The 90,396-nt window shown below is 59.2% G+C and carries 72 protein-coding genes and 9 pseudogenes; 45 read left to right on the top strand and 36 right to left on the bottom strand.

Features of this window, described 5'->3' with window-relative positions; translation table 11 throughout:
* A pseudogene (gene groEL / locus EOC94_RS27530) lies at positions 1-209 on the top strand (chaperonin GroEL); the annotation flags it as partial.
* A 156-nt stretch (positions 210-365) separates the two neighbouring features.
* Here the strand turns inward: groEL and EOC94_RS27525 are convergent.
* The 3 genes and pseudogenes from EOC94_RS27525 to EOC94_RS27515 all read right to left on the bottom strand — a co-directional run bounded on the left by EOC94_RS27525 (position 366) and on the right by EOC94_RS27515 (position 4,240).
* A complete protein-coding gene (locus EOC94_RS27525) occupies positions 366-1,367 on the bottom strand; it encodes a zincin-like metallopeptidase domain-containing protein (protein WP_127294619.1) in 1,002 nt (333 codons plus the stop codon).
* Positions 1,368-1,693: 326 nt separating this feature from the next.
* Positions 1,694-2,410 (bottom strand): DsbA family protein, encoded by a 717-nt coding sequence (locus tag EOC94_RS27520; protein WP_095486078.1) that lies wholly within the window; start codon positions 2,408-2,410, stop codon positions 1,694-1,696.
* Positions 2,411-3,104: 694 nt separating this feature from the next.
* Positions 3,105-4,240, bottom strand: a pseudogene (locus EOC94_RS27515) (cation:dicarboxylase symporter family transporter).
* A 712-nt stretch (positions 4,241-4,952) separates the two neighbouring features.
* Between EOC94_RS27515 and EOC94_RS27510 the strand changes: the two are divergent.
* Positions 4,953-5,342, top strand: a complete 390-nt coding sequence (locus EOC94_RS27510) for a hypothetical protein (protein ID WP_029354905.1) — start codon at positions 4,953-4,955, stop codon at positions 5,340-5,342.
* A gap of 487 nt (positions 5,343-5,829) precedes the next feature.
* On the opposite strand, the gene EOC94_RS27500 is transcribed toward EOC94_RS27510, so the two are convergent.
* On the bottom strand, positions 5,830-6,741 hold the full coding sequence (locus tag EOC94_RS27500) for a Crp/Fnr family transcriptional regulator (RefSeq protein ID WP_348627404.1): 912 nt from the start codon (positions 6,739-6,741) through the stop codon (positions 5,830-5,832).
* Positions 6,742-7,070: 329 nt separating this feature from the next.
* Between EOC94_RS27500 and EOC94_RS34810 the strand changes: the two genes are divergently transcribed.
* Positions 7,071-7,304, top strand: coding sequence for a DUF6074 family protein (locus tag EOC94_RS34810; protein WP_245461389.1), 234 nt, complete (start codon positions 7,071-7,073; stop codon positions 7,302-7,304).
* Between the two features lie 378 nt (positions 7,305-7,682).
* Here EOC94_RS34810 and EOC94_RS27490 read toward each other — a convergent pair whose 3' ends face one another.
* The 4 genes from EOC94_RS27490 to panB all read right to left on the bottom strand — a co-directional run bounded on the left by EOC94_RS27490 (position 7,683) and on the right by panB (position 10,968).
* Positions 7,683-8,315 (bottom strand): acyl-homoserine-lactone synthase, encoded by a 633-nt coding sequence (locus tag EOC94_RS27490; RefSeq protein ID WP_095486082.1) that lies wholly within the window; start codon positions 8,313-8,315, stop codon positions 7,683-7,685.
* A 92-nt stretch (positions 8,316-8,407) separates the two neighbouring features.
* Positions 8,408-9,127, bottom strand: a complete 720-nt coding sequence (locus tag EOC94_RS27485) for a LuxR family transcriptional regulator (protein WP_127204251.1) — start codon at positions 9,125-9,127, stop codon at positions 8,408-8,410.
* Positions 9,128-9,226: 99 nt separating this feature from the next.
* Complete coding sequence (panC, locus tag EOC94_RS27480) at positions 9,227-10,135, bottom strand: pantoate--beta-alanine ligase (protein ID WP_127294615.1); 909 nt, start codon at positions 10,133-10,135, stop codon at positions 9,227-9,229.
* A complete protein-coding gene (gene panB / locus EOC94_RS27475; RefSeq protein ID WP_127204249.1) occupies positions 10,132-10,968 on the bottom strand; it encodes a 3-methyl-2-oxobutanoate hydroxymethyltransferase in 837 nt (278 codons plus the stop codon). The genes panC and panB overlap by 4 nt, the downstream gene beginning before the upstream one ends.
* A 172-nt stretch (positions 10,969-11,140) precedes the next feature.
* On the opposite strand from panB, the gene EOC94_RS27470 reads away from it, so the two are divergent.
* The 10 genes from EOC94_RS27470 (at position 11,141) to EOC94_RS27425 (ending at position 22,567) form a co-directional block, all read left to right on the top strand.
* Positions 11,141-12,103: a hypothetical protein gene (locus EOC94_RS27470; RefSeq protein WP_127294613.1), complete on the top strand. Its 963-nt coding sequence runs from the start codon at positions 11,141-11,143 to the stop codon at positions 12,101-12,103.
* A 62-nt stretch (positions 12,104-12,165) separates the two neighbouring features.
* Positions 12,166-13,140, top strand: a complete 975-nt coding sequence (gene nadA, locus EOC94_RS27465) for a quinolinate synthase NadA (RefSeq protein ID WP_126057765.1) — start codon at positions 12,166-12,168, stop codon at positions 13,138-13,140.
* Positions 13,137-14,678, top strand: coding sequence for an L-aspartate oxidase (locus tag EOC94_RS27460; RefSeq protein WP_127294611.1), 1,542 nt, complete (start codon positions 13,137-13,139; stop codon positions 14,676-14,678). The genes nadA and EOC94_RS27460 overlap by 4 nt, the downstream gene beginning before the upstream one ends.
* Position 14,679: 1 nt before the next feature.
* Positions 14,680-15,561 carry a carboxylating nicotinate-nucleotide diphosphorylase gene (gene nadC, locus EOC94_RS27455; protein ID WP_185928335.1) on the top strand — a complete coding sequence of 294 codons (882 nt, stop codon included), beginning with the start codon at positions 14,680-14,682 and terminating at the stop codon, positions 15,559-15,561.
* Between the two features lie 207 nt (positions 15,562-15,768).
* A complete protein-coding gene (gene bioB, locus EOC94_RS27450; protein ID WP_245461392.1) occupies positions 15,769-16,737 on the top strand; it encodes a biotin synthase BioB in 969 nt (322 codons plus the stop codon).
* Positions 16,734-17,873, top strand: coding sequence for an 8-amino-7-oxononanoate synthase (locus EOC94_RS27445; protein ID WP_127294609.1), 1,140 nt, complete (start codon positions 16,734-16,736; stop codon positions 17,871-17,873). Before bioB ends, EOC94_RS27445 begins: the two co-directional genes overlap by 4 nt.
* Positions 17,870-18,505 carry a dethiobiotin synthase gene (bioD, locus tag EOC94_RS27440; RefSeq protein ID WP_029354884.1) on the top strand — a complete coding sequence of 212 codons (636 nt, stop codon included), beginning with the start codon at positions 17,870-17,872 and terminating at the stop codon, positions 18,503-18,505. The genes EOC94_RS27445 and bioD overlap by 4 nt, the downstream gene beginning before the upstream one ends.
* Positions 18,505-19,770 carry an adenosylmethionine--8-amino-7-oxononanoate transaminase gene (locus EOC94_RS27435; RefSeq protein ID WP_126089910.1) on the top strand — a complete coding sequence of 422 codons (1,266 nt, stop codon included), beginning with the start codon at positions 18,505-18,507 and terminating at the stop codon, positions 19,768-19,770. The genes bioD and EOC94_RS27435 overlap by 1 nt, the downstream gene beginning before the upstream one ends.
* Positions 19,767-20,750, top strand: coding sequence for a beta-ketoacyl-ACP synthase III (locus EOC94_RS27430; RefSeq protein WP_126089911.1), 984 nt, complete (start codon positions 19,767-19,769; stop codon positions 20,748-20,750). The genes EOC94_RS27435 and EOC94_RS27430 overlap by 4 nt, the downstream gene beginning before the upstream one ends.
* A gap of 173 nt (positions 20,751-20,923) precedes the next feature.
* Positions 20,924-22,567, top strand: coding sequence for an MFS transporter (locus EOC94_RS27425; RefSeq protein WP_127294607.1), 1,644 nt, complete (start codon positions 20,924-20,926; stop codon positions 22,565-22,567).
* Between the two features lie 231 nt (positions 22,568-22,798).
* Here EOC94_RS27425 and hemN read toward each other — a convergent pair whose 3' ends face one another.
* Together hemN and EOC94_RS27415 are read right to left on the bottom strand one after the other, a co-directional pair.
* Entirely contained in the window at positions 22,799-24,127 is a 1,329-nt protein-coding gene (gene hemN / locus EOC94_RS27420; RefSeq protein ID WP_127294605.1) for an oxygen-independent coproporphyrinogen III oxidase, read from the bottom strand.
* Positions 24,128-24,622: 495 nt separating this feature from the next.
* On the bottom strand, positions 24,623-24,979 hold the full coding sequence (locus EOC94_RS27415; RefSeq protein WP_091595902.1) for a hypothetical protein: 357 nt from the start codon (positions 24,977-24,979) through the stop codon (positions 24,623-24,625).
* 682 nt (positions 24,980-25,661) lie between these two features.
* Between EOC94_RS27415 and EOC94_RS27410 the strand changes: the two genes are divergently transcribed.
* The gene (locus EOC94_RS27410; RefSeq protein ID WP_095486066.1) at positions 25,662-26,801 is read left to right on the top strand and encodes a porin; all 1,140 of its coding nucleotides are present in this window, start codon (positions 25,662-25,664) and stop codon (positions 26,799-26,801) included.
* 489 nt (positions 26,802-27,290) lie between these two features.
* Here the strand turns inward: EOC94_RS27410 and EOC94_RS27405 are convergent, their stop codons facing one another.
* The 4 genes from EOC94_RS27405 to EOC94_RS27390 all read right to left on the bottom strand — a co-directional run bounded on the left by EOC94_RS27405 (position 27,291) and on the right by EOC94_RS27390 (position 31,998).
* Positions 27,291-29,162: an acyltransferase family protein gene (locus EOC94_RS27405; protein ID WP_095486065.1), complete on the bottom strand. Its 1,872-nt coding sequence runs from the start codon at positions 29,160-29,162 to the stop codon at positions 27,291-27,293.
* 83 nt (positions 29,163-29,245) lie between these two features.
* Positions 29,246-29,809, bottom strand: a complete 564-nt coding sequence (locus EOC94_RS27400; protein WP_095486064.1) for a CpaD family pilus assembly lipoprotein — start codon at positions 29,807-29,809, stop codon at positions 29,246-29,248.
* A gap of 9 nt (positions 29,810-29,818) precedes the next feature.
* The gene (locus tag EOC94_RS27395) at positions 29,819-31,240 is read right to left on the bottom strand and encodes a type II and III secretion system protein family protein (RefSeq protein WP_245329905.1); all 1,422 of its coding nucleotides are present in this window, start codon (positions 31,238-31,240) and stop codon (positions 29,819-29,821) included.
* A 71-nt stretch (positions 31,241-31,311) separates the two neighbouring features.
* Positions 31,312-31,998: a response regulator transcription factor gene (locus EOC94_RS27390; protein WP_095486062.1), complete on the bottom strand. Its 687-nt coding sequence runs from the start codon at positions 31,996-31,998 to the stop codon at positions 31,312-31,314.
* Between the two features lie 321 nt (positions 31,999-32,319).
* On the opposite strand from EOC94_RS27390, the gene EOC94_RS27385 reads away from it, so the two are divergent.
* Entirely contained in the window at positions 32,320-32,604 is a 285-nt protein-coding gene (locus EOC94_RS27385) for a hypothetical protein (RefSeq protein ID WP_126105043.1), read from the top strand.
* 1,082 nt (positions 32,605-33,686) lie between these two features.
* Here EOC94_RS27385 and tdh read toward each other — a convergent pair.
* The 7 genes from tdh to EOC94_RS27340 all read right to left on the bottom strand — a co-directional run bounded on the left by tdh (position 33,687) and on the right by EOC94_RS27340 (position 42,848).
* Entirely contained in the window at positions 33,687-34,721 is a 1,035-nt protein-coding gene (gene tdh / locus EOC94_RS27375; protein ID WP_095486061.1) for an L-threonine 3-dehydrogenase, read from the bottom strand.
* A gap of 65 nt (positions 34,722-34,786) precedes the next feature.
* On the bottom strand, positions 34,787-35,800 hold the full coding sequence (locus EOC94_RS27370; protein WP_095486081.1) for an adenosine kinase: 1,014 nt from the start codon (positions 35,798-35,800) through the stop codon (positions 34,787-34,789).
* Between the two features lie 100 nt (positions 35,801-35,900).
* A complete protein-coding gene (gene metK, locus EOC94_RS27365) occupies positions 35,901-37,076 on the bottom strand; it encodes a methionine adenosyltransferase (protein WP_063169265.1) in 1,176 nt (391 codons plus the stop codon).
* Positions 37,077-37,133: 57 nt separating this feature from the next.
* Positions 37,134-38,471: a serine hydroxymethyltransferase gene (glyA, locus tag EOC94_RS27360; RefSeq protein WP_127294603.1), complete on the bottom strand. Its 1,338-nt coding sequence runs from the start codon at positions 38,469-38,471 to the stop codon at positions 37,134-37,136.
* Between the two features lie 37 nt (positions 38,472-38,508).
* Complete coding sequence (locus EOC94_RS27355) at positions 38,509-38,853, bottom strand: helix-turn-helix domain-containing protein (protein ID WP_084831489.1); 345 nt, start codon at positions 38,851-38,853, stop codon at positions 38,509-38,511.
* Between the two features lie 1,057 nt (positions 38,854-39,910).
* Positions 39,911-41,722 carry an HrpF/NolX family T3SS translocon protein gene (locus EOC94_RS27345; RefSeq protein WP_245329904.1) on the bottom strand — a complete coding sequence of 604 codons (1,812 nt, stop codon included), beginning with the start codon at positions 41,720-41,722 and terminating at the stop codon, positions 39,911-39,913.
* Between the two features lie 427 nt (positions 41,723-42,149).
* Positions 42,150-42,848, bottom strand: coding sequence for a secretin N-terminal domain-containing protein (locus EOC94_RS27340; protein ID WP_095486058.1), 699 nt, complete (start codon positions 42,846-42,848; stop codon positions 42,150-42,152).
* Between the two features lie 187 nt (positions 42,849-43,035).
* Here EOC94_RS27340 and EOC94_RS27335 point away from each other — a divergent pair, with 187 nt between their 5' ends.
* The 12 genes from EOC94_RS27335 to EOC94_RS27280 all read left to right on the top strand — a co-directional run bounded on the left by EOC94_RS27335 (position 43,036) and on the right by EOC94_RS27280 (position 52,596).
* Positions 43,036-43,545, top strand: coding sequence for a nodulation protein NolB (locus EOC94_RS27335; RefSeq protein WP_095486057.1), 510 nt, complete (start codon positions 43,036-43,038; stop codon positions 43,543-43,545).
* Positions 43,546-43,581: 36 nt separating this feature from the next.
* On the top strand, positions 43,582-44,418 hold the full coding sequence (gene sctJ / locus EOC94_RS27330) for a type III secretion inner membrane ring lipoprotein SctJ (RefSeq protein WP_280953371.1): 837 nt from the start codon (positions 43,582-43,584) through the stop codon (positions 44,416-44,418).
* The gene (locus tag EOC94_RS27325; RefSeq protein WP_268931536.1) at positions 44,363-45,058 is read left to right on the top strand and encodes a nodulation protein NolU; all 696 of its coding nucleotides are present in this window, start codon (positions 44,363-44,365) and stop codon (positions 45,056-45,058) included. The genes sctJ and EOC94_RS27325 overlap by 56 nt, the downstream gene beginning before the upstream one ends.
* Positions 45,055-45,678: a type III secretion system stator protein SctL gene (gene sctL, locus EOC94_RS27320; RefSeq protein ID WP_091595841.1), complete on the top strand. Its 624-nt coding sequence runs from the start codon at positions 45,055-45,057 to the stop codon at positions 45,676-45,678. The genes EOC94_RS27325 and sctL overlap by 4 nt, the downstream gene beginning before the upstream one ends.
* Positions 45,675-47,033 (top strand): type III secretion system ATPase SctN, encoded by a 1,359-nt coding sequence (gene sctN / locus EOC94_RS27315; protein ID WP_024505372.1) that lies wholly within the window; start codon positions 45,675-45,677, stop codon positions 47,031-47,033. Before sctL ends, sctN begins: the two co-directional genes overlap by 4 nt.
* A complete protein-coding gene (locus EOC94_RS27310; RefSeq protein WP_095486055.1) occupies positions 47,009-47,521 on the top strand; it encodes a hypothetical protein in 513 nt (170 codons plus the stop codon). The genes sctN and EOC94_RS27310 overlap by 25 nt, the downstream gene beginning before the upstream one ends.
* 89 nt (positions 47,522-47,610) lie before the next feature.
* On the top strand, positions 47,611-48,639 hold the full coding sequence (sctQ, locus tag EOC94_RS27305) for a type III secretion system cytoplasmic ring protein SctQ (RefSeq protein WP_126105039.1): 1,029 nt from the start codon (positions 47,611-47,613) through the stop codon (positions 48,637-48,639).
* Positions 48,632-49,297: a type III secretion system export apparatus subunit SctR gene (gene sctR, locus EOC94_RS27300; RefSeq protein ID WP_095486053.1), complete on the top strand. Its 666-nt coding sequence runs from the start codon at positions 48,632-48,634 to the stop codon at positions 49,295-49,297. The genes sctQ and sctR overlap by 8 nt, the downstream gene beginning before the upstream one ends.
* A 2-nt stretch (positions 49,298-49,299) precedes the next feature.
* A complete protein-coding gene (locus EOC94_RS27295; RefSeq protein ID WP_024505375.1) occupies positions 49,300-49,575 on the top strand; it encodes an EscS/YscS/HrcS family type III secretion system export apparatus protein in 276 nt (91 codons plus the stop codon).
* A gap of 8 nt (positions 49,576-49,583) precedes the next feature.
* Positions 49,584-50,402 carry a type III secretion system export apparatus subunit SctT gene (gene sctT / locus EOC94_RS27290; RefSeq protein ID WP_127294601.1) on the top strand — a complete coding sequence of 273 codons (819 nt, stop codon included), beginning with the start codon at positions 49,584-49,586 and terminating at the stop codon, positions 50,400-50,402.
* Positions 50,399-51,436, top strand: a complete 1,038-nt coding sequence (locus EOC94_RS27285) for an EscU/YscU/HrcU family type III secretion system export apparatus switch protein (protein WP_029354843.1) — start codon at positions 50,399-50,401, stop codon at positions 51,434-51,436. The genes sctT and EOC94_RS27285 overlap by 4 nt, the downstream gene beginning before the upstream one ends.
* Positions 51,437-51,792: 356 nt before the next feature.
* On the top strand, positions 51,793-52,596 hold the full coding sequence (locus tag EOC94_RS27280; protein WP_024505378.1) for a hypothetical protein: 804 nt from the start codon (positions 51,793-51,795) through the stop codon (positions 52,594-52,596).
* 542 nt (positions 52,597-53,138) lie between these two features.
* Here EOC94_RS27280 and EOC94_RS27275 read toward each other — a convergent pair.
* Positions 53,139-55,253 (bottom strand): hypothetical protein, encoded by a 2,115-nt coding sequence (locus EOC94_RS27275; protein WP_245463403.1) that lies wholly within the window; start codon positions 55,251-55,253, stop codon positions 53,139-53,141.
* Between the two features lie 1,351 nt (positions 55,254-56,604).
* Here EOC94_RS27275 and EOC94_RS27270 point away from each other — a divergent pair.
* The 6 genes from EOC94_RS27270 (at position 56,605) to EOC94_RS27245 (ending at position 62,539) form a co-directional block, all read left to right on the top strand.
* Positions 56,605-56,958 (top strand): nodulation protein NopC, encoded by a 354-nt coding sequence (locus EOC94_RS27270; RefSeq protein WP_127294599.1) that lies wholly within the window; start codon positions 56,605-56,607, stop codon positions 56,956-56,958.
* A 72-nt stretch (positions 56,959-57,030) separates the two neighbouring features.
* Positions 57,031-57,273 carry a nodulation protein NopA gene (locus EOC94_RS34805; protein ID WP_224570034.1) on the top strand — a complete coding sequence of 81 codons (243 nt, stop codon included), beginning with the start codon at positions 57,031-57,033 and terminating at the stop codon, positions 57,271-57,273.
* Between the two features lie 117 nt (positions 57,274-57,390).
* Positions 57,391-58,281 (top strand): hypothetical protein, encoded by an 891-nt coding sequence (locus EOC94_RS27260; protein WP_127204234.1) that lies wholly within the window; start codon positions 57,391-57,393, stop codon positions 58,279-58,281.
* A 232-nt stretch (positions 58,282-58,513) separates the two neighbouring features.
* Positions 58,514-60,577 (top strand): type III secretion system export apparatus subunit SctV, encoded by a 2,064-nt coding sequence (sctV, locus tag EOC94_RS27255; RefSeq protein ID WP_127294597.1) that lies wholly within the window; start codon positions 58,514-58,516, stop codon positions 60,575-60,577.
* A gap of 53 nt (positions 60,578-60,630) precedes the next feature.
* Positions 60,631-61,173, top strand: coding sequence for a tetratricopeptide repeat protein (locus EOC94_RS27250; RefSeq protein ID WP_245463404.1), 543 nt, complete (start codon positions 60,631-60,633; stop codon positions 61,171-61,173).
* Between the two features lie 895 nt (positions 61,174-62,068).
* Positions 62,069-62,539, top strand: a complete 471-nt coding sequence (locus EOC94_RS27245) for a MucR family transcriptional regulator (protein WP_127294595.1) — start codon at positions 62,069-62,071, stop codon at positions 62,537-62,539.
* Positions 62,540-62,769: 230 nt separating this feature from the next.
* On the opposite strand, the gene EOC94_RS27240 is transcribed toward EOC94_RS27245, so the two are convergent.
* From EOC94_RS27240 to EOC94_RS27230, 3 genes are all read right to left on the bottom strand, one after another.
* Complete coding sequence (locus tag EOC94_RS27240; protein WP_008874821.1) at positions 62,770-62,982, bottom strand: cold-shock protein; 213 nt, start codon at positions 62,980-62,982, stop codon at positions 62,770-62,772.
* A gap of 690 nt (positions 62,983-63,672) precedes the next feature.
* The gene (locus EOC94_RS27235) at positions 63,673-64,212 is read right to left on the bottom strand and encodes a hypothetical protein (RefSeq protein ID WP_127294593.1); all 540 of its coding nucleotides are present in this window, start codon (positions 64,210-64,212) and stop codon (positions 63,673-63,675) included.
* 315 nt (positions 64,213-64,527) lie between these two features.
* The gene (locus tag EOC94_RS27230) at positions 64,528-65,649 is read right to left on the bottom strand and encodes a DUF418 domain-containing protein (RefSeq protein ID WP_127294591.1); all 1,122 of its coding nucleotides are present in this window, start codon (positions 65,647-65,649) and stop codon (positions 64,528-64,530) included.
* A 757-nt stretch (positions 65,650-66,406) separates the two neighbouring features.
* Between EOC94_RS27230 and EOC94_RS27225 the strand changes: the two genes are divergently transcribed.
* The 7 genes and pseudogenes from EOC94_RS27225 (at position 66,407) to EOC94_RS27195 (ending at position 76,568) form a co-directional block, all read left to right on the top strand.
* On the top strand, positions 66,407-66,862 hold the full coding sequence (locus EOC94_RS27225) for a response regulator transcription factor (protein WP_245465665.1): 456 nt from the start codon (positions 66,407-66,409) through the stop codon (positions 66,860-66,862).
* 244 nt (positions 66,863-67,106) lie between these two features.
* Positions 67,107-67,543 (top strand): annotated as a pseudogene (locus EOC94_RS27220) (helix-turn-helix domain-containing protein); the annotation flags it as partial.
* 618 nt (positions 67,544-68,161) lie between these two features.
* A complete protein-coding gene (locus tag EOC94_RS27215; RefSeq protein ID WP_127294589.1) occupies positions 68,162-68,821 on the top strand; it encodes a response regulator transcription factor in 660 nt (219 codons plus the stop codon).
* Positions 68,818-70,146 carry a HAMP domain-containing sensor histidine kinase gene (locus EOC94_RS27210; protein WP_127294587.1) on the top strand — a complete coding sequence of 443 codons (1,329 nt, stop codon included), beginning with the start codon at positions 68,818-68,820 and terminating at the stop codon, positions 70,144-70,146. The genes EOC94_RS27215 and EOC94_RS27210 overlap by 4 nt, the downstream gene beginning before the upstream one ends.
* Positions 70,147-72,096: 1,950 nt before the next feature.
* A pseudogene (locus tag EOC94_RS27205) lies at positions 72,097-73,498 on the top strand (pitrilysin family protein); the annotation flags it as partial.
* A complete protein-coding gene (locus EOC94_RS27200; RefSeq protein ID WP_348627405.1) occupies positions 73,484-74,677 on the top strand; it encodes a pitrilysin family protein in 1,194 nt (397 codons plus the stop codon). The pseudogene EOC94_RS27205 and the gene EOC94_RS27200, both read left to right, overlap by 15 nt.
* Positions 74,678-75,092: 415 nt before the next feature.
* The gene (locus EOC94_RS27195) at positions 75,093-76,568 is read left to right on the top strand and encodes an NAD-dependent succinate-semialdehyde dehydrogenase (protein ID WP_095486045.1); all 1,476 of its coding nucleotides are present in this window, start codon (positions 75,093-75,095) and stop codon (positions 76,566-76,568) included.
* Between the two features lie 785 nt (positions 76,569-77,353).
* Here EOC94_RS27195 and EOC94_RS27190 read toward each other — a convergent pair.
* Positions 77,354-77,869: a DUF2285 domain-containing protein gene (locus tag EOC94_RS27190; protein ID WP_245329899.1), complete on the bottom strand. Its 516-nt coding sequence runs from the start codon at positions 77,867-77,869 to the stop codon at positions 77,354-77,356.
* Positions 77,870-78,653: 784 nt separating this feature from the next.
* On the bottom strand, positions 78,654-78,884 hold the full coding sequence (locus tag EOC94_RS27185) for a hypothetical protein (RefSeq protein WP_127294583.1): 231 nt from the start codon (positions 78,882-78,884) through the stop codon (positions 78,654-78,656).
* Between EOC94_RS27185 and EOC94_RS27180 the strand changes: the two are divergent.
* Positions 78,822-79,120: pseudogene (locus tag EOC94_RS27180) on the top strand (IS256 family transposase); the annotation flags it as partial. The gene EOC94_RS27185 and the pseudogene EOC94_RS27180 sit on opposite strands and share 63 nt — an antisense overlap.
* Here EOC94_RS27180 and EOC94_RS34200 read toward each other — a convergent pair.
* A complete protein-coding gene (locus tag EOC94_RS34200) occupies positions 79,089-79,229 on the bottom strand; it encodes a hypothetical protein (protein ID WP_164546995.1) in 141 nt (46 codons plus the stop codon). The pseudogene EOC94_RS27180 and the gene EOC94_RS34200 sit on opposite strands and share 32 nt — an antisense overlap.
* Positions 79,230-79,480: 251 nt before the next feature.
* Here EOC94_RS34200 and EOC94_RS27175 point away from each other — a divergent pair, with 251 nt between their 5' ends.
* Both EOC94_RS27175 and EOC94_RS35175 read left to right on the top strand, forming a co-directional pair.
* Positions 79,481-79,702: a hypothetical protein gene (locus tag EOC94_RS27175; protein ID WP_127294581.1), complete on the top strand. Its 222-nt coding sequence runs from the start codon at positions 79,481-79,483 to the stop codon at positions 79,700-79,702.
* 296 nt (positions 79,703-79,998) lie between these two features.
* Positions 79,999-80,127 carry a hypothetical protein gene (locus EOC94_RS35175; RefSeq protein WP_135907184.1) on the top strand — a complete coding sequence of 43 codons (129 nt, stop codon included), beginning with the start codon at positions 79,999-80,001 and terminating at the stop codon, positions 80,125-80,127.
* On the opposite strand, the gene EOC94_RS27170 is transcribed toward EOC94_RS35175, so the two are convergent.
* From EOC94_RS27170 to EOC94_RS34800, 3 genes and pseudogenes are all read right to left on the bottom strand, one after another.
* Positions 80,093-80,722 carry a hypothetical protein gene (locus EOC94_RS27170; protein ID WP_127294579.1) on the bottom strand — a complete coding sequence of 210 codons (630 nt, stop codon included), beginning with the start codon at positions 80,720-80,722 and terminating at the stop codon, positions 80,093-80,095. The genes EOC94_RS35175 and EOC94_RS27170 overlap by 35 nt on opposite strands.
* Positions 80,723-80,914: 192 nt before the next feature.
* Positions 80,915-81,228: pseudogene (locus EOC94_RS27165) on the bottom strand (ATP-binding protein); the annotation flags it as partial.
* A gap of 10 nt (positions 81,229-81,238) precedes the next feature.
* A pseudogene (locus tag EOC94_RS34800) lies at positions 81,239-81,772 on the bottom strand (IS21 family transposase); the annotation flags it as partial.
* A gap of 586 nt (positions 81,773-82,358) precedes the next feature.
* Between EOC94_RS34800 and EOC94_RS27155 the strand changes: the two are divergent.
* Entirely contained in the window at positions 82,359-82,631 is a 273-nt protein-coding gene (locus EOC94_RS27155; protein WP_095486041.1) for a hypothetical protein, read from the top strand.
* 582 nt (positions 82,632-83,213) lie between these two features.
* On the opposite strand, the gene EOC94_RS27150 is transcribed toward EOC94_RS27155, so the two are convergent.
* Both EOC94_RS27150 and EOC94_RS27145 read right to left on the bottom strand, forming a co-directional pair.
* Positions 83,214-84,530: a HipA domain-containing protein gene (locus EOC94_RS27150; protein ID WP_127294577.1), complete on the bottom strand. Its 1,317-nt coding sequence runs from the start codon at positions 84,528-84,530 to the stop codon at positions 83,214-83,216.
* Positions 84,520-84,858: a helix-turn-helix transcriptional regulator gene (locus tag EOC94_RS27145; RefSeq protein ID WP_024505831.1), complete on the bottom strand. Its 339-nt coding sequence runs from the start codon at positions 84,856-84,858 to the stop codon at positions 84,520-84,522. The genes EOC94_RS27150 and EOC94_RS27145 overlap by 11 nt, the downstream gene beginning before the upstream one ends.
* Before the next feature lie 622 nt (positions 84,859-85,480).
* Here EOC94_RS27145 and EOC94_RS34795 point away from each other — a divergent pair.
* On the top strand, positions 85,481-85,708 hold the full coding sequence (locus EOC94_RS34795) for a hypothetical protein (protein WP_245463519.1): 228 nt from the start codon (positions 85,481-85,483) through the stop codon (positions 85,706-85,708).
* 60 nt (positions 85,709-85,768) lie between these two features.
* Here the strand turns inward: EOC94_RS34795 and EOC94_RS27135 are convergent.
* The 3 genes and pseudogenes from EOC94_RS27135 to EOC94_RS27125 form a co-directional block, all read right to left on the bottom strand.
* A pseudogene (locus EOC94_RS27135) lies at positions 85,769-87,111 on the bottom strand (IS5 family transposase).
* A gap of 217 nt (positions 87,112-87,328) precedes the next feature.
* Positions 87,329-88,080, bottom strand: a pseudogene (locus tag EOC94_RS27130) (IS5 family transposase).
* 162 nt (positions 88,081-88,242) lie between these two features.
* Positions 88,243-89,481 carry an acetyl-CoA carboxylase biotin carboxylase subunit family protein gene (locus EOC94_RS27125; RefSeq protein ID WP_127294575.1) on the bottom strand — a complete coding sequence of 413 codons (1,239 nt, stop codon included), beginning with the start codon at positions 89,479-89,481 and terminating at the stop codon, positions 88,243-88,245.
* Positions 89,482-90,396: the final 915 nt, after the last annotated feature.

Here is a 90,396-nt window from a genome sequence, read left to right as displayed (position 1 = left end):
AATATGGCGACATGATCGCCATGGGTATCGTCGATCCGGTCAAGGTCGTGCGCACGGCTCTCCAGGATGCGGCCTCGGTCGCCGGCCTGCTGGTCACCACCGAAGCCATGATCGCGGAGGCTCCGAAAAAGGAGTCGGCTGGCGGCGGCGGCATGCCTGGCGGCATGGGTGGCGGCGGCATGGGCGGCATGGGCGGTATGGATTTCTAATCCAGCTCTGGCGGCTTTCGCAACGAGAGGGCGGCAGCAATGCCGCCCTTTTTTTGCGAACCTCGGTCCGATAAACGATCGGCGCCAACGCCGGCCATCGGCGTTAGCGCAACCTCAAAAGAACTGTCGAGTTGATTGCGGGCGACTTTTGCGTCATCAGAGGCGCAAGGCGGTCGCGTGTGAGGATTGCGCGCTCCCATGGGCGGTTTCGGCATGTGCCTCGCCTTCGACATCGGCATTGAGGCCAAGCAGGAAATCGGCGGCTTTCGAGGCATGGCTTGCGGCGCGGAAGATGGCGCGGTTGTCCTCGCGCAAAACCGTCAGCCATGAGCCGATGTAGTCGGCATGGCGCACGGTCGGCTCGATGCCGAGACTGCTGCAGATGAAGGCTGATGCGATTTCGGCGACCAGTTCCTCACGCGCATAGGTGTTGGACCCGAAGGAGCCGGACAGGTCGCGCGCGAGTCGCGTCGGGTGGCCGGTCCAGTGGCCAAGCTCGTGAAAGCAGGTCCGGTAATAGTCGATCTGGTGGAAGAAAGCCGGCTGCGGCGGCACCTGTATGGTGTCGCTGCCGGGCATGTAGAAGGCGCGCTCGCCGCCGATGCGAAAATCAGCGCCGGTTGCATGAATGAGCGCCTCGGCCTGCGGGACCATCTCGCGCTCAGGCAGAGGCTCGCCGGCGGCATAAAGATGTTCGGGCAGATTATCGCACTGCGCGACATTGAAGACGGTAAAGCGCTTCAGGAAGGGCACCGCCTGCGGTTCGTCGCCATCGGTGTCGGCGCGTTGCTTTTCGTTCTTGGGAACAAAGCGGTCAGCGTGAACGATGGTGGTGCCGTGCTCACCCTTCCTGACATTGCCACCTAGGGAAAGCGCCTGCCGGAAGGTGAGCCAGTTCTGGCTGGGGAAACCGCGATCGATGACCCCGCCCCACAGGATCAGGATATTGATGCCGGAATATCGGCGCTGGGTGGCCGCATTCCGCGGCAGGCCGAGGCCTGTCCTTGCCCTGCCCCACGGCTTGACCCATGGCACGGTGCCGCGCTCCAGTTCGGCAATGATGCGGTCGGTGATTTCCTGATAAAGGCTGGCGCCGGTGCGCCCGCCACTGTCTGCGCCAGCCTGTCGGCTGCCGGAACGCTTGTTGTTTGCGCGCATTCGTGAATTCCTCCGCTCTTCAATCGCGCGCCCTCCCCAGAAGCGGGGTGGGCGGCGAAAGCGACCGGAAAGGCCCGACGTCGGAGGCGGACTGCATCCGCAGGACCGGAACGGAGTGGAGGACCCGAAGCGAAAGCGAAGGGTTGCGGGACGCCGCGGCGGGCCTAGAAGGGAGTGCTGCCCACCTGCGCCACCGGGGAAGGCCACGATAAAACGACGCCGGCCGACAGGCCGGCGACCGTCAGCAGCCGAAGGCTGCCCCGCGCCAGGGGGCGAAGCCGCAGGGCCGAGACCGCCTGAGCCTGGCGAAGAAAAGCGGGCTCGGTTCACGAGCACCCGGCCAGCGCCTTGAGGCGCGGGCGCTCAGGATTGTTGTTGGCGCCCACGGCAGCTGGATGACCGCAACAAGATGCCGAGGAGCAATAGCAAAGCCAGCTGCCACAAACGGCACGCTCGGGCAACAACAGCGTGGCCGATCTACAGATGCTGCCCCGCACGAGAGCCAGCACGCTTGAGCGCGCATCGGCGAGCAAGCGTTGCAAGCTGGCCATGTCAACCAGGTCGGCGATCACTTTATCGCCGACCAGCAACGCGGGCGTACCGAGGATGTGCAGACCTTTCGCGAGTGCCCGGGTGCGAGCAAATTCATCTGCGATGGCCGGATGTTGCATGTCCCGCTTGAGCTGCTCAACGTCGAGGCCCACACGTGCTGCGATCATGAGACTGATTTCGTTAATCCGACTTGGGAAACTCATAAGGGCGCGGCGGAATTCGTCATACTTTCCCTGTTTTCTGGAGGCGAGTGCGGCGAAGGCTGGGAATTGGGAATCCGGTCTCAGGACCGGGAACTGTTTGATCACAAGCTTCAGATTGGGATCATTCTTGAAGGCTTTTTGGTAGTTGAGATCTGCCAGTCTGCAATGCGGACAGGTGTGGTAGTGATTGAATATGACCAGAACGGCACCGCCTTGCGGGTTGCCGGCGATTGGCGAAGGGGGTCGTTGTCGAATGCGCCGCTCCACTTTTGCCAGTCGATCGACCACGCCTGCCGGTGCAGGTTCGCGCTATATTGCCTCGCCAGCACGGCGAGGAGTAAAAGAAGAGCTGCGACAGTGATGGCAGTCGGCTTAGACATGAGTCTCCAATCCATGGACGGCGTGGCAGCAACGGCCCGCCTTTTGGTGTAAAATGCTTTTGATCGAGCCCCGCACTTGCCACAGGGCGCAGTCGCGAGGGCGCACAGCTATCGATGCCGGTGCGCTCTGGCGGTTTCTGGAAAGATGGCCTTGCCCCATCGGGCCCACCCCACCAGCTGAGCGTCGTTCGCGCGGGCTGGGCAACCGCGACCGCCATTCACCACGCCGGGCGACTGACCGTCCGCCCGGCAGAGCGCTGAAGGGTCCCCGGACGTTCCGGGTTGCCGGCGATTTGGCGAAGCGGGGTCGTTGACGAGTGCGCCGCTCCACTTTTGACTGTCCATTGGCACGACTGCATGGTCGGGGGCGGCCTTTCCCGCCGGTGTGGGTGCGCGCTATTATGGCTCACCAGCACCGAAAGCAGCACGGCGAGGAGAAAAAGGAGAACCGCGAGAGTGGTGGCAGTTGTCTTAGACATGAGGCTCAAATCCATGGACGGCCTGGCAGCAACGGCCCGCCTTTTTGGTGTAAAGTGGGTCGCTTTGGATCGTGCCCCGCAGTTGCTACAGGCGCACAGGTGCCGGTGCGATCTGGCGGTTTCTCAAATACGGCTTTGCGCCATCGGGCCCACCCCAATAGCTGAGCGTCGTTCGCGCGGGGAACTGCGTTCACCACGCCGGGCGACTTGACCGTCCACCGCCAGAGCGCTGAACGGTCCGCTAGTGAGGCGCTCCCCGAATCGTCGTTTATCCCGCTCGCCCCAGACCGGGCGACAGCCAGCGTTGCCGCTACGCTGCGGAGAAAAATCGTCAGCGCGTGGCATTCGGACATAAGCTGATCGACGCCAAGAATAAGACCCACGGAGGTGACCGGTGCGGCCGGAACAAGAAAGAGCGTTGCAGCCATTGTGACGAGGCCTGCACCGGTGATGCGGGTTGTTCCGTTCGAAGGGAACAATGCGACAAACAGCATGAGGATCCGGCAGCCGATCGGCAGATCAGTTTTCGTCGCCTGGGCGATGAAGAGGGCGGCGAGCATCATATTCGTGCCGTCCAGATTGAATGGAATGAGACCCACGACCGAATGCGTGGCGCCGGCCTTTTCCATCTTCTCCATGAGCGAGGGCAGCGCGGCCTCCGAGGAGGACGTTGCGAGCAGCAGCTCGTCCTTGATGTATCGGACGAGAGAGAAGATCGAGCGGCCGTTGTAGCGGCAGACCGCGCCGAACAGGACCGAGAAGAACAGGACTTGCAGGATGTCGCCGTCCGCGAAGGCCCCTGGGATGGTTGACGGGATGATGTTCATCAGGAAACCGGTCACAAACTGCTCGTGGGCCTTGGCCGCAAAGCCCTTCACGGCCTGGAGATCGAGCGAAGCCGGATCGATGTTGAGGCCAGCGCCAGGCTGAACGACATTTGCGACGATAAGTCCGACGACAAGTGCGAGCGTTGAGAAGGTGACGAAATAGATCATCGCCTTGCCGGCAACTCGGCCGACCTTGTGAAGATCGTTCGTGCCGGCAATGCCGGTCGCAATTGTCAGGAAGATGACAGGTACGGTGATTATCTTGACGACATCGACGAAGGCATCGCCGAGCGGCTTCAGGCTCTGGCCGGTCTCCAAATGGAAATAGCCGATTGCGGGACCCAGGATTATGGCGGCAAGCACCTGCACGTAGGCCCGGGCAAAATGGCGCTTGCGGGCCGCTGCGTTCGCTATGGGGACTTGTGGAACCAACACCGTTTCTCTCCTTGACCGGATCGGGGTGGGGCTCCTCCTTCTCTCATGCAGTGCTCCGGTCGAACGCTGCGCCTACTTCGGCGCAAGCGATGTGCCAAATAGCAAAGAGGGGAAAACGCGCAGGACCTCTCACGCAGTGCTTGTTCGCTCTCCCGCACTCGCGCTGCGGTTGCCAGTCAACTATGGAAGGCTCAGTTCTTGGGAATTCCAAAGGTCGCTCTTTGCTTCGGCGCAGCTTGGCTGGCTGGAAGGTTTCCTGTTTGCCTTGGGGTCTGGGACGTGCGTCCAGATGGTCAACATTTGCCTGCGCGCCGCACGGGGCTCCAAAGATTCAATCGAGGACGGGCCCTCTTCGAAAACGGGGGCAGCGTTGGTCAAGCCCTTCCACCCTGCTGTCCCACCAAGGGTGTTCAGAAGCTCAGTTCACGATCAAGCGATGGATCAGCGTCATCTGGCGTTTGCGCCATCGCGGCGGCGTTGCAAGGGGTCTGCCAAGGATGAGCAAGCCGCGAGGCAGGGCCCGAGACCCAGACTCCATCCTCATCAACAGCGCGCTCGGCTCGCGTTAGGAATGTTCGAACCGCAGCACGATCAGGTGGCCACACCGTTGGTCGGAACCGGAACCCGACGAATGATCGTTCGTGACCGACATCTGTGAACAAGCAGTGTGTGTCATTGCAATCACCACCCATTGCGCGCAATTGCCCATATGGCCGTGAATGAACTGGATTTGGTGATTTTCCAGATGGCGGTGGAAAGCGTCCGCTTGCTCTCTTCAAGCTTTGATGAGAAGGCGGCTGAGATAGCCACGAGGAGCCGTGGTAGCCTTCTTTTCGACGTGCGGGTTGACGGTGACCTGGAGGTCCAGCGAGTCGCAGCCATTGGATATCCAGGCGACAAGATCGGTGTGGTGGCATTGGACCGAGAGGGCCTTGTTAGCTGCTGTTGCCTTGTCAATGGCACCTTCTCACCTTTCATTGCACCGTTGGAGAACTGGACCAGCATGCCCCTGTCCATGCAGGCCCAGATCGATGTCACAGGCTATGCGAGGCTCCTTCTGGCCGCCCTGCGAAATGCTGGACATATGCTGGGCAGGTAGCATCGCCGATGATGTCTGTGATGAGATGGTGCAGACGGCTGGATGAGGCGATCGCTTGCCGGCAGCTTTGGCCGCCAAGCGATCGGTGAGTTCGCAATGCTGGACACGTCCTGTAGACTCTGCCAGTTAAGTTAGCGGACAACCATCTGACGAATGCCCGATCTGACAGTCTGGACGGCGCGGCATTCCCTCCTAGGAATGCAGCCGTGGTTCTACTCCATCGGCTGTCCTTGCGTCGAAGGCGACGGGCACACCGTGAACGATGGACGTCGCCGCCACCAATTCCTCAACTCGCGATCGGTCGCTTTGCACGCCGGCATAAGCGTTCGAATGGCGCGGATCGCCTGGGCGGTGGAGAGGAACCGGGCCTTGCCTCTGGACAGAACATAGGCTTCGGCGGCTTTTCACCCGCCTCCCTGAAACTCTGACTGACACGATCTAGGACGGGAGTTCGGCAGCCTTCAAGCCTATGTCCGATACCGGACAATCAGGCAGCGGTGGCCAGGCCGAAATAACGTTGCTCCTCCTCGCCGTAAGCGCCATGCGTGAGTTCCATCAATCCGACGCGGTCGATAATCGTGACCTCGCCGCGCTTGGCACGGACAAGTCCTCGATATTCAAGCATTTGCAGGGCCGTGGTGACCCCGGGACGGCGGGCGCCGAGCATGGTCGCCAGAAATTCATGCGTCAGGTAGATCTTGTCTCCGTCAGAGCGGTCATGGATCATCAGCAACCAGCGGGCCAGCCGTTCCTCGATTTTGGAGTGGCCATTGACCAGTGCCGTCCGGGACGACTGGACAAGGAACGCGTGGGCATAGTCCAGCACTGACGTGCGCAGCGACGGGCTTTCCGCAACCGCAGGACGAAGGATTTCAACCGGCAGGCGCCAGCCATTGCCTGCGACCTGGATATAGGTCTCGTTGGAAGAGCTGTCCTGTCCGAGAATGACGGCAATTCCTGTCATCCCGTCATATCCGATAATGCCGACTTCACATTGCCGTCCGCCGGTCATGGTGGCGACCACCGAGGCGACGCCCCTCTCGGGAAAATATCCATTCCTGATCGGCTGATGCGCGATCTCCAACTGAGCCTTGATGTCCAGTTCGACGCGATGCAGCGAAGGTCGCAACAGCGCGAAGTCCTCCGGCGAAAGGGATTTCAGCACCCGGTTGCGAAAAAGGGATTCGGGCAAGGCTCTCTCCCATGCGGGCAAGAGCGCGTACCTCTTACTGTCGGCTGCATCCGAAGTAACTGACGGCCGATGCCAAAGCATAGGCTTCGAAACGCGCGATTGCAAAGCCCTATCGGGGCAGTGCAGCCATGCTAGAAGTCGCGCGGCCTTACGATAGGCGCGGATGACATGATTCCCTTCTGCGGCCACCAAGAACGGCTCGGGCACGCTTTAATCGTTCATACACAAGCTCGCAGGAATGTAAGCGGCGGAACAGTCGGGTGATTCGTGCCGCCCTGCCCTTTCAGAAATCAAGTCATTGGACGTCAATTCGGGCTGGAACGCCTCGTCGCGGAGCGGCACAGGAAACGCAGCCGGATCAGCAATGGTGGTTCACCTTATCTGCGGTCGGATGTGCGGTCCGGCGGCTCATCGCCCAATGGCTTGTCGACGGGGAAGTGGAACTCGTCATGTCGCCGCGAACCGTCACCGCGCTAGCGGGGCGCTTTTGAAGACGCCGGTGTTTTCTTTGTGGAACTGAAACTGTGAGGTGATTGATGCATGACTCAAACTTTTGGGTATTTCCGCTGGATCGGCGACGCACATTGGTCGAAAGTATCGCCCAGGCCCTCGAGACCAAGAAGGGCGAGGCGGCGAGTGCGTTCTGGCGCTGTGCTGCCAAGAAAATGCTCATTCAATTGTCCGATGTAGGAATTGCGCAGAGTTCGCTGCGCAGGAGGTTGGAAGCCTTCTTCATGCGGTCTTGGACGATATGGCCAACCGAACGGTAATGCACATAGCATAGGCTTGGGCGCTGTTGGATCGCGCGTCAGCTCGGGTCCTTATCGGGGGACTGCTCCGACTGGCCGACGGTCCGGCCAAACCGGCATACCGGCAAAGGTTTGAGGTTGGGATCGCTCACGGCGGCCGGTCCAATATTCCAAGGCGACCTCAGAAGCCACATTGGCTTCTTTCCAAGCGGACGGGCGCCATTTTGGCGTGCTCACGCTGGACTGCGGGTTGCGCCTACGGAAATCCGAAGTCCGGCCGCGCGAGTCGATCGACCGGAACAGTCGAATGCTCGTGGGGCCGGGTCCCCTCAGCTTGACGGCGGGCGGTGGCGGCCGTGAGCAGACTTAACCCAGGTCACGGCTGAGCATCCGCAGGCGCTATGCCGATTGGATGAGAACTGGTTGCCACAACACCGGCCCGTTCAGGCGTCCCCTCCAGCGGATGCGCAAGAGACTGGCGTAGGAAATCTCGAGGAAGCCGGCGACTGCCTCGGTGTTGCCGACCTGCTGGGGCTGTCCGATACGTGACAACGGCCAGGTCGCGAGACGAAGGATCCTTTCGATGCGCGTATCTGTCACCGTTACGATCCCGGAGAGATTGTTGGCCAAGCCGAATTCGATGATGCCCGCGAAGAGCTCGTAGGTTGCTTGTGCCAGGCCGCCAGCAGCCTTCGGCGCTGTCGCAGGGAGATCGAGCGCGAAACGACTACTCTCCCAGATATCGGCACTCGCAGGGACCACCATCTCATCCAGCAGCGCCGGAAACGTATCGCGCAACATAGTCGGTCCGGTGGTCGGCAAAAGGCGGACGCAGCCGCAAGTTCGCCAATCGGACCCCTTGAGAAGTAGGTAGACGGGGTTCAGGCTGTCAAACGGGTCCGTTTCCATTTCGCCTTCGGTCTGCACTTCCCAATCGAGCCGCTTCTTGAAAACCCGATACCTAAGCCCGTGCATTTCCCTGAGTTCGCTCGCGAACTCGGCGTAGCAGTCGGGTGTTATCAGCTGCATCATTGTCGTCTCCGTGCGGGATGTGTCCACGCAATCGAAGGGCAAAGCCGTCATGAATGCAGCCTGTAGACCTTTACAGCTAGCCTTGGAGAGGATCAGGATCTCGCCCGAGCAGCCATCCGCACTATGGCCTGGTTGATGGTTCGCACGCCAAGCTTCGCCTTGGCGTTTTCCTGATGGAAGGTCACGGTGCGTTTCGAGACACCGAGAATCTGGCTGATATCCCAGGCCGACTTGCCGCACGCCGCCCATTTCAGGCACTCGAACTCCCGCGGGGTGAGCGTTATGCCATCTACCACGCAATCTTCGGCGAGCCTGCGCCGGGCATGGATATGAACGTTGATCGCAACCAACTGCATTGCTTTTTCGTAGCGCGTCAGCGACCTCAAAAGTGGCGGATGCGCCTCGTTGGAGGCGAAGGTCAGTGCGGCGAACCGGCCGCGAGGATCATGCATCGACATGGTCAGTCCGCCGCGAATGCCGAACTCAGCTGCTTTTTCCAGGACTTCCTGCTGCGAGGTCGGCAAATAACGGTGATCGCGGTCCACACCCCAGTCGAAGGTATCCCAGCCTCGCAGTCCCCGCAGGATCACGGGATCCACGCTGTGGTAGCGCAGTTGCAGGTAATGTGATGTCCATGATGATGGATAATTCGAGATCAATCGCGGCGTGTCGCCGGAAGCGGATGGGTAGGTGAAATAAGCGAAGAACGGAAAGTCGAATCCGGCTGCGGCGGACGCCATTGCCTCATGGAGATCGACGGCATCGACGCTTGCAGAGAGTTGCTCGACCAAGGTTTCAAATACGCGATGCATCTGCGCTTTGCGTACCTCGCGGAGGTTGCTGGAAGCCGGGCGGAGACGTGGTTCTAAATGATGGCCTGTCCCTGCAGGGCGTACGACGCGCCGCCGTCATCACCGCAATTGCTGTGCTGCTTCCGATTGGAGAGAGCTCCGCGCACCTGACCAACTACCGATGGGTGATATTGCGACGTTATCGATGAGCCGCGTGTCGCCAAGCCAAGCCGCAGCAAGCAAGCGTGCCGGTCGGTCAAGGCTTGCTAACGATTGCAGGTCTGTTTCTCCGCGAAGCTCCAGGTATTCGAGCTCGCGATAGCCGGCAGCCAGAATTGTTGCACGCGCTTCATCAAGCGTAGGCAGGATGGGAGAGCCGCGTGCAAGCCGCTCGGCCGTATCGAGCAGGACCGATGCTAGTTTTGGGGCAATGGCGCGTTGGGCTGGGGAGAGCCGCACGTTACGCGACGATAGCGCAAGACCATCGGCTTCGCGGACTGTCGGACAGGGCACAATAGTGATCGGAATGTCGAGGTCCCGGACCAAGCGCCTGACAAGCTGAAGTTGCTGAAAATCCTTTTCGCCAAAAAAGGCGAAGTCAGCGCCGGCCTGCAGGAAGAGCTTGGCCACGACCGTCGCCACGCCATTGAAATGGCCGGGCCGGAATGCGTCGCACAGGCATTCGTTGATGCCGGACACTGAAACGACCGTGGCGAAGCCCGCCGGGTACATTTCCTCTGCGTCCGGCACACAGAGCAGATGCGTGCCCAGCGGCGCGAGCTTGGCAGCATCTTCGCTTTCCGTCCGAGGATAGGCAATCAGGTCGGCGGGGCTGTTGAACTGCTTGGGGTTTACGAACAGCGTCACGATCACCCGCTCGGCCCTTTCAAGCGCCTTCCGCACAAGGCTCAGATGCCCGTCGTGCAAGGCTCCCATGGTCGGCACAGTACCGATCGTGGCACCCGAGCGACGCCATTGCGCAACGACGGCGCGCAGCTCGCTCACGGTTCGAGCGATCGGCACGCTCATGTGAAGTCTCCGGCCTTCAAGGCGTTGACATAGAGATGTTCGACCGCCGGAAAGTGCCGGTTCCGCACATCGGTGGCGTAAGCGGCGATTGCCGCCTCAGCCTGCTCACCGAGCTCGGCATAGCGTTTGACGAACTTCGGCCGAAATGATGTGAAGAGCCCGAGCATATCGTCGCTCACCAGAATCTGGCCGTCGCAAGATGGCGAGGCACCGATGCCGATGGTGGGTATGTCGATATCGGCGGTTATCTGCCGTGCAAGCTGCTCCGGTATCTTTTCGAGCACCAAGGAGAAGGCGCCCGCCTCGGTTACCGCCCTGGCGTCGCGCCTGATCCGCTCTGCATCGGCTCCCCGGCCCTGCACACGATAGCCTCCGAACGTGTTTACCGCCTGCGGCGTCAGCCCCACATGGGCCATGACAGGTACGCCGCGCGCGGTAAGGAAGCGGATGGTTTCCGCGATGGTCTCGCCGCCCTCGAGCTTCACCGCTGAACAACCGGTCTCACCCATCACGCGCGCAGCGTTGCCGAAAGCGTGCTCTGGGCTTTCCTCGTAGGAACCGAAGGGCAGGTCGACGACCATCAGTGCGTGTTCAAGGCCGCGGCGAACGGCCTGTCCGTGCATGATCATCATGTCGAGCGTGACGCCCAGCGTCGACGACAGGCCGTGCAGCACCATGCCGACGCTGTCGCCGACAAGAACGATGTCGCAGTGGCGATCGAGTAGCCTCGCGACCGGCGTGGTGTAGGCCGTCAAGCATACAAGTGGCGTCTGGCCTTTTCGCAATCGAATATCTGGAGGGGTAATCCCTTTTATCTCACCAGCCGCGCTCAACCGACGCCCCCTTCCCTTACGTTACCAACAGCGGGTGTCGCGTTTGGCATATTTTTGTGCGACTGCGAAGAGCTAAAAACAGCGCTTGAGTACTACGGTGTTGACGTGCTGGCTGCCAAGGTTACATTCAATCGATTAAGGCGCTCCGTTGGGCCAACCCACTTTCGCAAACATGGATCCTCAGACAAGAAGAACCAAGAAAGGCAAAGCCGCCGTCAAAGCTGACGAAGCCAAAGTGGACCTGACTGCCGTCGTGGTCGCCGTAAACGACAGTGAGCCCTGTGTCCTCACCGTCGGTCATGCGGACACCCTCCCTTCTGGACCTTTTGCGCTTGAGCATCGATCGCTGCAGTCGGGTTTGAGGGGGTGGGTGGAGCAGCAGACCGGCCATGCACTGGGATACATCGAGCAACTCTACACCTTCGCCGATCGCGATCGCATCGGCACTGAGCGCCACCAGCGCGTCATCTCAATCAGCTATCTTGCATTGACCAGGAAGGAACAGGCAACGAACTCGGCCGCGTGCGGCTGGCAAAGTTGGTACGAATATTTTCCCTGGGAGGACCACCGCTTCGGCACGCCGCCTGTGCTGTTCGATAGATTGCGGCCCCGCCTGATTGAGTGGGCCGGCGGCGCCAGCGAGCCGACCACTCAACGCGAGCGCCGGCAGCGCGCTGCGATAGCCTTCGGCTTCGACGACCGCCATTGGAACGAGGAACTCACGCTCCAACGCTACGAGTTGCTCTATGAAGCTGCTCTGATTGAAGAGGCCGGTGGCGGCAGGGACGCGATTGCGGCCGCGGCTGGCAAACCAATGGTCGCTGACCACCGTCGTATTCTGGCAACCGGGATCGCGCGGCTGCGTTCGAAGATCAAATACCGGCCGGTCGTGTTCGAGCTTATGCGGCCTTCCTTCACGCTGCTGCAACTGCAGCGAACCGTGGAAGCTCTGGCTGGCAGGCTCATCAACAAGCCGAACTTCCGGAGATTGGTCGAGCAGCAGGAACTTGTTGAGGAGACTGGGGAGACCTCCCTCGACACGGGCGGCCGACCGGCGAAGCTTTATCGCTTCCGCCATGCCGTTCTCGACGACAGGGCTATCGCCGGGACAAAATTACCGCTGGCGCGGGCTTGACATACTTATAGTCAAGGTAGACATATTCCCTTATTGTCAAACCGAATATAATCGAGGCGCCAATGACTGGGGCGTTACCTATGGCTGCGTCCCTGTATGAGCGTGTCCGGCGGGTGATCCCTCCCGTTGAATGGCTCGCGTTCGCCGGCGATATTGAAGCCATCTTAGCGCTGAAGCGTGAGCGCAATGCGGTGGTGCTGGCGCACAATTACCAGACGCCCGAAATTTTTCATTGCGTGGCAGACATCGTCGGCGACAGCCTGGCGTTGGCCCACAAGGCGGTGACGGTCGACGCCGACATCATCGTGGTTGCCGGCGTTCATTTCATGGCCGAGACGGCAAAACTGCTCAATCCGAACAAGACCGTGCTCATCCCGGATCTCAGCGCCGGCTGCTCGCTGGCCGAATCGATCACGGCAGACGACGTGCGGTTAATGCGGCTGCGGTATCCGGGGGTCCCCGTTGTTACTTACGTCAACACTTCGGCCGCCGTAAAAGCGGAGTCCGACATCTGCTGCACGTCCGGCAACGCGAAGGCGGTGGTGGAATCGCTTGGCGTGGCGCGTGTGCTGATGCTGCCGGACGAATATCTGGCGAGGAACGTGGCAGCCGATACAGACGTCGAGATCATCGCCTGGAAAGGCCATTGCGAGGTGCATGAGCGCTTCACCGCAGCAGACATTCGGGAACTGCGCGATGCCCATCCAGGCGTCATCGTGCTGGCCCATCCAGAATGCCCACCAGACGTTGTCGCGGAGGCGGAGTTCTCCGGCTCGACCGCAGCGATGTCGGATTATGTCGAGCGGGAGAAACCGACGCGTGTCGTCCTTCTGACCGAATGTTCGATGAGCGACAACGTCGCGGTCGCGCATCCCGACGTCGAGTTCGTTCGCCCATGCAACCTGTGCCCGCACATGAAGCGCATCAACCTCGCCAACATTCGCGCCGCGCTCGAGCAGAACCGGCATGAGGTCCGGATTGATCCGGAAATTGCCGGCCCCGCCCGCCGCGCGGTCGAGCGCATGCTTTCCCTATGAGCCTGGAGGTTCGCGACATCGCCGGGGCGCCGGTCGTCATCGGCGGCGGCATTGCCGGCCTGATGACGGCGCTTCATCTGGCGCCGGAACCGGTCGTGCTTTTGACCAACGCGCCGCTTGGAACCGGAGCCTGCAGTGAGCTTGCCCAGGGCGGTCTTGCGGCAAGTCTCGGCGGCGACGACGGCCCGGATTTTCACCTTTGCGACACGATAGCTGCCGGCGACGGACTCTGCGACGAGGCCACGGTGCGGCGAGTGGTCCGAGCTGCACCCGAAGCGATTAGGACGATCCAAAGGTTCGGCGTCGCCTTCGACCAGCACCCTGACCGCGCGTTGCGACTTGGGCTCGAGGCGGCACACTCGCGACGGCGGATTGTGCATGCAGCTGGCGACGCCACCGGTCGCGAGTTGGTGCGCGTGCTCATCGCCGCGGTTCGGCGTACAGCCTCGATCACCACTATCGAAAATGTGGAGGTCCGCCGGCTGGTCGTGCAGGACGGGTCGGTCATCGCCGTGGTCGCCGCAGGACGAGCCGGCGCGCTCGCTCTGCCCACGCGTCGCGCGGTGCTGGCGACTGGCGGCGTCGGCGGGCTGTTTTGCGATACGACAAACCCCGCTGGCTCATGGGGTCACGGGCTGGCGCTCGCCGCATGGGCGGGGGCGGAACTCGCCGACTTGGAATTCATACAGTTCCATCCAACTGCGCTCGACGGTCCGCGCCGGCCGATGCCGCTGGTGAGCGAAGCCGTGCGTGGCGAAGGCGCGGTGCTCATCGATGAGCGAGGAGAGCGCTTCCTCGCTGACACACCTGGCGGTGAACTTGCGCCTCGCGACGTCGTCGCGCGCGCCATTTGGCACCAGCTTGCCGTTGGACGCCGCGTATTCCTGGATGCACGGCAAAGTCTCGGCCCGAGATTTAGCAAGCGTTTTCCAGGCATCGCCGAATTGTGCCGGAGCGCAGGGGTCGACCCCGCGACCGACCCGATCCCGGTGCGCCCGGCGGCACATTATCACATGGGCGGCGTCGCCGTAGACAGCGCCGGCCGCAGCTCCATCGAGGGATTGTGGGCCTGCGGTGAGGTCGCCTGTACCGGCCTGCACGGCGCCAACCGCCTGGCCAGCAACTCGCTCACCGAAGCGGCGGTCACCGCGAGCTGGGTTGCCGAAAGCGTTGCCGGCACGTCGTATACCCGGCGACCGCGCAGATGCTCCACATTCATCCCTCCAAGACCAGACGCTTCCGCGGTCCGCCCAATTGTCTCCGCCGCCCTGGGTATCATCCGCGACGGCGAGGCAATGCGCGAAGCGGTGGCGACCCTGCTGCCGATCGCAGCTGACAATGTCGCTGCCTCTGGCCCGGCTTTGGTCTCACTGATGATCGCCGTGGCGGCCCTGGGGCGGGAAGAGAGTCGAGGCGCGCACTGTCGGTCCGATTTCCCGCTCCACGATGCCGACGCGCGCCCATCACGGCTGACACTGCACAGCGCAATGCGGGCCGCGGCCGCACTCGATTGCCGGGCTACCATACGGAGCACCTGATATGATTTCATTCTCCCCCCTCCCCGCGACCCTAATCGAACCGATTGTGCGCGGTGCGCTCCTCGAAGACCTGGGCAGATGCGGCGACCTGACCAGCGATGCGGTTATCCCGCATGATTGCACTGCCACGTTGGTGCTCAAATCGAGGCAGGCGGGCGTCGTTGCCGGGCTCGATCTGGTCTCGTATGCCTTCCTGCTCGTGGAACCGGCGATCAACATCCAGATCTGGCGCCCTGATGGCAGCGATGTCGGGGCCGGGGAAACCATTGCAAAATTGTCCGGACCCGCGCGAGGCCTGCTCACGGCCGAACGCACTGCCCTCAATTTCTTATGCCGGCTGAGCGGCATTGCCACTGCCACAGCGGCGATGGTTGAGGCCGTGCGCGGTCACAAGGCGAGGATCGTATCGACGCGAAAGACGACGCCCGGCCTGCGGGTATTGGAAAAATACGCCGTGCGCGTCGGCGGCGGTGCCAATCACCGCTTCGGCCTCGATGACGGCGTGCTCATAAAGGACAACCACATCGCGATCGCCGGCGATATCCGCACAGCAATAGAGCGGGCGCGCGCCGCCGCAGGGCATATGGTGAAGGTCGAGGTTGAGGTCGACACGCTGAAGCAGCTCGATGCAGCGCTCGCGATTGGTGTTGACGCGGTGCTGCTCGACAATATGTCGGTCGAGGATCTTGCCCGCGCGGTTTCTATAGTGGGTGGCCGTACGATCACCGAGGCTTCCGGTCGGGTGACGCCGAAAACGGCGGCGGCGATTGCGGCGACCGGTGTCGATCTCATCTCCATGGGATGGCTGACGCACAGCGCCCCGATCCTCGACATCGGCCTGGACATGCCGGACCACCAGAACATCTGCAAGCATTTGAACTGAGGATTACGGCATGAGGAGCAACATCAGCTCGGCAGGCGTAGGAAGGCGGTGGGAAGACGTGCCGCAGCTCGCCTTTTAGCGAGTGCGCTCCAAAGCCAAGTCGGACCGGGCTTGCCGGTCGACAGACTCCTGAAGGCGTACCGGACTAGCAACAAAGGTTTGACGATGACGGTTGGAATGAACTCGGAGTTCGACGTGAACCAGACCATGCAATCGGTCGATGGAACGCCTCCGCGATGGAACCGCAAAGAGGCTGAGGCCATCTACGGCATGCCATTCAACGATCTGCTGTTCCTAGCTCAGACGATCCACCGCCAGAACTTCGATCGAAACCGAGTGCAGCTGTCGCGGCTCCTTAGCATCAAGACCGGCGGCTGCCCCGAAGATTGCGGCTATTGCAGCCAGTCTGCGCATTACGAAACCGGGGTGAAGGCGTCGAAGCTGATGAACGTCAAGCATGTCATCGACGAAGCGGCCAAGGCGCGTGATGGCGGCGCAACGCGCTATTGCATGGGCGCGGCGTGGCGAAGTCCCAAGGAGCGCGACATGGACGTCGTGGTCGCCATGATCGAGGGCGTCAAGGCGCTCGGCATGGAGACCTGCATGACACTCGGCACGCTCGATCTTGAGCAAGCTGCTCGCCTGAAGCAGGCCGGTCTCGACTACTATAACCACAACATCGATACCTCTGAGCGCTACTATGGCGAGGTTATTTCAACCAGGACTTTTGCCGACCGGCTGGAAACGCTTGGGCACGTGCGCGCGGTTGGGATGAAAGTCTGCTGCGGCGGCATCGTCGGGATGGGAGAAGAAAAGACCGATCGCATCGACATGCTGGTCACGCTCGCGAACCTGCCCGAGCCGCCGGAAAGCGTGCCGATCAACATGCTTATTCCCATCGAAGGCACGCCGCTTGCCGCGGCCGACGCCATCGATCCGATCGATTTCGTCCGCATCGTTGCGCTCGCGCGGGTGATGATGCCGAAATCCTGTGTAAGGCTGTCCGCCGGCAGGACGGCGATGAGCGACGAAACGCAGGCGTTGTGCTTCTTTGCCGGCGCTAACTCGATCTTTGTCGGCGACACGCTGCTGACGGCGGACAATCCCGGCGAGGACAAGGATAGCCTTCTGTTCCAGCGTCTCGGCATCGAGCCGATGGAACTCGCCACGCAATGAACGAGGCAATTCTTGCCCGCTATGACGCATCCTTGCGCGGACTGGCGCGCAAGGACCGGTTGCGGACGCTCGCACCGCGCGCCGGTCTCGACTTCTCGTCGAACGACTATCTCGGACTTGCCGCCTCCAAAAGACTTGGCGAAGCGGTTGCGGCGGCGATTGCGCGGGGCACGCCGGTTGGCGCCACCGGGTCGCGGCTGTTGCGCGGCAACGCACCGGAACATGAGCAACTGGAGGCGGACGCCGCGGCATTCTTCGGCGCCGACCGTGCGCTGTTCTTTGGCAGCGGCTACATCGCCAACTTCGCCCTGTTGACCGCGCTGCCGCAGAAAGGCGACCTGCTGGTCCTCGACGAACTCGCCCATGCCAGCATGCATGAGGGCGCGCAGGCCGGGCGCGCCGAGTTCAAGCTGGCCGCGCACAACGACGTCGACGCTGTCGAGGACGCAATCACCCGCTGGCGCGCTGAAGGCGGCATGGGGCGAGTGTGGATCGCCGTCGAAAGCCTTTACAGCATGGATGGCGACCGCGCGCCGATGGAGAGCCTGGTCGCGCTGGCTGATCGGTACCAGGCATTCATCGTCTTCGATGAAGCGCATGCCACCGGCGTCTGGGGACCGGACGGCCGGGGACTGGCCGCCGCGTGCCAAGGCCGCGACAACATCGTCACGCTCCACTCATGCGGCAAGGCGCTCGGCGCATCCGGTGCACTCGTCACCGGGCCGAGGACACTGTGCGATTATCTCGTCAACCGGTGCCGGCCGTTCATCTACGCCACCGCGCCCTCGCCGCTGATGGCGGCCGCGGCGCGCGAAGCGCTGACTATTCTGTCCGACGAGCCCATGCGCCGCGCTCAGCTGCAGGAACGCGTTGCCTGCGCCGGCCGCCAATTGGCCGAGCGCTGCGGCGTCGTACCCAGCGGCTCGCAGATCCAGCCATTTGTCATCGGCGACGTTGGGCGCACCATGGCGGTGGCGGCGGCCCTGCAGGCACGCGGCTTCGACATACGCGGCATACGTCCGCCGACGGTGCCCGAGGGCACATCGCGCCTGCGCATTTCGCTGACGCTCAACATCGACGAGACCGACATTTCCGCCATGGTCGAGGCTCTCGTCGAGGTGTTGGCCACAGCATGACCAAACGCATCGTCGTCACCGGAACAGACACCGGAATTGGCAAGACAGTGTTTTCGGCCGGACTTGCCGGGCTGCTCGACGGCTTCTACTGGAAGCCGGTGCAATCGGGCCTCGACGAGGAGACTGACAGCGAGGTCGTCGCCCGGCTTTCCGGCTTGCCCGACGGACGCGTGCTGCCCGAAGTCTATCGACTGACGATGCCGCTGTCGCCGCATCGATCAGCCGAAATCGACGGCGTCGCGATCGAGGCCGACGATCTTTCATTTCCGGTCCTGCCGACACCGCTCGTCATCGAAGGCGCCGGCGGGCTGATGGTGCCGCTCAATCGACAGACAAGGTTCATTGACATATTCGAACAATGGCGGCTGCCGGTCATACTGTGCGCCCGCACCGCGCTCGGCACCATCAATCATACGCTGTTGTCGATCGAGGCCCTGAGAGCCCGCTCCATCCCGCTCATCGGCATTGCCTTCATGGGCGAAGAGGTGGCCGATACGCAAAGGACAATCGTGGAATTCGGCGGCGTGCCGCAGCTCGGCAGGCTGCCGCACCTCGGTCCGCTGACGGGTGAAACGTTGAGAGATGCAATGATTTCCGGCTTCGACCTGGCCATGATTGCCGGAGGCGACTGATGGCGCAGTCTCGAGTCTGGCATCCGTTCACGCAGCACGCGCTAGAGCCCTCGATCCCTGAAATCGTGCTGACTGAAGGCGCCTATCTCCACAAGGCCGACGGCTCCCGCATCCTGGATGCGATTTCTTCCTGGTGGGTCGTCACTCATGGCCACCGCCACCCCCGCATCATGAAGGCCATCGAGACGACCGCGTCGAGCCTCGACCAGATCATCTTCGCGGGCTTCACCCACGAGCCGGCCGAGCGCCTGGCCGAGGCGCTTGTCGGCCTCGCACCCGCCGGCCTCGACCGGGTGTTCTATTCCGACAGTGGCTCGACCTCAATCGAAGTCGCGCTGAAGATGGCGCTCGGCTATTTCCGCAACATCGGCGCGCCGCGTTCGCGCATCGTCGTCATGGAGCACGGCTATCATGGCGACACGATCGGGGCGATGAGCGTCGGCGCCCGTGGCGTGTTCAACGCCGCCTACGAGCCCTTGCTGTTCGAGGTCGACACCATCCCCTTCCCGGCCGCCGGGCGCGAGCAGGAAACGCTGGATCGGTTCGAGGCACTCTCCCGCGACCGGCGCGCCGCCGCGCTGATCGTCGAGCCGCTCGTGCTCGGCGCCGGCGGCATGCTCATGTATCCGGCCTGGGTTCTGACCGAATTGAAGAGGATCACTGAGGCCGCCGGCACGCTGTTGATCGCCGATGAAGTGATGACCGGCTGGGGGCGCACCGGAACCATGTTCGCCTGCGAACAGGCGTCCGTCTCGCCGGACATCCTGTGCACCTCGAAAGGTCTGACCGGTGGTACCATCCCGCTGGCCGCCACGATCGCCACCGATGCCATCTTCCAGGCTCACTATTCCGAGGATCGCAAGAAGACGTTTTTCCATTCGAGCTCCTACACCGCCAATCCGATTGCATGCGCGGCGGCACTTGCCAATGTCGAGATCTGGCACGACGAGCCGGTGGCCGAGCGGATCGCGGCCTCGAGCGCGATGCAGGCCGCTGGCCTCCAGCGCTTTCGCGACAACCCCCGCTTCACCGATTGCCGGGCAACCGGCACCATCGCGGCACTCGACCTACGCACCGGCTCAGCCGGTTATCTGGCCGAGATCGGGCCAAAACTGCGCGCTTTTTTTCTTGAGCGCGGCCTGCTCGTGCGCCCGCTCGGCAATGTCCTGTACCTTCTGCCGCCCTATTGCATTACCGGCAACGAGTTGGATGGGCTCTATGACGCCATCGAGGAGGCCGGCGAACGCTTCGGCTCAAAGCCATGAGCCGATCATCGCGCATTCTCGGGTTTGGCCATCATGCGCCCGCGCGCAAGGTGGAGAATCCGGAAATCGAAGATCGTCTCGGGCTTGAACCCGGCTGGATCGAGCAGCGCACCGGGATACGGTCGCGCTTCTGGGCAGCGGACGAAGACACGCTGTCGGCCCTTGCCGCGCACGCCGGCGACATGGCGCTGACCAATGCCGGTATCGACCGCGGCGACATCGGCCTACTGTTGCTCGCTACCTCCACACCCGATCATCTTCTGCCGCCAAGCGCGCCCCTGGTCGCACATCGGCTGGGACTAGGTCGCGCCGGCGCGATCGACCTGACCGGCGCCTGCGCCGGCTTCATCTATGCGCTGATGTTCGCCGACGGGTTCACCCGCCTGCACGGCAAAGCGAGCCTTGTCATCGCCGCCAACATCCTCAGCCGCCGCATCAATTCGGCCGAGCGCGCCAGCGCCGTGCTGTTTGCCGATGCCGCCGGCGCCGTGGTGATCGGCCCGTGCGAAGACACTGACCGGGGCATTCTTGGTGCTTCGGTGGATTCCGACGGTTCGGGCTACGGGCTGATCCAGATTCCCGCCGGCGGAAGCAACACGCCGTTCCATGGCGACCTCGACCTCGCGCAGACACGGATGACGATCACTGACGGCCGTGAAGTATTCAGCAAGGCCGTGGAGATGATGACCGCCTGCTCGAGAGATGCGCTCACTGCTGCCCGACTGAGGCCGCAAGACCTCGATCGTTTCGTGCCGCATCAGGCAAATGCTCGCATTTTCGACGCGGTCGGCAGGAACCTCGGCATCACAGATCACTCGATGGTCAAGACGATCGCCGAATATGGCAACTCTTCCGCCGCGACGATCCCGCTCTCATTGTCGCTCGCCCATCGGGCGCAGCCGTTTCGGCCTGGCGAGAAAGTCCTCTTGGCGGCAGCGGGTGCGGGTCTCAGCGGCGGCGCGCTTGTCGTGGGAATTTAGCAAAGCAACGCTTGCGCATAGGACTGCTCATTGAATGAGACTATGAGAATGGCTCAATACGTAAATAGTCGCCGGCAAGCTCCATAGAGCTGGTTCCGTGCGGTGCTCCGCGATGTCTAAGTACCGAACCGCTTGCTCAAATCGCAGCGCTCATCGAAGGCCAGCAAAACCTCATGCAGAGCGAAAATCCTCAACCGCCCGTTTCAAAGACGCTGGCTCCATTTCGAAACAAGGTGTTTCGCTCAATTTGGACGGCCACCCAGATTTCCAGCCTGGGTTGGCTAGTGCAAACGGTCGCCATCAGTTGGCTTATGGCAACGATTTCTGCGTCCGACCTTATGGTTGCACTCGTCCAGGCCGCATCTACATTGCCGGTGTTCTTCCTCTCAGTTTTCGCCGGAGCCATTGCCGACAACTTCAGCCGCCGGTGGGTGATGTTTGCGGGACACTGCCTGATAGCATCGGCGTCGATGACGCTGATGATTTCTGTGGGTCTGGGATTTGTCAGTCCTTGGCTGATTCTCGGGTTAGGTTTCCTGGCCGGCTGCGGCTTTGCCTTGAATGATCCGGCCTGGCACGCTTCGGTCGGCGATATCCTTCACAAACGCGACATTCCGGCCGCAGTGACGCTTATGTCCGTCGGATACAACATTGTGCGCAGCGTTGGTCCGGCCTTAGGGGGCGTGATCCTGGCCGTCTTTGGGCCGCTGGCCGCTTTCGCCTTGGCTGCGGTGAGTGATCTGGCGCCTATAAGCGCGATATGGCGCACCAAATGGGAGGTCCGCTCTTCGCCTCTCCCTCGTGAGAGAATGACGACGGCAATTCATGACGGAGTGCGCTTTACGGCGATGTCTTTGGAGATCAGGGCAGCGACCGCCCGAGCAGCTCTTTTCGGATTGGCAAGCATCTCCATTCTGGCGTTGCTCCCTCTCGTCGTCCGGGATCAGTTGAAGAGTGGGCCAATTGTCTACGGTATCTTATTGGCCGGCTTCGGCATGGGTGCTTTCATCGCGGGCATGGGCAACGGCTTCTTGAGGAAGGTCACGTCTCAAAACAGGCTGGTGGCCTTCGCCTCTGTGGCTTGTGCAGTCTGTTGCCTCTCCCTTGCCCTGACATCGTCGGTTCCTGTGGCGGCCATTTCGCTGGCGCTCGGCGGAGCGGGTTGGCTTATCACCTGGACGGGCATTGACGTGTCGGTGCAGTTGGCAAGCCCAAGGTGGGTTGTAGGCCGCACGCTCTCCATTTACTACGCCTTGAGCGCAGGCGGTATGGCTGCTGGCAGCTGGATCTGGGGTTCTGTCGCGCAAAACTATTCCTTGACCTCAGCATTGGAGGGCGCCGCGGGCGCTCTGTTGCTGGTTGCAGCAGCGGGGATCGTGTTGCCGGTCCGTCCCTGGGAAGAAACGGATCAAGAAAGTTCAGTTTTTCATCCGCCGGACGTGGCTCACGATCTGAAACCCAGAAGTGGCCCTATCGTGGCCAAGGTCGAGTATTTGATATCGGAGGAAAATATCGAGGCCTTTCTGGGCTACATGCGCACGCGGCGACACGTCCAGAGCCGTGCCGGTGCACGAAACTGGACGCTCCAGCGAAATCTGCAAACACCGTCACTTTGGACGGAGACATTCCGCACCCCCACCTGGATGGACTTTCTCCGCCTAAATCATCGACTCACCGCAGCAGATAAGGAAGTCGGCCAGCATCTCCTGTCACTGCATGAAGGAGAGGTGCCTCCGCAGACAGTGCTTTCGATTGAACGAACGACCGAGGCAATTCGTACCCGTACCTCGACAATCTTTTCTCGTCCTCCAAGATGACGCCATCAAGCTGCTATCCAGGGACAGGGTGGATCACCGGTGCTTTGCAGAGCACAGCCTCACACCGAGAGCAGCGTGCTCCGAGTTGTGCGATCGAGCGCACCCAGGCGAGATGATGATGAACGCGGCGTCAAGTGGAAGTCCCCTGCATGCGCTTGCGGAGTCTTCTGCGAGAGCCCATGCCGACGAGCGCCAAACAAGGTCTGATGCCTTCGGAGTCGTGGCCTCAACTCATCGATTCGCGAGAAAAGCATCGAATGCAGCAGCAACGGCGCGAACAACAAAGCGGTGCTCCGGCCGCACGCGGATGAAGCCGTTTTCGACGTCCACGATCCCCTCCTCAGCCAGCGTCACCAAACGCTCAACTGAATCGAGAAAACGAGCTGGTTCGATTTCGTGGGCGGCACAGATGGTCGGCACGTCGGCCTCCAAATCGCACATCATTCGCTCGATGATTGCTGCGCGCACCCGGTCATCGTCGGTCAGACGGTGGCCCTTTGATGTCGCCAGACGTCCACTTGCGATGTGCCGGGCGTAAGAATCCCGTGTTACTTCGTTCTGAACGTACCCCTCGCCGACTCGGCCAATAGCCGACGCGCCGAAGCCGATCACGGTTTTGCAAGTATCGGCCGAGTATCCCAGCGAATTACGCCGCAGGCGCCCGGTCTTCTGCGCTAGCGCGAGTTCGTCGTCCGGCAGAGCGAAATGATCGAGCCCGATCTCCCGGTAGCCGGCGCCAACCAGTGTCTCGGCGACAGCTGCAGCCTGTTCGGCGCGAACATCGCCGTCCGGTAGACCTGCCTGCTCGATTAGGCGCTGATTCTTTATCACGGAAGGAATATGCGCGTAGCCGAACACCGCAAACCGGTTGGGGCGCATGGCGACCGCAGCCATCGCGGTCTGGATGCAGGACTGCACAGTCTGTTTCGGGAGACCGAAGATGAGATCGAAGTTGATATGGCCAACGCCATGCCGGCGGAGATTTTCGACGGCAGCGGCCGTCTGCACCTTACTCTGGATCCGATTGATCGCCTTTTGCACATCGGGATCAAAGCTCTGCACGCCGATGCTCGCGCGGTTGACACCGGTAGCTGCCAAGGCTTCGGCCATTTCCGGTGTGAACGTTCGGGGATCGATCTCCACGGCGATCGCAGCAGTTTTGCTGAAAGCGAAGTGGCGGCGTAGAAATTCCATCAGCGCCAAGTGCTCGGCTGGCCCGATAAGGTGAGGCGTTCCGCCGCCGAAATGCACATCGCTCACCGGCAGCCCTTGCCGCGCTTGCTCCGACACCAAACTGATCTCCTGACGCAGCACCGCCAAATAATTAAGGATCGGGCCGTTGCGACGGGTGACCGCGGTAGGGAAGCCGCAATACCAGCACATGGATCGGCAAAACGGAATGTGGAAATAGAGCGACACCGATTCGTCGGCCGGGAGGCCCCTCAGCCATTCCTCATAATCGTCAGCACCAACCGCCGCAGAGAAGTCTGGCACAGTCGGATAGATGGTATACCAAGGCGGCCGGGGGTCCCGGTACTTTGTCAGGATTGAGGTGTGCAAGGAGCTGTCGTCCCACGTCGCTGATCCATCATTGTTTCGTTGCGCGCTCGTCCTGTCTCTGACCTAAGTCAGTGCGTCCCGCTTTCTCCGCGTTTTCAAGGCGGAGGCGGCGATGTCGCAGTCTCGCTTGGACAGGACGGTATCAACCGAGCGCGCGTGCCATGGTCCGCCTGAGGTGATGGTGCGGTGCCGCATTCAACGTTTGAGTACGTGACGCCGATGCAGTGTGCTTGAGGCGTCTGCGGAAGAACTTTGCAATGCGAAATTCATGTCCGACGCCAAACGTCGCAACGCACCTGTCAAGCCTCGTTCAGACGCCATCCAGGTCCAGCCAGCGGCCTTCCCTGCCGGCCGAAAAACCATACCGGCTTTAGCCACCGAGACGCTCTAAAGCTGACGTCCGCTCATTTGATGAAAGGAAGGCGCCGCTAGGGGGTGCACAAGGCTCCCCAGCTTGACGTCGCTTCGAGCGATGAGCGGCGGTGTGGCTTGTCGTCAAGCGCCGGGCAGCGTGCCCCCTACCGATATCCCGAAAAGATCGACCAAGATCGCCATCCCGACGCCACACGCGGTCTGGATGAGGCCGACCATGAAAATGCGATTGGCGCGTTCGTAGATGGGGCGGCGCAAGGAACTCATGTCGAGCAGCATGGACAGCGCTCTCATCTGCAGTGCGATGCCGAGCAGGATCGGCACTACGGCGAACAGATCGTAGAGTTGCCATGGCAAGGGGTTCGCCGCCCAATGAGTGAGGAAGCCGAGCGAAAAGGCAAGCAGGATACCCACGGCAGTGATTGTGCCGTTGCGGAAAATGGTCTCGATCAGTTCTTCCTTCGGATCGTGCTCGTCCAAGCGGCTTCCTTTCGTTGCTCTTTCCGTCGAGACTAAGTTCTCGAGAATGCTGTTCATCGCCAATTACTCGAGGCGAGCCGTAGGCAACCGTTTCAGGGTGCGATCCCTTCTCGCTATCGGCCGCGCAATGTACCTGCACGGCGAACTTACAGCGGCGAAAAGGTGCTTCGGCCACCATGCGACACATCGGACGTGGACGCCCTCTGTTCCTGGCGCAGCCCTTGCGGACCGCACGCGCGCAGTAATCCTTCTCGGTAGCGCATGAAGCGGCCTCCGTTGCGGTCAGACGGGAAGCCGTCGCTGTTAAACGAGACTGTCACATATCGAACATGGCGAACCGTGTCGCACATTGCTTTTCGCAGTGACCCTCAAAAAAAGTGATTCCAGCGAGACGAAGGCGCGTCGGCCCAATTTTGGTGTCGGCCGCATCTACGCTTCAGGTTGGCATGTCGCTTGCTGCTCTATTCCGAGGCTGCAGCGGTCTGACCGGAGTGTTTCACATATAAACGATAATGAATCTCCTAGCAGAAAACACTATTCTAAGTACATGTGGCTTCTACGCTGGATAACCTCCCATGTCAAGCGCTTTTACGTCCACAAATTGGAGACAACACGCACAAAATTTAGAGTAAAGCTTTCTCTTACGCCTCTATCCTTTTTATTCCTTCATGGAGATCTAGACATGTACATCAAGAATCGTCTTCTCGGCTTAACTGCTCTGATCGCCGCCTCCGTCGTTCGAGCAGCTGGCGCCGAGCGGGAACCGGCCGAGTACATCAAGATCTGCGACGTCCTCGGCTCGGGGTATTTCTATATTCCCAACACCGACACCTGCCTGCGCATCGGCGGCTATGTCCGTTATGATATCGGCCTGGGTGATGTCCGATCCTATGACAGCGCAAGAACCTCGGATGTGAGAACTGGCGAGGACCAAGGCACTTGGCGAAACAACACACGCTTCACGTTCAAAACTTGGAGCGGCCAGCAGACCGAGCTCGGCGCGTTGACGACCTATACCGAAACCCACGTGAATTTTGGCAATAGCGCTAACTCGCGTGACAGTCCTCAGAACTATGATTTCAACAGCGGCCTCGCACTGGCTTCTGCCTGGGTCGAGCTGGGGGGCCTGCGAGTTGGCAAGGACGGGTCGGCCTTCGATACGTTTGTAAGCTACGCTGGCAACGTTCTCGATAGTATGCTCGTTCGGTCGGCCGGCTTCGACACCAATGTGGCTCAGTCCTACTTCGACGCCGGCAACGGCATTTCGACCGTGATTTCGCTCGAACAAGGATCGGGCTCAGCCGGTACTATCGACAGCTATATTCCGCACGTTGTCGCCGGCTTGAAATACACGCAAGGCTGGGGCTCGATCACCGGCGTCGCGGCTTATGACAGCAACTACGAAGCTTTGGCCGGCAAGATCCGTGTCGACGTCGCTGTCACAAACCAGCTGTCGCTGTTTGGACTGTTCGGCTACGGTTCCAATGGCAGTCTCAACGAGGACTCAAACGGCGCAATCGCCAATCATGGGCGCGGCTCGTACAAAATCTGGAACGGCCAGTGGGCTTTCTGGGCGGGCGCCACCTACGAGTTTGACGAGAAAACTTCGTTCAACCTTCAGGTCTCGGGTGATCAGCTCAAGGACTCTGGTGTGGCTGCAAACGTCGTCTATATGGTCGTTCCTGGCCTCACGGTCACAGCCGAGGTCGATTACGACCACTACGGCAACTTTGGCGTCGGCCCTGCCGACCCTACGACCGTCAAGGGCACGAGCAAGCCGAACAGCGTCGGCGGCATTCTCCGCCTCCAACGCTCATTTTGAAATCTCTCCAGCCGCGAGCATCTCTGGCAAAGGCACTTGCCTCGACAACGCACGTATGGAGAGCTTCTTTCGCCATCCTTGAAGTCTGCATCGACCGTCCACGGCCCATCGTACCAACTTGAGACTGAAAGGGGTGAGCCCTGTGTAATACAGCCTAGCCCTTGACCTGCCCAATGAACCGGCCAGGGGTGGTCAGTTCAAATTCGGGGCCGTTTAGAGGGCAGTGTGAGGCCGTGTCAGGTAAGTGCCACTGCTATGTCGGGACCGCGACACGCCTGTCGCTGTGGATGGCTGGAATTGCCCTTCGCGGCGCCATTCATTCTCTTAACATTTACGTGATAATGCACGCTTAGTCCGATCCGCGTGGCAGCACCCATCCTAGGTCGCTATCGGGTGGCCTTAAACCTGAACAGCTCCATCGTCGCGGCTGCTGCCGAAGCAGGAGCAATCACAGGGACCCGCACTGGTGCTTGTCAGCCGTCTGACCCGCTACTTCGTCTTAGGAAGAGCATTGTCTTTGCCAAAAGCCGGCCAGTATTTCGAGATTGCCAGTGTGGCGCCGGCTGAAGAGAAATGACCATAGTCGAAATACATAAACTCTCCTCTGTCGGAATAGGGGCAGCGTCCTGCGCTGCACAGGAATTTCAGCGGATCGATGAATGTGGCGCCTTTGGTAAATGAGCGCACACGTTCGTTGATGCCGGGGTCCATCGCCATCGGCCAGGACGTATCGTCCAGATTTTGGCGCTTGGCGAAGAACGCAATTTTCCGGACGTCAGTTGGGAACTGCGGAGACTGGCCGATGACAAACACGCGCACGCCCAGGGCACGAAGCGTATCGATTGTTTGCTGAAGACCGTCGAAGCCTCTGACCTCATAGTCACTCCATTTACCGCTGAGGATAACCGTCTTGATGTCCGCTTCCAAGATGATGTCCAAGGCCTTGCGATTGAACCGGACACAATCAAGACGAGCGTAAGAGTAGTAAGAGAGTATCGGCGGGCAGCCGGCGTACGTATATTCCACGATGTTCGCCTGCAACCGATTTATGTTAGCACCCAGGCCGGAAACATAGTGCGCGGCGAAGGAGTCGCCCCACAAAAAAACCGTTGTTGGAAAACCGCGAGTGCGCGTGCAATCCTCCATATTCCAGCTTTCGATCCGGCTGGTGCCCTCGTTGAAACAGATGCCATTCCTCCAGTCCCCGACGGAAATGCGCCGCTGGACATAGTCCGGAAACCGTTGCGGAAAGCCGTTGCCGAGCGCCCCCGCCGCTCCGCCGGCACAAAGAACAACGATCGCGAGCGCTGAAAAGGCGAAGATAGGCCCCGGGGCGGTGAAGGTCCTCTTCTGTCGAAACGGCTGCTCTACAAACTTCCAGGAGAATGCAGCCAATGCGAGGCTTGCCACCAACATCGCACCGGTCATCAACGGATCGAGTTTTTGGAACGAAAGATAATGCGCGAACGCATTGAGCGGCCAGTGAACAAGATACAACGAATACGAGATGAGCCCAATCCAGACCAGCGGCCGGACTTCGAGCATGCGGCTGGCGACCGTCGAGGGGGAATTTTGGCCAACATAGATCAGAAGGGCCGTTCCGATGCATGGATACAAGGCGTTGTAGCCTGGGAACGGATCACTCTCCGAAATCGCGAAGAACCCGATGGCGAGAAGGCCAAATCCGGCCAACCCCACCGACTCCATCAGGAATCGGTTGCCCAACGGCGGGGGGCGTTTGAGCATGAGCAGGGCGCCCAACATGAGTTCCCAGATTCGGGTCGGCAGCAGATAGAATCCGGCGGTGGGCGCCAGCGATGTCGCCATCACCGCCACTACGAAGCTGCAGAGAATTATCGGAAGAAGTGTCGTCAGCCAGCGCTTCCCGATGTAGCGATAGATTAGGAACATCAGGATTGGGGCGAAGATGTAGTACTGCTCCTCTACGGAAAGCGACCAGGTGTGCAACAGTGGTCGAAGCGCGGCATCGATCGAGAAGTAACTTGACGTTTTCCAGAAAAAAACGTTCGACCAGAAAGTCGAGGCAGCTATGATGCTAAGACTGAATTCGCGCAGATCCGATGGCAGAAGAATGAACAATGCCGCAATGCAGGTGAGAAGCATCACAAAGACGAGAGCCGGCAGAATGCGCCGGGCACGGCGCCAGTAGAAGTTGACGATCGAAAATTGGCCGCGTTCAAGGTCATCCAAGAGGCTTCCGCTGATTAGGTAGCCGGAGATGACGAAGAAGATATCGACCCCGCTAAAGCCACCCGGGATCGCCGAAATTCCGAAATGAAAGAGTACGACCGGAAGTACAGCAACAGCCCTAAGGCCCTCGATATCGCGCCTATATTGCATCCAGCGGTTCCTTTGATTTTAGATCAGGGCGAGATTGGAGCTTTCAATCCCCGGTAGGAGTGCTGCCAAGATAAGGGACGGTATTAGCCACCTTTATCCGTCCCGAATGTTCTGTAAGTGGCAACTGGTATAGAAGCACGATCGCCATCGCCGGACTTGACGGCCTGATTGTCGAGCAGATCGCGCGGATCGTTGACCATCACGGCCAGGTTATATCCTGTCGAACAACCAAGCGGCTGTTTGAAGGATTCTTCATTGGGTAAAGCACCATATGAGGGACAGACCGGCGGACGGGCGTGATAGACAATCGCCTCAATTCGCACTGAGCCGGCGTCGTGTTGATCGAGCAATTGAATGTTGTCTGCTTCGATTGCCAACTGCCTGGCCTGATGGGCTACCCGTGCGCTGAGCTGGGGCGAACCGCTGATCAGGAGGTGGAGGGCATCGAACCGGCCGCGACTGGCCTTGTCTAGGAAAACACGCAAACGCTGCCGTTCGGAAGCGCGCAGGCTTTGCAACGTCAGGACGGTGGTCTCCTCTCGGACAAGCATTGGTGCCGATGGTTCGACATCAACTGGCGTAGTGCTGGTGCAGCCACTTACGCTTGGTGCCAGAGCGACAAAGAGGATTATAAAACGCAACATCATTGGACGACACTATTCGATGATGAAGCCGAGACCGCCCTGGGCGCTTGGCGCGCCCGCACGGATAGCAGCGCGGTCTCGCGGGGGACTTGCCACGGAATTCGTCGGAGCGCCCCCTCCGTTCAAAGCCGGTGCCGCCCGCTCGGTAGGTGCGCTCATCTGGTTTGGGTTGGAGCCTGGTCTTACAATGTAAGGCGTAACTAGAATGACCAGTTCTGACTCCTCTTTTTGAAACGAGGACGAGCGAAAAAGCGGTCCCAGGATCGGCATTTCTCCGAGCCAGGGAAAGGCCCTGACATCATTGTTGACGTTCCGCCTGATTAGACCGCCGATTGCGAAGCTCTGCCCACTGGCGAGTTCGACGACCGTATCGGCTCGGCGCGTGGAAACTGCCGGCACGGAAATTCCGTTGATTTGCACGGCACCTTGCGTCGACAGTTCACTGACTTCGGGCGTTACGTGAATGTTGATTTGATTGTTGCTGAGAACTGTCGGCACAAATTCCAGACTGACGCCGAAGTGACGGAATTCAACCGATACCTGCCTGTTTTCCTGCAGGACAGGAATGGGAAATTCGCCGCCAGCGAGAAAGCTGGCTTTTTCACCCGACATGGCGGTGAGGTTCGGCTCAGCCAGGACGGAAGCTATATGCTCCTTGGCGAGCGCGTCGAGAACCGCGCTGACGTTGACGGCACCGTTGTCGAATCCGATTTCTGCTGTACCGCCACCCTGGGTTGAACCAGACCCAGCGCTTGCACCGCTTCCGCTTAGAACGCCCACTTTGAAATTGCCGATTTGACCGAAGGCGGACAGGTTGACGCCGAGTGACTTCATGGCGCTGCGTGAGACTTCGGCTACGCGCACGCTGAGGTTAACTTGCAGGGATCCAGTGACCTTGATGTTGTTGACGACTTGCGCTCCGTCGCCCAGATATTGCTCAGTGACTCTTTTTGCGGTGTCGGCGACCTCTGCGTCGGGCGCTGTCCCGCTAAGGATTGCGCCGCGCGGCGTATAGTTGACGCGGATGGGATAGTCGCCGACCTGCTCCCGCAACATGGCGCGTAAATCCCCGATCGGTTGCGTGACAACGATACGCAATTCGGCGAGAGGCTCGCCGTTGCCATCCAAGGCGAATAGGCTGGTCCGCCCCGATTTCTTGCCAAAGACGAAGATTGTTTTGCTCGATGGTGCCTGAAAATCTGCGATCGTGGGGTCAGCAACAAAGATGGTCGTGGCTGGCGCGGGCAGATGAACGGTCTCCCCGAGCGAAGAGGAAAGGGTCAGCGTGGCGTTGATGCTATTCGAAGCCGCACGCGGCGCGCCTTTGTCCTGCTTGTTTTGCGCCGCGACACCAAGTGGGAAAGTCACAATAAGCGCACAGAGGAGATGGCCCAGGTAACGGGGCACTGCAGGTCTAGGAACCTTGATGGCGATCGCCCGCCAATTGAGCGCAGGGCAAGGATGTTGAAGGATCAGCAAAATAGATCTTCTTTCGATTCGACAAACTATGCGGATGACGCGTCAGTCAATTCTAGAATGTAACCAATGCCACGGATGGTCTTGATCCGTGGCGTTGCACCTGATCTGGTCAGATGTCCACGTAAACGATAGATTCCGACTTCAAGCGCGTTGGCAGACACGTCGTCGTTGAACGAATAGAGGTGATCTTCCAACTGCGCACGGGGCACGATGCGGCCTGCCCGGTTAAGCAGATGCTCTAGAATACAGAGTTCGCGACGTGCGATCATCATTGGGTGCCCAGCAACGAAAACCTGTCGGGCGACCGGATCGAAGTTGAGATTGCCAAATACGAGCCTCAGGTCGGTCATTTGTGTCGCCCGGCGCAGAATGGCTCTCATTCTGGCGATAAGCTCATCGGTAGAGACGGGTTTGAGCAGAAAGTCGTCCGCACCACCGTTGAAGATCGCAATTCGCTTATCGAGATCGTTGAGGCTGCTCATAATGACGGCAGGAACTGAATGCCCGTGGGTCCTCAACTGCCTCAGCCAACCCAAGCCATCGCCATCTGGCAGAGCCAATTCCAGCAGGAGAATTTCATAGCTGGCGCAAGAAAATGCACTCGAGGCCAGTTCCAGAGTACCAACGACATCAACGACGAAGCCGCCATCCCCGAGCGCAAGTCGCATGGCGCGCGCAAGATCCGCATGATGATCCACGAGCAGCGTTCGCATTTCATCTCCTATCGAAGAGGGACGGCCCATCGAACGCGTCACCGGCGGCCATCTGATCGGAGCACACGGCGCGCAACTCGTCGCAGCTCTCGGAACTGGTCCGAGTCGGAGGGACATGCAAGTCGCTCGGTGGCAATAGGCGCGGGTGAGGACCAACTGGCGGGCTCAAATACGCCGGTCGGCGAACCCACGACGCCAGCAACCCGCGTGCGATTTCTCGTTGCATCATCTCTCCTACGTGCAGCCCCTACGCTCGCAAGGCAGCGTCGCGGCTCAGAGCCCGATTCCCACAGAGGGTAGGGTTAGCTTTCGAGAAACTGATTGAACAAATCGATTATTTGGATCAAATGCATCCACGGTATGGATGCAGCGCCGCATCTTCAACGACTGCGGCGTCCTGATGGATTCTTGTGTCTGTCGTGCTCTGCTTTTTTCGCTGTCCTTCAAGGCTGGCGAGTCTGGTGGAACCTGCGCGTCATTGGCTGTGGTAGCTTGATGCTCAAAAATGGAGCGCCCCGCGGAAAGCCGCTCTCAGATTTCCAAAAAGCCTTGCTGGTCCAAAAGAGCACTTCGCGTCTCGACACCAAAATGGGCGAGGAAAACTGACGTCTGACAGGGATGTGTATGCAACAGCCGATTTGCGGCACCAGGAAACGACCGCGTTCAGGCTGGAGATCGACGACCAACGTCCTCGATTTCCGCATTCAGGCCACGACGATCGACCGCTTTCCAAGCTCTTCCTGTGCGGGCGGATGCCGGCAAACAGCAGCACAGGGTCAGGGAAACCGCGAGCGGGCCTGCTTGATCGCCATGATCACATTGCCGCTGTTGCGCGTGCGGACCGGAATGCATTCGGTCCAGCCGGTGGCAATTTCGGTCAGCACCATCGTCTGCACGAAGCTCCCCGACCAAGACGTGCCCGAATGCGCTCAACCAAGCCGGGCGGCGGATCTTTCCAATCGCCGAAGGTGCGGGCTTGCACCGAGCGGCGAACTGCCGAACTCATTCCTGCCCGGCGGCGCTGGCCGCCGCGAGCGACGATGCGGACCTCAGCCGCTCCGAAGCCTCCCACAACACGATGAGCGCCTCGCGGACATCGCTGCCGTAACAGCGGCTGCGGCTCTTGCCCGCAGACGGCCTCTGCTCACGACGGTTCATAAGACGGATCGCGCGCGCTTGCGATAATAGCCGATTACCGCCCCGAACTCATTCAGAATGCGCCGCTTGTCAACGCCGCGATAACGCTCCACGATCGCCGCTTCAGTTCCGACCGTGTCGCCATGCTGAGCCGCGCCATACTTCCCCCGAACCGGAATGGCACGACCTGTCCAATGCGGCTCGTTGCCTTCCTTAATTCGCTGACCGGAAAGGTACCGGAAGTCGTCTAACGCATCTTACCCGCTGAAACGGCGGCAACACCTCGACCTCAATCGCAGATCTTAGGAAATAGACGATCGCGTGGGGGCCTGTGAGCATCCGTTCACCGGATTTCCGTCATCGGCTGAGGCGAATTGCCACCATCGACCGTTATCGGATGGGCCGCGATACGTCGCCGTATCATGATTAGGGGGCGCACCTAGCGGAGCCATAGCTCTCCACCCAGCCATGTTCCCCTCGTTGGAAGATGTCCGGCGGACCAGAGGGGTGCTGTCCCGTCAGCTTTTCCTGAAGAGCGGCCAAGGCGATCCCTACCAATCCATCACCACCTTCCCCGAATTGCCGCTCTTCATCGCCTCGAAACCGTCGAGGTAGTCATCGACCCCGATGCGGTGTGTGATCAGGCCCGACACGTCGAGAGGACCCTGCACCAGCGCGATCATCTTGTACCAGGTTTCGAACATCTCGCGGCCGTAGATGCCTTTGAGATGCAGCATCTTGAAGATGACCTTGTTCCAGTCGATCTCGAAGCCGGTCGGCGCGATGCCCAGAATGGCGATCTTGCCGCCATTGTTCATGGTGTCGATCATGTCGCGGAAAGCGGGGGCGGCGCCTGACATTTCGAGCCCGACGTCGAACCCCTCGGTCATGCCGAGCACCGGCATGACGTCGCGCAGCTTTTCCTTCGAGGCGTCGACGACATGCTGGACGCCGAGTTTCTTGGCTAGCGCCAGCCGCACCGGGTTGATGTCAGTGATGACCACTTTGCGCGCACCGACGCATTGCGCGACGAGCGCGCCCATGATGCCGATCGGCCCGGCGCCAGTCACCAGCACGTCCTCGCCGACCAGATCGAAGGACAATGCGGTGTGGACGGCATTGCCCAAGGGATCGAAGATCGCGGCAATCTCATCGGGCACATCGTCGGGGATCGGCACGACATTGTGCTGCGGGATCGCCAGATACTCGCCGAACGCGCCCGGACGGTTGACGCCGACGCCGAGTGTGTTGCGGCACAGATGCCCTCGCCCGGCGCGACAGTTGCGGCAATGGCCGCAGACGATGTGGCCTTCGCCCGATACACGCTGGCCGACCTTGTATTCGGTGACCGCTGCGCCGAAATCGGCAACGGTGCCGACGAATTCATGGCCCGTCACCATCGGCACCGGCACCGTCTTCTGCGCCCACTGGTCCCAATTGTAGATGTGCACGTCGGTGCCGCAGATCGCCGTCTTCTTGATCTTGATCAGCACGTCGTTGGGGCCGATTTCCGGCACCGGCACCTCTTCCATCCAGATGCCCGGTTCGGCCTTGGCCTTCACAAGCGCCTTCATCATGTTCGACATCAGGATTTCCCTATTCCGTGATTGCGCTTCTGGCGAGATAGCCTGCACAACGGGAAGGTAGGCCACTAACTCGTTTGAACGTCCGGAATGGTCAGCCCCGCCTGCTCGGCCTCGCGGCGCAAATTCTGACGGGGCCTGGGGCCGATCTGCTGGATCACCAATCCGGCTGCCAGTGAGCCAAGGTCGCCGCAAGTCTGCAGGTCGCGGCCTTGCGTGTAGCCATGCAGGAAGCCGGCGGCATAGAGATCGCCGGCGCCCGTCGTGTCGACCAGTTCCTTGATGGCGGTCGCCTTGATCACCACGGTCTCGTCGCCGCGCACGATGACGGAGCCCTTTTCAGAGCGTGTCACGGCGGCGATCCGGCAATCCTTGCGGATCTGGGCCAGCGCCTCGTCGAACGACGATGTCTGGTAGAGCGACTTGATCTCGTGGCTGTTGGCAAAGACGATGTCGACCGTGCCCGAGCGCATCAGGTCGAGGAATTCGTCGCGGTAGCGGTCGACGCAGAACGAATCCGATAGCGTCATCGACACTTCGCGGCCTGCCGCGTGCGCCAGCTTCGCCGTCTGGCGGATTGCCTCCTTGGCGCGCGGCGGGTCCCACAGATAGCCTTCGAAATAGGTGACCTTGGCGCCAGACGCCTTGTCGGCTTCGACATCCTCAGGGCCAAGCTCGACGCAGGCGCCGAGATAGGTGTTCATCGAGCGCTCGCCGTCGGGCGTGACGAAGATCATCGAGCGCGCCGTCGGCGGCTCACCCTTGAGCGACGTGGTGTCGAAGGCGACGCCCTGCGCATGGATGTCGTGGGCGTAGATTTCGCCCAGCGCATCGTTGGAGACCTTGCCGAAGAAGGCGGCGCGGCCGCCAAAGCTGGCGACGCCGGCCGCCGTGTTGCCGGCGCTGCCGCCGGAGGCCTCGATCGCCGGGCCCATGCGGCTGTAGAGCAACTCGGCGCGTTGTGTGTCGATGAGGTTCATCGCGCCCTTGATGATGCCGTTCGTCTCGAGGAATTCCTCGTCGCACTGGGCGATGATGTCGACAATGGCATTGCCGATGCAAAGCACGTCATAATCCGGCATCAAAATCTCCGCCATAACCCGAGCCGGCTTCTTGCCACGCCGGCCGGGCGTGGTCTCGCGAGTTGAAATGGGTTGCCGCATGCGCTTGATCCAGCCGCCCTCACGCAGCTGCCGGTCCGGCTTCACGCAGCAAATCGTCAGCTTTGTCCGTCTTCTCCCAAGTGAACTCAGGCTCTTCACGCCCGAAGTGTCCGTATGTCGCCGTCTTGCGGTATATCGGCCGTAAGAGATCAAGCATCTTGATGATGCCTTTCGGTCGGAGATTGAAAACCTCGAGAACAAGGCGCTCGATCCTTTTTTCCTCGATCCTTGCGGTTCCGAAGGTATTGACCATGACAGAAACCGGACTGGCCACGCCGATCGCGTAGGCAAGCTGAACCTCGCAGACCTCCGCAAGGCCGCTGGCAACGATGTTCTTCGCGACATACCGGGCGGCATAGGCCGCCGAGCGGTCAACCTTGGATGGGTCCTTGCCCGAAAAGGCACCGCCGCCGTGACGCCCGGTCCCACCGTAGGAATCGACGATGATCTTCCGTCCTGTGAGGCCGCAGTCGCCGGCAGGCCCACCGACCACGAACCGCCCTGTTGGGTTGACCAGAAATCTGATCCCCGAAGTATCCAGGTGGGCCGGCAGGACCGGTTTTATGATCTCCTCAATGACGCCTTCGCGGACCGTGGCTTGTGAGACCGCTTCGTCATGCTGCGTTGACAGGACTATGGTATCCAGCGCCACCGGGCGGAGCCCTTCGTAGCGTACGGACACTTGAGATTTCACGTCCGGACGCAGCCAGCCAAGCTGTCCCGCTTTCCGGACCTCGGCCTGTCTTTTCGTCAAATGGTGAGCGAGTTGGATCGGCAGGGGCATCAATGTATCCGTCTCGTTGCATGCGAATCCAAACATGATGCCCTGATCCCCTGCCCCTTGCCCGAGATCCTGCCCTCGTCCTTCATCAACGCCCTGGCTTATGTCGGGCGACTGCTCGGTGAGGGCCAGAACGACGGCGCAACGTCGACCATCAAAGCCAATCGCATCATCGTCGTAGCCAATATCGAGTATCGTATCGCGGGCGACTTGGCTGTAATCGATGTGTGCATGGCTGGTGATCTCGCCAGCCACAACGACCATCCCCGTCTTCACCAACACTTCACAGGCGACGCGCGCCTTCGGATCGGTGCGCAGGACCGCATCGAGAATGGCATCGGAGATGTTGTCTGCCATCTTATCGGGGTGTCCCGCGCCGACGGATTCGGAAGAGAACACGAACTGCCTGGTCATAAAAATGCCCTCGCTTCAAGTGCTGGAGTTAGTGAGGAGTTTCTGGATTGGGGTGGCTTATCGGTCGGTGATGCCGGGAACATCGAACGCAGTGCAGAAGTCGGCAACGTCTCTTCGTACGCTCGCATGAACTTCCTGGTCATCGGGCTGGCGGCAGACCGAGTCGATGAAAGCGGCGATCTGCACCATCTCCGTTTCGCGCATGCCCATGGACGTCACCGCTGGTGTCCCTAAGCGGATGCCGCTTGTCAGCGCCGGATGCCGTCGGTCGCCCGGGACCATATTGAAATTCGCAATGATGCCTGCACGCGATAAGCGCTCTGCATAGGCTTTGCCTGACAGCGGCCGGTCCCGAAGATCAAGGATCAGCATGTGATTGTCAGTGCCCCCGGTGACGAGTTCATAACCTCGCTCCAGAAGCGCCTGGGCCAGAGCCTTGGCGTTGTGGACGATCTGCTGACCGTAGACACGAAAGGACGAGTTCGCTGCTTCCTGCAAAGCGACGGCAAGCGCGGCGATAGTATTCATATGCGGTCCGCCTTGCAGAAGAGGGAACACGGCGCGGTCTATACGTTTGGCCAGATTGTGTTTGCTCTTCGGATGATGGAGGGGCTGATAACGGTCTTCATTCCTTGATAAAATGAAGCCACCCCGGGGACCGCGGATCGACTTGTGAGAGGTGCTGGTGACCACATCGCAATGGGACACGGGGTTCGGATGCACTCCTGCGACAACCAGGCCGCAGATGTGGGCGATGTCAGCCACCAGATACGAGTTCACCTCCGAAGCAATTTCGGCCATTGCCGCGTAGTCAAAAATACGCGGATAAGCAGTTCCGCCGACCCAAATTAGCTTCGGGCGTTCCCCCTTGGCGGTCTCGCGCAAGTGGTCATAGTCAATTTGCTGTGTCTTTTCGTGCAGCCTGTACGGGACGCGCTGATAATCGCTGCCGGAAAAATTGACGGACCAACCGTGAGTCAGATGGCCGCCTTCGGGTAAAGGCAAGCCCATGACTTTGTCACGGGGGCTCAAAAGCGCGCGATAGACAGCCTGGTTGGCTGGCGAGCCTGAATAAGGCTGGACGTTGGCGTGTTCACTGCCAAATAGCGCTTTCAGGCGCTCGATCGCGAGGGTCTCAAGCTCATCGACGATCTCGTTTCCGGCGTAGTAGCGCGCACCGGGGTATCCCTCGGCATACTTGTTGGTGAAAATCGACCCGGTGGCTTCCAACACCGCCGAGGAGGCAAAGTTCTCAGAGGCGATCAGTTTGAGAGTTGTCCGCTCCTGGCGCTCCTGTCTTAGAAGCAGTTCGTGAACGCGGGAGTCGACGGCGGCTAAGTGAGGCCGCCCGTAAGTGTCGGGCTGCGCGATGGCGCCGCCGGCGGAGTTATCCATGGTAGTCGCGCTCCATTTGGACTGATCTATTTCACGATCAAGCAGGCGGTCCCTTCAACCGCGCGTCTTGTATTGCTTCTAGGCGTTGTAGGTCTCTTTTATGGTGGCCATCATCGTGGGGCAGGAGATCGACCACCAATTGAGCCAGCCCGCCATCCTTGCCTCCTGCTTGCATATGGTACGAAGACTGCGGACGTTGTTCGTTGCAGCAAAGAAAGTTGGCTCTGACCAGCCGCCGGACGTGGCGTCGAACCTGCTCGCGAGGCAGACTGGTAATATCGGCCAGCTCGCCGACGGTTAGATCCGCATGCGCGCAAAGGCCCAGGATTCGAAGACGATCAAGATGCGCTGCCGTCCTTAGGCGATTTACCAGTGTCAACATTGGTTGGCATCAACCCGGACGGGATGCAGCAAGCCGCTAGCCCTTCTATCCCCATCAATCCGCATGAGACCTCTCTCGTCATTTGCTGTAAATCCGCTGGTATGGATGCTAATGGAAGATGGATCACAGTCCTTTCTACGACTAAGACGCCAGATATTGTGGCGAATGTACCACCTGACAGGAGACTACGCTCACGAACATTATGTGAATTTTTTTTAACGTTGCTGAGAATCAAGAATGAGGTTTGGCGAATGTCTCGCGTCGACTGCCGAATCCTGCCCGACGGGATTATGGGGTGCGTACCCTACTTGTCCTTTCCACATGACCAGCGACGATGGGGCGAAGGCGGCAGACATAGCTCTGGAGCATGCTGCGGTGTCTTTGGCCTGAAGCCGAGGAAGGCGGACCGTGGCTTCCGCGCCGCTGCCGGGAGCCCGCGAACAGGCCAAGTGGATCAGCCGGGTGTTGCCGTCATAGAGCGTGAGACGCAAAGCTGGCCAGCCGCGCCCTGAGGCTGACGCACCGCTCAGCGTCCACCTTGCTCTCGAAGCCCATCGGCATAGCGCCGATAACGACTTGACCGCGTGCGTGTCGACGAGCGATCGGTGAGCGCAAGGATCGAGGGTGCAGTGCAGGATAATGCTGTTTTAAATCAGCGCTGTTTTCAGCCGACTGCCTTGAGCGTGGGCACAAGGATATAGGCCCAAGGCAGGAGATCATCGTCTGGCTGTTCGGGAGGCCGCCCTGGGCGCGCGACAGCCGTTCCTTCGGCTGCGCCGCTCCGCCACCATCCGCGCCGTGCCTTCCGGAGACCATTCCCGCTGCCGGCCGGCGCCCGTGAAAACCTCGACCCGGCGCACCGGCTCGAGATGGCTGGGCTCAGCGTAACTCTGAAGTCGTCATATACCGAAGCCTTCACAGACTTCGGACATCCCCCTCACAGTCCGATCCAGATGGCGTCAGGAACACCGCTTGCGTTGATGCGGATGAACCCCTGCTTGTGCCACAATGACCCTTATGTCAGCGCGCGAGCCAAAGCTTCCGCGCAAGGCGACGGCTAGGATAAGGCAATGCCGACGAAGGGCACATTGCTTGCCACACTCTGGAATGATGGCATGCTCGGCAGGCCTAGGTTTTGCTCAGGGCCGCCTGCAAGGCGCGCTTTGAGGTTATTCACATAGCCTTCTGCGTAGTCCTGCGCCGTCGAGACCGAAAGATCAATGCCTGCCGCCAAGGCCTCTTCCATCAGGTGCTTTACGAGCCCATTTCGAATGGCCAGCTTGACCTCGGGGCCTGCGATAAGGCCGATCGCCTGCGCGGCCATATTGAGGCCAGCTTCCTCCAGCGCTCGCTTCATATCGCCTCCGTTAATGGCCGTACGCAGGAGATTGGCTGCTTGCGACTCAGCCTCGAGAACCATCGAGGCAAGATCGGCTACTTGTCCGAGGCCCGGAATGAAGCTGAGCAGTCCCACCGCCGTTGCCGCCAAGTCGAGCACTTTCGTCTCGATTTTGAGCACGGAGTCGACGACGTGCATGACGGCCCCGCCGTTCTTTTTGGCTGACTTAATGTCAGGCTGGTCCATCAGGCCCATCTTCATGTCCGCGACGGCATTCTGCTCTTCTGCGGTTTGGGCGCCGTGGGTGATTGGCTGCTGAACGTTGCGGTTCGCAGACGACATGTTTGTGCAAAAATGGGCAAAGTCTTTTTTGCTGATATTGCCGGAATCAACCGTATGCCCGCCGCCAAAGTCGAAGAATTTATGATGGGTCTTATAGCCCGTGATCGAATTGTTCAGGAGGCCAAACAAAAGAGGATCTGAAAGGAGCTGAGAGGCTGCTTCCCGCACTTTCGGATCAAGGCTCTTGTCGTCTTTCATTTTCGCCAGTTTGTCGCGAGTCAGAACACCGCTTCCAAAGAACGTGTCCTGATGGTCCTTGATCATCTCGACCGTATTCAGCTCAGTTTGCGTGAGGCTCATCGACGATGAGGCGACTTGCAGGAAATCCTCTTTGTGCATCTTCCCTTTCGAGCCACCGCACAACTGGTTCCAAGCATCGGGGTGATCGAGGAAATATTGCGCCGCCGCAATGACCTGGGGCGGAAATTTGCCGTTTTTCGATTCGCCGCCGACCATTTTCTTGAACTCATCCAGACTCAGGTCCTTGGACAGATTTTCGGAGTACCGGTAAAACTCCCGCAAGGCATCGCTCAAAGTCATGACCGAAGGCTGCAAACCTCCGCTGCCGTCGGATGGTATGTAGTTCTGCTCGTAGCTTTGCGCTTGGGCTTCCTGAAATGCAGCAACTTGTGGGTGGTGGTTTGAAAATCCGGCCAAGTCCTTGGCGTTGATCTTGCCTCCACAGCGGCCGTCGCCCTGCGAGCCAATCGCATAAAAAAGTCCCGAATCCTGCTGCAGTCCCTGGATCGCCGCTTTCAGATCCGGTGGCGTAGAGGGATCATTGGCTTTGTCGGTCAACGACTTCCAAGTAAGCGGGCATTGGTCCTTGTGACGGTTGAGTACCGCAACAATCTGCAACTCAGCCGTGGTCAGCGACCCACCGTTCCACGTGATTCCGGGGCTCGGCCTGGGAGCCGGCTCGATCTTCGGGGTGACGCGGAGCAGATGTTGGGCTTCAGTCGCCTTGGAGCGTTGCGATTGGTCCTCCTTGAGAGCCGCCCTCATATTTGGCGGCAGCAGATCCAGTGGGTGTTGCTCCAAGCCCTTCAATGTCAATTCGACATCCGGTGCCAGATGGCCCAAAGGGTCCTGCCGCAAGTTATCCATTGTCGAATCAAGATTCGACGCTGGCAGATCCCCTTGCGCGAAAGAGCCGGGCTTGTCTGCCAGCACACAAGTGGACAGCATCGCTTCGAAGCACGATGCACTTTGCTGATGCTGGGTCGCAAAATGGGAAACTTTCAGGCCCGGCCAACCCCTTGCGGACTGTAGCGAATTTGAGCGGTAGAAAGTTGAAAGATTGCTGGCCGACATTATGCATCCTCAGACGTGACGTTGAAATCCCCACAAGAGACCCCGACAGAAGATCCCTTGCGTTTCACAAAATTCGACAATTCCAAGCGTCGGCAGGTCACGAATGCGCCTGCCCTGCCTTCAATTGCTGTGTTCCGGGCCGGCTCCAAGGTTCGGTCCAACACAATGGCCGGAGTCACCGCGAGAGCTGCCGGGACTCATCATGAGCGGATTAGCTTTCGAGAAACTGACGAGTTTGCGAAGAGTTCACAAAGGGGTAGCCGCAGTCATGTTCTTCAGAGCTGCGGGAAATCCTCAATGTTCATTTCTTGCCCAGCTCAGGCTTCCCGCCAACGCTATCCTGTTGTGGGATGTCAGAAGAATAAGAAGCATCCGGTCGTCCGTCGCGAACGACCGTAGTGGAGGAGCCGCGAAACAAGATCAGCACTGATTCCTTTGGCGTGGCCGCTATGTGAGTCTGCGCCTGCGCCTCCGCCACCAAGCCGTTAAAGGTCTGCTCCACGAGTGCGACGAAGCGCGGTGGACCGGAAACGAAGACGAGGCCATTGCCTGGCACGGGTTTGACCACATAGCGCTCGTCGGAGATATCAAGCTTGTCGAGAGCCCCCTTGAACGCATCGAAGCGAATCGACGTCATCAAAAGCATTCGAGTTTGCGATTCTTGTGCAGCAGACACATAGAGTACAAGGCCGTCATAGTACCATTGGAGACCGTAAAGGTTCGTCAAGCGGTCGAGGAACGCGCGCGGTGGCAAATCAGGCATACGTCCGCGAATTCGCCCCTTCACCGCAGGACTGATGTTGACCCTGATATTCAGGTTGTTGCCGAATTCCTGCAACGCTGCAGCGAGTTCCTGATCCAGAACCGTGTATCTATAGGGTGTCGCCGGAAGGGACAGCGGGACTGCGTGCGCCGGTTGAATCCCGGTGGACAGAAAAAACCCGGCACAAAGAAGTCTCAAAACATGCAGGGTGACGGGTTGGATAAGCGTTCTCGGCATGTCGCACTGATAAACCAAACGCTGAAATCATCACAAGTGACTAAATTGCCGAAGAGATTTTAGATTGTCGAAATGACGCCGCCGTTAGTCAGCTTGTTGTCAGCTTGCCCCCCTAGGAGTGTTGCGCCGACACCGGGTGATGAATGGGCGGGGCTCGCCCGGTCAGAGAGAGCAACCGAGTCCTTACATGATGATGCCTGTCACGTCGATCTCTGCCACTCTAACGGCTGGCCTCCCCAGGGTCGGATCACCGTCGATTGTCGAGCAGGCCCAGTTTGAGCGCGCCTTAGGGCATGCAGCCGACTCGCTGAAAAACGATGCCGCCGCGGGGCCAGCGAGTGCGGCGCCAGTTGCTGCGGCGATGGATGTTCAGCGCGCGGCTGCGCCGACGAGCGGCATGGGCGATCGCGTGTTGCAGACGATTTCCTCCCTATATCCACACAATACTGTTTCCTTCCCCGCGCTCGACCATGACATAGCCCTTTCGAAGGGCGCTCTACCGGGACCGGCGCAGAAGCTTCCCGTCCCAGGTGAGGCGGGAACCGGAATCTCGGGCATTCCTCAACAAGGGCAAGACTTCGAAATGATGATGGCTGGTCTTCGGGATGTTTACAACGGCGTCACCCAGGTGGCGCTTATCTCCAAAGGCGTCAGCGGCGTCACATCATCCGTGAATAAACTTTTGAAGGAAGGCTGAACCGCGCGCATGATTGGCTTGGCCGAGGGCGAAATCATGCGTGGCCTGTCAGGGTGGCGGTCGGTTAGACTTGTCATGCTGCCAGTTCTCGTCGCCCTCACTGCTTGCAAAGCCGACCTCTACACGCAATTGCAAGAGCGTGAGGCAAATGAAATGCTCGCACTTCTTGAAGACAACGGGGTCGCCGCGATCCGGGTGGTCGCCAAGGATGGAACCAGCACGATCCAGGTTGACGAAAAGCTGCTCGCCTTCTCAATCAACCTTCTGAACGCCAAGGGGTTGCCGCGCCAATCCTTCAAGAACCTCGGTGAGATATTCCAAGGATCAGGCCTGATTGCCTCGCCGACCGAGGAGCGTGCCCGTTACGTGTATGCCCTGAGCGAAGAGTTGTCGCGGACGATCAGCGATATCGATGGCGTTTTTTCTGTACGTGTTCACGTCGTGCTGCCGCATAACGACCTTGTGCGAGCCGGCGCCACGCCATCCTCGGCCGCGGTGTTTATCAGGCACGACGCCAAAACAAATGTCGCGGCTCTGCTGCCAAAGATAAAGATGCTGGTAGCCGACAGCATCGAAGGCTTGTCCTACGATAAGGTGGAAGTGGTTTTGGTGCCGGTAGAACGGTCCGCACACGAGCAACGGCCCGATCCGACTGCTGTTTTGCCACAAGCATCAACACCTCTTCCTGCGCCAATTCTGGCGACCGTGACAGGTTTTGCCGCAGCCGTATTCGCAGTGGCCTGTTATCTCTTGGGCAGCGTTGCTACGCGTCGGCGCAAGCAATCAACCGGCGTTTCCAAGGTCGAGGGGCGCCGGGATGCTTCTGCTGTCGAGGCCATTCGCAAAAGAATGCCTGCAATTGGACGTGGGTGACATCTCATTGCCAATGCCTATACAGACCGCCCGACCTGATGGTCCGCACCAATTGCGTTTTCCGGGCGCGAGCGAGCTTGCGGCTTCGGCCCATCCGACCCGTCTAGCGGCGCGTCTTGATCCAGCGTTATCGGCAGAAACGTTAGTGAAGTTGCAGAAGTGTTCCAGACTGCATCCAAGGCTGGCAGAATTGCTGGGCAACTATGACGTGGATCTGAACCACATCGGCTGCAGGCCGGACCTTCTACGCGGGCACGATCCATATCGAGCTGCCCTTCTTGCTGGTAGTATCTGGCATGCCCGTTCGCTGGTCGCGTTTGTCTCTCAGCCTGAGCTTGCCATCCTTGTTAAACGCATCGGCGTGGATGCACACGCATTCGGAATCCGACACCTGCTGCATGCCGTTGAGAACAGACTGATCGCGGACCCAGAAAAACTCGCTCAGCAAATCGAATACGATGGACATGCATGTCTTGGGGCTTGGCTCCAGGACAGTTCAGCGACCGAGCGTAACCGCGTGCTTCTTCGGTTGCCCGAGGGGACTGCCGCGGAGACTCCAGCACCTGAGCATTGGACCGCCGCCGGCCAATTGCTTTCACTTGTACTAGCTCATTTTGAGACAGAGACCCCGGTGAAATGACAGCCGAACTTTCCGAGGGGCCAATAGCGCCGCAGATGCGTCCAATCGGACCACTGATACCCGCGAGCGAGCTCGAAACCTGGCACAGCGCCGCGCAAGCGCTTGCCGCGGCAGAACGGCATCGGCAGCGCGTTCGAAACTGGGCACGCGCCGTTTACCAGCGGGCGTGGGTGCGCGGCCACATGGAGGGCTCGAATGCAGGCACCGAGGAGATGGCAGGGCTGATTGCGGAGACAATCTCCGAAATCGCGCGACGAAAGGCGGCTCTGGAGCAGGAATTGCCGCAGCTCGTGATGGAAATATTGAGCGATCTTATCGGCGCTTTCGATCCGGGCGAGCTACTGGTGAGGGCTGTTCGTCACGCCATAGAGTGTCAATACAGCGGCGCCGAAGTTTGCCTTCATGTTTCTCCCATGCAAGTCGACATGCTTGCACGAGAGTTTGCTCGATGCGACGGCCAGGATGGTCGACCAAGGGTGCGGATCGAGCCCGACCCGACGTTGTCGCCGCAACGGTGCGTGCTGTGGAGCGAGTACGGCAATGTCGACCTGGGACTTGACGCCCAGATGCGCGCGCTGCGCCTCGGTTTCGGGACGCTATGTGAAAAAGGCGAGCTATGAGAAAGCCCGTCCCAGAACATAACGCTGACGCCGACACTCGAGCTCTCGTTCCAGCAATCTCGTCTTTGAGGGCTGCGGCCAAGCGAATTGACACGCGTGCGGTGCGCGGTCGGATCACGCGGGCTATCGGCACACTGGTTCATGCCGTCTTGCCAGATACTCGTATTGGGGAACTTTGCCTCCTAGAGGACCCGCGAACCGGGCTGTCGCTCGAGGCCGAGGTGATCGGCCTGTCGGGTGATGGTGTATTGCTGACACCGATCGGGGACTTGGTGGGCCTATCCAGCCGCGCAGAGGTCGTGGCCACTGGCCGAATGCGTGAGGTGCCCGTCGGCGGCGATTTGCTCGGTCGCGTGATCGACAGTCGTTGCCGCCCATTGGACGGCAAAGGCGAAATCAAGACCGTCGAAACTCGGCCCCTGCATGGCAGAGCCCCCAATCCGATGACGAGGCGCATGATTGAGCGGCCATTCCCGCTTGGGGTCCGTGTCCTCGATGGTCTGCTGACGTGCGGCGAGGGCCAGCGGATCGGGATTTATGGCGAGCCAGGTGGTGGCAAGTCGACGCTGTTGTCACAGATCGTAAAGGGTGCCGCCGCTGACGTCGTCATAGTGGCGCTCATAGGCGAACGTGGACGGGAAGTTCGTGAATTCATCGAAAGGAATCTTGGTGAAGAGGGCCTTCTCCGTACGGTCGTCGTGGTTGAAACCTCCGACCGCTCGGCGGTGGAGCGTGCGCAATGCGCTCCAATGGCGACTGCGCTCGCGGAATATTTTCGCGATCAGGGCCTACGCGTTGCTCTCATGCTGGATTCGCTGACGCGCTTCTGCCGCGCTATGCGCGAAATAGGCCTTGCTGCGGGTGAGCCGCCGACGCGACGGGGCTTTCCTCCTTCCGTTTTTGGCATGCTGCCAGGCCTGCTCGAGCGCGCCGGCATGGGTGAGCGGGGCTCAATCACGGCCTTCTATACGGTGCTTGTAGAGGGTGATGGCACGGGTGATCCAATCGCCGAGGAATCGCGTGGTATTCTCGATGGCCATGTCATCCTCTCACGCGCTATTGCGGCGCGATCGCATTTCCCCGCTATTGATGTGCTGCAGAGTCGCAGCCGCGTCATGGATGCAGTCGTTTCGGGGACACATCGCAAGGCAGCATCCATTTTCCGCGAGCTCCTATCGCGCTATGCCGAGACCGAGTTCTTGATCAATGTTGGCGAATACAAGCCAGGTGGAGATCCCCTGACTGACCGGGCCGTCGCGTCAATCGACGAACTGAGGGAGTTTCTGCGCCAGAGCGAAGATGACGCGTCAGATTTCGAGGAGACGGTCGCATGGATGTCGCGTCTGACCGCGTGAACTGGGTTCAGTCTTCGAGGTTACGGCTTCTGAAGGAAATGCAAGAGCGTCGTGCCCTTGGCGAGCTGTCCAAGAAGGAAGCCCAGCGCGATGTGGCCGCCTCAGCCGTACAAAATGCCTCTAGGGAGCTTGCAATGATACAGCAACATTGTTCAAGAAAAGAAGCAGCGCTCTATCAGCATCTGATGTCACTCGACAACTTGTCTAGCGCAGCGCTCGACCGTCACCGCCTTCACACTGAACAGCTTGCCGCTGAGATCAATTCCAGACGGCAGATGCTTGATGATACCCAAATCGCTCAAGAGGAGGCTGAGATGGCGGCGTCCAGGACGAGGGAGCTATGGGTCATATGTTCGGCGGCAAGGGACAAATGGCAACAAATCGAGGACGACGTGCGGCGCGCCGTCGAGACTCATTCGGAGGCCGCAGCCGAGATCGAGGCCGACGATGAGATACTGCTGAAATATGCGAGGGGGTCGCTTGCCTAAATGCCGCGCAACCGGATCCGACGGTCGCAAGAGGTCGTCCGAATGACACGACCGTGCAGTCTTTGATAGGCGCTGCGGTCACACCCGCCATGTTCGAACCAGTTCTGAAACTGTCCCGCACGGTTGTCTCGTGGCTCAATGATACAGGAGCGCCGCGCACGCCGTTTCAAAGCCGGATCAACGAGGTGCCGCTATCGGTGCGAACGGCAGGGCTTGTCTGGCAGCAGGAACCTGCTGCCATTCCGATGCTTGACTGCGTCTGGAGAGTGGGAGCCGAAACGGTCATCTTGTCACTGTCGCGCCCGCTCGTAGAGGAGTTCATCACGACAGTGCAGAACGGCTTGGCCTTCCCTTCCGAGCCAACTGCTTCGCTAATTCTCGAACTCGCTCTGGAGCCGCTTGTCACTCGACTGGAGGAGACGACGCGTCTGAACGTGCAACTCGTGCGGGTATGCGAAGCCACGATGCTGGCTCCTCATCTTGAACTCGACATCATTTTCGGCGCGGTCAAGGGCAAGGGCCGTCTATTCCTGTTCACGCCTCTTGACGGCTTAGTACCGCCTGCGTTTCGCGCGCTAGGCGAACTGCTTGCCCAGTTGCCGCGGCAGCTGGGCGGGCTGCCTCCAGAGCTCCCGCTCATTGTTGCAGGAGAGGTCGGCACGCTTCGCCTTCCTGCGGCGCTTCTTCGAAGCGCATGTGTCGGTGATGCATTGTTGCCCGATATTGCGCCGTTCGGCCGCGGCCAGATCACCCTAGCTGTCGGCCAGTTGTGCGCCGAGGCGGATCTTGACGGCGATGAATTAATCTTGCGGGGGCCTTTCCGCCCGCGACCGTGTCCTTTGGAGAGTGCGCATATGACACAACCCGGATCGCAACTGGAGCTTACTAAGGATCTCGACGATGTCGAGATCGTGCTTGTCTTTGAATGCGGCCGCTGGCCTATTTCTCTTGGGGAATTAAGAAGTGCCGGCGAAGGGCATATTTTTGAACTTGGATGGCCGATCGACGGCCCGGTCGACATAGTGGCCAATGGTCAGCGTATCGGGCGTGGCGACATTGTCCGCATCGGAGAAGAGCTGGGCATCAGGCTCCGTGGCGGGTTTGCATGCAATGAGTGAAGCTCAGCCGACAATCCTGGCGCTTCTTGCGGTTACCGCCGGACTCGGTCTGCTGGTTTTAGCAGTTGCCACGACAACGGCCTTTGTAAAGGTATCAATTGTTCTTTTCCTCGTCCGCAATGCGCTCGGGACCCAGACCATACCACCCAATGTGGTGCTGTACGCCGCGGCGATGATCCTCACTATGTTCGTTAGTGCGCCCGTTGCTGAGCAGACCTATGACCGCATGTCGGATCCCAAGCTCCACTATCAGACATTCGACGACTGGGTAAGCGCCGCTAAAGCCGGAAGTGAGCCCTTGCGCGAGCATCTCAAGAAATTCACAAATGAAGAGCAGCGGCGATTTTTCCTATCTTCGACAGAAAAGGTCTGGCCAGAGGAAATGCACGCTGCAGCCACGCCTGATGACTTTGCAATACTTGTACCATCTTTCTTGCTATCAGAATTGAAGCGCGGATTTGAGATGGGATTTCTACTTTATCTGCCTTTTATTGTTATAGATCTGATAGTGACAACTATCTTGATGGCAATGGGTATGTCGATGGTCTCACCAACTGTTATATCTGTCCCGTTCAAGATCTTTTTGTTTGTTGCCATTGATGGTTGGTCAAAATTGATGCATGGGCTTGTGCTGAGTTATACGTTACCGGGAGGCTGATCATCACTGAATCCAGCATCATTACTCTTATGAGCCAATCACTGGTGGTTTTCATGATCTGGATTCTACCGCCGCTCATTGCATCAGTGGTTGTCGGCCTCGTTATCGGCATCCTCCAGGCGGCGACGCAGATCCAGGATGAAAGCTTGCCGCTCACCGTGAAGCTTCTGGTCGTTGTCGCGGTGATTGGGCTGTTTGCTCCTGTGCTAAGCGCCCCGCTCATAGAGCTAGCCGATCAGATCTTCACCGAGTTTCCCGCAATGACACTTAGCTACTAGTCCTCCCCATGGACGCGCTATCGGCCGATATTCAAATTCTGATCCAGACGGCTCTCGAACTCGTCGTTGCGGCAGGTCTTGGGGCAGCCCGCGCGATGGGCATCATGCTGATCTTTCCCGTATTCACACGCTCGCAGATCAGTGGGCTGATCCGGGGCTGTTTGGCTGTTGGCTTCGCACTACCATGCCTGGCACACGTCAGCGGCGGATTGCCGGCGCTGGATTCTGATACACGCCTGATCCAGCTAACCCTGCTCGGATTCAAGGAAGTTTTTGTCGGTGTACTCCTTGGCACTTTTCTTGGCATTCCGCTTTGGGGCCTTCAGGCTGCCGGGGAGCTTATCGACAACCAACGCGGCATCAGCAGCCCGACCGCTTCGGCCGATCCCGCGACGAACAGTCAGGCTTCCGCGATGGGCGTTTTTCTGGGGATCACTGCGATTGCCATATTCGTCGGATCAGGAGGCCTGGAAACTTTGATCAGTGTCCTGTACCGCAGCTACTTGATCTGGCCGGTGTATCAGTTTCACCCGACACTGAGCGGGCCAGGAGCAATGGAGTTGTTGGGGCTTCTCGACCGCATAATGCGCACGGCATTATTGGTATCGGGGCCTGTCGTGTTCTTCCTGATACTGATTGATATATCGATGATGCTGCTGCGTCGCTTTGCCCCGCAATTTAAGGCGAGCCAACTGTCTCCGGCAATCAAGAACATTGTCTTTCCAGTTCTCATGGTCACCTACGCTGCCTATCTGGTGGAGAGCATGAAACTGGAGGTCACACAAGCCAACGGCGCGCTGGAGTGGTTCGACAAATTGCTGCCATGAGCGACACAAGTGAAGAGAAGACACACGCCGCCAGCCCGAAGAAGTTAAGTGAAGCGCGCAAAAAAGGACAGCTGCCACGTAGCTCCGATTTCGTCCGCGCGGTCGGGACTTGCGCTGGGCTCGGCTACCTTTGGCTAAGAGGCAGCGTGATCGAGGACAAATGCCGGGAAGCGCTCCTATTAGCCACCAAGTTGCAGAGCCTACCTTTCGATACCGCGGTGCCGCAGGCATTGGTTGTGCTCGTCCAACTCACGGTCGCGGCTGTTGGCCCGCTGCTTGGAACCCTCGTCGCCGCGGTGATTTTGGCCAGCCTGCTAGCCAATGGTGGATTTGTCTTCTCTCTGGAGCCGATGAAGCTCAGCTTTAAGAAAATTGACCCCTTTGAAGGGCTGAAGCGCTTGGGGTCTGCTCGTTCCATGGTCGAAGTCTGCAAGACCATGTTCAAGGTATTGGTTCTCAGCGCAACCTTTTCCATTGTCCTTCTCGGGATGTGGAAGACAATGGTCCCTCTGCCGATCTGCGGCATGGGCTGTGTTGGCCTCATCTTTATGGAGACAAAATTGCTGATGGGAATTGGCGCCGGCGCACTGCTGGTCGGCGGACTGATCGATCTCCTGCTCCAGCGCGCGTTGTATCTGCGCGAAATGCGCATGACCAATACCGAAGTGACGCGCGAGTCGAAGGATCAGCAAGGAGCGCCAGAGTTGAAAGGTGAACAGCGTCGCATCCGCGAGGAGGCGGCCGACGAGCCTGCGCTTGGCGTGCATCGCGCCACGCTGGTCTTAACAGGAAGGGCGGTCCTGATCGGTCTGCGTTACGTTCGCGGTGAAACCGGGGTGCCGTTCTTAGTTTGCCGTGCCGAAGGTGAGCGCGTTTCACATGTGTTGAGTGAGGCGCGGGCACTACGCCTGACGATCGTCCATGACCATGTCTTAGCGCGTCAGCTGATAAGCACTACAAAACTCGGCCACGCGGTTCCTATGCAATATTTCCAGCCTGTCGCGAAAGCATTCTTTGCCGCAGGCTTGGCCTAGTCATTGGAAGTCCACGACTGCCCAGTTCAAAACTGACCTGGTTCCATGCTAGTGGCAAATGTCGGCTGGCCATCCGTGCCCCAGTGTCTCTGTCAGGCCAACCGCGCAACCGCGGGCCTGGGGCAATCACTCCCCTCGGATCTGCCACCCAGCAACTACGGCAAGTCCTCCGGGCATGACCTTTCAGCCTCTGCTGGCCGGTGCGTGGCGCAGTCCGAGGTTTTGAGGCCGGCAGTGCGGATTTGATTGGTGCAGCCGTTGGAATGCCCTCGTCAGCTAGTCGTCAACTAAGCGCCCTATGTTGAACAGCCGTGCTAACTTGAGCTCGGTTGCGAAACATAGGAGTACGAATCGTCATGTATGGTCGAATTGGTGGCTCATCCGATAGTTACCGCGCGCATAATGCCGGCGAGCAATCGGATGCAGGAAGCGAAGGGTTCGCGGACACATTTGCCCGAATGCACTTATCCGGATCGGAAGGTAGCGGCGCCTCATCATCGGCGGCTCCCCAAGCATACTCCCTCAATTCCCGACCTCCTGTGGTGGAGATCAACAGGACTTCCTTCAGGAGACAGGTGAGGCAATTTCATGGTGATGAAATCACGCACATCGCCGACAATCCTCAAGAGTATTCGGAGTTCGTATCGTCACGAGCCAGGCGCACCGCGGACGTTGCTCAGCAATATGGCATCCGTCGAGATACGGAGCACGCGCGATATTTCAGTTACCAATTGGGAGACCGGAGTGCCGGACTGCTGAGAATGGAAGGCGGATTCAGCATGAACGAGTTCGAATCGGAAAGTTGGCGGGAACAATTTCCTGGTCGAACTGAGGTCACTTCCATAGTGGATCTTCAAGTCGCCCATCCGCTCGTCGAAAATGCGGGCGATATTCTGCTGGAGCATCAACTTCGGATAGACGGCGACCGACCGTTGCTGAATTGGCGTGCGGCTAATCCGGAAGCACAAGCGCGCGCGCAGACGATGGGGTTTGTTGAAGTGGATCATGGCGACCTGGTGCTTGACCCTACGCAGCATCCCGACAAATGGACGAAGAACAGTGCCGGTGAGTGGCAGCGTGCAGGCAAACCTCCACTCTATCTCCACAAAACCGAGGACAGCGACAGCAGCGATAGCGGGTCCGACGACGATTTCATGTGATTTGTCGACCCGCCGCCGAGCCTTGCAACTGGTGACGGTTGCAAGGCTGTTGGCAGTGAATGCTAATTGTCCGGCGACAGCCCCGCCTTAGCGCCAGCGCCGCCGAGCAATCCAGCCCATCTCCCAGACAATAAACTGCGGATGCGCATCGTGGGTGCTTGCGAGCGGATTGTATTCGGGCCGGAACTCCGCCTCTTGGATACGAGCTCTCCCGAATCCAATTTTCTCCACCACACCGTTGGGTCGTTGCGATGCGCCGATCCCGATCGGATCGGCTATGCCTGCTCCGCGCTCGCAGGAAGACCTTCCGCCTCGATCTTGGCGGCGCGATCTCGGCGATAAGTTGGATGGGAGGCAAGATACGCCGCCACGTCAACAGCAGGTAACGCGACATCGCAAATCGGCCCTGACGGTAGCCGATCGACTCCAATCGCCGGACCGCAACTCGCGCAGCGGCATTCGCGGTTTGGCCAGGAGAAATGCTCGCTGACTCACAGCGTGGCCGGCCGCATTCTGCCCTAGACCCCAAAGTACGTGCCCTGTCATGCAGCCTGCGCCGACGGGAGCTCGGCACGCGAATGGCGTGGTTGGCGGCCAAGCCCCGAGGTCAACAAGGACTTACAGAAAGCGGGGGTGAGTTTGCCGCGATGAATTATGACCTTCTCGCGACCGGACCTAGCATCGGCTTCCTCTCGCTCTCGATTGTAGCCGCGCTGTTCGTTGGATTTAACGTGGCAAGCGGTGAATTCGGAATCAGCCAGCCCTTCCAAGTTTCTGGCCATGACGGGGCGACTCGTGTGGATGTGCACCCACATCGGGCTCGGCATCGCACCATTGACCAGCATCTTGGGCTGCAGCTTCATCTCAAACAGCTTTCCTGGCTCGCCACGCAGCGCGATCGGTGCCTCCGGCGGCATCAATTCGTCGGCATTGCACAAATGTTCCAGGTATTTTTGCGCCGGAAATGCGTAGGTCTTCATGCAATCAGTCGTAATGCCGGCTTTTCCTTCATTCAATGCGTTGGCCTGTCCCAGCACCATGTTCAGCAACCCTTTGAGCTGGTCTGTGCGTTCGTGCACTTTGGGTAGCTGGGTGGAGGTGAGTAGCAGGCGTACATTACGCCCCTGCAACCCGGCGAGACAGGTTTGCATCTCAATGGCCTGGGCTCGCAGGTACTGGGCCACATCGTCCACGACCTTACCGGCCTCCTCAGGCTTCATCTGGCGCACTTGGGAGACGACGCTTTGCTGACCGGCCAGATCGAACTGCAAAAGTTCGTCCAATCGTTTGAGCCGCTCCGTCAATACCTCCATTGACAACGCGGCGCCCCCGATTGTCGAGCCTGCCCCCGACGAACTCGCAGCCACCTCTTGCGCTCTCACCTGTGTACTCGCAACTTGATCCGAGCGCGCGAGAACCTTGGCTGCTGGCACTGTGCCGGCGTTCGCAGCGACTGGTGTTGATGGCTGCCCGGCGGCAGAAGTCCCGGCGCGAGCTGCCGACTTATGCTTTGACTTCCCTTTCCTTCGCGCTGTAGTGCCTTCTGACACTGCAGCCGTACCAGCAGTGTCAGCCGGTATCGCAGCGCCTGCCCTGGCCGGCATCGCAGCGCCCGCCTGGGCCTGTGGCGCCATGATGGCTGACGGCGGAGACTGCAGGTTCAACAAGTGCATGGCATCGTGCGCAGTGATCCATGCATCGTCCACGATCCGTTCGAACAGTTTCAATGGGAGGCCGGCATCTGGGTAGGTATGGCTTAGCTTGGTATGCACCTCGTGCAACGCCAATCCAAAATCCGAAAGCCGCTCCATGATTTTTTCTACAACCGCGCAATCATGAGCGTTGAGTGCTTTGCCATCATCCATTATGCCCTTCGCCAAAGAGAGGGCGCGAAGAGCTTCTTGACCGGCGCTTGCCATCAGCTGCACCACTCCATTTCGACCGACGAGGAGTTCCTTCAAATCTGGCTCGAACCTGCTCGCCCGCAGTTCAATCTTGGCCCGCGCAAGACCGATCCGCTCACGGACCAGCCAGATCCTGACACTCAGTACCGAGCCGGCACGCAGCCGCAGTGCGCACCGCTCGGCTTCCCGCATCACGGGCGTTCCACTGGATAGGCTAGCGGTGGCAGCGCAGGCGGATCGCTGCCGTTCGGAGCGCCATGCCTTTTTTTCCCACCACTTAATTGCCGCCGTATGGTGGTTCTCCACATTTAAAATCAACAGCTCCTGCCGGTCCGCCTGGGAGTAGGAGTAGAGTTTATCGACCATACCTGCCGCTTTCTTGGTCTTTTTGTCCAATTTCGTGATCGTCGACAGGCCAAGTTTGTCTACTTCATTCGCGGCGTCGCACACGATCTGGCAACATCTACGCACCTTGTCGTCTGGCATAATTGTCTGCGCCTCAGCCGCAGGCAGGCTAGCGCGGTACTCCAGAATTGCTGAGGCTGCATCGACGACCCGACTGATCAGCTCCACCGCCTCCTCGGGGACGTCGGTTTTCCTGGCCGCAGCCTCGCAATCAGTCAGTTGTTGAACAAGACTGTTCATTCTGAGCTGTGTCGGACTGATATCTTCATTTGACGATGAGCTGGTGCCTTCCACCTGCGCGGTTGATAGTTGGCTACCGACCGGCGCCATGGCTTCGCCCTCAGACATGGAGGGAGAACCGCGCCGCCTTGCGGCTGCGCCACGTGGCGCTACGGTTCCGCGTGGTGGCGCAGCGGCTCCACGTGGCGGTGCGTTCAGGATTTGATCTTCGCCAATCGAGGCGCCTGGCAGACTTTCGCGGGCATCGCCTGGACCGCGCGCAACTGGAAGGGAGGAGGGCCTCCTATCGGCGTCCCCAGAGCGCATCTGCTCCACAACGGAATCGAATGACTGTCCACCTTCTCCCGCAGCAAGACTTGATTGCGAAAGGGAACTGCTCGCCCGCCCCGCGCGGCTGGCTCCAGTTTCAGCCTGCGATTTCCGTGGTCGGCCAATGCCCTTCATATTGCGTCTCCGTAGTAGGCGAGAATGTGCTGCTATTGTGCTGGCGGCTGACGAGACCAGCGGCATCTTTCGGTTAACGTCACGGTCAGCCAGACCCGCGACGGCGTAATGTTCCCGCCAAAGTGCTTCTCAGTAGCAGGCCAAGATTGGCCCGAGCTCACAGGACTTTCGCAACGTTGCCATCGATGTCCTGAGATTATCAGCGCTTCAGTCCGCCGATTTCCAGGAACAGCGAATGAAATCAGACCAACTCGGCTAGCTCCCCTTCCTAGACACGTGCCTGACGATTTTATTGAGGCGTCACTCCTCTCGTTCGCCACCGACAAAGTCACACATTTGCTTCAGAGAAGCGTGTGCGTTGCGTATCGCGCGGGAAACCATTTCGATCTATAGTTACAAAAAGTGTCGAGACGGGACCTTTGGATCCGAAGGTCAGGCACGGCCGGCCTAGATAGACCGCTTGGCTGACGATTAGCTGACGATGGGAGTTCTCACGAACAGGGCAAGAAAATCCGACCGCTTCAAGCTTTCGATATGGTGAGAAGAGGATCCGCACCGGCCTCCCAAAGCCGGCAGACCATCCCATGTTCGTACGGTCGCCGACCTTCTCGAAGCCAATGAGCTCACCGCGCCGGGCCGTGATGTGCAGGCGAGAGAATGGTGATGCAAAGACCGAGTTCCTGCTCGTTGCGTGCGCCCGTGGAGCCAGCAAGAATACGGTCATTGCGGTCATGCAGCACGTGGACCGTGTCTCCTGTTCGACACCACAGCATCGAGGATGCAAACGAGCTGCTGCGGCTGCCATTCGGTCGCGGCATGCGTGGACGGCGGGATTGGCCGAACAGCCGAGATCGTGGTCGACTGTTCGATGCGAGAGCAACATCCTGCAGAGCATACGTTTTTGCGCTGGCCGGTTTTTGTCAAAAGCCGTCAGGTTCTCGAAAGCTCCCGCCCTTAGCTTGATCGAGGTTAACCTTTAACACGTCGCCGCCAATGGCAAATGCCGGAGTACCTGATGATAGCAGCAATTGGGAGTGGAGTTGGCAACCTCGGGACTTCCTTGATCCGAAAGGGCCATGGGGATTCGAAATCCGAGCATTCTGGTGATGGCAAGCCGGCTGGTGGCAATGATGGCAAGCCGGCTGGTGGCAATGATGGCAAGCCAGCTGGTGGGAATGATGGCAAGCCAGCTGGCGGGAACGATCGGGCGGATAACCGGACCGTTTCAAATGATCAACTTCAAGACAACTCACAGTCTGCAGCACAAAGTGAAGCCTTCCAAAGTATCCTGCGATCGTTCGCGTTCCAATTCGCGAACGATGCGATGGCTGAGGCCGATGAAGCTTTGGATGACACAGAAGATGCCTGACGCGGGAAAATCCGGCGTGAGGTCATACAGGCCGTTATTGACGGCACAACTCCAACAGAAAAAGGAATGATCATGGCTGCAGTTGATAATAATAAAAAATCAGGCAATACCAATACCAGTAGCGCCGGCAATACCGATAAAACTAACAGTGGCACTCCCGGCAATACAAGCGGAGCTGATGCTACTGCTTTTCAGGCGCAAGTGCAGGAACTAACCAATGTTAGCTTGGAGGCGACGAAAAGGAGTGTCCAGTTGCGCACTCTAACGACCAATCTCCAGACCATCAAGAAGGCCGCCGACGAACGCGTTTCGTAATGTCGGAAGCGGGTTTTAGACTGCCCCCTAGCGCGTCTCCTTATTGACGCGACGTAGTCCCGAAATGAGCCGCATGGCAATTGCCATGCGGCTTCTATCCTGTTTGAGAGATGCTCTGTGGATGACGCCGTTTCCCTCCGTTTCGAAGTGCGTTCGGGGCACTATTGCGGTCTGACCGGCAAGACGGATCTTCAAAAGTGTTTAATCGGCAGCGGCTTCGATGCCGATTTGGTCTTTGTCGAGCAGGGACTGGCACCGCATCACCTTCGTGTAACTCTTCTTGGCAAGTCGATCGAACTGGAGGCGCTTGCACCCGGACTCAGTATCGAGGGCAACCGGAATATCGCCGCAGGCCAGTCCGTTGTTGTGCCCCTTCCTGTCGTCCTGCTCGTAGGCGAGATGTCCATTGCTTTGTCCGTGCAGGATGCAGAGCCGCCTGGTTCGACCGGCATACCGCGCCTACCGATCGGTGTGCTCGCCATGGTCATAATCAGCTCACTCGGGATCGGCGCGCTTTCAGGCACGATCTCCTATCTTGGCAATGCAAGTGGATCGAGCCCCAATTCACTTCGGGCTGAAGTCGCGTCCAGAACGATCAGTCACCGCGCTGACAATGAACTTACGGAGGCAGCGGCCCAAGAGCTGCAGGAGGAGGTCGATCGAGCGGGTCTTCTCGACGTCAAGATTGGGTCGGCAAAGGGTGTTGTGACCGCCGAAGGCACCGTCACGTCTGAATCGGTCATCAGCTGGCAGAAGCTTCAGCAATCGTTCGATCGTCGCACCAAGGGTACTCTAACACTGGTGAACGGAGTGCTCATCAAAGAGGAGAAGGCGCCATCCGCAATCGCGGTCGAAGCTGTGTGGCATGGGGTCCAACCATATATTGTCATCGACAGCGAGAAGTATTTTGTCGGCGCCATTTTGGCTGATGGATGGGTGGTCGATCGTATTGAGGACAGCCGTGTGCTGCTGAGCAGGAATGGCCGCATTGCTGCTCTCCAATATTGAAAGCTCGCAGGCCCCATCAAGCAGCACTCTATGGCCAGCCAAACATCCTGTCGCGCTCGGTGCTGACAAGCTGGCTGCGTTGGAAACATTTGCTGCCCAGCCATTTCGCGCCTGCTTGTGGCTCTCATGCAGGGTCACGCGCTGGCCAAGGCTGAGGCGCCTTCGGAGTTCGAAAGCCACGTTTCATGGCGTAACAGCAGAGTAAGTCTCAACCGATTGCAAAGGTGTCTCGATGGCCAACGTCCTGCGTGACTTCATCAAGCGTGCGCCGGCCAGCCCGGATTTAATGGTTGCGTTGATGCTGCTTCTGGCTGTCGCGATGATGGTCATGCCTATCCCGGTCGTGGTGGTCGACGCCCTGATAGGATTCAATATGGGGTTGGCCATACTGCTGATGATGGTTGCCCTGTATGTCAGTACTCCACTTGATTTTTCCTCTTTGCCCGGCGTTATTTTGATTTCCACTGTATTCCGTCTCGCGCTCACGGTCGCAACGACGCGACTGATCCTGGCCGAGGGGGAGGCCGGCAGCATTATTCATACTTTTGGCGATTTCGTCATTTCAGGCAATATCGTGGTGGGTTTCGTCATATTTCTGGTCGTCACCATGGTGCAATTCATGGTCCTCGCGAAGGGTGCCGAACGGGTGGCAGAAGTGGCGGCGCGTTTCACGCTGGATGCTCTGCCGGGCAAGCAAATGGCGGTCGACGCAGAGCTACGCAACGGCCACATCGATGCCAACGAATCCCGCCGGCGGCGCGCCGAATTAGAGAAGGAAAGCCAACTCTATGGTGCGATGGACGGCGCGATGAAATTTGTGAAGGGCGATTCCATCGCCGGGCTGGTGGTTATCTGCATCAACATGCTGGGTGGAATTTCGATCGGCCTGCTCTCCAAGGGCATGTCCTTCGGCGAGGTACTGCATCACTATACTCTGCTGACGATAGGCGATGCATTGATATCGCAGATTCCGGCCCTTCTGCTCTCCATTACTGCGGCGACCATCGTCACCCGTGTGACTGGGACGGCGAGGATCAACCTCGGTACCGAAATGGTCAGTCAGCTCACGGCCAGCACTCGAGCCTTGCGACTGGCGGCCGGCGTCCTGGTTGTAATGGGGTTCGTTCCTGGGTTTCCCCTCCCCGTCTTTCTGATGCTGGCCGCAGTGTTCGCTGCGGCAAGCATTGTCAAGGCTGATGTGCTGGGCGCCGGCACTGCCGATGCGAAAGGTGGAACTGCAGCGGAGCCTAAGCAAGCCGCGCCTGCGAAGGAATTCCCGATCGCATTTTTTCTAGCGCCAGATCTTATGCAGGCGGTCGATCAAGCCGAATTGCAAAAACATATTGGGCGCGTTTCGCTCCTGGTCACAGCCGATCTGGGCATTATCGTTCCTCGCATCCCTGTCTTGGTTGACGAGCAGCTGCCTGCATCGCAATTCCGGATTGATGTCGAGGGCGTGCCAGTCGAACAGGACGCCTTAGATCCAAACCAGATGACGCTCCGAGCCGATGTAGCGCACGTCGACTCGAGCGGTGTCCCCCTTAGACGTGAGCCGAAAACGGACAGACTCCCGGTTGAACATACCCCTGCAAAGGCCCTTACGGGCGCCGGCACGGAGCATAGGGCTCCCGGCGAACTCCTCGCCTTGCGCGTCCATGCAGCGTTGACCCGCTACGCACCGCGATTGGTGGGCATCCAAGAGACCCGACATTTCCTGGGCCGAATGGAGCAGGAATATTCTGAGCTTGTGAAAGAGGTGCTACGCACGACGCCGATTCCTCGGATTGCCGATGTTCTGCGCCGCCTCCTGGAGGAAGGTATCCCAATCCGCCACACCCGTCTCGTGTTGGAGGCATTGGCCGAATGGAGCGAGCGTGAGCAAAACGTTGCCCTGCTGACGGAATATGTCCGTTCTGGTTTGAAGCGACAGATCTGCCACCGCCATGCCAACACGGAGGGCATCGTGTCCGCCTTGGTCGTCGAGCGCGAGAGCGAGGATGTGATGCGTGGCGCGGTTCGAGATTCGGATGCAGGCCCCTATCTCGCACTGGAGGATCGGCAAAGCGAAGCGATGCTATCACAGATACGTCAGGTCCTTTCGAACGCAGAACCGGGTCAAACCCGCCCTATTCTGTTGACGTCGATGGATGTCCGACGTTTCGTCCGCGGCTTTCTGACGCGAAACGGGATTGATCTCGCCGTGCTGTCTTATCAAGACCTCGCCTCCGACTTTACAATTCGCCCCGCAGGATCCGTCACACTCCCGCACGGATCGAACAGCGGATTGTTAGAGTAGTCCCACCTTTCCTAACTGAACGCCACGCGCCTCCCCGATAACTGAGAGATAATATGAATAGTAATACAGTTTCTCCATCGCCTATGTTTCTGCGCCGGAACTCACTTCTTTTTGCCCTACTCGCCATTCTGCCTTTGGGCGGTTGCGCCAGCTGGCAAAAGCCGGCTCTTTCCGTGCAGGAGACATCTTCCCCCGAGTTGCTCAGCGCCGATCAAATCGATCCGGCTATGCGCGAACGCATTTTGCGCGAAGTTGGTCAGGATGTTCAAGAGCGGGCTTTGCGGGATGAGGTGAAGCAGCACCCGGACAATGTTGATGCGGCGATACGACTTACAAATGCCTTGGTGGGCCAGAAGCGCCCGCACGAAGCGGTTGAGGTGCTCGACAGCGTCTTGGTTGCAGCCCCAGGAAACGTACGTGCATTGAATGCGAAGGGCGTGATTTTGGACATTGAGGGGCGGCATGACGCGGCACAGGCCCTGTATCGGCGAGCTCTCGAAAACGAGCCAGGCAATCAGATGGTGCAGCATAACTTCAATCTGTCGCTTGCCTTTAACGGCAAGTCCGAACAACCAAGGTTAGCACGATCGCAATAGGTGGGCACAGCGCATGTGCAGCCTGTTCCCCCGCTCGAACACGCGCTCGGCTCCCATCATAGATGGCCCCCTGAAGAGAGCCATATCTATGCAAAACAGTTGCTCCAGATCTGGCCGGCAGAGATCGGCAGGAGAGCCGGATGACATCACGCGGCCACCCGCAAGGCCACCCGCCTCGCTTCGTTGCCAGAGCGCCCTCTCCCTCGCCAGGTCACCGTCTCGCAATGCGGCGACCTGGCTTAAGGCGGTCGACCGAGCGCCCGATGCAGTAGCCATGAATACGTAACGCAGCGATGGACCCGCCGGATCGTGTCGCGCTTGTGCTGGCCGTCCCTGCCATTACAGCACGGTGATTGTAGCTGGATCCTATTCTAGAGGCATCGATGGTGCGGATGCCTTCGATCCAAACAATCGATTTGTTGAATTCGTCCGCCTGAGGAAATTAGCTGCGGCGATCCGACTTCCGACGCCTGCAGGCGCAAAACCAACAGCGTGAGCGCTGCGGGTCCGGAGGCAGGCTGCAAAGTGCAATCACCAGCGCTGATAAGCGGCAAGTGAAGAATGTATCGCTCGGGCGACTCCTGTGTTGTGCACGGTTGCCCCGCGAGGTGAACTGTAGCAGCTTGGCAGCTCAGCGTTCACGAAAGGAGAAAAGATTTGGGGCCAAGCAAAGACCGGCTTTTTTGATTGTCTTGCTGTATCGCTATGGTGGGGCGGGCGCGACCGCTCCCATAATTCAATACGCTGCCTTTAGCGATGGACGATGACGGGATGCGTCGCCGAGACTTCAATGGTGGAGGAGCAGCGCACCCGTCGATCCATTTGCTTTCAGCGGCAACCGCCACTATGTAGCGACACTTCGCCCAACTGTGTTTCAAGCTGCCCGGAGAAGTTTATGACAGAAGAACCCCACAAGACCGACATCCTCATCGAGCTCACTGCCGATGTTGTATCAGCCTACGTCTCCAACAACCCCGTCCCGGCGGGGGAGCTTCCTGCCCTGATCGCCCAAGTGCACGGGGCTCTAAACGGCACGGCTGGACTCATACCGGCAGAAGAGCCTGTGCCTGTAAAAAAACCTGCTGTCCCGATCAAAAAGTCGATCGAACCGGACTACATCATTAGCCTTGAAGACGGCAAGAAATTCAAATCGCTAAAGCGCCATCTGGCGACGCACTATGGTCTGACCCCAGACGAATATCGCGCCAAATGGGGTCTGCCGTCGGATTATCCCATGGTGGCGCCGAATTACGCCGCTGCGCGCTCCGCCTTGGCCAAGACCATGGGACTCGGCCGCAAACCGAAAGAGCCGGAAGCCCCCGCCCCGGCGCCGGCGAAACGGACCCGCAAGAAGGTCGCAGCCTAAATCCGTATCAACAGTCGTTCCGGACGCGCAGCAGCCGTAGGCCCAATCTGCGCGGAATCAAAGGGCGGGGATGAGCCCCGCCTTTCCCGTCCAAGAGCCTCATTTCCAGAGTAATTAATGATGGCTCCAGCAATCCCTGCCGCGGCATTAACTTGCATGCTCCGGCCCGGGTTTCGAGCCGTCAATGCGTTCCGGCGATGACGAAACCTTGCCAAGGCTTTCCCGGACCGTTAGCCAGCCTTGCTGAGGCTGCCTGCAGAGGACTTTCCCGTGCGGCGATCCTGTTCCACCTCGTAGTTGATCTTCTGGCCCTCATTAAGGGTCGACAGGCCCGCTCGTTCAACAGCGGAAATGTGGACAAAGACATCCTGACCGCCGTTGTCAGGCTGAATAAAACCAAAACCCTTCGTGCTGTTGAACCACTTCACCGTTCCAGTCGCCATATCCATTCCTTTGTAATAAGTCGCACTTAGGCAGGCCATTCACGCCAGCCTGATTTGTACACGAGACTTTAGGCGCAGCAAAATCGGAAAATTGCAAGGCCCACTCGATCGCCTGATCTCCAGCAGCAACTGCAACATATGCGAGGCTCGTGCCAGACGAGGCGTATGCCAGACGTTTCGTCGTGCGCTGTCGCTCGAACGTTGACAGAAACAATGACACACCTTGCAAACTCGGCACATCTTGTGGACGTGCTCGGGTCGCTTCTCGACTGCGATACCCGCTCCTGACCGGGTATCGTCGGCCAAAATGAGGGTTTTTGTCATGTGCCGCCAGACCGAAAGATCAGGCGCGCAGCGACCTGCACACTCAAACCGGAACCCGCGAACCTCGATTAGCTTTTGCCTGCTCCGAAGGGCGGTAGCCTGCTCTGAGGCGGGCCACTGTCGGGTTGAAAACCAACTGTCGGGTTCGGAACCCCAGATTGTCGGCAAGGTACGCGCCGCCCACTGGTTGGCCAAAGGGGCACTGGCTCCTGATCCTGCCGCCATGCTCGCCCGATCTCAACCCGATCAAGACAGGTCTGCTCAAAACTCAAGGCGCGGCTGCGGAAGAAGGCGGCCAAAACTTTCGACGCTCTCTGCGGAACTCTCGGCGATATCTGCCAGCTGTTGGAGCCAAATCAAAAACCATTAATTGCGACAGGTGATTTTATGACATTCATTGCAAAGAGGCCAGAATGAACAGCGGAAGAGAGTAGCAGCTCTCTGGTCGCGGCGAGGTGGATCGTCGACACGATCGGCACCTGGCCCGTGCGGGGATCGCACCGCAGCCAGCACCAGAGCCAGACCTTGACCGCTTGCCTTGCTCAGGCGCCTCAACAACGAGTGGCTGGAGCAGATCCACGTGAACTCAGCGATATCGATCAGACGATGCTTACCCTCATGAAAGCCGATCCCGACGCTGTCCAGCGCCGCGAAATCCTGACCAGCATATGGCGCCTCGGATGCCACCGCCTGCACACTCACCATCGACATGCCGGAACTCGGAACCAAAGGCCGCAAGCCTCGCCGGCCTCGGCAAAATGGAGCGGCCGCGCCTTCATCCGGGGCGGCCGGGCCAATGTTCGCCAGGCCCTCTACATGCCCGGCCTTCGCCCTGCGCTTCAACCCCGACCTCAAGGCAAAATACCAGGCGCTAAAGGCGGCAGGCAAACCCGCAAAGGTCATCATCTTGTTGCGAAAGCTCCTCATCCTAGCAAACGCTCTCCTCAAGGCGCAGCGAAAATGGCCCCTAAAACCCTTGACCGAAACGGATACCTTAGCCTTTCAGGTGAGGCGGGCCGACATAGACCAACCGCGGGTTTAACTTCGCGAGTTTAAGCTGATTATGCCGATGCCAACTCTAGCGCCTGCGCGACCGTTTTAGCTTCCATCAACAAGGCGGCAGGGTGGGAGGAAGTACCCTCCCCTGCCGCGAACAAGCTTTGGACAAAACCCCACCTTTTTTGTCCGTAATGTGATCGGGAGGCCGGGGCGCGGCGGTGCTCAGCGGATGTGACGCGCGAGATCTGCGACCCTACCCATCAGCACTTCCATCGGTCCTCGCTGGAAGACGCGCAGCCAAAGCACCGCAAAAGTGCTGATAACCACAACGAAGCCAAAGAGCGTGGACAGGCTCTCGTCTTTGAAAATGTTTATCTTCATAAGATAGGCTATTCCCGCAATGTGCAGCACATAGGCCGTCAAAGACATCGAGCCGACTGCGATTATTGGCCAGACCAGCTTTCGCAGACGCGGGAGCGCATCCACAGCGAGCATGCAAGCCGCCAAGATGATCATTGCGCAACCGGTGCTGCCCACGATCGAAAGCGTCGTTTCGCTATGAGGTGCGGCTATCCATGACGACTTGACTATCAATGACGACTTGGAAGGCTCAAAAACGCCGTCAACGTCAGACCACCACAAGGAGGTTTCAGTCAAAGCGCGGGAACTCAGCGCGAGCAAGGATCCCCCATGGCCCAACACGGCCAGCGCGACCCCCGCCAGACCAAGGCGCCAATGCGCTGCTAGCGTATTAAGATTAAGGCGCGCGATGGCCATGCCAGCGATGAGGAAAGGAACCCAGGTCACCGCGGGATAGTAGCCGTTGACCATGAGGTCGAAGACCGGGTCGAGGAGGTTGGGGGCAACCGACAGAAGGGAGGAACGGACTTGCGGGAGAACTAATGCCGTAGCGGCAGCGATCAAGCCCAGCTGATATGCGCTGAGCCGATGGAGCGGCAATACCAACAAGAAGCAAATTCCGTAGTATTCTAGGATGACTTCGACCTGGGTACCGAGGCAGCCCAGGATTGAGCCAAGCGCGAGCAAAACAAGGGCACGAATTGCGACTCTGGCGATGGCCTGTCTACCGGCTATCCCCGACTTCGGCGCCTTGCGACCTGTAATCAGGAGGATTGAAAAACCGGCCAATACGGCAAACAGGGCCGACGGCCGCCCATGGGTTAGTTCCATCAGAAACCCGACTAGTCCTCCTTCGCCGGGGTCGGGACCGAGATGGGCGGCATACATCCCGAAGACAGCCAGGCCCCGAGCGAGGTCGATGCCGACCAGCCGATCTACTACCGACCCATTCCTAGCGTCGGCAACCGGTGCCTTCATTACCATGGTAGATTCCCTTGTTGGGTGTGTGGATCGCGGGAGCCGCGATAGGAGAGCCGGTCGGCTGCTGCCGTCGCCTCGTGAAAGGGTTCAAAACATCGCGCCATCTGGCGCATCGAGCCGGCGACAGAGCTGTTCAGCCATTAGCCTGGGGTAAGAACAACAGATCGGCTCACAAAGCCTGTGTCACGGACCTGAAAAGTGGTGTCGCGGAACCGTCGTTTTTTGCATGATGGCTAAGCCGAGAGATCCACTGCACCGACGAGAGACTCAGCGACGTTGGATATCCGATCAGTACGCCGCGGCTCCGCCGGTGACGATCACCCCGGGTGTCAAGGCCAGGGCGTAAACCTGCCATAATCTGTGGTGGTGCGCCCGCGACCAATCCGTTCGACAAAGCTCGGCGCATGGTCGAGCCAATCATATTCTTCCATGTGGCTGTTGCCTGAAAAACCGAAGACGCCGTTCGCTGGTCCAGCTGTTCCAGACCTCGGCCTGCGTCGGTCGTTAGAACCGGCGCGCCTGTTTCCCAAATCAATTTGCTGATGCAGCCGCCGGGGGTCACATTGAGCAAAAGTGCCGAGGTCAGGACGGGTTTCATAGGGGCTCTTCGTTTGGCTTTGTTAACGACCCCTTTCTTGCAAGTTGTAGCTGACAGCAGCCTGAAAGCTCCCCAAATAATTCGCTGCCGCCGGTTCAGCCTATTGTCAGCTTCGACCAATAAGATGGGAGCCTTGCCCTCATACCGGAGCTCGGCAGCATGATGCGAATACTGCTCACTGAAGACGATAAGGACCTTGGAAGTGCTATGCACGATCATTTGGTGGCTGGTGGCCACGCGGTCGACTGGGCCAAGAACCTGTCCGAAGCGCGCGATTATGCAGCTGTGGTCGGCTACGACCTTATTTTGCTCGACGTTCACCTGCCGGACGGCAATGGGATCGACTATCTGCGGGAGCTGATCAAGGAACTTGAATCGGCACCGGTCATCATTCTGACAGCCTGCGATCGGATTTCGCATCGCATCGAGGGCTTCAACGCTGGAGCCGACGACTATTTGGTCAAGCCGTTCGATCTGGGGGAACTCTCAGCGCGTATCCATGCAGTGGCACGTCGCCATGGGCATTTTCCGGAGCCGCAATTTTCGGTTGGGACGCTTTCCATACAGGCAGCCGAGCGACGCCTCTTCCGCGACGGGCAGGAGGTCTACCTGACTTGACGCGGATGGGCGGTGCTCGACTACCGTCTGCCCCAGCCCTGCACGGTCGTTTCAAAAGGGAAGATCGTGGACGCGCTTTTCGGCAGACGGCGCTGATTCATACTCTAAAAGAAAATTCGGCTTCCAGTTGCCTTGGCCATGACTGCCCTTCCCGAGAGATGGGTGACATTTCATTCCGGATAGATGGGTTACACTTTCGGCCCTTTGCAAGGAGAGCAAGGTGCCTTGGAAGGAGTGTAACGTCATGGAAGAGCGGCTGAAGTTCGTCGCCCGGCTGCTGGACGGCGAGAAGATGGCGGTGCTTTGCCGGGAGTTCGATATCTCGCGCAAGACCGGCTACAAGATCCTCACGCGCTACAATGATAGCGGCCTGGAGGGGCTGACGGACCGATCGCGGCGGCCCTATCGCCACGCCAATCAGCTTCCGTTTCAAATCGAGAAGCTGATTGTGCGCCTCAAGCAAGACAAGCCGACATGGGGTGCGCCGAAGATACGCGAGCGGCTGGCCCGGCTGTATCCGGATGTGCACCGGCCCGCGATCTCGACGGTGCATATGCCGTGCTCGACCGCCACGGCATGGTCGAGCGCCGCAAGCGCAGGCGCAACAGGGCGACGGGGACACCACTTTCAAACGGCTGTCGCCCTAACGATCTTTGGTGTGCCGACTACAAGGGCGAGTTCGGCAGAGAACACGGCCGGGACAGGGGATCACAAACACTTGACCGTTCCAGACCCTGGCAGTGGCGCATCGATTGACCGTTGGCTCTGTTCGTGGGCACCGAAATAGGGCCTTCTTGGTCCTCGGCAGAGAATATGGCCCGGACGGGGGATAACAAACACTTGACCGTTCCAGACTCTGGCAGTGGCGCATCGATTGACCGTCGACTCTGTTCGCGAGCGCCGAAAATACGGACGACCCCTATGGTCAAAGTGCACTTCTGACCTGCTAGGCACTGTTCGATAACTGGAGGCACCCGCTACGGTGCCCTCGTATTTAAGACACCTGTCAGTTTCAAGCCTGGACATTGACGCGTGGCGCGGCTGCCATTCGTTGACCGCCACGTCGAATTGCCCGCCAACCAGTGTACAGCCGCCGGTGGTCACATTGAGCAAAAGTGCCGAGATCAGGAGGGGTTTCATAAGGCCTCTTCGTTTGGCTTTGTTAACGACCCCTTTCTTGCAATTGTAGCTGACAGCAGCCTGAAAGCCCCCAGATATTCGCTGGCGCCGGTTCAGCCTACTGTCAGCTTCGATCAATAAGGCAGGAGCCTTGCCCTCATACCGGAGCTCGGCAGCCTGATGCGAATACTGCTCATTGAAGACGACGACGACCTTAGAAGTGCTGTGCACGATCATTTGGTGGCTGGTGGCCACGCGGTCGACTGGGCCGAGGACCTGTCCAGAGCGCGCGTTCATGCAGCTGTGGCCGGCTACGACGTTATTTTGCTCGACGTTCACCTGCCGGACGGCAATGGCATCGACTATCTGCGGGAGCTGATCAAGGGGCTTGATACAACGCCGGTCATCATTCTGACAGCCCGCGATCGGATTTCGCATCGCATCGAGGGGCTCAACGCTGGCGCCGACGACTATTTGGTCAAGCCGTTCGATCTGGGGGAACTCTCGGCACGCATCCGTGCAGTGGCACGTCGCCAAGGGCATTTTCCGGAGCCGCAATTTTCGGTTGGGACGCTTTCCATACAGGCAGCCGAGCGACGCCTCTTCCGCGACGGGCAGGAGGTCCACCTGTCTGGACGCGAATGGGCGGTGCTCGACTGCCTTCTACGCCAGCCCGGTTCGGTCGTTTCAAAGGGGAAGATCGAGCACGCGCTTTATTCATTCAATTCGGAGTTCGAGAGCAACACAGTGGAGGTTTATGTCAGCCGGCTCCGCAAGAAGATCGGCGGGGATAGAATAGCAACCGTGCGTGGCTTCGGATACAGGCTCGTGGTCACATGACGAACTCGAACAGCATGACGAGAAAGCTGATATCGTGGTTAGGCGGGGCAACGCTCCTGGTTTGGATCGCCGCCCCAACCATTGCTGCGTTCATTTTTTGCAATAATGTAAACGAAAGTTCGGATGACTTGCTCCAGGCGAGCGCAAAGTACAGACAACCAGAGCTGATCAAGGTCTTGAATGGAAAACACGTTGATCAATACAATAACCACTTGCCAACTTATGAAAAGTACTGGACCCATCGTGAGCAGGTTATTAATAAGTACGGGGTAGTGCTTATTTCTGAACCGGAAGAGGGTCAGCAGCCCTTCCCTGATGCTCCCCTGAGTAACGGCTTTTGGGGAAACGCTGATTACCGCGTCTACACAGAGCAGATCCAAGACGGCGTGTATCATCAGTTGGCCGAACCGCTTGATGGCCGCCGTACCACAATCGCGAAGGGCGCACTTTTTGTCTTCCTTCCGACACTCGTGCTCCTGCCCTTTAGCTTAGCTGTTTGGTGGATCGTGATCCGGCGCTCGCTGCGGCCAATCGAGGTACTGCGACAGCAGATCGGATCGCGCGACGGCGGCAATCTGTCACCAATGGACTTGAGCGATTTCCCGGCAGAGTTGGCTCCAATCGCGGCATCCGTCAATCGGCTTCTCGATCGTCTGCGGGCGGCTCTCGAGGCCGAACGCGAGTTCGCCGCAAACAGTGCGCATGAACTGCGCACGCCGATCGCAGGTTCAATCGCTCAGATGCAGAGATTAGTGGCCGAGCTCCCCAATGGGTCGGCCAAAATGCGTGCGCGCGGCATCGAGCAAGCGCTGTCGAGCCTTGGCCGCCTTGTCGAAAAAGTGCTTCAGCTCGCTCAAGCTGAATCGGGGGTTGGCATGGCGGATCACGCGATCGATCTTGTCCGATCGGTTCGGCTGGAAATCGACGACCTGAGGAAAAAGCCGCAATATGCCGGACGCCTGCATCTTAACGTCGACGGCTGCCCCACTTTGATGCGCAAAGTGGATGTCGATGCGTTTGGGATCCTCCTTCGTAACCTGATCGAGAATGCGCTGATACATGGACTGGCCACTGTTCCGACAACAGTTTCCGTCCAAACTGATGGAACCATCGCTATTGCAAACGCCGGACCGGTGGTGCCCCTCCCCGACCTCGAAGGGCTTACAAAGCGATTTAGTCGTGGTGCTACTCCTGCTGCGGGCTCAGGCCTTGGTCTACATATCGCTAACATGGTTATCCAGCGGATCGGTGGCAGTCTAGAGCTTGCGTCGCCCGCCCGCGGTCGCAATGATGGTTTCGAGGCGATCATACGAATTCCTCAATGACACCGGTGAATTCGACGACAGTTGGACACAGGGCGGATTGCTGGCAAGGCTGCTGACATGGCGAACTGTACGGCAGTATGTATACGGCGTAGAAATCGTACTTCACACAACGCATTTCGGCCGCGGCAATCAATGCCGCTATCATCGTCTGAGCAGTTCGATCGAAGCGACACGACATGATCGGCAAAATCGAAGGCTCCGCCTCACCGCTCGCTCGATTTCGCCCGGGGAGAAAAAAGGCCATCCGAGAAAGTGCAAGCCGCCGCGCAAAGGCGACGTGTCCAATTGTCTGGGTGCCCCTGTGCGCCGGCCCGATCGGGTTGGCGCAGGTCCAGTAAGGACCCGGACCAACCATTCCATTTAGACGACCGGCAGGTTTTAATCGGCGTCCGGATCGCCGTCCCAAAATGCCCCAAGTATACGGCTAGAAAGGCTGCCAACGATCGAGCTTTGGTCGGAGGCGTGCTTGTCAGCGTCTTGGGTGCTTGACCGGCCCTTGCAATGGCCATCGCCATCGCAAGTATCGTGCGTGGCAAGTGAGACCGCAATTTCATCAGCCTGGAGCCGACCGTATCGGTGCTTTTTTCTGATTTAGGGATTTTTCGTTTTCCTCTTGGATCATCACGGGTTTGGAGAGGATCTGGTGTTAAGTGCCATTCGGAGCGCCGGCGAACCGCCCGAAATTAATGTGGTCGAGTCATGAAGCCTCCCGAATGCGTTAAACGAGACCCTTTATGGCGGCCCTGGCTGACAACAGTCTGAAAGCTGCAAGCGGCATGCGAAAATGGGGCGATCCTGAATGACGACAGATGCTATCAACATGAAAGAGGCTCGCCCTGAAAGCTGAGCACGCTTTATGCTCAGGCTGCTGACAAGGCCGAAGCAGCGTAAGTGCGTAGTGAAATCCAAGGTCCACATGGGTCGTCGCGCGTCCCGTGCGCCTGGGAAGGCGCCGGCCCGGCCAAGCTTTCCCAGCTCGTCCGCATGATGCTTCGCTGAGCGTCAATGGACGTTGGCGCGAGACCAAGGCGTCGTGCGTTGCAATCCGGACGGTCCAGGGTATCAGGAGTTTCACGGCCTCGGCCCGCTTGGCTGGCCACAGTTGAAGCTCCAACGTACCGGCTGGCACCGGGAAATTGGGCTCTGCGCTGCCTCAACGCTGATGGCACGGTCAATGCTTGCCTACCGATGGGGCCGCCCATGCCGTGATGCTGTCGGTCGACGTTCGCAAACCAGACCCTCGCGAGACCCAGCGAAGGGGCTCGCCGGTACGACGAGGGACCTTACCTCTTTATGCGCGGCATCATTATCGAGGATGACATGTTGCCTTACACGTCGTCCCTCGCGCTCGGGTCTTTGTGGGGCGGATGAAGTCCTGATCGCGGTGGCACTGCTGCATGTTTGCGTAAGACCCATCCAGTCACGATCGCGCTGTCCTTCGATGTCGCGGTGCTGATAGGCGGGCAGATCGGTGTGCGCGGCGCCCGCCAAAGGATCGTCGTCACGCCGGAGGAGGCGAGCGTCATAGCCGGCGCGCCGGCGAAAGGCGCTTTCTGTCGGATGCCCGACAATGTCGGATATCGCAAGTATCAAGGTTGGATCAAACCTTGCGAATCGGGGCTTTCTTACTTGGCACGGGGCATGCTCAGGTATCCGCAAACACCCAATGGATAACGAGCAGACTTCCCATGGCCTCACCATGCCGAAAGTTTCCCGGACGCATCCAAAGATGAGGCTCGCGTCAGGCCCAGCAACACGCTGACGGCTCACGTGGCTCGGCGTCGCGTGCCGATCCACTTTCTCCCAATAGGCGTTCGGGAGACATAGATCCTTCAAAATGAGGAACAGATCACTTTGCCGGGAACGCAGCCCATAACCCCACTCTCCCTATCAGAACTACCAAGCAAGCCCCGCACTCATGGGCTTCGCAGGACGTCCGTTGCGTCCGAGTTGGTCGGCGCGGGGACGGCTCCGATCCCCGTCGCATGGGAGGACGGCAAGGCGAGGGATTTCGTGCTCGACAACGGCATGGAGGTGGTCGTCATTCCCAACCACCGGGCGCCGATCGTCACCCACATGGTGTGGTACAAGATCGGCAGCGCCGACGAGCCGCCGGGCAAATCCGGCATTGCCCATTTTTTCGAGCATCTGATGTTCAAGGCGACGACCAACCATGCGGCCGGCGAATTCGACCGCGCAGTGTTCGAGATCGGCGGCTCGCAAAATGCCTTCACCTCCTCCGACTACACCGCCTTCTATCAGACAGTGGCGCCGTCGGCGCTCGAGCTGATGATGAGCTTCGAGGCCGACCGAATGCGAAACCTCATCCTGACCGACGATGTCGTCAAGACCGAGCGCGACGTGGTCATCGAGGAGCGCCGCTCAAGCACCGACACTAACCCGCAGGACGTGCTCCATGAGGAGATCGACGCGACGCTGTGGCAGAACCAGCCCTATCGCATCCCGATCATCGGCTGGATGCAGGAGATCGAGCAGCTGAACCGCGTCGACGCCACCGCCTTCTATGAAAAGTACTATTGGCCCAACAACTCCGTGCTGATCGTGGCCGGCGATGTCGAGCCGGAGACGGTGAAGGTGCTGACCGAGAAGACCTATGGCAAGGTGGCGCGCGGACCTGACCTGCCGCCGCGCATCCGGCCGGTTGAGCCCGAGCAGAACACCAGGCGCACCGTCACGCTCTCAGACGCCCGCGTCAGCGTGCCCAGTTTTTCGACGCAGTGGGTGGTGCCGTCCTACCACACCGCCAAGCCGGGCGAGGCCGAAGCGCTCGACCTGCTGGCCGAAATTCTCGGCGGCGGTAACCGCGGCCGGCTCTACCAGGCGCTCGCTGTCCAGCAAGGTATCGCTTCCAGCGCCCGCGTCTATTTCCAGGGCACTATGCTCGACGACACCAAGTTCGCCATCTATGGCGCACCGCGCGGCGATGCCAAGCTGGCTGATCTCGAAGCGGCGGCCGCTGCCGAAGTCGCCCGCATTGCCGAGGATGGTGTCAGCAACGAGGAACTAGGCAAGGCCAAGGACCACTACTTGCGCAATATGATCTTTGCGGAAGACAACCTGGACTGGCTCGCCAGCATCTACGGCTCGACGCTGGCCACCGGCGGTACCGTGAAGGATGTCGAGGAACGGCCGAATCGATTTCCACTGTGTGGTCCTCCACCAGCCAGGCGATGATGCCCTTTTCGGACTTCACCTCCTGGATGTTCATCGCAGCATGGGGCCGAGCGCCGAGCGCATCCGCAAGGTTACCCCCGAGCAAATCAAAGCAGTTGCCGCCCGCTATCTCGCGTTCGACCGTTCGACCACGGGCTATCTCTTGCCCAAGACGGAGAATCAAGAGATGACGGTCAACATCGGCTTTGCCTTCAAGGGCGGCACCAAGCAGGACCCGGTCGGGAAGGAGGGGATGGCCAAACTGATGGCCGGCCTGTTCATCGAAGGCGCTGGCCATTACGACAGCGATGCCTTCCAGGTGAAGCTCGACCATGCCGGCGCCGAAATGAGTTTGGACGCGCAAAGCGACGACATCTACGGATCGATGTGCATGCTTTCCAAAAAGCAGGACGCGGCGTTCGGCCTGCTTCGGCTCGCGCTGAACGCGCCGCGCTTCGAGCAGGGGCCGATCGATCGCGTCCGCGCCGAGATTGTCTCCCGCATCGTCGGCAGCGAGCGAGACCCTAACGCCATCGCTCAGCGCAAATGGCTGCGCGCGATCTATGGCGCGCATCCTTGTTCAAGGCCGGGAGAAGGCACAAAAGAGAGCCTCCCCGGCATCACGCCGTCCGACCTCCGCGCCTTCCACCAGGCCATTTTCGCTCGCGACGGGCTCCATATTGCCGTGGTGGGTGACATTGACGCGAACACGTTGAGGGAAAGGCTTGACCAGCTGTTTGGTGATTTGCCTGAGCAACAAACCCTCGTCCCCGTCTACGATGTCGCGCCGAAACTCGGTCAACTGGTGGAGGAGAACTACGACCTGCCGCAGACTTCGCTGACGTTGGCCTGGCCTGGCGTGAAGCCTAGCGCGCCGGATTTCTACGCGGCCGTGCTGCTGAACGACATCCTTGGCGGCTCATACTTGACTTCCCGCCTTTACGAGGAGGTACGTCAAAAACGCGGCCTTGCCTATCACGTCAGCTCTGAACTAACCCTTGACTCGCTTCTGGTTACGACAGAGACACGCTCGGACTGCGCTGCCCAAACACTGAGCATCGTGCGAGATGTGGTAAAGCAGATGGCGCAGCAAGGACCGACCGGGGCCGAGCTCAAGGCGGCGAAGAAGCACCTGATCGGCGCCTATGCCATCGACCAACTGGGCTCGACCCGCTCGATTGCAGACCGGCTCCTGGATTTGCAGATTCACAAGGCCGACGTCGACTACAACCAGCGTCGCGCCCGCAGCATCGGTCGGGTGACGCTCAAACAGGTCAAGGCGGCGGCCAAAAAGCTGCTTTCGGCCGAGCCCGCCATTTTGGTGGTCGGCCCGCCGCTGGGCGGCAAGGATGAGTAAAGAAACTCATCTCACCTTCCTTCTTCATCGGGGCTTCTCGTGGGAAGAGCGAATGTGGAGGCCCGTGGGCCAAGCAGATCATGCAGACGCGCGGAGTCGTTTTCGCCGACCTTGCGCGGCATTGGCGGTCCGGCGGCCTCTCGCCGAAATGGCGCTCCTCAGCATGTATGCCGCCTTTTTGCAGAATTCAGTCGCATGCCACCAGCAGGCATGGTGGATGAAGCAAACATCCGACTGCTCAATCCATCAATTGATGAACCGCGGGCACTCAAACTAACGAAACTGCTGTCTTTTCATCGGGCTAGCGTGGTCTACCAGCTGCTTTGCCGAGGCCCTACGACGAACCCACTGGTGCAGAATACACACTGACGGCCTGTCGACCTGGATGTTCGCTGCGTTGAGGAGGAATCCGGTATTGCCCCTGTGCCTGCCGATGATCCGCCGTCTGAAATCCCCGCACCTGTTTGGAGCCATCGACCGCCTGCCGGCACTCGGCAGACCAGTTGGCAATAAGACGTTCGAGGTCGTCAATCCGTCGACCGGCGAAGTTTTGGCAGAGCTTCCCGATATGGGCGTGGAGGAGACACGTGCTGCGGTAGACAAGGCCTATGTTGCGCAGTCGGGATGGGCCGCGTTGACGGCCCGAGAACGTAGCGACGTTCTTTGGCGATGGCATCAGCTGATCATCGACCATGCAGGCGATCTCGCCGCGATTCTGACTGCGGAAATGGGCAAGCCGCTTGCCGAAGCCATTTCAGAGGTATCGCATGCGGCGGCGTATCTGCAATGGTATGCCGAGGAGGCCAATCGCGTCTATGGCGAGACGATCTCGGCACCCTCGACAGACCGCCGAATGCTAGTGATCAAGCAGCCCATCGGCGTTGTTGGCACGATCACGCCATGGAATTTCCCGGCCTCCATGGTGGCGCGCAAAATCTCGCCGGCCTTGGCTGCGGGCTGCACAATCGTGCTCAAGCCCGCTGAACAGACGCCGCTCGTGGCTGGCGCAATGTTCGCCCTCGCCCATCAGGCCGGCTTTCCCGATGGCGTGGTCAACCTGATCTATGCGTCCGAAGGTGATCGCGTGGGCCGTGAACTCTGCACCAATTCCAAGATTCGAAAGATCAGCTTCACCGGTTCGACCGAGGTCGGACGGCTGCTGATGCGTCAGTGCTCTGACCAGATCAAGAAGGTCAGCCTTGAACTCGGCGGCAATGCACCTTTCATCATCTTCGATGATGCCGACATTGACGGTGCTGTTGACGGTGCGGTCCAGGCGAAGTTCCGCAATGCCGGCCAGACCTGCGTTTCCGCGAACCGCATTTACGTCCAATCGAGCGTTCACGATGAGTTCGTCAAGAAATTCGTGGAAAGAATCCGGCACTTGTCGGTTGGCGACGGATTCGATGCCGGAGTGGACATCGGACCGCTCATCGACAAGCATGCTCTGGCCAAGATCGAGTCTCACATCGCAGATGCCATTGCGAAAGGCGGCACAATACGATGCGGGGGCCAGCGTATCGGCAAGAATGGCACGTTTTTCGAACCCACGGTCCTCACCGAGATTTCCAGCGTCATGGCAGTCGCGCAAGAGGAGACATTCGGGCCGCTCGCGCCGATCATTCGCTTCAACGATGCGGATCAGGTCGTGCGCGAGGCCAATGACACGATCTACGGCCTCGCCGCATACTTCTATGCCTCAAACCTGAAGCGGGTCTGGCGTGTGGCAGAGGCTCTGGAATATGGCATGGTTGGCATCAACACGGGACGCATGTCCTCGGAGGCGGCACCGTTTGGCGGGATCAAACAATCCGGCATCGGGCGGGAGGGTTCCCGTCATGGCCTCGAGGACTATCTGGAAATGAAATATCTTTGCATGGGCGGGATTTGAAACCTGCTGCACTGTCTCTCCGCCCCACCGGGGGGCGGCCTGCGGTCAATGCCGCCACCTAATTGGAAGTTCCAAACGCCGTTGACCTGAAACACGGATGCCCGGCAGGCGACTGAGCTCGCTGCCGGGCCGGACATGCCTTGGGAGGGCATAAGTCAGCGCTCCTAGGGCCGATGGGCCACTCAGTTCGTGCGCCTTTTGCCGATTGCGTTGCATGGGCCGTGCCAAGCCAAAAAGCATTGATAAACCGCCGATGGATCAGCTTTTGCCCTGTTGCGCATTCTACATTGTGGGATATGCGACAATGCCCAAGCGGTTGAATCGTCGTGTTGGAGACGCCCAGACGGGTCATGACTGCTATTCTTAGGACAGTGCGCAGCAAGCCGCTACTCGCTGCACTCCAGGCACACCATTTCCATAATCAAGCGGTGGGTGCTATGTTGACCGAGCTGTCGACCAGGGAACGGTGTGAGGCCTCAAATCCCTCCATATTGTTGCACCCGCCGGTCCAACAGGACTGCAGGTCCGGACTCAAAGGATCTTGGCTGCTATGGCGACATTGCGGTGCACGCCGCTTTCCGACCAATGATGTGCGTCCAGGTCGAGGCCGGCCCTAATGAACCACCGCCTTGGCACCCTCGCCCATCTCATTTCGGCATCGACAAGCTAGACCAGAGCGCACCTTGCAAGGCGCCATGCAGTCCTGTCGGCGGGCGAACTGTTGGTGACGGGTACAGCTGCGAGCGAACGTTCATCCACCGACGCACAGCGCGGACTGTCGCTTTTCAAATTAGGAAATCTCTGTAGCCACCATTCATGAGCGCGCGGCCACGCGAGACGGCCCGACGGATGCGGTCGCGCAGATGATCGCGAGGATCCGCCCAGTCGGCATGGACGCGCCGTTGACCGATGAGAACTTCGGCGAGCTCGCGATGAGGTGCTCCGGCGAGCGAACCGTCGAGCGCACGAAGAACGAAGGACAAACGGACGCCGCGCTTTTCCGGCGCAAACAAGCGGGGGGGCAACTGTTGCCCTAGACTGAGAGCATTGAGGCACTCCAGTCCCCTCAGTCGATGCTTTAAAAGCACCGCGGGCCAGATGGCTTGCGTATGCAGGCAAACAGGGTGGAGGATATTCGCGCCCGAGACGGCGAGCTGCAGCGCGTGGTCCGCATTGCGAAGAAGAACATGCTGGCTCTTGTCGGGCGCCAGCAGGACGGTTGCACGACAGGGCAATGCCGAGAGTTCGAACGGCGGTGTCGGCGACGAGGCAGGCAACCGTTCCGCAATGACCGGCAGCACATGGACGCACCAGAGCGGACACCAGAATACGACCGAAGCGCGGCCACAAGACTCCGCGAAACAGAACACCCCAGCGTGACAGGTCGCCGGCCGACGCGACCATATCGAGAAAGGATTGGAGAGACCAAGTCTTGCAATGCTGGCGCGCAGCGGTCAGATCGCGCTGGAACGCTGGATTGCGGCGTAAGAACTCCCAAGCCCATTCCCGCAGCGTCAGGCCAGCGGTGTAGTCGTATGATCTTTCATCCCGCCAATCGGCCTGATCCGCGCCAGTCAGGAGATTCATGACTGACATCCCCTGCCCGCGCCTGCGTGCGTCGAAACATTATGCCACTTCGCAAAGCATCGGCGAAGGCAGCAGACGTCGAAGACCCCGTTTCGTTGAAGCGTCAGCCATCGCCACTGTCGGCGACAGAAGATGTGCCCAAATTGCCACCAGACCGTCGAACGGGCACAGCGACGGCCAGCGCGACCTGGAATTGATTCCGTAACGGTCATCGGCTCCTGCGTCGCGATCCAGACGTCCCTTGAAGGCGCAGTAGCGCGGCAGTGGATCGCACTCTGCTTGTCGGCAAGTTGTCGTAGCGGCGGCGCCATAGGCACGGTCATCGGAGGGTCTCCTGCGGCAAGTTTTCGCCATTGGAGGCCAATCTCCCCGCTAGGGCAGCCTGTGCAGTTGCACAGGTGAAGCGGATCAATCAGGGGGAGCCATGGCGGAAACTGGATGATGACGGCTTGAGGAGAGCGGCGTATCGAGGCGGGTGATGAAGCCTGCCAGTACCTCTCAAGGAGAGTGATATGCCATGAACGAGACTATCAACACATTGTTCGCCTTCGTCAGCCCGACGAAATCGATGATACCCCGACGGATGTACTTCGCAGCGGCGCGCGCAAATTGCTTGCGCATGCGATCGAGATGGAGGCCGAAGCGTATGCCAAGGCGGTCGACTGACTGACGAAAGATCAGAATGCGTCGCTGGCGCTCTACGATTTCCCCGCCGAACACTGGGATCATCTGCGATCGTCCAATCCCATCGAAAGCGTCTTTGCAACCGTTCGCCATCGCACGGTGCGTAGCAAGGGCTCGCTATCCTGGAAAATCGCCCAGCTGATGGTCTTCAAGCTGGTCATTGCCGCGGCCAGGAGGTGGCACGATTGAAAGGACAAAATCAGTTGCCGAAACTCATCGCAGGTGCCAGGTTCCTGGACGGAATCGAGGTCATCGAAACGAAGCCGCAGAGCGCCGCTTGATCAGCCTCGTCACCCAAATTCCAGCATAGCTCCATCGGAACTGCCAGCCTTCCTTGCCGATCAGGCGCATATCAGCGCTGACGATACCGAGGACGGCGATGGCGGTCACCTCCAGGCCGCCGAGTAACGACCCTCAAAACACCGCACTGGTCGAGGCCAGCCTGAACCGGTATCTTGTGCCTGCCCTCGGGAGTCGCTCTATCCACCATGTGATCGACACCGACATTGCTAACATCACCAAGAAGATCGTCGCCGGGGGTCACCCGCAAGCGGCTAACACGGCCTTCTGGTGTATGCGGGCATTTTTCAACTGGTGTCGCAAACCGCCGCAACGGCTCATCGCGGTTTCCCCGCGAGGGATTGGAAAATCCGGATCCGGCCCCGATCGTCAAGCGCAAGCGAGTGGTGAACGATGCCGAACTGGCGGCTATATGGACGGGCTGTGAGCCCGAACCGGGCGATATCGGCTATTCGTTCGGCTCCATCGTCAAGCTGCTCATTCTGACCGGACAGAGGCGTACGGAAGTTGCCGCGATGCGTTGGTCCTCAACCTTGAAGCCGGAACATGGAACTATCGGGTGACCGCACGAAGAACGAAGAGCCTACGCTTATTCCGCTGTCCACACTGGCGGTGTCGGTCCCCCAGTCGGTACCGAAGACCAATGACACGTTTTTTTCCCTGCGAGGGGCAACGAAAGAAGCCACTTCTCAGGCTACGCGAAGGGCAAGAAGGCTCTAGACGGCAAGGTCAATACTGACGGGGTGGCTTTGGAGAACTGGACCCTTCACGATCTGCGCAGGACGCTCGCGACAAATCTCGGCAGGCGGCAGGTATTGCCACACGTCATCGAGCACATAGTGAACACAAGGCGGCGTCCTTGACAGACATTGGCGAAATCTACAATCTCTATAGCAACGTCAAGGAGAAGCGCGAGGTGTTGCAGATGTGGTCAAATCACATCGAATGGCTGATCAAGCAGGCTGCGGATGACGCTCTGGCGGCGTAGCTGCTGGCATGGGCGGAAGATGCGGCGCAACAATCGTCAGAGCCTCATCGAATTGGAGATCATACTTGACCAGCAAATGCGCGGCCAATGCTTCGATGGCCGACCAGTGATCGAGTACTAGCCGGGCCGTGCAATCTTCGATCCGCCCCCAATCGGGGCGGCGCGGCATCAGGAACCGCAACTCACCATAGATTCGCTTGGCATCCGCGTAGTCGCTGCTCCCCTCATTCCCATCGGACGCATTCATCGCCATATCGCGCGGGTCCAGATAGCCTTCGAATGCGGATTCTGCAAAAGGACCTGCCAGACACGCAACTATCTCCCGGATCGCATCATCGCGTTCCAAACATCGATCCATATCGTCCTCGAAAATCGGCTTTCGCTTCGAGGTGAATCCTTGCGCTAAATAAAAACCCGCGCCTTCGACAACACCACCGCACTCTCCGTCACCGGCGTGGGGGTAAATACTAACACTTGAGAAAGCAGGGAGTTCACGGTCGTCGTCGAACATCTGACGGTGCAAAACGATGGCGGCCACCGCGTGCCCGGCTTCGTGATGCGCCACAAGCGGCAGATATTGGGAGGCTACATTCATGCGGTGCGGCTCTCAGGTCTAGTTTGCTTTTGCGCATAGGACCGCAATTGTCGTGCCAACTGGGAAAATCATTTCGGGCAATGCGATCGCTCCGATAGCGTTGTGTCTCCTGTCTGACATTGTTGGGAAGTCGACACGCGCCCGTCACAATGCGGTCGACCTTCCGCGCGAGTTGGGTGACCCGTGAAGGCGGCCGACCAGGACGATGTTGCGCTGATCGGCGACGAAGGCGCCGCCGGGCGAGATCGCGCATCAGGGGGTGACCGGCGTGTCGGCGAAGTCGAAGTCGTCGATGTCCTTGGCCAGCGGCAACTTGGCGACAGCGAACTGGTATTTGATGGAGCGGGCCTGCTTCTCCGATATCTCGGCCTGCAAGAGATCACCGACAATCCTGGGCGGCTCGTGCCGTCGCTTGATGGCGACGCGCCCATGATCTCGTCATAGGCTCTGCGCATTCCGTAGAGCTTCAGCGCTCCCATCAGTTCCAGTACCTCGGTGCGTTCCATGGCTGTTTGTCCTCCTGAGACTGTCATAGCGGGCGCAGTCGGCGACCGCTCGTGAGCTAGCTCCAGCGCCTGGGGAATGGAAAGGATCGTGCCCGGCGCCGGATCGCGGCTGCGGGCCAGGATGTTGAGGATCACCGGCGCCGACGATGCACCGTGCTCGATGGCTTCCTGACAGGCGGCCTCGACCGCGCTCAATCCGTCGGTCAGCACCCAGGTGAGGATCAACACCATCTGCCGGTCGACGTCATCAACCGCCTTGAGCTGCGCCGCACCTTCTCCATTGCCGACCGCAGGACCCAGCCAAGGAACGGCGCGCGCCGTGTGCCAGGGATCGTAGACGGCCTCGTTGCGGCCAAAGGAGCGAACGTGTTCTCCCACGACCACGCCATCCTCTGGCGGATGCGATCCGATCGACACAAGCATGGATCTCGACGGGCCGACCGACGGCACTCGACAGCACCGAGTATTTGTTGTTGTCGAAGCGCACCGTGCAGGTCTTCGACACCGACGGGGGAATGCAATGGAAGCCGTCGAAGCGACCGGCAGCCGCTGCCGCTGCGGCTTGGCCGCATTCGCCGACAGAAGCCGGTCCAGCGTCTCACGCCGAGCTCCCATGCGGGGATAGGGCTGGTGCTTGCGCTCGTAGCGGAACTGCGTCTCCTCAGAACGCAGGACCTTGCGCACCACCTTGCGCGAGATCTTCAGCTCACGGCAGATCGCTTTGATCGACTTCCGCTGGACCAGCGACAGCCGACGTATCTTTGCAATCGTCTCTAAAACCAACATCCAAAACACAAATGCCTCCGATCAAGCCGGAGGCATCTTGATGACCCCATCGTTAAAGGGTCCCGTTTGGACGAAAATCACCCTTTAAACAGGGTCCCCATTCCACGAAAAATCAATGCACTACCTTCCGCAGCTGCGAGAGATCGCCACCGACCGCTTTGAAGGGGCTTTCGGCGGTCTCGTCAGCGAGGTTGTGGCATGAAGAAACATCAATCCACAGCATTGGGCCGAAGCATGCCACGGGCTCATGCCGCGGGAGAGCGGGAATATATTCTTGAAAGAAGCGGTCTCCGACATCAATACCGACAGGATGGGCAGCTTTCTCACATCACTTGAGGTCGAGCGTGGCAGTTGCGACCCGCAATGCAAGGCTGGCGGCGATGCATGCCTTTGCGCGGTTCCTGATTTCGGAGCACCCCGAATATATGGATACGCTGCAACTGGTGGTGACACTTCCCTTCAAGAGGGCGCGTGGGTGGCACCTGTCGAACATCTCGATGAGCCCGGAAATCAAGAGCGTCCTGGCGCGTATCGACCGCCGCACGCCTTCTGGACAGCGGGATTACGCTCTGTTTTCGCTGATGTTCAATACGGATGCACGAGTTCAGGGATCCTGAATCTTCTATTGTGACCTTCGTCTGGTATCGCCCTGTCCCGCCGAGCAAAGCAACGACCGCCCCACACTGCTCACCCGGTTCGGTGTTCGATACTTGCTGCGCACACATGGCTGCGGGCGAAGGAACCACCCTGGCTGAAAAAAGCATCCATCATCGCCCTTTGCGGGACACGACGGCATCCACCTCGTTAAGGCGGGTGTTGACATCGCCACCATCAGTCGATGGCCAGGCCACTCGGGCTGAACTAACGATGCGCTACGCCCAGGCCGGTATCGATATGAATCGGCAAGCGCTCGAACAAGTCTTCCCCGACGTGATGTCATCGGCAAAAGATCAGACGATCATCGCTTTGATGGCTGGATGTTTGGCTGGCTGCACCGCTTGTAGACGCTCAGTTATGTGGAGTTGTATCGCGGGAAGTCGCGCGTCTTGGGCTTTTGCGGTGTCAGCTCCACATCTCTCCGCAGTGCACGTTGTCACTGTTGAAGAGCCGTTTGTTCAATCTTCGTCCTGGCACGGCAAGGGTTGTCCATATTGTGGGCGTCTTGCGCTTGCCGAGCTTGTCCGAAATCCAGCGCCGGATCAGGCGTGAACACTGTTGCGTAGTTCGTCAGCCAGAGCGCGGAGAACGTCGGCGCTTCCTTCCAGCGCCGTAAAAGCGTAGGGATTGAGGAACTGTCGGCCCCAGAACAGATTGCGATCTATGCCGGATAGCGTAGCTTCCTCGCTGACACGCGGCCAATTCTCGGCAATGCATCGGAGCTGGCCTTCAACAATCGCAAGAGCTTCCGGCGCGCTGAGCAGGAAGTGATGCGCGGCTTCAAGGCAGGACGCTATCCGGCTCATGCGGTTATTGCCGCTGATGAGCATGGCCTGGCTGGCCTCCTGGCCACTGCGGGCCTGCGGACAAATATCGTACGCAGGCGTGAGGGTGAGCCTAGCCCCGTCCCAGAATGCCGCATGGTTGCGGGCATGATCGTCGGTGTTGCCGCAAAGTATGTTGAAGACAATGCGGCTGAACAACTCGCGCAGAGTTTCCGACGGCGCGGTGAATCGGTGGCGAATGATCTCCGCCAAATCCTGGTAGCTGGCGTAACGCGCCATCATCTCATCGAGCGCGAGCATCGTCAGCGCTGAGACCATGGATTTGCGTTGCCAGCCGCCCGTGACCTTGATCCGGTCGAATCGCTCGACGAGCAACACGTCGTTGCCTGCGGCGCGAACGAGCGAGACGGATGCCGCTCTGATGCCGCACAAGGCGGCAAGCCGCATGGCTATGAATTCTCCTTTGACGACGCTGTAAAGGTCGGCAGACGAGGAAAATTTCGCGACATGCTTGACGGCGTCATCCTCGATCAGCGCCTTTGGCCTTGCGCCGCCGATCGAGCTGCCGTGATGCAGCGCCTGATCTAATTCGGGGGTGAGCGGAATACCTTTCTCTACCCGCTCCGCCGATTGGACAAGCTCTTCGAGAGTGGCATTGGCCAGTGCGCGCGGCTCGTAATGCATGGGCGAAAACTGAAAATCGAGCGCGCCGATGCGGTCCGAGCCTGATTCCAGCAAGAACGTCAGTTCTGAAATATCGAGCCGCGCGATTTCATCGCCCTTCACACCGAATTTGCGGTTTAGGATAACCCGTCGTCCCCAGGCATCAGGGGCAGCATCGCGGATGCATCCCGGCATGGTTAGGCCAGGAAGCAAAGGCAATTCGCCTGCCTTCAGGGGCAGTTCCGGGAGATAAAGCGGGATCGCGCTGCCCAGTTCACGAAAGCTCCTGCCATAGTTGAAGCTGACGAGTCCGTCATGGGCATATAGCCGCCCGGCGACAACCGGCGCGGTCTCGCCCGGCAGCCAGACCCAGACATAGGCTTCGTCGTACTTAGGGACCTTAGAACTCATCGACGATCTGCTTGCCGGCCTTGTAGACGTGCTTCGGCAGCAGCGCGATGCGATCGTCCATGCGGCCTGTGAGGGCTGTGATGCCATTGCCGTCGGCATCGAACAGCTTCACACCGACAATGGCAGCAGCTTCGAACATCAGTCCGATTTCGACTTTGGGATCGCCCTTCTCGATGCGCTGCAGGGTGCTGCGTGAAACACCGATTCTCTCGGCTAACTCCTGTGCGGTTAACCGGTGCTGCATCCGGCCAAGCCGGACGGTCTTACCGAAAAGGCCAAGCGCTTCCATCGCGTAGCGCGAATAGGTGCGTTTATGCGTTGCCGTCATTCGGGTCTCTGTGACCTATACATGATCCATATCGCCTTCTTTCGGCCCTTATATAGGTAATGTCACAGAGCGACTGCCAAAGTCAAGACTCCGTATCGTATGACCCTAATCCCCCTGATTCGACTTTATATGCAGCAAGAGTTCGCATCACGGCTACGTTCGGAAAGCGAGATAGAATGCGACGGGAGACGCCAGCGTTACCCATCCGAACGAGGAAGGCGGATATTGCCGACGGCTCCTGCACAACCGGCCAGCTCTGCGCGCCTCGGGCCAGGCAGAGATCTGGCGCTGGATCGCGGACAGCCTTGAGACGCCTCGCATGAGTCATTCCATGGGCGGTCCCAGTGCCACTACGCCAAGCGCGATGAAGCGTTGCGGTCTTCGTCGCGCGCAACGGCGACAGCGTGCAGGAGGATGGCTCGGGTCAGGGTGGACAAGCATCTGCGTAACATTTTGCTTCTGGAGGACGGGACGAGTCCAGGTTGGCCGCTGCTCAAGGCGCTGGCTCCGCAGCAGAGCGGAGGGAACTGGAGGGTCTGGTCCGGCGTCGAGGCACGGCGCAAGGCCTGCCGCGAGGGCGCGGATAGTGCTACTGGCCAGCGAGAGGATTTAGAACAAGGAATTGCCTTACCTTGGTGCAACGCCCAACACGGGGCACATTGCGTCGGCGCTTTGCCGAAAAGTTGTCGCGGTGCTGGGCGCCTCCAATCTGACCTTCGCCTTTGCCAGGTCCAGCCAGAAGCTGCCGGACTGGATCGAGGGCCAGGTGCGGGCGCTCGCCTTCTTCGGCGGCGTCACCAGGGCGATCGTCTGCGACGCCCTTTGGCAGGCGCACGTGGGCTTCAGCTGAACCGCCTCCGAGATGCGCAAGCCGGCAGCATAGCAAGTCGGCCGTGAACAATGAGAGGGATCAGGCTTCGAGCTCTTTCGGCTGACTTTGTAGGGCTGCGATGAGAAGCCACAAAAATCCCTTCAGCCACCTGAGCAGGAGGGAGAAGCTGTATCCGACGGCGGCCAGAATGGCGTTGAGGGCGTCGCCCTGCTGGCCGGCGAGGTAGTTGCGGCCCATGCGGTGTTCGCTCTTGATGTGGCCGATGACGGGCTCGACCGCCGAGCGCCGCCGCATCTGGCGCTTTGGCTGGGGTGACGCGGCGTTTCTGGCCGGCGGTGAAGACCCTGAGCTTGTGGCTCTGCGGTGCGTTATGGCCGCGATAGCCGGCGTCGGCGAGGATGCGGCCGATCTCGTTGCCGATGGTCTTTTCCATGTCGGGGATGACGCTTGCCAGCGTGTGGCCGTCATAGGGATTGCCGGGCAGTGCTTTGCATGCAGGGCGAACTGGCCACCCCTGGAGCGCTTCAGCGTGGTGGCCACCGACACCTTTACCCCGAACTCGTAGGGCATATGTGCCTTGCCCTTGCCGATGCATTCCACCTCGTGCGCGTGCAGGCTGTAGATCTTGCGGCCGCGCTGGCGCTGACGTTGCTCGAGAACGGTGGCAGGCTGGTACAGCGGCCATTTGAAGAGCGCGTCCAGCCCCGCATCGCCGGCGATCTGGCGACCAATGTCGCGAATGGTCCGGCCGAGATAGGTCTTGAGCTTGCGTAGCGCCTTGTTGGCCCGCTTGAACTGCTTGGCGTGGGCATAGCGCTGGTGGCTGATCAGCGCCAGCTTGCCGACCCGCACATAACTCTGGCGCAAATGGAGCCCCGTCCTCTTGGCCAGCCGCACCAGCCGTTCGCGTGCCCGATGGATGAGCTTGGCGTCGGTCGGGAACATGACGTTCTTCGGCTGCACGGTGGTGTCGACGATCACCTGGCGCGTGTCGGCCGGTTTCATCGCCCGGTCTTGACCGCGAGGCTGAGGCTCTCCTGCAACAGCACCATGATCCGCTCCTCGCCCATACGGCTGCGCCAACGCGTCATCGAGGAGCGGTCGAACGGCAGCGTATGGCAAAAGAACGTCTCGCCGGTGAGATACTGGAAGTAAGGGTTCTCCACCCAGCGCTCGCACAGCACCTCATCCGACAGGTTGAAGGTGTGCTTGAGGATCGCCAGCCCCGCCATCAGCCGGGTCGGCAGCGGCGGCATGCCGGGGCCGTCCGAATAGACGGCGCCGAAACGCTCCTCCAGCACCGGCCAGTCGATCGCCTGCGCCAGCCGCACCAGTTCGTGCTTCATGTTGATGATCTGATCGAGCCTGGAGCGGAACAGGTCCTGCTCTCCCGTCTCGCGCTTCTCGCGTGGCCTGGACATTCGCCGTCCCCTCGATTCGCCGCCGCCGAACCGAGTGAATCACGCTCCGCAGCACAAGGGAATCGAAAACCGAATTGCAGGAAAACAGCGTCCAAATACCGCTAATCCTGCAATTCAAAAGACGCTATCCGCTTCCCAGGCCAGATCAATGGCTTGCGGATTAGTTCACGGTCGACTAGCAAGTGGGTTCTTCAGGGACGACTACTAGGGCGTGTCCTCAGTTGAGGAGGAAAGTTATGGCGACGAGTTGGACGACGGCAAGGAAATTGCGCGCGGTCTTGTCATAACGCGTGGCGATGGCGCGGAAGTGTTGTGCTTGTTGAAGAACCGCTCGACGAGATTGCGCTCGCGGTAGAGTGCGAAATCGGTCTGGTGCGGGATGAGGCGGTTGGCCTTGGGTGGGATGACCGGGGTGATTCGGCGGTCCTTGTGGGTCTGGATGAGGGCGTCGGCGTCGTAGGCCTTGTCCGCAAGAAGGGCTTGCGGGTCGACTTGGTCGAGCAGCGGCCCAGTTGGCTAAGATCGGAGGCTTGGCCGGGGGTCAAAGAGAAGCCGACGGGGTTGCCCAAGGCGTCGACCACGGCGTGGATCTTGGTGATCAGTCCGCCTCGGGAGCGTCCGATGGCTTGGTTTTCGCCCGCTTTTTTTGGGCGCCGGCGCTGTGTTGGTGAGCCCGCACGATGGTTGCGTCCAGCGACATGTACTCGTTGTCGTGATCACTGGCCAAAGTCTTGAAGATCGGTCAAAAACGCCACTCTTGGCCCACCGGTCGAAGCGTTGCCAGACAATCTTCCAGTCCCCGAAACGTGGTGGCAGGTCGCGCCAGGGAATACCCGCCCGGTAGCGGTAGAGCACCGCTTCGACAAACAGCCGGTTGTCCTGCGCCGTTCCGCCCACATGGCCCTCACGGCCGGGCAGGAAATCCTTGACCCGATCCCACTGGTCGTCGCGAAGTCCGTATCGCCGCATCGGTCGGTTCCCCAAATCAAACCGACCACCTATGAAGCACTCAAACACTGATTTGGGAATCCCCTAACTGAAGACACGCTCTAGTTCGTCTTCGGGCTCCATCATGTCGCCGACATCCAAGTGAAATTTTTTGGTCTGCGCCCCCCTCCGCGGCGAAGGGCCTCAAGTTGTTCCTGTTTCGCCGCGGGTCGAAAATGGTGTGATCGACCAATCGATCAAGCTGACGGCACCCTCAAGTATCTCCTCCGTCCGCGCAAGGCTAGGTGAAGCGGCTATGACATAGCCAATCCAGTCTCGGGAATCGCCTTTCCTGAGAATCGGCGTCTTGGGTTCAACGCGGAAATTTACCTCGGCGACACCGGATAGTGCGACCGCCCGACTCTCGCCAACGATCGAATCAATTATGCCATCGCGGTCTGGAACAAGTAGCCGCGCGGCTGCAGTGTGGGATTGCCTTTTTTGCAAATCCCATGCCTCGCCGATCGCCAGCTTGATGTGCTCGGTGACAAGATCGATGCCGTAAGCCAGCCGAATCAGTTGGGGAGTTGGTGTGCAAGGAAGACGTGGATTGACTTCGATGACGACTGGGCCACGCATCGTCCACCGGAACTCAATGCCTGTTGGCCCCCAGCCAAGGCCGAGAGCTCGCAAACAGTTCAGCGAAACTTCGGCGATGCACTTACGCTGGTCATAGGCCAGCGCGGCCGGGAAGGCGCACTCTCGAAATACGAAGTATGGAAGATCGCCCAAGTCAGCGGTCCCGATCCCAATGATGTCATTCCCCATTATCTCCGCACTAAAATACGGGCCTTGTGCGAATTCTTCGACCAGTATCCTCGGCGAAGACTGCCATTTATGCTTCCCGCCCAACAGATAGGTCGAATGTTCGAATAACTCATCGACGGTGCGGCACAAGCGGACTCCGCAGCTAAAACTCCCTTCGGCCGGCTTAAGAATCACTGGTAGGCCAATCTCTGTGGCAGAGCGTTCTATGTCCGTCGCGTTCGCTGCTAAACGATAAGCAGGTATTGGGACGCCCGCCTCCGCGAGGAGTTGACGTTGAACTAATTTGTCGCAGCACCGTTCAACGGATTCGGGGTCGGGTCCGGGTAAATCGAAATGCCGGCAGAGCTTTCCAACTGTCGCATAGAATGAGTCACCGGTGCTTGTAATCCCAGCAATGTCATAGTTCGCACGTAGCTGAAGACATTCGTGGATCAGCGCGTCGAGGTTGTCTGTATCGACACGAATGACGATGCTTTGCGGCGTCAGACGGTTGTACCGAGCTGGATCAGCCGAAAGGATAATTGGGTGAAGACCAAGACGCAGGGCCGCTTGGACGTAGAGCGGACCAACGTCCCATGGATAGATTTCGATTAATATGAGCGCTCTTCTTGTCATGGCTGCTGCCCTCATGTCGCTTGCTATTCGGCCGTCTGAGCATACATCAGTTTGCATAGGCATTGATTTTCGGACTGACCTCCTATCATTGTCGTGAACGTACCATTTTCAGCGATTTGCGGTCGTAAAGATTGTGCAAAGTTACTTGAAAGATCTGTTGCAATGTCCGCGCGCGAATTGGCGAGTGGTGGTCAGGCAGTGAGACTGACGAATTGGCCGGGGTAGGATCAGCCTAAGGCCGTAAAATCGTTAAGACTACGTTCTGATTCGAAGCTTCTTTTGGAAGCTTGAAAGCGTGGATACGACCTTTGGCTGCTGGCGCGCTTTCGACGGAGAGATTGTCAGGATCGGAAGTTCCTGGTCTCCCACGGTTCCGTAACGCCCACCAACGCGAATTTCCACGGGTTCCGCGCATTCCGTCTTTTGTCGAACAGCTCTCGATTGTATTCGAGTTTTCTAGAGCTAATTATAAAGTCGCCTTACAGAATTCACATACTTTTTTAACATATTTTAGCTTGTCGTCAGGACGAGTTTGGTCCCTATTCTGACGTCAAATATGGGGAAGAGAAACATAACCTTTCGAAGCAAATTAATGCTTTCGGAAGTCTAATGTAGCGACTTTAAGAGCGGGCTGTTTCCGTAGCGCCGAACGCGTAGGATTCATTGGTACGGGCAGCATGGGGCGACCAATGATCGCAAGGTTCGCGGCAATTGCGCCGCCGATGAGAACTGTACCGCACCTAATTTGCCCCTATACGGAGGAATTGACATGAATACCCTCGATCAGGGGACCGCACTGGAGCAAGCCGCACGCAAACGCATCAAGGATTCCCATGCGCTCGACGGCGACGTCGATCGCTTGGCACGCTTTTATCGTGAATGGGCAAGTTCCTACGAGTTGGATGTCGGCCGGGA

This window comes from Mesorhizobium sp. M6A.T.Ce.TU.016.01.1.1, assembly GCF_003997065.1.
GTDB lineage: Bacteria > Pseudomonadota > Alphaproteobacteria > Rhizobiales > Rhizobiaceae > Mesorhizobium > Mesorhizobium mediterraneum.
Note: the sequence above shows the minus strand (reverse complement) of the source record. Positions and strands in the feature narration are given on the sequence as shown.

Excerpts from the sequence above, each read along its gene's own strand:
- EOC94_RS27525 (WP_127294619.1), bottom strand. The coding sequence starts at position 1,367 with ATGCGCGCAAACAACAAGCGTTCCGGCAGCCGACAGGCTGGCGCAGAC.
- EOC94_RS27510 (WP_029354905.1), top strand. The coding sequence starts at position 4,953 with ATGGCCGTGAATGAACTGGATTTGGTGATTTTCCAGATGGCGGTGGAA.
- EOC94_RS34810 (WP_245461389.1), top strand. The coding sequence starts at position 7,071 with ATGCATGACTCAAACTTTTGGGTATTTCCGCTGGATCGGCGACGCACA.
- EOC94_RS27490 (WP_095486082.1), bottom strand. The coding sequence starts at position 8,315 with ATGATGCAGCTGATAACACCCGACTGCTACGCCGAGTTCGCGAGCGAA.
- EOC94_RS27485 (WP_127204251.1), bottom strand. The coding sequence starts at position 9,127 with ATGCATCGCGTATTTGAAACCTTGGTCGAGCAACTCTCTGCAAGCGTC.
- panC (WP_127294615.1), bottom strand. The coding sequence starts at position 10,135 with ATGAGCGTGCCGATCGCTCGAACCGTGAGCGAGCTGCGCGCCGTCGTT.
- EOC94_RS27470 (WP_127294613.1), top strand. The coding sequence starts at position 11,141 with ATGGATCCTCAGACAAGAAGAACCAAGAAAGGCAAAGCCGCCGTCAAA.
- nadA (WP_126057765.1), top strand. The coding sequence starts at position 12,166 with ATGACTGGGGCGTTACCTATGGCTGCGTCCCTGTATGAGCGTGTCCGG.
- EOC94_RS27460 (WP_127294611.1), top strand. The coding sequence starts at position 13,137 with ATGAGCCTGGAGGTTCGCGACATCGCCGGGGCGCCGGTCGTCATCGGC.
- nadC (WP_185928335.1), top strand. The coding sequence starts at position 14,680 with ATGATTTCATTCTCCCCCCTCCCCGCGACCCTAATCGAACCGATTGTG.
- bioB (WP_245461392.1), top strand. The coding sequence starts at position 15,769 with ATGCAATCGGTCGATGGAACGCCTCCGCGATGGAACCGCAAAGAGGCT.
- EOC94_RS27445 (WP_127294609.1), top strand. The coding sequence starts at position 16,734 with ATGAACGAGGCAATTCTTGCCCGCTATGACGCATCCTTGCGCGGACTG.
- bioD (WP_029354884.1), top strand. The coding sequence starts at position 17,870 with ATGACCAAACGCATCGTCGTCACCGGAACAGACACCGGAATTGGCAAG.
- EOC94_RS27435 (WP_126089910.1), top strand. The coding sequence starts at position 18,505 with ATGGCGCAGTCTCGAGTCTGGCATCCGTTCACGCAGCACGCGCTAGAG.
- EOC94_RS27430 (WP_126089911.1), top strand. The coding sequence starts at position 19,767 with ATGAGCCGATCATCGCGCATTCTCGGGTTTGGCCATCATGCGCCCGCG.
- EOC94_RS27425 (WP_127294607.1), top strand. The coding sequence starts at position 20,924 with ATGCAGAGCGAAAATCCTCAACCGCCCGTTTCAAAGACGCTGGCTCCA.
- EOC94_RS27410 (WP_095486066.1), top strand. The coding sequence starts at position 25,662 with ATGTACATCAAGAATCGTCTTCTCGGCTTAACTGCTCTGATCGCCGCC.
- EOC94_RS27405 (WP_095486065.1), bottom strand. The coding sequence starts at position 29,162 with ATGCAATATAGGCGCGATATCGAGGGCCTTAGGGCTGTTGCTGTACTT.
- EOC94_RS27400 (WP_095486064.1), bottom strand. The coding sequence starts at position 29,809 with ATGATGTTGCGTTTTATAATCCTCTTTGTCGCTCTGGCACCAAGCGTA.
- EOC94_RS27390 (WP_095486062.1), bottom strand. The coding sequence starts at position 31,998 with ATGCGAACGCTGCTCGTGGATCATCATGCGGATCTTGCGCGCGCCATG.
- tdh (WP_095486061.1), bottom strand. The coding sequence starts at position 34,721 with ATGTCGAACATGATGAAGGCGCTTGTGAAGGCCAAGGCCGAACCGGGC.
- EOC94_RS27370 (WP_095486081.1), bottom strand. The coding sequence starts at position 35,800 with ATGCCGGATTATGACGTGCTTTGCATCGGCAATGCCATTGTCGACATC.
- metK (WP_063169265.1), bottom strand. The coding sequence starts at position 37,076 with ATGACCAGGCAGTTCGTGTTCTCTTCCGAATCCGTCGGCGCGGGACAC.
- glyA (WP_127294603.1), bottom strand. The coding sequence starts at position 38,471 with ATGGATAACTCCGCCGGCGGCGCCATCGCGCAGCCCGACACTTACGGG.
- EOC94_RS27355 (WP_084831489.1), bottom strand. The coding sequence starts at position 38,853 with ATGTTGACACTGGTAAATCGCCTAAGGACGGCAGCGCATCTTGATCGT.
- EOC94_RS27345 (WP_245329904.1), bottom strand. The coding sequence starts at position 41,722 with ATGCTGTCCACTTGTGTGCTGGCAGACAAGCCCGGCTCTTTCGCGCAA.
- EOC94_RS27340 (WP_095486058.1), bottom strand. The coding sequence starts at position 42,848 with ATGCCGAGAACGCTTATCCAACCCGTCACCCTGCATGTTTTGAGACTT.
- EOC94_RS27335 (WP_095486057.1), top strand. The coding sequence starts at position 43,036 with ATGATGATGCCTGTCACGTCGATCTCTGCCACTCTAACGGCTGGCCTC.
- sctJ (WP_280953371.1), top strand. The coding sequence starts at position 43,582 with ATGCGTGGCCTGTCAGGGTGGCGGTCGGTTAGACTTGTCATGCTGCCA.
- EOC94_RS27325 (WP_268931536.1), top strand. The coding sequence starts at position 44,363 with ATGCTTCTGCTGTCGAGGCCATTCGCAAAAGAATGCCTGCAATTGGAC.
- sctL (WP_091595841.1), top strand. The coding sequence starts at position 45,055 with ATGACAGCCGAACTTTCCGAGGGGCCAATAGCGCCGCAGATGCGTCCA.
- sctN (WP_024505372.1), top strand. The coding sequence starts at position 45,675 with ATGAGAAAGCCCGTCCCAGAACATAACGCTGACGCCGACACTCGAGCT.
- EOC94_RS27310 (WP_095486055.1), top strand. The coding sequence starts at position 47,009 with ATGGATGTCGCGTCTGACCGCGTGAACTGGGTTCAGTCTTCGAGGTTA.
- sctQ (WP_126105039.1), top strand. The coding sequence starts at position 47,611 with ATGTTCGAACCAGTTCTGAAACTGTCCCGCACGGTTGTCTCGTGGCTC.
- sctR (WP_095486053.1), top strand. The coding sequence starts at position 48,632 with ATGAGTGAAGCTCAGCCGACAATCCTGGCGCTTCTTGCGGTTACCGCC.
- sctT (WP_127294601.1), top strand. The coding sequence starts at position 49,584 with ATGGACGCGCTATCGGCCGATATTCAAATTCTGATCCAGACGGCTCTC.
- EOC94_RS27285 (WP_029354843.1), top strand. The coding sequence starts at position 50,399 with ATGAGCGACACAAGTGAAGAGAAGACACACGCCGCCAGCCCGAAGAAG.
- EOC94_RS27280 (WP_024505378.1), top strand. The coding sequence starts at position 51,793 with ATGTATGGTCGAATTGGTGGCTCATCCGATAGTTACCGCGCGCATAAT.
- EOC94_RS27275 (WP_245463403.1), bottom strand. The coding sequence starts at position 55,253 with ATGTCTGAGGGCGAAGCCATGGCGCCGGTCGGTAGCCAACTATCAACC.
- EOC94_RS27270 (WP_127294599.1), top strand. The coding sequence starts at position 56,605 with ATGATAGCAGCAATTGGGAGTGGAGTTGGCAACCTCGGGACTTCCTTG.
- EOC94_RS34805 (WP_224570034.1), top strand. The coding sequence starts at position 57,031 with ATGGCTGCAGTTGATAATAATAAAAAATCAGGCAATACCAATACCAGT.
- sctV (WP_127294597.1), top strand. The coding sequence starts at position 58,514 with ATGGCCAACGTCCTGCGTGACTTCATCAAGCGTGCGCCGGCCAGCCCG.
- EOC94_RS27250 (WP_245463404.1), top strand. The coding sequence starts at position 60,631 with ATGAATAGTAATACAGTTTCTCCATCGCCTATGTTTCTGCGCCGGAAC.
- EOC94_RS27245 (WP_127294595.1), top strand. The coding sequence starts at position 62,069 with ATGACAGAAGAACCCCACAAGACCGACATCCTCATCGAGCTCACTGCC.
- EOC94_RS27240 (WP_008874821.1), bottom strand. The coding sequence starts at position 62,982 with ATGGCGACTGGAACGGTGAAGTGGTTCAACAGCACGAAGGGTTTTGGT.
- EOC94_RS27235 (WP_127294593.1), bottom strand. The coding sequence starts at position 64,212 with ATGATGACCTTTGCGGGTTTGCCTGCCGCCTTTAGCGCCTGGTATTTT.
- EOC94_RS27230 (WP_127294591.1), bottom strand. The coding sequence starts at position 65,649 with ATGGTAATGAAGGCACCGGTTGCCGACGCTAGGAATGGGTCGGTAGTA.
- EOC94_RS27225 (WP_245465665.1), top strand. The coding sequence starts at position 66,407 with ATGCGAATACTGCTCACTGAAGACGATAAGGACCTTGGAAGTGCTATG.
- EOC94_RS27215 (WP_127294589.1), top strand. The coding sequence starts at position 68,162 with ATGCGAATACTGCTCATTGAAGACGACGACGACCTTAGAAGTGCTGTG.
- EOC94_RS27210 (WP_127294587.1), top strand. The coding sequence starts at position 68,818 with ATGACGAACTCGAACAGCATGACGAGAAAGCTGATATCGTGGTTAGGC.
- EOC94_RS27185 (WP_127294583.1), bottom strand. The coding sequence starts at position 78,884 with ATGATCCCAGTGTTCGGCGGGGAAATCGTAGAGCGCCAGCGACGCATT.
- EOC94_RS27170 (WP_127294579.1), bottom strand. The coding sequence starts at position 80,722 with ATGAATGTAGCCTCCCAATATCTGCCGCTTGTGGCGCATCACGAAGCC.
- EOC94_RS27150 (WP_127294577.1), bottom strand. The coding sequence starts at position 84,530 with ATGAGTTCTAAGGTCCCTAAGTACGACGAAGCCTATGTCTGGGTCTGG.
- EOC94_RS27145 (WP_024505831.1), bottom strand. The coding sequence starts at position 84,858 with ATGACGGCAACGCATAAACGCACCTATTCGCGCTACGCGATGGAAGCG.
- EOC94_RS27125 (WP_127294575.1), bottom strand. The coding sequence starts at position 89,481 with ATGACAAGAAGAGCGCTCATATTAATCGAAATCTATCCATGGGACGTT.